Origin of the sequence: Mycobacterium sp. JS623 (assembly GCF_000328565.1) — a bacterium.
Classification (GTDB): Bacteria; Actinomycetota; Actinomycetes; order Mycobacteriales; family Mycobacteriaceae; genus Mycobacterium.
Genome location: NC_019966.1, coordinates 3969365 through 4081577, shown reverse-complemented (window position 1 = coordinate 4081577; position 112213 = coordinate 3969365). Strand labels below are relative to the sequence as shown.

114 protein-coding genes, 2 tRNA genes and 6 pseudogenes (2 of these 122 cut by a window edge) are annotated in these 112213 nt (G+C 65.3%); 77 read left to right on the top strand and 45 right to left on the bottom strand.

Annotated elements, in window-relative coordinates:
• From MYCSM_RS20045 to MYCSM_RS20030, 4 genes are all read right to left on the bottom strand, one after another.
• On the bottom strand, positions 1 to 1339 hold the 5' portion of the coding sequence (locus tag MYCSM_RS20045) for an FAD-dependent oxidoreductase (protein WP_015307988.1). 128 nt of this gene lie to the left of the window's left edge; only the first 1339 of its 1467 coding nucleotides appear in the window; its start codon is at positions 1337 to 1339; its stop codon lies beyond the left edge, outside the window.
• Positions 1336 to 2244 carry a biphenyl-2,3-diol 1,2-dioxygenase gene (bphC, locus tag MYCSM_RS20040; protein ID WP_015307987.1) on the bottom strand — a complete coding sequence of 303 codons (909 nt, stop codon included), beginning with the start codon at positions 2242 to 2244 and terminating at the stop codon, positions 1336 to 1338. Before bphC ends, MYCSM_RS20045 begins: the two co-directional genes overlap by 4 nt.
• Before the next feature lie 19 nt (positions 2245 to 2263).
• Complete coding sequence (locus MYCSM_RS20035; protein ID WP_015307986.1) at positions 2264 to 3445, bottom strand: acyl-CoA dehydrogenase family protein; 1182 nt, start codon at positions 3443 to 3445, stop codon at positions 2264 to 2266.
• Positions 3446 to 3538: 93 nt separating this feature from the next.
• A complete protein-coding gene (locus tag MYCSM_RS20030; RefSeq protein WP_015307985.1) occupies positions 3539 to 3841 on the bottom strand; it encodes a 2Fe-2S iron-sulfur cluster-binding protein in 303 nt (100 codons plus the stop codon).
• A gap of 129 nt (positions 3842 to 3970) precedes the next feature.
• On the opposite strand from MYCSM_RS20030, the gene MYCSM_RS20025 reads away from it, so the two are divergent.
• The 6 genes and pseudogenes from MYCSM_RS20025 to MYCSM_RS20000 all read left to right on the top strand — a co-directional run bounded on the left by MYCSM_RS20025 (position 3971) and on the right by MYCSM_RS20000 (position 9112).
• Entirely contained in the window at positions 3971 to 5593 is a 1623-nt protein-coding gene (locus MYCSM_RS20025; protein ID WP_015307984.1) for a flavin-containing monooxygenase, read from the top strand.
• Positions 5593 to 6396: a mycofactocin-coupled SDR family oxidoreductase gene (locus MYCSM_RS20020; protein WP_015307983.1), complete on the top strand. Its 804-nt coding sequence runs from the start codon at positions 5593 to 5595 to the stop codon at positions 6394 to 6396. The genes MYCSM_RS20025 and MYCSM_RS20020 overlap by 1 nt, the downstream gene beginning before the upstream one ends.
• Positions 6393 to 7247 carry a mycofactocin-coupled SDR family oxidoreductase gene (locus MYCSM_RS20015; RefSeq protein ID WP_015307982.1) on the top strand — a complete coding sequence of 285 codons (855 nt, stop codon included), beginning with the start codon at positions 6393 to 6395 and terminating at the stop codon, positions 7245 to 7247. The genes MYCSM_RS20020 and MYCSM_RS20015 overlap by 4 nt, the downstream gene beginning before the upstream one ends.
• Positions 7235 to 7752 (top strand): annotated as a pseudogene (locus tag MYCSM_RS20010) (SDR family NAD(P)-dependent oxidoreductase); the annotation flags it as partial. The gene MYCSM_RS20015 and the pseudogene MYCSM_RS20010, both read left to right, overlap by 13 nt.
• A 17-nt stretch (positions 7753 to 7769) precedes the next feature.
• Entirely contained in the window at positions 7770 to 8636 is an 867-nt protein-coding gene (locus MYCSM_RS20005) for a TIGR03619 family F420-dependent LLM class oxidoreductase (protein WP_015307981.1), read from the top strand.
• Positions 8633 to 9112, top strand: coding sequence for a nuclear transport factor 2 family protein (locus MYCSM_RS20000; RefSeq protein ID WP_015307980.1), 480 nt, complete (start codon positions 8633 to 8635; stop codon positions 9110 to 9112). The genes MYCSM_RS20005 and MYCSM_RS20000 overlap by 4 nt, the downstream gene beginning before the upstream one ends.
• 2 nt (positions 9113 to 9114) lie before the next feature.
• Here MYCSM_RS20000 and MYCSM_RS19995 read toward each other — a convergent pair whose 3' ends face one another.
• The gene (locus MYCSM_RS19995) at positions 9115 to 10047 is read right to left on the bottom strand and encodes an alpha/beta fold hydrolase (protein ID WP_015307979.1); all 933 of its coding nucleotides are present in this window, start codon (positions 10045 to 10047) and stop codon (positions 9115 to 9117) included.
• A 166-nt stretch (positions 10048 to 10213) separates the two neighbouring features.
• Positions 10214 to 10513: a hypothetical protein gene (locus tag MYCSM_RS19990; RefSeq protein ID WP_015307978.1), complete on the bottom strand. Its 300-nt coding sequence runs from the start codon at positions 10511 to 10513 to the stop codon at positions 10214 to 10216.
• Between the two features lie 185 nt (positions 10514 to 10698).
• Here MYCSM_RS19990 and MYCSM_RS19985 point away from each other — a divergent pair, with 185 nt between their 5' ends.
• From MYCSM_RS19985 to MYCSM_RS19970, 4 genes are read left to right on the top strand one after another with little or no spacing between them, the layout of a single operon-like run.
• Positions 10699 to 11757, top strand: coding sequence for an acetamidase/formamidase family protein (locus MYCSM_RS19985; RefSeq protein ID WP_015307977.1), 1059 nt, complete (start codon positions 10699 to 10701; stop codon positions 11755 to 11757).
• The gene (locus MYCSM_RS19980; protein ID WP_015307976.1) at positions 11754 to 12179 is read left to right on the top strand and encodes a RidA family protein; all 426 of its coding nucleotides are present in this window, start codon (positions 11754 to 11756) and stop codon (positions 12177 to 12179) included. The genes MYCSM_RS19985 and MYCSM_RS19980 overlap by 4 nt, the downstream gene beginning before the upstream one ends.
• Before the next feature lie 20 nt (positions 12180 to 12199).
• Complete coding sequence (locus MYCSM_RS19975; protein ID WP_015307975.1) at positions 12200 to 13081, top strand: SPFH domain-containing protein; 882 nt, start codon at positions 12200 to 12202, stop codon at positions 13079 to 13081.
• 31 nt (positions 13082 to 13112) lie between these two features.
• Positions 13113 to 13508 (top strand): DUF6841 family protein, encoded by a 396-nt coding sequence (locus MYCSM_RS19970; RefSeq protein ID WP_015307974.1) that lies wholly within the window; start codon positions 13113 to 13115, stop codon positions 13506 to 13508.
• Here the strand turns inward: MYCSM_RS19970 and MYCSM_RS19965 are convergent.
• The 3 genes from MYCSM_RS19965 to nthB are packed head-to-tail and all read right to left on the bottom strand — an operon-like array spanning position 13505 to position 15008.
• The gene (locus MYCSM_RS19965; RefSeq protein ID WP_015307973.1) at positions 13505 to 13792 is read right to left on the bottom strand and encodes a nitrile hydratase accessory protein; all 288 of its coding nucleotides are present in this window, start codon (positions 13790 to 13792) and stop codon (positions 13505 to 13507) included. The genes MYCSM_RS19970 and MYCSM_RS19965 overlap by 4 nt on opposite strands.
• Entirely contained in the window at positions 13789 to 14382 is a 594-nt protein-coding gene (gene nthA / locus MYCSM_RS19960; protein WP_015307972.1) for a nitrile hydratase subunit alpha, read from the bottom strand. Before nthA ends, MYCSM_RS19965 begins: the two co-directional genes overlap by 4 nt.
• Positions 14379 to 15008: a nitrile hydratase subunit beta gene (nthB, locus tag MYCSM_RS19955; RefSeq protein WP_015307971.1), complete on the bottom strand. Its 630-nt coding sequence runs from the start codon at positions 15006 to 15008 to the stop codon at positions 14379 to 14381. Before nthB ends, nthA begins: the two co-directional genes overlap by 4 nt.
• A 12-nt stretch (positions 15009 to 15020) precedes the next feature.
• Here nthB and MYCSM_RS19950 point away from each other — a divergent pair, with 12 nt between their 5' ends.
• The gene (locus tag MYCSM_RS19950) at positions 15021 to 16082 is read left to right on the top strand and encodes a hypothetical protein (RefSeq protein WP_198344959.1); all 1062 of its coding nucleotides are present in this window, start codon (positions 15021 to 15023) and stop codon (positions 16080 to 16082) included.
• Here the strand turns inward: MYCSM_RS19950 and MYCSM_RS19945 are convergent.
• Positions 16079 to 16729, bottom strand: coding sequence for a winged helix-turn-helix transcriptional regulator (locus MYCSM_RS19945; RefSeq protein WP_015307969.1), 651 nt, complete (start codon positions 16727 to 16729; stop codon positions 16079 to 16081). The genes MYCSM_RS19950 and MYCSM_RS19945 overlap by 4 nt on opposite strands.
• 130 nt (positions 16730 to 16859) lie before the next feature.
• Here MYCSM_RS19945 and MYCSM_RS19940 point away from each other — a divergent pair, with 130 nt between their 5' ends.
• Positions 16860 to 17267 (top strand): tautomerase family protein, encoded by a 408-nt coding sequence (locus tag MYCSM_RS19940; RefSeq protein ID WP_015307968.1) that lies wholly within the window; start codon positions 16860 to 16862, stop codon positions 17265 to 17267.
• Between the two features lie 106 nt (positions 17268 to 17373).
• Here MYCSM_RS19940 and MYCSM_RS19935 read toward each other — a convergent pair whose 3' ends face one another.
• The gene (locus MYCSM_RS19935; protein ID WP_157681363.1) at positions 17374 to 18054 is read right to left on the bottom strand and encodes a hypothetical protein; all 681 of its coding nucleotides are present in this window, start codon (positions 18052 to 18054) and stop codon (positions 17374 to 17376) included.
• 113 nt (positions 18055 to 18167) lie between these two features.
• On the opposite strand from MYCSM_RS19935, the gene MYCSM_RS19930 reads away from it, so the two are divergent.
• The 3 genes from MYCSM_RS19930 to holA are packed head-to-tail and all read left to right on the top strand — an operon-like array spanning position 18168 to position 21486.
• Positions 18168 to 18977 carry a ComEA family DNA-binding protein gene (locus MYCSM_RS19930; protein WP_041314482.1) on the top strand — a complete coding sequence of 270 codons (810 nt, stop codon included), beginning with the start codon at positions 18168 to 18170 and terminating at the stop codon, positions 18975 to 18977.
• Positions 18978 to 18982: 5 nt separating this feature from the next.
• The gene (locus MYCSM_RS19925) at positions 18983 to 20527 is read left to right on the top strand and encodes a ComEC/Rec2 family competence protein (protein WP_015307965.1); all 1545 of its coding nucleotides are present in this window, start codon (positions 18983 to 18985) and stop codon (positions 20525 to 20527) included.
• A gap of 17 nt (positions 20528 to 20544) precedes the next feature.
• Complete coding sequence (holA, locus tag MYCSM_RS19920) at positions 20545 to 21486, top strand: DNA polymerase III subunit delta (RefSeq protein ID WP_198345103.1); 942 nt, start codon at positions 20545 to 20547, stop codon at positions 21484 to 21486.
• An 83-nt stretch (positions 21487 to 21569) separates the two neighbouring features.
• Here the strand turns inward: holA and rpsT are convergent, their stop codons facing one another.
• On the bottom strand, positions 21570 to 21830 hold the full coding sequence (gene rpsT / locus MYCSM_RS19915) for a 30S ribosomal protein S20 (RefSeq protein WP_015307963.1): 261 nt from the start codon (positions 21828 to 21830) through the stop codon (positions 21570 to 21572).
• Positions 21831 to 22119: 289 nt separating this feature from the next.
• Here rpsT and MYCSM_RS19910 point away from each other — a divergent pair, with 289 nt between their 5' ends.
• From MYCSM_RS19910 to MYCSM_RS19900, 3 genes are read left to right on the top strand one after another with little or no spacing between them, the layout of a single operon-like run.
• Positions 22120 to 23682, top strand: coding sequence for a circularly permuted type 2 ATP-grasp protein (locus MYCSM_RS19910; protein ID WP_232425821.1), 1563 nt, complete (start codon positions 22120 to 22122; stop codon positions 23680 to 23682).
• A gap of 14 nt (positions 23683 to 23696) precedes the next feature.
• Positions 23697 to 24674, top strand: a complete 978-nt coding sequence (locus tag MYCSM_RS19905; RefSeq protein WP_015307961.1) for an alpha-E domain-containing protein — start codon at positions 23697 to 23699, stop codon at positions 24672 to 24674.
• Entirely contained in the window at positions 24674 to 25513 is an 840-nt protein-coding gene (locus tag MYCSM_RS19900; RefSeq protein WP_015307960.1) for a transglutaminase family protein, read from the top strand. The genes MYCSM_RS19905 and MYCSM_RS19900 overlap by 1 nt, the downstream gene beginning before the upstream one ends.
• 30 nt (positions 25514 to 25543) lie before the next feature.
• On the opposite strand, the gene MYCSM_RS19895 is transcribed toward MYCSM_RS19900, so the two are convergent.
• Positions 25544 to 26011, bottom strand: coding sequence for a MarR family winged helix-turn-helix transcriptional regulator (locus MYCSM_RS19895; protein ID WP_015307959.1), 468 nt, complete (start codon positions 26009 to 26011; stop codon positions 25544 to 25546).
• Positions 26012 to 26099: 88 nt separating this feature from the next.
• Between MYCSM_RS19895 and MYCSM_RS19890 the strand changes: the two genes are divergently transcribed.
• A complete protein-coding gene (locus tag MYCSM_RS19890; protein ID WP_015307958.1) occupies positions 26100 to 26819 on the top strand; it encodes a hypothetical protein in 720 nt (239 codons plus the stop codon).
• On the top strand, positions 26816 to 27691 hold the full coding sequence (locus tag MYCSM_RS19885) for a TIGR03560 family F420-dependent LLM class oxidoreductase (protein ID WP_015307957.1): 876 nt from the start codon (positions 26816 to 26818) through the stop codon (positions 27689 to 27691). The genes MYCSM_RS19890 and MYCSM_RS19885 overlap by 4 nt, the downstream gene beginning before the upstream one ends.
• On the opposite strand, the gene MYCSM_RS19880 is transcribed toward MYCSM_RS19885, so the two are convergent.
• Positions 27658 to 28518 carry a ribonuclease Z gene (locus MYCSM_RS19880; RefSeq protein ID WP_015307956.1) on the bottom strand — a complete coding sequence of 287 codons (861 nt, stop codon included), beginning with the start codon at positions 28516 to 28518 and terminating at the stop codon, positions 27658 to 27660. The two genes, MYCSM_RS19885 and MYCSM_RS19880, sit on opposite strands and share 34 nt — an antisense overlap.
• A gap of 173 nt (positions 28519 to 28691) precedes the next feature.
• On the opposite strand from MYCSM_RS19880, the gene MYCSM_RS19875 reads away from it, so the two are divergent.
• The 4 genes from MYCSM_RS19875 to MYCSM_RS19860 are packed head-to-tail and all read left to right on the top strand — an operon-like array spanning position 28692 to position 32696.
• Positions 28692 to 29852: an aromatic ring-hydroxylating oxygenase subunit alpha gene (locus MYCSM_RS19875; protein ID WP_015307955.1), complete on the top strand. Its 1161-nt coding sequence runs from the start codon at positions 28692 to 28694 to the stop codon at positions 29850 to 29852.
• Between the two features lie 6 nt (positions 29853 to 29858).
• Entirely contained in the window at positions 29859 to 31229 is a 1371-nt protein-coding gene (glnT, locus tag MYCSM_RS19870) for a type III glutamate--ammonia ligase (protein WP_015307954.1), read from the top strand.
• Between the two features lie 2 nt (positions 31230 to 31231).
• Entirely contained in the window at positions 31232 to 31975 is a 744-nt protein-coding gene (locus MYCSM_RS19865; RefSeq protein WP_041312451.1) for a creatininase family protein, read from the top strand.
• On the top strand, positions 31968 to 32696 hold the full coding sequence (locus tag MYCSM_RS19860; protein ID WP_232425633.1) for a TetR/AcrR family transcriptional regulator: 729 nt from the start codon (positions 31968 to 31970) through the stop codon (positions 32694 to 32696). The genes MYCSM_RS19865 and MYCSM_RS19860 overlap by 8 nt, the downstream gene beginning before the upstream one ends.
• Here the strand turns inward: MYCSM_RS19860 and MYCSM_RS19855 are convergent, their stop codons facing one another.
• Positions 32697 to 33719, bottom strand: a complete 1023-nt coding sequence (locus MYCSM_RS19855) for an aldo/keto reductase (RefSeq protein WP_015307951.1) — start codon at positions 33717 to 33719, stop codon at positions 32697 to 32699. It lies immediately after the preceding gene.
• Positions 33720 to 34112: 393 nt separating this feature from the next.
• Here MYCSM_RS19855 and MYCSM_RS19850 point away from each other — a divergent pair, with 393 nt between their 5' ends.
• Complete coding sequence (locus MYCSM_RS19850) at positions 34113 to 34544, top strand: CBS domain-containing protein (RefSeq protein WP_015307950.1); 432 nt, start codon at positions 34113 to 34115, stop codon at positions 34542 to 34544.
• Positions 34545 to 35150, top strand: coding sequence for a GNAT family N-acetyltransferase (locus tag MYCSM_RS19845; RefSeq protein ID WP_015307949.1), 606 nt, complete (start codon positions 34545 to 34547; stop codon positions 35148 to 35150).
• Here the strand turns inward: MYCSM_RS19845 and MYCSM_RS19840 are convergent.
• Positions 35147 to 35734 (bottom strand): type II toxin-antitoxin system PemK/MazF family toxin, encoded by a 588-nt coding sequence (locus tag MYCSM_RS19840; protein ID WP_015307948.1) that lies wholly within the window; start codon positions 35732 to 35734, stop codon positions 35147 to 35149. The two genes, MYCSM_RS19845 and MYCSM_RS19840, sit on opposite strands and share 4 nt — an antisense overlap.
• Here MYCSM_RS19840 and lepA point away from each other — a divergent pair.
• From lepA to MYCSM_RS19825, 3 genes and pseudogenes are all read left to right on the top strand, one after another.
• A pseudogene (gene lepA / locus MYCSM_RS19835) lies at positions 35696 to 37665 on the top strand (translation elongation factor 4). The gene MYCSM_RS19840 and the pseudogene lepA sit on opposite strands and share 39 nt — an antisense overlap.
• Positions 37666 to 37675: 10 nt before the next feature.
• Positions 37676 to 38395: a sensor domain-containing protein gene (locus MYCSM_RS19830; RefSeq protein ID WP_015307946.1), complete on the top strand. Its 720-nt coding sequence runs from the start codon at positions 37676 to 37678 to the stop codon at positions 38393 to 38395.
• A 56-nt stretch (positions 38396 to 38451) separates the two neighbouring features.
• Complete coding sequence (locus tag MYCSM_RS19825; RefSeq protein ID WP_232425820.1) at positions 38452 to 39162, top strand: sensor domain-containing protein; 711 nt, start codon at positions 38452 to 38454, stop codon at positions 39160 to 39162.
• A 1-nt stretch (position 39163) separates the two neighbouring features.
• On the opposite strand, the gene MYCSM_RS19820 is transcribed toward MYCSM_RS19825, so the two are convergent.
• The 4 genes from MYCSM_RS19820 to MYCSM_RS19805 form a co-directional block, all read right to left on the bottom strand.
• Positions 39164 to 39475, bottom strand: a complete 312-nt coding sequence (locus tag MYCSM_RS19820; RefSeq protein WP_015307944.1) for a DUF202 domain-containing protein — start codon at positions 39473 to 39475, stop codon at positions 39164 to 39166.
• Positions 39472 to 39825, bottom strand: a complete 354-nt coding sequence (locus MYCSM_RS19815) for a YidH family protein (RefSeq protein ID WP_015307943.1) — start codon at positions 39823 to 39825, stop codon at positions 39472 to 39474. The genes MYCSM_RS19820 and MYCSM_RS19815 overlap by 4 nt, the downstream gene beginning before the upstream one ends.
• A 92-nt stretch (positions 39826 to 39917) precedes the next feature.
• Positions 39918 to 40175, bottom strand: a complete 258-nt coding sequence (locus MYCSM_RS19810; RefSeq protein ID WP_015307942.1) for an ANTAR domain-containing protein — start codon at positions 40173 to 40175, stop codon at positions 39918 to 39920.
• Between the two features lie 95 nt (positions 40176 to 40270).
• Entirely contained in the window at positions 40271 to 42301 is a 2031-nt protein-coding gene (locus tag MYCSM_RS19805; RefSeq protein WP_015307941.1) for a glycoside hydrolase family 15 protein, read from the bottom strand.
• A gap of 115 nt (positions 42302 to 42416) precedes the next feature.
• Between MYCSM_RS19805 and MYCSM_RS19800 the strand changes: the two genes are divergently transcribed.
• From MYCSM_RS19800 to MYCSM_RS19780, 6 genes are all read left to right on the top strand, one after another.
• Positions 42417 to 42611: a hypothetical protein gene (locus tag MYCSM_RS19800; protein ID WP_041312444.1), complete on the top strand. Its 195-nt coding sequence runs from the start codon at positions 42417 to 42419 to the stop codon at positions 42609 to 42611.
• A complete protein-coding gene (locus MYCSM_RS39105) occupies positions 42559 to 42840 on the top strand; it encodes an Ms4533A family Cys-rich leader peptide (protein ID WP_442928504.1) in 282 nt (93 codons plus the stop codon). The genes MYCSM_RS19800 and MYCSM_RS39105 overlap by 53 nt, the downstream gene beginning before the upstream one ends.
• A 118-nt stretch (positions 42841 to 42958) precedes the next feature.
• Positions 42959 to 43987: a sulfate ABC transporter substrate-binding protein gene (locus MYCSM_RS19795; RefSeq protein WP_015307939.1), complete on the top strand. Its 1029-nt coding sequence runs from the start codon at positions 42959 to 42961 to the stop codon at positions 43985 to 43987.
• The gene (gene cysT, locus MYCSM_RS19790) at positions 43984 to 44868 is read left to right on the top strand and encodes a sulfate ABC transporter permease subunit CysT (RefSeq protein WP_015307938.1); all 885 of its coding nucleotides are present in this window, start codon (positions 43984 to 43986) and stop codon (positions 44866 to 44868) included. Before MYCSM_RS19795 ends, cysT begins: the two co-directional genes overlap by 4 nt.
• A complete protein-coding gene (gene cysW / locus MYCSM_RS19785) occupies positions 44865 to 45683 on the top strand; it encodes a sulfate ABC transporter permease subunit CysW (RefSeq protein ID WP_015307937.1) in 819 nt (272 codons plus the stop codon). The genes cysT and cysW overlap by 4 nt, the downstream gene beginning before the upstream one ends.
• A gap of 13 nt (positions 45684 to 45696) precedes the next feature.
• Complete coding sequence (locus MYCSM_RS19780) at positions 45697 to 46755, top strand: sulfate/molybdate ABC transporter ATP-binding protein (protein WP_015307936.1); 1059 nt, start codon at positions 45697 to 45699, stop codon at positions 46753 to 46755.
• Between the two features lie 19 nt (positions 46756 to 46774).
• On the opposite strand, the gene MYCSM_RS19775 is transcribed toward MYCSM_RS19780, so the two are convergent.
• From MYCSM_RS19775 to MYCSM_RS19760, 4 genes are read right to left on the bottom strand one after another with little or no spacing between them, the layout of a single operon-like run.
• Complete coding sequence (locus tag MYCSM_RS19775) at positions 46775 to 47782, bottom strand: YncE family protein (RefSeq protein ID WP_015307935.1); 1008 nt, start codon at positions 47780 to 47782, stop codon at positions 46775 to 46777.
• A gap of 4 nt (positions 47783 to 47786) precedes the next feature.
• The gene (locus tag MYCSM_RS19770) at positions 47787 to 48509 is read right to left on the bottom strand and encodes a sirohydrochlorin chelatase (protein ID WP_041312441.1); all 723 of its coding nucleotides are present in this window, start codon (positions 48507 to 48509) and stop codon (positions 47787 to 47789) included.
• Positions 48488 to 49192 carry a phosphoadenylyl-sulfate reductase gene (locus tag MYCSM_RS19765; RefSeq protein ID WP_015307933.1) on the bottom strand — a complete coding sequence of 235 codons (705 nt, stop codon included), beginning with the start codon at positions 49190 to 49192 and terminating at the stop codon, positions 48488 to 48490. The genes MYCSM_RS19770 and MYCSM_RS19765 overlap by 22 nt, the downstream gene beginning before the upstream one ends.
• A gap of 28 nt (positions 49193 to 49220) precedes the next feature.
• Positions 49221 to 50888, bottom strand: a complete 1668-nt coding sequence (locus tag MYCSM_RS19760; RefSeq protein WP_015307932.1) for a nitrite/sulfite reductase — start codon at positions 50886 to 50888, stop codon at positions 49221 to 49223.
• Positions 50889 to 51180: 292 nt separating this feature from the next.
• Here MYCSM_RS19760 and hemW point away from each other — a divergent pair, with 292 nt between their 5' ends.
• The 5 genes from hemW (at position 51181) to MYCSM_RS19735 (ending at position 56814) form a co-directional block, all read left to right on the top strand.
• Positions 51181 to 52353: a radical SAM family heme chaperone HemW gene (gene hemW, locus MYCSM_RS19755; protein WP_015307931.1), complete on the top strand. Its 1173-nt coding sequence runs from the start codon at positions 51181 to 51183 to the stop codon at positions 52351 to 52353.
• Positions 52354 to 52442: 89 nt separating this feature from the next.
• Positions 52443 to 52958 carry a sigma-70 family RNA polymerase sigma factor gene (locus tag MYCSM_RS19750; RefSeq protein ID WP_015307930.1) on the top strand — a complete coding sequence of 172 codons (516 nt, stop codon included), beginning with the start codon at positions 52443 to 52445 and terminating at the stop codon, positions 52956 to 52958.
• Entirely contained in the window at positions 52955 to 53650 is a 696-nt protein-coding gene (locus MYCSM_RS19745) for an anti-sigma factor family protein (RefSeq protein WP_015307929.1), read from the top strand. The genes MYCSM_RS19750 and MYCSM_RS19745 overlap by 4 nt, the downstream gene beginning before the upstream one ends.
• Positions 53651 to 53719: 69 nt before the next feature.
• The gene (locus MYCSM_RS19740) at positions 53720 to 54052 is read left to right on the top strand and encodes a hypothetical protein (protein ID WP_015307928.1); all 333 of its coding nucleotides are present in this window, start codon (positions 53720 to 53722) and stop codon (positions 54050 to 54052) included.
• Positions 54053 to 54264: 212 nt separating this feature from the next.
• Positions 54265 to 56814 carry a DEAD/DEAH box helicase gene (locus MYCSM_RS19735; RefSeq protein WP_015307926.1) on the top strand — a complete coding sequence of 850 codons (2550 nt, stop codon included), beginning with the start codon at positions 54265 to 54267 and terminating at the stop codon, positions 56812 to 56814.
• Positions 56815 to 56911: 97 nt separating this feature from the next.
• On the opposite strand, the gene MYCSM_RS19730 is transcribed toward MYCSM_RS19735, so the two are convergent.
• On the bottom strand, positions 56912 to 57226 hold the full coding sequence (locus tag MYCSM_RS19730; protein WP_015307925.1) for a type II toxin-antitoxin system VapB family antitoxin: 315 nt from the start codon (positions 57224 to 57226) through the stop codon (positions 56912 to 56914).
• 146 nt (positions 57227 to 57372) lie between these two features.
• Between MYCSM_RS19730 and hrcA the strand changes: the two genes are divergently transcribed.
• The 10 genes and pseudogenes from hrcA (at position 57373) to era (ending at position 65631) form a co-directional block, all read left to right on the top strand.
• Positions 57373 to 58404 carry a heat-inducible transcriptional repressor HrcA gene (gene hrcA / locus MYCSM_RS19725; protein WP_015307924.1) on the top strand — a complete coding sequence of 344 codons (1032 nt, stop codon included), beginning with the start codon at positions 57373 to 57375 and terminating at the stop codon, positions 58402 to 58404.
• Between the two features lie 22 nt (positions 58405 to 58426).
• The gene (dnaJ, locus tag MYCSM_RS19720; RefSeq protein WP_015307923.1) at positions 58427 to 59569 is read left to right on the top strand and encodes a molecular chaperone DnaJ; all 1143 of its coding nucleotides are present in this window, start codon (positions 58427 to 58429) and stop codon (positions 59567 to 59569) included.
• Positions 59570 to 59575: 6 nt separating this feature from the next.
• Positions 59576 to 60319: a 16S rRNA (uracil(1498)-N(3))-methyltransferase gene (locus MYCSM_RS19715; protein WP_015307922.1), complete on the top strand. Its 744-nt coding sequence runs from the start codon at positions 59576 to 59578 to the stop codon at positions 60317 to 60319.
• 90 nt (positions 60320 to 60409) lie between these two features.
• Positions 60410 to 61108, top strand: a pseudogene (locus MYCSM_RS38340) (PhoH family protein); the annotation flags it as partial.
• Positions 61097 to 61927, top strand: a pseudogene (locus MYCSM_RS38910) (LAGLIDADG family homing endonuclease); the annotation flags it as partial. The pseudogenes MYCSM_RS38340 and MYCSM_RS38910, both read left to right, overlap by 12 nt.
• Positions 61928 to 62185: 258 nt before the next feature.
• Positions 62186 to 62521: pseudogene (locus MYCSM_RS38330) on the top strand (PhoH family protein); the annotation flags it as partial.
• 4 nt (positions 62522 to 62525) lie between these two features.
• Positions 62526 to 63062: an rRNA maturation RNase YbeY gene (gene ybeY / locus MYCSM_RS19705; protein WP_015307920.1), complete on the top strand. Its 537-nt coding sequence runs from the start codon at positions 62526 to 62528 to the stop codon at positions 63060 to 63062.
• Positions 63059 to 64348 (top strand): hemolysin family protein, encoded by a 1290-nt coding sequence (locus MYCSM_RS19700; protein WP_015307919.1) that lies wholly within the window; start codon positions 63059 to 63061, stop codon positions 64346 to 64348. The genes ybeY and MYCSM_RS19700 overlap by 4 nt, the downstream gene beginning before the upstream one ends.
• Positions 64341 to 64661, top strand: coding sequence for a hypothetical protein (locus MYCSM_RS19695; protein ID WP_015307918.1), 321 nt, complete (start codon positions 64341 to 64343; stop codon positions 64659 to 64661). Before MYCSM_RS19700 ends, MYCSM_RS19695 begins: the two co-directional genes overlap by 8 nt.
• 70 nt (positions 64662 to 64731) lie before the next feature.
• On the top strand, positions 64732 to 65631 hold the full coding sequence (gene era, locus MYCSM_RS19690) for a GTPase Era (protein ID WP_015307917.1): 900 nt from the start codon (positions 64732 to 64734) through the stop codon (positions 65629 to 65631).
• On the opposite strand, the gene MYCSM_RS19685 is transcribed toward era, so the two are convergent.
• Both MYCSM_RS19685 and MYCSM_RS19680 read right to left on the bottom strand, forming a co-directional pair.
• The gene (locus tag MYCSM_RS19685) at positions 65628 to 66047 is read right to left on the bottom strand and encodes a CAP domain-containing protein (RefSeq protein WP_015307916.1); all 420 of its coding nucleotides are present in this window, start codon (positions 66045 to 66047) and stop codon (positions 65628 to 65630) included. The genes era and MYCSM_RS19685 overlap by 4 nt on opposite strands.
• A 67-nt stretch (positions 66048 to 66114) precedes the next feature.
• Entirely contained in the window at positions 66115 to 67641 is a 1527-nt protein-coding gene (locus MYCSM_RS19680; protein ID WP_015307915.1) for an amidase, read from the bottom strand.
• Between the two features lie 63 nt (positions 67642 to 67704).
• On the opposite strand from MYCSM_RS19680, the gene recO reads away from it, so the two are divergent.
• The 3 genes from recO to MYCSM_RS19665 are packed head-to-tail and all read left to right on the top strand — an operon-like array spanning position 67705 to position 69783.
• On the top strand, positions 67705 to 68547 hold the full coding sequence (gene recO / locus MYCSM_RS19675; protein WP_015307914.1) for a DNA repair protein RecO: 843 nt from the start codon (positions 67705 to 67707) through the stop codon (positions 68545 to 68547).
• Positions 68486 to 69376, top strand: coding sequence for a decaprenyl diphosphate synthase (locus MYCSM_RS19670; RefSeq protein WP_198344958.1), 891 nt, complete (start codon positions 68486 to 68488; stop codon positions 69374 to 69376). Before recO ends, MYCSM_RS19670 begins: the two co-directional genes overlap by 62 nt.
• Positions 69376 to 69783, top strand: a complete 408-nt coding sequence (locus tag MYCSM_RS19665; RefSeq protein WP_015307912.1) for a hypothetical protein — start codon at positions 69376 to 69378, stop codon at positions 69781 to 69783. Before MYCSM_RS19670 ends, MYCSM_RS19665 begins: the two co-directional genes overlap by 1 nt.
• Here the strand turns inward: MYCSM_RS19665 and MYCSM_RS19660 are convergent.
• The 3 genes from MYCSM_RS19660 to MYCSM_RS19650 are packed head-to-tail and all read right to left on the bottom strand — an operon-like array spanning position 69772 to position 71267.
• On the bottom strand, positions 69772 to 70458 hold the full coding sequence (locus MYCSM_RS19660) for a hypothetical protein (RefSeq protein WP_015307911.1): 687 nt from the start codon (positions 70456 to 70458) through the stop codon (positions 69772 to 69774). The two genes, MYCSM_RS19665 and MYCSM_RS19660, sit on opposite strands and share 12 nt — an antisense overlap.
• Positions 70459 to 70461: 3 nt before the next feature.
• Positions 70462 to 70887, bottom strand: coding sequence for a Fur family transcriptional regulator (locus MYCSM_RS19655; RefSeq protein WP_015307910.1), 426 nt, complete (start codon positions 70885 to 70887; stop codon positions 70462 to 70464).
• Positions 70884 to 71267, bottom strand: a complete 384-nt coding sequence (locus MYCSM_RS19650) for an ArsR/SmtB family transcription factor (protein WP_015307909.1) — start codon at positions 71265 to 71267, stop codon at positions 70884 to 70886. Before MYCSM_RS19650 ends, MYCSM_RS19655 begins: the two co-directional genes overlap by 4 nt.
• 30 nt (positions 71268 to 71297) lie before the next feature.
• Between MYCSM_RS19650 and MYCSM_RS19645 the strand changes: the two genes are divergently transcribed.
• A complete protein-coding gene (locus MYCSM_RS19645; RefSeq protein WP_051073781.1) occupies positions 71298 to 72746 on the top strand; it encodes a glycine--tRNA ligase in 1449 nt (482 codons plus the stop codon).
• A gap of 3 nt (positions 72747 to 72749) precedes the next feature.
• Positions 72750 to 73466: an NUDIX hydrolase gene (locus MYCSM_RS19640; protein WP_015307907.1), complete on the top strand. Its 717-nt coding sequence runs from the start codon at positions 72750 to 72752 to the stop codon at positions 73464 to 73466.
• Positions 73467 to 73539: 73 nt separating this feature from the next.
• Here the strand turns inward: MYCSM_RS19640 and MYCSM_RS35315 are convergent, their stop codons facing one another.
• Together MYCSM_RS35315 and MYCSM_RS19630 are read right to left on the bottom strand one after the other, a co-directional pair.
• The gene (locus MYCSM_RS35315) at positions 73540 to 75258 is read right to left on the bottom strand and encodes a DUF6777 domain-containing protein (protein ID WP_015307906.1); all 1719 of its coding nucleotides are present in this window, start codon (positions 75256 to 75258) and stop codon (positions 73540 to 73542) included.
• Between the two features lie 218 nt (positions 75259 to 75476).
• Positions 75477 to 77471: a TPM domain-containing protein gene (locus MYCSM_RS19630; RefSeq protein WP_015307905.1), complete on the bottom strand. Its 1995-nt coding sequence runs from the start codon at positions 77469 to 77471 to the stop codon at positions 75477 to 75479.
• Between MYCSM_RS19630 and MYCSM_RS19625 the strand changes: the two genes are divergently transcribed.
• The 3 genes from MYCSM_RS19625 to MYCSM_RS19615 are packed head-to-tail and all read left to right on the top strand — an operon-like array spanning position 77470 to position 81056.
• On the top strand, positions 77470 to 78762 hold the full coding sequence (locus MYCSM_RS19625; protein WP_051073780.1) for a deoxyguanosinetriphosphate triphosphohydrolase: 1293 nt from the start codon (positions 77470 to 77472) through the stop codon (positions 78760 to 78762). The genes MYCSM_RS19630 and MYCSM_RS19625 overlap by 2 nt on opposite strands.
• Positions 78763 to 78802: 40 nt before the next feature.
• Positions 78803 to 80704, top strand: a complete 1902-nt coding sequence (gene dnaG, locus MYCSM_RS19620) for a DNA primase (protein ID WP_015307903.1) — start codon at positions 78803 to 78805, stop codon at positions 80702 to 80704.
• Positions 80705 to 80762: 58 nt separating this feature from the next.
• The gene (locus MYCSM_RS19615; RefSeq protein WP_015307902.1) at positions 80763 to 81056 is read left to right on the top strand and encodes a DUF7155 family protein; all 294 of its coding nucleotides are present in this window, start codon (positions 80763 to 80765) and stop codon (positions 81054 to 81056) included.
• Here the strand turns inward: MYCSM_RS19615 and MYCSM_RS19610 are convergent, their stop codons facing one another.
• On the bottom strand, positions 81057 to 81308 hold the full coding sequence (locus MYCSM_RS19610; RefSeq protein ID WP_015307901.1) for a hypothetical protein: 252 nt from the start codon (positions 81306 to 81308) through the stop codon (positions 81057 to 81059).
• 142 nt (positions 81309 to 81450) lie between these two features.
• Here MYCSM_RS19610 and MYCSM_RS19605 point away from each other — a divergent pair.
• The 4 genes from MYCSM_RS19605 to MYCSM_RS19590 all read left to right on the top strand — a co-directional run bounded on the left by MYCSM_RS19605 (position 81451) and on the right by MYCSM_RS19590 (position 83830).
• Positions 81451 to 81523, top strand: a tRNA-Asn gene (locus tag MYCSM_RS19605).
• 493 nt (positions 81524 to 82016) lie between these two features.
• Complete coding sequence (locus MYCSM_RS19600) at positions 82017 to 82508, top strand: hypothetical protein (protein ID WP_157681360.1); 492 nt, start codon at positions 82017 to 82019, stop codon at positions 82506 to 82508.
• A gap of 390 nt (positions 82509 to 82898) precedes the next feature.
• A complete protein-coding gene (locus MYCSM_RS19595; RefSeq protein WP_015307899.1) occupies positions 82899 to 83288 on the top strand; it encodes a nuclear transport factor 2 family protein in 390 nt (129 codons plus the stop codon).
• A 65-nt stretch (positions 83289 to 83353) separates the two neighbouring features.
• On the top strand, positions 83354 to 83830 hold the full coding sequence (locus MYCSM_RS19590) for an LppP/LprE family lipoprotein (RefSeq protein ID WP_015307898.1): 477 nt from the start codon (positions 83354 to 83356) through the stop codon (positions 83828 to 83830).
• 20 nt (positions 83831 to 83850) lie between these two features.
• Here MYCSM_RS19590 and MYCSM_RS19585 read toward each other — a convergent pair whose 3' ends face one another.
• The 3 genes from MYCSM_RS19585 to MYCSM_RS19575 form a co-directional block, all read right to left on the bottom strand.
• Positions 83851 to 84357, bottom strand: a complete 507-nt coding sequence (locus MYCSM_RS19585; protein ID WP_015307897.1) for a hypothetical protein — start codon at positions 84355 to 84357, stop codon at positions 83851 to 83853.
• Between the two features lie 66 nt (positions 84358 to 84423).
• Complete coding sequence (locus MYCSM_RS19580) at positions 84424 to 85167, bottom strand: hypothetical protein (RefSeq protein WP_015307896.1); 744 nt, start codon at positions 85165 to 85167, stop codon at positions 84424 to 84426.
• Between the two features lie 74 nt (positions 85168 to 85241).
• The gene (locus MYCSM_RS19575; RefSeq protein ID WP_015307895.1) at positions 85242 to 87164 is read right to left on the bottom strand and encodes an acyl-CoA dehydrogenase family protein; all 1923 of its coding nucleotides are present in this window, start codon (positions 87162 to 87164) and stop codon (positions 85242 to 85244) included.
• Between the two features lie 101 nt (positions 87165 to 87265).
• Here MYCSM_RS19575 and MYCSM_RS19570 point away from each other — a divergent pair, with 101 nt between their 5' ends.
• Positions 87266 to 87997, top strand: a complete 732-nt coding sequence (locus MYCSM_RS19570) for a VIT1/CCC1 transporter family protein (RefSeq protein WP_015307894.1) — start codon at positions 87266 to 87268, stop codon at positions 87995 to 87997.
• Positions 87998 to 88000: 3 nt separating this feature from the next.
• Here MYCSM_RS19570 and MYCSM_RS19565 read toward each other — a convergent pair whose 3' ends face one another.
• Both MYCSM_RS19565 and MYCSM_RS19560 read right to left on the bottom strand, forming a co-directional pair.
• Complete coding sequence (locus MYCSM_RS19565; RefSeq protein WP_015307893.1) at positions 88001 to 89212, bottom strand: MFS transporter; 1212 nt, start codon at positions 89210 to 89212, stop codon at positions 88001 to 88003.
• Between the two features lie 26 nt (positions 89213 to 89238).
• The gene (locus tag MYCSM_RS19560; RefSeq protein ID WP_015307892.1) at positions 89239 to 89673 is read right to left on the bottom strand and encodes a MarR family winged helix-turn-helix transcriptional regulator; all 435 of its coding nucleotides are present in this window, start codon (positions 89671 to 89673) and stop codon (positions 89239 to 89241) included.
• 106 nt (positions 89674 to 89779) lie between these two features.
• Between MYCSM_RS19560 and MYCSM_RS19555 the strand changes: the two genes are divergently transcribed.
• Both MYCSM_RS19555 and MYCSM_RS19550 read left to right on the top strand, forming a co-directional pair.
• Positions 89780 to 91819 (top strand): ATP-binding cassette domain-containing protein, encoded by a 2040-nt coding sequence (locus tag MYCSM_RS19555; protein WP_041312427.1) that lies wholly within the window; start codon positions 89780 to 89782, stop codon positions 91817 to 91819.
• Positions 91816 to 92649: an energy-coupling factor transporter transmembrane component T family protein gene (locus MYCSM_RS19550; protein ID WP_015307890.1), complete on the top strand. Its 834-nt coding sequence runs from the start codon at positions 91816 to 91818 to the stop codon at positions 92647 to 92649. The genes MYCSM_RS19555 and MYCSM_RS19550 overlap by 4 nt, the downstream gene beginning before the upstream one ends.
• A 61-nt stretch (positions 92650 to 92710) precedes the next feature.
• Here the strand turns inward: MYCSM_RS19550 and MYCSM_RS19545 are convergent, their stop codons facing one another.
• From MYCSM_RS19545 to MYCSM_RS19535, 3 genes are read right to left on the bottom strand one after another with little or no spacing between them, the layout of a single operon-like run.
• Positions 92711 to 94027 (bottom strand): ABC transporter substrate-binding protein, encoded by a 1317-nt coding sequence (locus tag MYCSM_RS19545; RefSeq protein WP_041314465.1) that lies wholly within the window; start codon positions 94025 to 94027, stop codon positions 92711 to 92713.
• The gene (locus MYCSM_RS19540; RefSeq protein WP_015307888.1) at positions 94027 to 94854 is read right to left on the bottom strand and encodes a carbohydrate ABC transporter permease; all 828 of its coding nucleotides are present in this window, start codon (positions 94852 to 94854) and stop codon (positions 94027 to 94029) included. Before MYCSM_RS19540 ends, MYCSM_RS19545 begins: the two co-directional genes overlap by 1 nt.
• On the bottom strand, positions 94841 to 95713 hold the full coding sequence (locus MYCSM_RS19535; RefSeq protein WP_015307887.1) for a carbohydrate ABC transporter permease: 873 nt from the start codon (positions 95711 to 95713) through the stop codon (positions 94841 to 94843). Before MYCSM_RS19535 ends, MYCSM_RS19540 begins: the two co-directional genes overlap by 14 nt.
• Positions 95714 to 95758: 45 nt before the next feature.
• Between MYCSM_RS19535 and MYCSM_RS19530 the strand changes: the two genes are divergently transcribed.
• From MYCSM_RS19530 to MYCSM_RS19500, 7 genes and pseudogenes are all read left to right on the top strand, one after another.
• Positions 95759 to 97276, top strand: a complete 1518-nt coding sequence (locus MYCSM_RS19530) for a TldD/PmbA family protein (protein ID WP_015307886.1) — start codon at positions 95759 to 95761, stop codon at positions 97274 to 97276.
• On the top strand, positions 97273 to 98646 hold the full coding sequence (locus MYCSM_RS19525; protein WP_015307885.1) for a metallopeptidase TldD-related protein: 1374 nt from the start codon (positions 97273 to 97275) through the stop codon (positions 98644 to 98646). The genes MYCSM_RS19530 and MYCSM_RS19525 overlap by 4 nt, the downstream gene beginning before the upstream one ends.
• A 7-nt stretch (positions 98647 to 98653) precedes the next feature.
• The gene (locus tag MYCSM_RS19520; protein ID WP_015307884.1) at positions 98654 to 99496 is read left to right on the top strand and encodes a carboxymuconolactone decarboxylase family protein; all 843 of its coding nucleotides are present in this window, start codon (positions 98654 to 98656) and stop codon (positions 99494 to 99496) included.
• A 325-nt stretch (positions 99497 to 99821) separates the two neighbouring features.
• Complete coding sequence (locus tag MYCSM_RS37280) at positions 99822 to 100121, top strand: hypothetical protein (RefSeq protein WP_015307883.1); 300 nt, start codon at positions 99822 to 99824, stop codon at positions 100119 to 100121.
• A gap of 275 nt (positions 100122 to 100396) precedes the next feature.
• Complete coding sequence (locus MYCSM_RS19510) at positions 100397 to 100618, top strand: hypothetical protein (RefSeq protein WP_041312424.1); 222 nt, start codon at positions 100397 to 100399, stop codon at positions 100616 to 100618.
• A 335-nt stretch (positions 100619 to 100953) separates the two neighbouring features.
• Positions 100954 to 101148, top strand: a pseudogene (locus MYCSM_RS19505) (tyrosine-type recombinase/integrase); the annotation flags it as partial.
• 114 nt (positions 101149 to 101262) lie between these two features.
• Positions 101263 to 101336 (top strand) — tRNA-Ile (locus MYCSM_RS19500).
• Between the two features lie 43 nt (positions 101337 to 101379).
• Here MYCSM_RS19500 and MYCSM_RS38325 read toward each other — a convergent pair.
• From MYCSM_RS38325 to MYCSM_RS19480, 4 genes are all read right to left on the bottom strand, one after another.
• Positions 101380 to 101736, bottom strand: coding sequence for a tyrosine-type recombinase/integrase (locus MYCSM_RS38325; RefSeq protein WP_232425629.1), 357 nt, complete (start codon positions 101734 to 101736; stop codon positions 101380 to 101382).
• A 31-nt stretch (positions 101737 to 101767) separates the two neighbouring features.
• Positions 101768 to 102556 (bottom strand): tyrosine-type recombinase/integrase, encoded by a 789-nt coding sequence (locus MYCSM_RS38320; RefSeq protein ID WP_232425628.1) that lies wholly within the window; start codon positions 102554 to 102556, stop codon positions 101768 to 101770.
• 74 nt (positions 102557 to 102630) lie between these two features.
• Positions 102631 to 102837 carry a helix-turn-helix transcriptional regulator gene (locus MYCSM_RS19485; protein WP_015307882.1) on the bottom strand — a complete coding sequence of 69 codons (207 nt, stop codon included), beginning with the start codon at positions 102835 to 102837 and terminating at the stop codon, positions 102631 to 102633.
• Positions 102838 to 103032: 195 nt separating this feature from the next.
• Positions 103033 to 104352: an adenylate/guanylate cyclase domain-containing protein gene (locus tag MYCSM_RS19480; protein WP_015307881.1), complete on the bottom strand. Its 1320-nt coding sequence runs from the start codon at positions 104350 to 104352 to the stop codon at positions 103033 to 103035.
• 315 nt (positions 104353 to 104667) lie between these two features.
• Between MYCSM_RS19480 and MYCSM_RS19475 the strand changes: the two genes are divergently transcribed.
• The 5 genes from MYCSM_RS19475 to MYCSM_RS19455 all read left to right on the top strand — a co-directional run.
• Positions 104668 to 105186: a type IV toxin-antitoxin system AbiEi family antitoxin domain-containing protein gene (locus MYCSM_RS19475; RefSeq protein ID WP_442928503.1), complete on the top strand. Its 519-nt coding sequence runs from the start codon at positions 104668 to 104670 to the stop codon at positions 105184 to 105186.
• Positions 105176 to 105940 (top strand): nucleotidyl transferase AbiEii/AbiGii toxin family protein, encoded by a 765-nt coding sequence (locus MYCSM_RS19470; protein ID WP_015307879.1) that lies wholly within the window; start codon positions 105176 to 105178, stop codon positions 105938 to 105940. Before MYCSM_RS19475 ends, MYCSM_RS19470 begins: the two co-directional genes overlap by 11 nt.
• 251 nt (positions 105941 to 106191) lie before the next feature.
• Positions 106192 to 108984 (top strand): MobF family relaxase, encoded by a 2793-nt coding sequence (gene mobF, locus MYCSM_RS19465; protein ID WP_041312421.1) that lies wholly within the window; start codon positions 106192 to 106194, stop codon positions 108982 to 108984.
• Between the two features lie 313 nt (positions 108985 to 109297).
• Positions 109298 to 110788: an arylsulfatase gene (locus MYCSM_RS19460; protein WP_015307877.1), complete on the top strand. Its 1491-nt coding sequence runs from the start codon at positions 109298 to 109300 to the stop codon at positions 110786 to 110788.
• 910 nt (positions 110789 to 111698) lie between these two features.
• A protein-coding gene (locus MYCSM_RS19455; protein WP_015307876.1) for an IS110 family transposase crosses the window boundary here: on the top strand, positions 111699 to 112213 show its 5' portion. The gene runs 685 nt beyond the window's last position; only the first 515 of its 1200 coding nucleotides appear in the window; it begins with the start codon at positions 111699 to 111701; its stop codon lies off the right edge, out of view.

Below are 112213 nucleotides of genomic sequence, written 5' to 3'. Positions count from 1 at the left end.
TTGGGTTACCGCTGACATGCAGCACCTCGCCGTCGAGCGAGGTCTGCAGGCCGCCGAGGGTGAAGCCTCCGCAGCTGGCGCGCATGTCAATGGCTCCGACGGGAGAACCGATGGGGCGCAACCACTCTGGCTTCTTGTGCAACAGCGGATCCTCACCGCGGGCGGCGGCGTCGTTGTACGCGCTGACTGTGGCCTGCAGTGACCCGGTCGGTAGGCCGATCTCTTGCTCGAGTTCCGCGACCGTCTCACATACCCATGTCGCAGGGCGTTTGAGAAATGGTGTGGCGGAGGTGGCGGCGTTCGCCTCCTCCTGCGCATCGCCGTCGATGATCAGATACGCAGTGTCGTCCTGGTGGTAGAGCGTGAGCTGCCCGATGCGCCCGGAGTACATGTCCTCGGGCACATAGCGCTGCCCGCGCCCGTTGACGAGGATGCCGCGTGCCGTCTGCTGCGGGTCGATCAGAAACGCGACCTCGGTGGCGTCCATATGCGCGAGGTCAGCCCCCAGTGCCTGCGCCATCCGGATCGCGTGACCGTCATGCTGTTCGATCGATGCTGCCGGTCGGCCCGCGATCCGGGGCGCGTACTGCGCGACCATCGCGTCGTTGTAGGCAAAGCTGCCGGCCGCCAGGACGACGCCCCGTCGTGCGCGGACTGCGAAGGACTTGCCGTATTGACGGGCGATCAGCCCGGCCACGCGGCCGTCGGACTCCACGGCCAGCGACGCCACGCGGGTGTCATAGAGCGATCGCACGCCGGCGGCGACCCCAGTCTCTACGAGTGGCTTCATCAGCATGTAGCCGCCGCTCTTCTCACCGGCGCGCTTATCGGACATCTGCGGGATGTGGCCGCGCGGAGCCGGTTCGGCGATCGTGTTGAACGGGAACGCGTTCTCCCCGCCGGTGAACATCAGTCCCTGATCGGCCGGTGGCTCCCAGCCTGGCTCGCCCCAGAACTCTGGTTTGAAAGGCACGCCGCATCCGACCAGCCAGTCGAAATGGGCAACACTGCCCTCGCAATAGTCTGCGATGCGATTCTGGTCGGCCCCGGGACCCATCGCCACATTGAGAAAGGCGGCCATGTTGTCGACGGAATCATCGAAGCCGCACGCCTTTTGGATCGGTGTGCCGCCGCCGAGGTAGATGAACCCGCCAGCCATCGCCGCTGCGCCGCCCCAAGACCCAGTGCGTTCGAGCACCAGAACATCGGCTCCGCCGCGCGCAGCCTCCACCGCGGCTGCGGCGCCCGCTATGCCGTAACCGACTATTACGACATCGGCTTCGTGGTCCCAGTCGCTCACCGACGACACGGAGACGGGGATGAGGTCGTTGTCTGTCATGGCCGCATGGCCGCTGGCAGGTCGGATACCCATTCGTGGCCCCAATAGCTGTCGGCGGTGATTTCCTCTGCGGTGTAATACGTTTCGTCGACCCGCATACCATCGGTGCCGAACTCGATGTCCCAGTCGCCCGGCGCGCGGACGTAGAACGACACCATCTTGTCGTTGGTGTGCCTGCCCAATGTGGAGGACAACTGAAAGCCGTCCTTGTTGACCCGGTCCAGCGCCTGCCCGACCGCGTCCAGGCTGTCGACCTCAACCATCAGATGAATGAGGCCGGGGTCGCGCAGAGTCATCGCCGGGCAGATCGCCAGGCTGTGGTGGCGTTGGTTGAGGCCGAGGAAACGGACGCGGAGGGGGCCGAATTCCGGCGGAGTCGGGACCCGGAACGCACCGCGGGACACGAAACCCAATACTTCTGTGTAGAACTGGAATAGCCCGGGCACATCGAGGGCAGGCAGCACGACGTGGCCCAGCCCCTGCGCGCCGGTGACGAACTTGGCGCCGAACGGAGTCACCACCGGGCTGTGATCCAACACAGCGCCGTGAAAGACCTCAGTCGACGTGCCCGCTGGATCGTCGAACGCAATGACCTCCTCGACGCGACGCGCGTCGGCCTCGGTCTGCGAAAGTTCCTTGACCGGCATACCCGCTTCGCCTAGCGCTGCCTTCACCCGTTCCAACGCCGCGTGATCGCGAACCTCCCAGCCGACGGTGACGATCTTGTCGGTTTCCCCGGGCACCACGATGATTCGCGCGGCGCGTTCGTCCATGCGTAGATACAGCGCATCCTCGTCGGGGCCCGAACCCTTGGCGAAGCCGAGAACGTCGAATGCGAACTGTCGCCACCGTGCCATGTCGGTCGCCTGAACCTTGACGTACCCAAGGCTTTTCAGATCACTCATCGACAAAATCCCTAAATCCTCAAATCATCGCCCGCAACGGACCCTGCGGATCGATGCCCAGCGAGCTGAGCGCGGAGGCGTGGTACACGGTGCCTGGCACGTGGATGGCATGTGCCATACCGGCGTGCGCATCGCGCCAATACCGTTGCAGCGGCTTGTCCATTCGCAGCGCATTGCCGCCGGAGCGGGCGAAGATCTCGTCGACCGCGGACACCGCCCGCCACACGGCCCGCACCTGGGTGCGCCGGCCCGCGGCGCGGTCGGCGAAAGTCACTTCGGCGCCTGAGTCGACGATGTCGAAGATGCGGTCGACATTGGCGAGGATCTCCTGGCGGGCGGCGTTGATGTCGGCCGCCGCCTCGCCGACGCCATACATGACGTACGGATCATCTTTGATGGCAGTGCCGTTGGCGCCAACGCGCTCGCGCTGATAGTCCAGGTGCGCGGCAAGAGCACCTTCACAGATGCCAATAGTGGCCGAGCTGATTCCCAGCGGGAACATCGTCGACCAAGGCATCTTGTAGAGGGTCTTGGTCATGCCGGCCTCGATTTGGGCGGTGCCATCCATGACCTTCATGGCGTCCATCGTTCGATACGCCGGAACGAACGCATCCTTGACGATGATGTCCTTCGACCCGGTGCCCCGCAGGCCCACCACGTTCCACGAGTCCGGGACGATCTCGTAGTCCTTGCGCGGCAAGATCATGTGCAGCATCTGGGGCGGCATCAACGGCTTGCCATCGTCGTCGCCGAGCATGGCGCCCAAAAAGATCCAATCGCATGCGTCGGTGCCGGAGCTGAACTGCCAGCGACCGTTGAAGATATACCCACCCTCGACCGGCCGAGCCACGCCCTGGGGGGCGTAGGGCGAGGCGACCCACGTGTCGATGTCGTCGGCCCATATTTCCTCGGCGACGCGTGGATCGGCGTAAGCCAGCTGATAGGGATGCACCCCGACCACGCCGTTGATCCAGCCGGCTGCCGGGTCGAGGGCCGCGGTGGCCATCACCGTCTCCGCGAACTCGCGGGGATGGACCTCTAGTCCGCCGTGCTTCTCGGGCTGTAGCAAGCGGATCGAGCCGATCGATTTCATACTCTTGACGGTGGCGTCGGGCAGCTGCCCGATCTTCTCGGCCTCGACCGCCATTTCCTTGAACTGGTCCGCCAGGTCCATCACCCGGTCGAGTACGCGCTCGCTCATTCGCTCTGTCCTAACTGTCTGGGCGTGGTTAATGGTCTACCGCAGGTGATGGCCGAACCGGGGCCAATCCCGGTCAGCGGACTCAATCCAGGCCTAATACTCGATGTGGACATCGTCGCTCACCGGCCGGGCCTGGCATCCGAGAATGAGCCCATCGGCGAGGTCCGAAGGCTCGAGGATGTCGCAGCGGTCCATGTCGACCTCACCGGAGACCACGGTGGCAACGCACGAGCCGCAGTGCCCTTCCCGGCAGGAGTGAGGGACATCGATTCCCGCATCGAGCATGGTGTCGACCAGGCTCTTGTCACGCGCCCAGCGGAGGCTGTGGCGGGTGCCATCCAGATCGACCTCGGCTCTGGCGTCGACTCGGGTGTCGCTTGATCCGACGGAGGTCATGGGGCGAGTTTGGTCAGGGGATCCGCCGATGCCGGCAGCCGCGCCCGATGACTGGGAGAACGCCGTCACGGCGTCCAGTCACCGGGAAACCAGAGGGGTGAATGCGCCGTCACGACCTAGCGTGGCGTCGTGACCGTCTCGGCAGATCCGCAGCAGCCCGTCATCGATGCCGTCGTGGTCGGCGCGGGATTCGCCGGCCTTTACGCGTTGCACAAGTTGCGCTCACAAGGGCTCGCGGTACGGGTGTTCGAGGCGGCTCCCGACGTTGGCGGCACGTGGTACTACAACCGTTATCCCGGTGCCCGGTGCGACGTCGAAAGTGTCGATTACTGCTACTCGTTCTCCGACGAGCTGCAGCAGGCGTGGACGTGGACCGAGAAGTATGCGACCCAGGCCGAGATTCTGCAGTACCTGAGATGGGTCGCGGACAAACTCGACCTCCGGCCCGACATCACCTTCGGCACGCGGGTCACCGCGGCGGTCCTCGACGAGAGCACGCTGCACTGGACGGTCAGCACCGACAGTGGTGAAGTTGTCACCGCGCGGTTCTGCATCATGGCGACCGGTCCACTCTCGGCGGCCATGACACCCGAGTTCGCCGGCCTGGACACGTTCGCCGGCGAGCTCTACCACACAGCGCAATGGCCCCATGAACGCGTGGACTTCACCGGCAAGCGCGTCGCGGTCATCGGCACGGGATCCTCTGGCATTCAGTCGATTCCTGTGATAGCCGAACAGGCCAAGGCGCTCTACGTCTTCCAGCGCACACCGAACTACAGCGTCCCCGCGGGCAACAAACCGCTTACGGACGCCGATATCGCCGCATACAAGGCGAACTACGACGAGCGACGGCGACTGTCCTGGCGAAGCGGCGGCGGCTCACCGCATCTGGCGCATCCCAAACTGACGATGGAGGCTTCCCCCGAGGAGCGGCGCGAGGCGTTCGAGACGCGTTGGCAGCTCGGCGGTGTGCTGTTTTCCAAGACCTTCTCCGATCAGATGATCGATCCGGTGGCCAACGATGAGGCAAGGAAGTTCTACGAGGAAAAGGTCCGCGCTGTCATCGACGACCCAGAGGTCGCCGATCTGTTGATACCGAACGATCATCCCATCGGCACCAAGCGAATCTGCACCGACACCAATTACTTCCAGACATTCAACAAGCCCCACGTGGAACTTGTCAGCGTGCGCAGGACGCCGATCGACTCGATCGATGCGAAGGGAATCAACACCAGCGACGCGCATTACGATGTCGACGCGATCGTGCTGGCAACGGGGTTCGACGCGATGACGGGGGCGCTGGCCAACATCGGCATCGTCGGTCGCGGTGGGGAAGCGCTGCGCGACGACTGGGCGGATGGCCCGCGAACGTATCTCGGGTTGGGTGTGGACGGCTTTCCCAACCTGTTCTTGGTATCCGGTCCCGGGGCACCCGCGGTGCTGGCCAACATGGTGCTGCATGCCGAGGCGCACGTCAATTGGATAGCTGACTGCATCACATACCTGGATGCGCACGATTGCACCGCAATCGAGGCCACTTCGGACGCGGTGGACAACTGGATCGCCGAATGTGCCCAACGTGCCGACGCCACCCTGTTCCCCAAAGCCAATTCCTGGTACATCGGAGCCAACGTGCCGGGCAAGCCGCGAGTGTTCATGTTGTTCATCGGTGGATTCGCCGTCTATAACGATATCTGTGCCGAGGTCGCCGCCGCCGGCTACAAAGGCTTCAGCCTCGTCAAGGCGCCGTGATGTCCGGATTGCTCGACAAAGTGGTGCTGGTGACCGGTGCTGGTCGTGGGACGGGCCGTAGCCATTGTGAGCGATTCGCGGACGAGGGCGCCGACGTCATTGCGATCGACATTGCCTCCGCTGCAATGGATCTGGCAATCACGGCAGCCAAGGTCGAGAAACGCGGAAGGCGCTGTGTGACCGGCTTGGCCGACGTCTGCGACTTCGAAGCGCTGAGGGCGGCGGTTGCGAATGGGATTGCCGACCTAGGTCGGGTGGACGTCGTCATCGCCAACGCCGGCATCCACACTGCGGGCGCGCCGACGTGGGAGCTCACCGAGGACGCGTGGCGCCGCACACTCGACGTCAACCTGACCGGTGTATGGCACACAGTGAAGGCGGCTGTGCCACACATCGGTGAAGACGGCGGCTCAGTGGTGATCATCAGCTCCACCAACGGTTTACGCGGGACCGCTAACACCGCGCACTACACCGCGAGCAAGCATGCGGTCGTGGGGCTGGCGCGCAGCCTCGCCAACGAACTCGGCCCGCGCAGGATTCGGGTGAACACCGTGCATCCCGGTGCGGTGGGCACGACGATGGCGCTCAACGAGGCGACCTACAGACGGCTGCGACCTGACTTGCCGAATCCGACCGCCGAGGATGCCGCCGAAATTCTGAAGGCGCGCAACCTGCTCCCCGTGCCTTGGGTGGAGCCGGTTGACGTCGCGAATGCAGTGGTGTTCTTGGCGTCTGACGACGCCCGTTACATCACGGGAACCCAGCTCGTCGTCGATGCCGGACTGACGCAGAAGACGACATGACAGGCCGCCTCATGGGAAAGATCGCGTTGGTCACCGGAGCGGCCCGCGGGATCCGGCGGGCCCAGGCCCTGCGGTTCGCCCAGGAGGGCGCCGACGTGATCGCGCTGGACATCTGTGAACCGGTCGATACCGTCGCCGTGCCGGCGTCGACAGCCGAGGACCTCGACGAGACCGCACGACTGGTTCGTGATGCCGGCGGTCGGATCGTCACCAACATCTCCGACGTTCGAGACGAAGATCAGCTGCGGTGGGCTGCCGAAGCTGGAGTGGAAGCATTCGGCGGCCTTGACATCGTCTGTGCGACAGCGGGTATCACGTCTCGTGGATTGGCGACGGAGTTGTCGGAGGCGGCATGGCAGACCATGCTTGATGTCAATCTCACCGGCGTCTGGCGAACGTGCAAGGTCACCGCACCACATCTCATCACCCGCGGATCCGGAGCAATAATCCTGGTGAGTTCGATCGCCGGGCTGCGTGGCCTGCTCGGTGTGGCGCACTACACCGCGGCCAAGCATGGTGTTGTCGGCCTGATGCGCAGTATCGCCAATGAGCTTGCACCACATGGCATCCGGGTCAACTCCGTGCATCCGACAAATGTCGACACACCGCTGATCCAGAATGCCGCAGTAGCGAGTGCGTTCCGGCCCGACCTCGACCGCGTACCAACTCGGGAGGAGTTCGCCGAAGCGGCCAGGACCATGAACATGCTCGACATCCCATGGGTGGAGCCGATCGATGTCGCGAACGCGTGCCTGTTTCTGGCGTCCGACGAGGCGCGCTATATCACCGCGGCCACACTGCCGGTAGACGCCGGCGCGACGCAGAGACAGGAGAATCGATGGCGGATTTGACGAAGTACGGGCCGTGGGCGGTGATTGCCGGTGGCCCTGAGGGCGTCGGAGCCGAGTTCGCCAGGATGCTCGCCGAGGAGGCTTCAACTTGGTACTGGTCGCGCGCAAGCCAGGGCCATTGGAAGACGTCGCCGGGCACTGCCGCGATCTCGGCGCGCAGGTGCGCGCACTGACTCTGGATCTGCTTGACGTCGAATCGGTTTCGCAGATAGTAGCTGCTACCTCCGGCCTGGATGTCGGGCTCTTGATCTACAACGCGGGCGCCAGTACTTGCAACGAACCGTTTCTGGAGGCGGACCTGGCGCAGTTCCAGAGGGTTACCGACCTCAACGTCACTCGCATGCTGGAGCTGGTGCAGCATTACGGCCGTGCCATGGTGAACCGTGGTCGGGGCGGCATCGTGCTGGTCGGCTCGCTGTCGGGCTATATGGGTGCGGTGCGGCATTCGATTTACGCCGGTGCCAAGGCGTTTAGCCGGATGTTCGCCGAAAGCCTGTGGTTGGAGCAGTTGCGTATATAGGTATGCGGATCGGACTGTCCACGCCCATCGTCGTGCAAGTCCCCGGGGTGGCGTCTCGCTGGGAGTCTACTGCGACCATCCACGACCTCGCCCGAATCGCGAGGGTTGCGGACGACCTCGGTTATGACCACCTGAGCTGCTCGGAGCACGTCGCGATCCCGCGGGTCGATGCCGACATCCGTGGCGCGGTGTACTGGGATCCGTTGGCCACGTTTGGTTTTCTCGCGGCGCACTCACAACGCATCAAACTGGCGACGGCCGTGCTGGTACTCGGTTACCACCACCCGCTCGAGATCGCCAAGCGCTACGGCACCCTGGACAGTGTCAGCGGTGGACGGCTGATCTTGGGACTCGGAATCGGTTCGCTCAGACAGGAATTCGAGCTACTCAATGCGCCCTGGGAAGCGCGCGCCGCCCGCGCCGACGACGCGATCGCGGCCATCCGGGCGTCGATGTCCACCTCGACTCCGCGGTATCGTGGACGGTTCTACCAGTATGAGGACGTGATCGTCGAACCGTGCGCGCAGCAGGACCGCGTGCCGATCTGGGTCGGCGGCAGGTCTGCTGCGTCACTGCGCCGCGCCGTCCGCCTCGCCGACGGGTGGATGCCGTTCGGGCTGACGAACGACCAGATCGCAAGAATGACGGCCGACATAGAGCTGCCAACGGATTTCGAGCTCGTTCTGGCCGCGCCAAAGGCCGTCGATCCTGACGGCAACCCGGCCAACGTGCGAAGTGCACTGCAGGCGCTGCGTGACGCCGGAGCCACCACAGTCACCTGTTCCGTGCGTGCCGAATCGGCAGACCATTATTGCGAACAACTCGAGCGGCTAATGGATATCGCCGCCGATATCGAGGAGAACATATGACGGATGACCTACACCTACGGCTACAGCGACTCGAAGACGAGCGTGAAATCGCCCGCCTCATCGCCTCTTACGGACCATCGGTCGATTCTGCCAACGCCGATTCCGCAGCAAACCTGTGGACGCAGGATGGGACGTACGACGTAGAGGGCTGGCGCATGGACAGCCGCGATGACGTTCACGCCATGGTGAGTTCGCAGTCCCACCGGGACCTGGTGGCCACCGGCTGCTGCCACTTTCTGGGACCATGCGTCATCACTGTCACAGGGAACACCGCAGTCGCGATGTGCGAGTCGCTGGTGCTGCTGCGCCGCGGCGATGAATACGTCGTATGGCGCGCCACTGCAAACCATTTCGAACTGGACCGCCTCGATGCGGGATGGAAGATCGTTGCTCGCACCAGCCGCCTGCTCAACGGAAATCCAGAGGCACACGGCCTTCTGCGGGCCGGACTGGCCGGTGAGCGGGCGACGCTGTAGCGCTAGCGTGTCAGAAAGGCTAGCACCGTACTCTCGAACGCCTCCTTGGCCTCGATCATCGCCCAGTGCCCGCAGTTGGGGAAGACGTGCAGTTCGGCGTTCGGGATCGTCCGCATCGGGATCAGTGCCATGTCCAACGGGCTCACGCGGTCGTCACGGCCCCAGGTAAGGAGCGTCGGCGCGGCCACCTTGTGCATCTGCGCCCATGGCATCGGCACATCGGCGGTCTTCATCATCGCCATCATCTGCGCGAACGCCGCCTTGCCGTACATCCGGCGCGCCGATGCCAACGTCTCTGGATCGGTGGCGAGCTGCCAGCGCTCCTCAATCAGTTGCTCCGTGACCAGACTCTGGTCGTACACCATTGAATTGAGCCAGTCGACGAGGCGCTGCCGCGTCGGGTCCTCAGTGAACGCCTGAAGCAGCCGAATCCCCTCACTGGGGCCGGGGCTGAAGATGTTGGTACCGATGCCGCCAATCGTCACCAGCTTGCCGATGCGGTCGGGGTGGTGGATGGCGAAGTTGATGCCTACCCCGCCGCCCATCGAATTTCCGACGATGTCCACGCGCTCGACACCGAGGGCATCGAGGAACGGGGCGACTGCTCCCTGAGCTGTGACCATCGGATGCCCGCCGAAGTCATCACTGACGCCGAAACCGGGAAATTCCAGGATCAAGCAGCGGAACCGATCGGCGAACGTGGGCAGCACGCCTCGGAAGTTGCGCCAGCCCGTCACACCGGGCCCCGAGCCGTGCAAGAACAACAGCGTGGAGCCCGCGCCGGCGTCGTAGTACCGCAGGACGCCTGCTGGAGTGGTGATTTCACGAAGGCCCTGCTCGACGGCGGCGGCGAGTTCGGATGAGCGAGTCACCTGGCCAGCCTGCCACGCCCGAACCGACCGACGCTGCGGTGTTCCGCTGACTGGGCCTCCCATTAATCGGGACGCTCTTCGGTTACACCATTTCACGCGCGCCCACAACGCCGAATTCGTTGGTGATTCAGTCGGCGGCGTCGACGTGAAGTCAATCGCCGGGCAGCCGTCCCTATAGAAGTGACGAAGGGGCACCCCTTGTGGGGGTGCCCCTTGCGTTTTGGGCGATCTACTTCACGTCGACGTAGACCGTCTTGTCGGTGACGGTGGTTTGCAAGCTGTCACCGGGGTTTCCGGAATCCGTCCGGCTGTAGGTCTGACCGTGCCGCACCGCGACCACGGTTGCCTGGTCCAACGGCGTCGTGCCGACGCGGTTGACGATCACGTTGTAGCCGTCGGCCTGCAGCTGGTTGATGGTGTCCTGGGCGTTGCCCGGACCGGTGGGAGCGGCGTTCGCCGGTGCGGCCAGGCCAAGGATCGCGGCGGTCAATCCGCCCGCGATTAGAGTTGCGAATCCGAAGTTCTTCATTGGGGTGCCCTCATCTTTTCGTGCTTCTTCATTTGTTTCGGTTCGCTGCAGCTGACCACTTCAACTCTCAAGATCACGGCTTTAATTCCACTGGCAGGATTTGAACTGCAGTTGGCAGTAATAAATCTGTTGACGCCGTGCCTGCTTGAGAGGACGCGATCGCGACCTGCTGGCATGATCATCCGATGGTGCTCAGCCCCGCCGCATCGGCCACCGTCCACCGGCTTCCCGCGATTCCGTCGACCGTGCACTGGGGCTACTTCGACCCACGTCTCGAGCCGGTCTTGACCGTCGCCCCCGGCGATTTGGTGTCCATCGAGACGCTGACCCACCACGCAGGGGACGCGCCTGATCTGCTGATGGACGCGGGCATCACCGATATTTTCGACCGCATCACCGACCGCGGCCCGGGTCCGCATCTGCTTACCGGCCCGATCGCCGTCGACGGTGCCCGTCCCGGCGACGTGTTGCAGGTCGACATCCTCGAGGCCACCCCGCGACTGCCCTACGGCTCCAACCTCGCGGCGCACTGGGGCTATCTCTACGGAGAGATCCCCGTGGAACGTGTCACGGTCTACGAACTCGACGCCCACGCCAGCCTGGGCCGAGCGCTGTTCGGCTACGACTGGACCGCGACGCCGCTGGCCAACGAACCCGGCACGATCGTCAGCCCTGACCCGGACGCACGCCAGCCAGCACTTCCCGGCGTGGTCGTGCCTCTGCGCCCGCATTTCGGCACCATGGGCGTCGCGCCTGCCGCGCCGGAGCGGGTGTCGTCGGTGCCCCCCGGTGATCACGGCGGCAACGTCGACAACTGGCGCATCGGTGCGGGCGGGACGATGTATTACCCGGTGCAGGTGCCTGGCGCGCTGCTGTCCATCGGTGACCCGCACGTATCCCAGGGCGACGGCGAAATCAGCGGAACCGCGCTTGAAGCATCGCTGAATGGATTGCTGCGCTTGACAATTCGTCGTGACCTGCCGTTCACCGTCCCCGTCCTCGAGACAGCGACCGAGTTGTTGGTGCACGGCTTCGGCGACACCCTCGACGAGGCGATGAAGACCGCGGCGTTGCGCACCCACGCGATTCTGCAGAACTATCTTGGGCTTTCGCGCGCCGACGCATACTCATTCATGTCCGTCGCCGCCGATTTCACGGTCACCCAGGTGGTGGATCAGCGTCAGGGCGTGCATGGCCGCATCGACAAGCGCTGCTTTCCGCGCTGGGCGGAGATATCTGCATGAGCGACAACGGGATTCGCTCGTTCACGTTCACTCCCGCCGACGGAGTGCCGCCGGCTGTCGCGCCGTTCGCCCACGCCACTGCCGCAGGTCCCACGTTGTACGTGACCGGCCAAATGCCGACCGACGTCACCGGTGCCCTCGTCGGCGATTACGTCGCGATCCAGACCGACCAGGTGCTGCGTAATCTGATGCGCGTCACCGAATTGTGCGGCGGGGGACTGGCCGACGTCGTCTCGGTGCGCGCCTACCTTCTCGACTGGAACGACTACGGCGCGTTCAACGCCGCCTACGCGGCCTGGTTCGGTGACCGGCTGCCATCACGGACGTGTGTCGGCGTCAGCGGGCTCGCCGTGGGTGCTCTTGTCGAAATCGATTGGGTGTGCTGGCGAAGCGACGGTTGGGGGACCACAATCGGGTCATAGGGTCCGTCGAGGAGGACACCATGACCATCCTCTACACACTTGCAGCGGCCGGGGCCGCCGGAATTGGCCTGCTGTGGGCAGCGCTGCAGAACATCCGGGTGATCAAGCAGTTCGAACGCGGCGTCGTCTATCGCTTCGGCCGGGTGCAAAGCCGCGTCCGCCCCCCGGGATTGACGATGTTGATCCCCATCGTCGACCGCCTGCAGAAGGTGAACATGCAGATCATCACGCTGCCGGTGCCCGCGCAGGACGGCATCACCCGCGACAACGTGACCGTCCGCGTCGACGCCGTCATCTACTTCAAGGTGGAGGATCCGGTGCGCGCGGCGGTCGATGTGCAGGATTACATGTCAGCGGTCGCGCAAGTCGCGCAGACGTCGCTGCGGTCGATCATCGGCAAGAGCCTCCTGGACGACCTGCTGTCCAACCGGGAGCGGCTCAACCAAGGCCTCGAGTTGCTGATCGACAGCCCGGCTCTGGGCTGGGGCATCCACATCGACCGCGTCGAGATCAAGGACGTCGTGCTGCCCGACTCGATGAAGCGCTCGATCGCCCGGCAGGCCGAGGCCGAGCGCGAGCGACGGGCCCGCGTCATCACCGCCGACGGAGAACTGCAAGCGTCTGAGAAATTGGCCCAGGCCGCCGAGGTGATGTCCGTGGAGCCGGCGGCTCTGCAGCTTCGCCTGCTGCAGACGGTGGTCGAGGTCGCCGCCGAGAAGAACTCGACGCTCATCTTGCCGTTCCCGGTCGAGTTGCTGCGATTCCTGGAGCGCTCGACACCGGAGAAGGACGACAAGGCTGCCGACCCCGAGACGCCCGAACTGACGGCGCCCACGGTGCCAGACGACGCACGCGGCATCGAGCTCAACGGGCCCGTGGTGGGCCGCGGCCAAAACGCTTAGTGCGCGCAGACCTTTGGGGCATGATCACCCCATGCCCCTGGACGCCGACTCGGTTGACCGCTGGATCGCCGAGTACCTCGGCACCTTCGCGGCATGTGCGCGAGGCGAGGTCGACATGGCCACGTTGCTGCCCTACTACGGCGTGCCATTGATTTTCACCAGTGCCGATGGCGTCACCACTGTGATGACCGATGACGAGGCCGCGGCGGTGATACAGAGCCTGATCGACGGCCTGCGTGCGAATGGTTATCACCGCACGGAAGTGCTGCACCCCGAGGTGACGATGCTCAATTCGAGCTCGGCGGTATATCGCGCAGCCATGTCACGCCGCAACAGCCAGAACGAGGAAATCGACTGTCCCACCGTCACTTATATCGTGACTGACGACGTGGCCGGGCCGCGGATCGTGCTGCTGGCCGCTGGCTAGAGCGGCGCGCGCTCGGTGGGTGAAGCCGCATCGAGCGCGGCCGGTGTAGCCAGGTTCAGCTCGACGACCATGGATTCCAATGCAGCGCTCCAGCTTTCGTAATAGGGACGCTGCGGTGCTCTTGCGATTTCGGCCATCAGCCGGTGGCGAAAGGCGTCCCACGGCAGCCCAAGTTTGTCGGTTAACGCCACCGCGATCGCCAAAGCCCTTGCCTGCCACGGTGCTTCGAACACAAGCTCGCCGTTGTCGCGGGGCAACGACGCGTCGTCGAGACCATTCGTCATAACCGTTGCACGCCAATCATCGAGTCGCGGGTCACCACGCCGGCGAGTTGCTTCTCGGACATGCCCTCGGTGCCGTCCGGGCGCATCGGCAACACCAAATAGCGCGCCTCGGCGCTGGAGTCCCACACCTGGATCTCGACGTCGGCCGGGATGTCCGTGCCCAGCTCGGCGAGCAGCTGGCGCGGTTCCCGGACGGCCCGTGAGCGGTAGGCAGGCGCCTTGTACCACTTCGGCGGCAGCCCGAGAATCGGCCACGGATAGCAGGAGCACAGCGTGCACACCACGAGATTGTGGACCTGCGGGGTGTTTTCGACCACGACGATGTACTCGCCTTCGGGGCCCTCGAAGCCGAGTTCTTTGATCGCAGCTGTGCCGTCCGCGCGGAGGCGCTGCTTGTAGTCCGGGTCGGACCACGCGCGGGCGACGACTTTGGCGCCGTTCATCGGACCGAGGTTGTCCTCGAAGTGCGCAACGATCTGGTCGAGCGTGTCGATGTCGAGCACACCCTTTTCCACCAATACCGGCTCGATCGCGGCGACGCGCGCCTCGATCGGCGCCAGTTCTGTGGGGTGATGGGGGTCGGTCGTCATTGCGGATCCTCGAGGTAGCGCTCGAACAGGTTGACGCACACGACTTCGCCGTCGGCGCCGGCCTCGCCCCACAGCTCGCGGGACGTGAAGCGGACGGCGTAGAGCGGGTCGGCGACGGATCCGCCACCGTGGGCCGCGATGTCGTCGATGTCGAACGCGCCGTCGACGCGGACCACGGTGCCACGCCTGCCCTGCACGTAGCGAGGCGCCCGGGTGTGTCCCGGCGGATGCCATTCCCGAACCCGGACTTCGTCGCCGACGGCGTAACGCGGGGTCTCGTGGGGCGTGAGGTCATCGGGCAGCACACCGCGATCAGGTGCGGACAGGGGGAAGCGCCCGCCGGCGCGGCGGTCGAGGTCGTCTTGCGTTGTGAAGCCCGCCTCTACGGCCATGGTCGCGGCGCCGGTCAGCCAGTGCTCGTAGTACGGCGACGACAAGTAGTGTTCGGGAACCATCCGCTCGATCGAATGCCGGAATGTTCCCCCTGACGGGTTCTGACTCGCGAGCCACCCGATCATCAGCCGAAACGCGCGCCGCTCCCATTCTTCGTCGAACAGCGACTCGGACGCCGTGTGCTCGACGGGGCCGAACCCGTCGAGGCCGCCGAGGTCGTGCACGCCGTCCACGTCGTGAATCGTATGGCGACCGATACGGTGAAGATCGAACTTTGCGATGCCTCGGTCCGTATCTATGGGGTGCGCGTCCACCTCAGGTCCTCTGTCATCGTCGGCGCTGCGATGATCGGAATCGGCGCGCTTGCCGCTGCCCCGATGGCGCCACCACCGCAGCCGCACGCACCGCCGACCGTATCGCGCGAGGTGGCTCTGACGGCCGCGCCTGGACTCGGCGCGATCCCACTGGCCTTCATCCGCAATCAGTTTCAGTACTGCAGCCTCATCTGCCCGCATGCCGTCGAGGGTGCGATCACCGTGCCGCTTGCTGCGGCGCAGGTTCCGTCGACGTTCCTTGGCGCCCTGGTTTCGACGGGCTCGCCGCTACAGGCTCTTGGCGCAGCCGCCGCATCCGTTACCGGTCCGGCGAACGCCGCGGTGACACCGTTGATCAACAACGATGTATTTCTGGTGGTGCCCAAGGCATTTCATGCACTCGACGTAGCCGTCGTCGCGGCCACCAATGTGGGCGCGGCGGTGTTGACGCCCGGTGAATTCCTGCAGGCCGTCCAGACCGGACGCACCAACATTCTCAACGCCCTCAATCAGCCCGTCGGCACGCCGACGACACCGACCGGCGCCAGGAACATCGTGCAGGTGGTGGCGGTCTCCGCGATTGACGTCACAACTGCGGTCGCGTTCCAGGCCGGTGAGCTGGTGCTGTCGGGCGCGGTGCAGATCGCGGACGCGTCGGCGCAGGCGCTGGCGCGCTCGGGTAATCCGGCGGCCGCGCTGGCTGCAGGCGCGGCGGAAGCGCGGCAGGTGGCCGCGACCGCGGGCGCGCCGGTTGTCTCGGCGGTCGATACCGCGGTGACGAACATCCGGAACTCGCTGCACGACCCGTTCCCCGCGACAACGAAGACAACGGCGCCGTCGACGAGCGTGGGATCGGTGCACACGGACAGCCAAAAACCGCGCATCAAACCAACACTCACCCCGAAGCGAACTACCTCAACGGCTTCCACGGACCACACGGACCACCGCCGGGCAGACAGCAAGTACGACCGTCGCGATGCAAAATCGCGTTAGTCGGGAACCGGGAACACCCGCTTCAACCGGTCAGCGAGTGCCGTGTCGCCGGTGAGGCGTACCCGTCCACTCGCAAGCGCGTCATCGATCGCGCCGTCGGGATTCAGCAGCGCAAGCAGCGAGGCCTCGTCGGTGTCGAGAACGAGATCGGGGTTGTCTGCATCCCCTCGCGTGATCTCCAAATGGCCGTCGGCGATGCGGACATCGAAATGCGAGTCCCCGAACGACAATCCGATGGTCGCGGTCAGGCCATCTGCCGCGCGCGCGTCGAATCGCGTCTTCAGTGACAACATCAGCGAGTCCGGCCCTAGCGGCAGGTCGTAGCGCATCAACGGCGACCTGTGAAGCCAGTGCGCCAGTTCGAGGATGATCGGCTCGAGTTCGGTGCCCCACTTCGTCAGCTCGTATACCCAGGCGCTGACCGGCGGGCCGAGCCGACGCCGACGCACGACGCCTGCCTCGCCGAGATCGCGCAGCCGCTGGGTGAGCACGTCGGAACTGACGCCCTGCAGCCCCGACAACAGGTCGGTGAAGCGCTTGGGGCCGAGCACCAACTCCCGGACGACTAGCAGTGCCCATCGTTCCCCGATCACATCGAGCGCTTGCGCGATCGCGCAACCGTCCTCGTACTTTCGTCGACCGACCATGAGAAGCAGTCTAGCAGCAAAAATAGGACAATCAAATTTGATACTTGGAATTTCCAAGTACTGTTGTTAGGGTCAGTTTGCAGGCCCCGTCGGGCCTGGTCCACCAAAACCACCAGAGGAGTTGACCGTCATGCCACAGTTCTTCATCGAGGCGCCCGAGGGCATCGATCCCGATGCGAAGCAGACGATGATGCAGCAGATCACCTCGGCGATCGATGCCGCATACCACATTCCCGACGTGCGGGTCTGGTTGCGCGAGTACGACACCGGAAACGTCGCACAAGATGGTCGCATCGGGGCTGAACCCCTGCGGCCAGTGTGCTTTCTCGAAGCCCCCGTTTTGGAAAGCATCGACGCGCGGCGGGAAATGTCCAACAAGATCCAGGCCGCAATCCGCGACGCGTACGGAGAACTGGCGAACACCGAAGAGACGCTGATCCTGATGAACCTCTATCCGCTGGAGAACGCCGGCTTCGCCGGGCGCATGCAGTCCGACAATCCCGACATCGTCGCTGCCGTCGCACAACTCAACAGCTGACCGGCGACACGGACGAGCACGACGGTCGCTCAGTTGACGGCCGGTGGCTGAAAGCCGTTGTGCACTCGTGGCTTTCAGCTCGTGGCCCGATTCGGGGGTCGGGAAGCTAGTCGGTTCCTGTATCGCGGTCGTCTGCGATGGTCGCCGGCCGATCCTCCGTCGACTCCTCCAAGGACAGTGCGATGCCGAGGGCCAAGAAGAACATGATGAACAGTGGGCCGCCGAGGTAGAAGTTCATCGCGCCGCCCGGGGAAATGAAGCTCGCCGGCGGCCCGATGATCGTGATGGTCTCGATCAGCTGCTCGACCGCGAACACCGCCGCGAGTATCCCGAGCCATCGCGGAAAACGACCATTGTTGGCCGCCAACAGGATTGGCACCGCGACCATGACGTCGGCGACCGTCAGGATCGGTCCGAACATCGAAGCGATGTCGGCGATGGTGCGCGCTGTCGCCGAGCCGAGCTGGTCGGGATGCAGCGCGAGCCCACCGGTGAACCACGTCGCGACGAAGACTTCGACGAGGACCAGCGCCGAGCCGATGGTGAACACGTAGCCCGGCGGACCGGTCAGCCGATCGCGTGCATACCCGAGCACCACGACCAATGCCAAGGCCCCGAACGTCACCATCAGTGCCTGCATTCGCATCGCGCCCGAGTGTGCGGTCACAAACGAGACGATGTCGTAGCCCGGCTTATCGATGCCAGGAAGCGTCGGAACGATGAGCAGCGCAGCAATGAACAGCACCGCAAACGCGATACCAGCGATCATCGGAACACGACGATCCATAGCAAATCACTGTAGAGGGCGCAGTTATCCACACCCGGGATTTCATCCACAGGGCGCGTTGCCTGAGGCCCTACGCGGGTAAAAACGTGGGAATGCGTGCCTACTTTGGCCGCATGCGAACCGAATTGCCCACCGAACGGCTGCAGCGTCGTCTCGGCGCCGACAACGAGTCACCCGATGGCGCTGAGGGCGAACCGGATACGTCGCTATCGCGGTGGCTACCCGAGACCACCACATCGGAGGGCCCGGCCGGCTGGGTCGCGGCCATCCGGGCCGATCCGGGCCGAGCCGGTCTCATCGCGCTGGCGGCAGTCGGCGTCCTCGCGGTGTTGGTCACGGTCTTCACCGTGATGCGCGACAAGGCGCCGCCGGTAACGTCGGCGAAACTACCGCCGGTGGAGATGGTTTCGTCGGCCCGTCCAACCCCAGGGTCATCGCCGCCCAACACCGACGGCCCGGTGGTCGTCAGCGTGGTGGGCCTCGTGCACAAGCCGGGGCTTGTCACATTGGCGCCAGGCGCACGGATCGCCGATGCGCTCAGCGCGGCGGGTGGGCCACTGAACGGAGCCGATTTGATCGGGTTGAACATGGCCCGCCGCGTCGCCGACGGCGAGCAGATCATCGTCGGAATCGTTGCGGCGCCGGGCCAGCCGGCGGCGATGGGCAGCTCGGTCAGCACCTCGACTGCGGCACCGACCGAAGCGCCGACCGGAAAGACCTCAGCGCCAGGCGGTTTGGTAGATCTGAACGCCGCCACTGTGGAGGATCTGGACGCGTTGCCAGGTGTCGGCCCGGTGACGGCGGCGGCGATCATCGCGTGGCGTGAGGCAAACGGTCGATTCACCAATGTCGACCAACTCGGCGACGTCGACGGCATCGGACCGGCGCGGCTGGAGAAGCTGCGTGACCTCGTGCGTGTTTGACACTGGTGGATACCGGTGCGGCCCGGTTAGACCTGCGGCTGGTTCCGGCGGCCCTCACCAGCTGGGCGGCGACGGCGGCTGGAATCCTCTGGCACGTAGGCGGTTCGGTGGCGGCCGTCGCCATGGCGATCGGGGCGACGGCGGCCGTAGGGCGGTGGGGTAGTGCCCGCCGCGAGCCTGGCGACCGGGCGGCCGCAATCGCCACCGGCGTCGTCGCTGTCGCGGTGGTCGGTGCCGGCTTCGCGGTCGCGATTGGGCTGCGCGTTGCCGAACTGGGCCATCACCCGGTCGTCGAACGCTACGGCGCGGTCGCCACCGTCGTCGTCACGCCGACCGATACGCCTCGCTCGCTGGGCGCCAACCGAATGATGTTCCGCGGCTCGTTGCAACGGATCGACACCGACGAAACATCGGGCCGGGTCGTTGTTTTCGCGCGCGGCGTGGAATTCGCCGAACTGAGCGCGGGCCGGCCGGCGAGCTTTCGCGCCCGCATCGGCAGGCCGACCCGCCGTGACCTGACCGTCGCGGTGCTATCGGCGACGGGAGCGCCAAAACTGGGCGACGCCGCGCCGATCAACCGTGTTGCCCACGACATCCGCACCGGCTTCGCCGATGCTGCACGGTTGGTGTTGCCCGCGGATCAAGCAGCGATGCTGCCTGCGCTCGTGGTCGGCGATACCTCGACGGTACCCGCGCGGACCGTCGAGGAGTTTCGCGCCTCCGGGCTGACACATCTGACCGCGGTGTCGGGCGCCAACGTGACCATCGTCTGCGGCACAGTCCTGATGACGGCCGCACTGTTCGGGCCGCGGGCGGCCGTTGCGTTGGCCGCGCTCGCCCTCGTTGCGTTCGTCATCGTCGTGCAGCCATCAGCCAGTGTGCTGCGCGCGGCGGTGATGGGCGGCATCACGCTGCTGGCCGTGTTGTCGCATCGCCGCAGACAAGCGATCCCGGTGCTGTCAGCCAGTGTGATCATGCTGATGATCGCCGCGCCCGAACTGGCGGTCGACGTCGGCTTCGCGCTCTCGGTGTCAGCGACCGCGGCTCTGGTCGTGATCGCACCGGTGTGGTCGCGGCGGCTGACCACGCGCGGCTGGCCGAAGCCGGTGGCCGACGCGGTGAGCGTCGCGGTCGCCGCACAGCTCGTCACCGCCCCGTTGGTCGCCGGGATGTCGGGGACCTTCAGCGTGGTGTCGGTCATCGCCAATCTCGCGGTGGCTGCCGTGATTCCGGCGATCACGGTCGTCGGGACGGCCGCCGCTGCGCTGTGCGTGCTGTGGCCGGCGGGTGCCCAATTGCTGATTCGGTTCACCGGGCCGGAGTTGTGGTGGCTGCTGCGGGTGGCGCACTGGGCCGCCGGCGTGCCGGGTGCCTCCATTGGCGTTCCCTCGGGCGTTGTCGGCGTGGGGTGTATCGCCGCCGCGAGTATCGGCGCGGTGGTGTGCTGGCGGTGGCGGTGGTTTCGCGTCGGCGTAGCTGTCGCGGCGGCGTGCCTGCTCGCGTGGACGGTGTCGGGGCTGTCGGCTGGACATGACACGATCGGGGGGTGACTGACGAGGCCGCGGGGCTGCATCTGGTGTTGGGCGACGAAGAGTTGCTCGTCGAGCGCGCGGTCGCTGCTGTGCTTCGGCAGGCACGCAAGCAGGCGGGCACCGTCGACGTCCCGGTGGACCGCATGCGCGCCGGCGAGGTCAGCACCAGCGAGCTGGCCGAACTGCTCAGCCCGTCGCTGTTCGCCGAAGAGCGTGTCGTTGTCCTCGAGGCCGCGGGGGAGGCGGGCAAAGACGCCGTCGCGCTGATCGCGGAGGCCGCCGCGGATCTGCCGCCTGGCACCATGCTCGTCGTCGTGCACTCCGGCGGTGGCCGCGCCAAGGCGCTCGCTGATCAATTGAAAAAGCTTGGCGCGCAGGTCTATCCATGCGCCAAGATCGCCAAGGCCAGCGAGCGGGCCGACTTCGTCAGGAAAGAATTCCGCACGTTGAAGGCCAAAGTCAGCGACGACACCGTCGTCGCGGTGCTCGACGCCGTGGGCTCCGACATTCGCGAATTGGCCGCTGTCTGTTCACAGTTGGTCGCCGACACCGACGGCACGGTCGATGCCGCAGCGGTGCGCCGCTATCACTCAGGCAAGGCGGAGGTGAAGGGCTTTGACATCGCCGACAAGGCCGTCGTCGGTGACGTTGCCGGTGCGGCCGAGGCGCTGCGCTGGGCGATGATGAGCGGCGAACCGCAGGTGGTGCTGGCCGACGCGCTGGCCGAGGCCGTGCACACGATCGCCCGCGTCGCGCCGCTGTCCGGTGACCCCTACCGGCTGGCGTCGGAATTGGGCATGCCGCCATGGCGGGTGCAGAAGGCGCAAAAGCAAGCGCGACGATGGTCGCGCGGTTCGATCGCCGAAGCCATGCGACTGGTCGCGTCGTTGAATGCAGACGTGAAGGGTGCCGCGGCCGACGCGGACTATGCGCTGGAGGCGGCGGTCAGAAAAGTCGCCGAACTTGCCGCGGATTAGCGGCGAGTTCGAATCCGACCTGGGTACTTGCCGCGGATTAGCGGCGAGTTCGAATCCGACATGCGTACTTGTCGCGGGCGGACTCAGATCTTGTTGAGTGCGCTGGCCAGGCCGGACTTGCGGTTGGCCGCCTGATTCTTATGGATGACGCCCTTGCTGACGGCCTTGTCGAGCTTGCGGCTGGTGGTCGCCAGCAACTCGGCGGCCTTGTCCTTGTCGCCGGCCTCGACGGCCTCGCGGAATCCACGGACCGCCGTGTGAAGAGAGGACTTCACCGACTTGTTGCGCAGTCTGCGGCGCTCGTTGGTGCGATTGCGCTTTTCCTGCGACTTGATGTTGGCCACGCGGTAATTCCTTCGAAATCTAGGTTGGATTGCTCAAAGTCTTTTTGCGCCGCGCCTGACGGCGGGCAGCGACTGTTCAGGCTACCAGCGCGCCCCCGAATCTCCCAAAGCGAGGGCGTCTGGCCTGCCGAAACGGCGCAATTGGTGCAGCATGTGATGGGTGAGCCTTCGAACCCTGCCCTCCGAGACCGCACGCACGTCGCGCACAAGCGGCCGGACGTCCAAACGGTACGACGGCATCTTCGACGGCTACAAGAGCGCGGGCCGCTACTCGCAGGCCTTTGATGAGATGTTCGACAGCGACGGCAACGTTCGCGGACCGTATAAGGGCATTTTCGCGGAGCTTGCCCCCTCCGATGCCTCTGAGCTGGCCGCCCGCGCCGACGCGCTCGGCCGCGCATTCACCGACCAAGGCATCACGTTCTCCTTGTCCGGCCAGGAACGGCCGTTCCCGCTTGACCTCGTTCCGCGGGTGATCTCGGCCGCGGAGTGGACGCGGCTCGAGCGCGGCATCACCCAGCGAGTGAGGGCGCTGGAGCACTACCTCCACGACATCTACGGCGAGCAGGAGATCCTGCGCGACGGTGTCATCCCGCGCAGGCTGGTCACTTCCTGCGAGCATTTCCACCGCGAGGCCGCGGGCATCGTGCCGCCCAACGGTGTGCGCATCCACGTCGCGGGCATCGATCTGATTCGCGACGACAAGGGTGACTTCCGGGTGCTGGAGGACAACCTGCGCTCACCGTCGGGCGTCTCCTATGTCATGGAGAACCGCCGCACGATGGCGCGGGTCTTCCCGAATCTGTTCGCCACGCATCGGGTACGCGCCGTCGGCGACTATGCCTCACACCTGGTGCGGGCGCTGCGCAACGCGGCGGCCAACAACGTCGCCGACCCGACGGTGGTAGTGCTGACGCCCGGCGTCTACAACTCGGCATACTTCGAGCATTCGCTTCTGGCCCGGCAGATGGGCGTGGAGCTGGTCGAGGGCCGCGACCTGTTCTGCCGCGACAACGCCGTGTACATGCGCACCACCGAGGGCGAGCGTCAGGTCGACGTGATCTACCGCCGCATCGACGATGCGTTCCTCGACCCGATGCAGTTCCGCCCCGATTCCGTGCTCGGGGTGGCCGGCCTTCTCAATGCCGCCCGCGCGGGCAACGTCGTCATCTCCAGCGCGGTCGGCAACGGCGTCGGCGACGACAAGCTGGTCTACACCTACGTGCCGACGATCATCGAGTACTACCTCGGCGAGAAGCCGCTGCTGGCCAACGTGGACACCTACCGCTGCTGGCTCGATGACGAACGCGAGGAAGTGCTCGACCGCGTCGACGAACTGGTGATCAAACCGGTCGAGGGCTCCGGTGGTTACGGCATCGTGTTCGGGCCGGATGCGTCGGAGAAGGAGCTGGCCACGATCAGCAAGAAGATCCGCAACGACCCGCGAGGTTGGATCGCGCAGCCCGTGATGCAGCTCTCCACGGTGCCGACCCAGATCGGCGACAAGCTGGCACCGCGGCACGTCGATCTGCGGCCGTTCGCCGTCAATGACGGGGACAACGTGTGGGTGCTGCCCGGCGGGCTGACCCGGGTGGCGCTGCCCGAGGGCTCGCTTGTGGTCAACTCCAGCCAGGGCGGAGGCTCCAAGGACACCTGGGTGCTGGCGTCGCGGGCGTCGGTGGCTGACCGCGAGCTCGCCGCGGCAGAGGTGGTGCGGTCGCTGCCCAAGACGTCGAAAGCCAAGCCCGACAACGACTCTGACGGGTCATCGCAGCAACAGCAACAGCAGCAATCGCAGGCGCAGCGACCGACCAACGGGTCAAGTCAGCAGCAACAACAGCAGCAGCAGTAGGCGGTGATGATCTGATGTTGGCACGCAACGCCGAATCGCTGTACTGGATCGGCCGCTATGTGGAGCGGGCCGACGACACCGCCCGCATCCTGGATGTCACGGTGCACCAACTGCTCGAGGATTCGAGCGTCGACCCGGACCAGGCGTCGCGGACGCTGCTGCGGGTGCTGGGCATCGAGGCGCCCAGGCAGCAGCTGGATGTGTGGTCGCTGACCGACCTCGTCGCTTTCAGCCGTGACACAGCAGGCGGCTGCTCGATCGTCGAATCCATTTCGGCGGCACGCGAAAATGCCCGCGGTGCACGGGAAGTCACGTCCACCGAGATATGGGAATGCCTCAACACGACCTATAACGCGCTCGCTGAGAGGGAACGCGCCGCCAAACGCCTTGGGCCGCACGAGTTCCTGTCTTATGTCGAGGGGCGCGCGGCGATGTTCGCAGGCCTGGCCGATTCGACGCTGAGCCGCGACGACGGTTACCGATTCATGGTGTTGGGCCGCGCCATCGAACGCGTCGACATGACGGTGCGGCTGCTGTTGTCCCGCGTCGGCGACAGCGCCTCGTCGCCGGCGTGGGTGACGTTGCTGCGTTCGGCGGGTGCGCACGACACGTATCTGCGGACCTATCGCGGCGTGCTGGACGCGGGCAGGGTCGTCGAATTCATGCTGCTGGACCGGCTTTTCCCGCGGTCGATCTTCTACTCATTGCGGCTGGCCGAGCACAGTCTCGACGAACTGCTCAACCGTCCGCACAACCGGCTCGGCGCCACGGCTGAGGCGCAGCGGTTGCTGGGGCGCGCCCGCAGCGAGTTGGAGTTCCTTCCGCCGGGTGCGCTTCTGGAGTCGCTGGAGAAGCGGCTGGCTGCTCTGCAGACGACGTGTCACGAAGTCGGAGAAGCGTTGGCGGTGCAGTACTTCCACTCAGCGCCGTGGGTGGCGTGGCACGACGCGGGGCACAACGGCGCGGTGGTCATCGAGGAGGGCGAAGTCTGATGTGGCGGCTGCGGGTTGTGCATTCGACGGGCTATGCCTACAAGTCGCCGGTCACCGCATCGTTCAACGAAGCACGGTTGACACCTCGCTCAGACGGCAGGCAGAACGTCATCCTCAATCGCGTCGAAACCGTGCCCGCCACCCGGTCATACCGCTACGTCGACTACTGGGGCACCGCAGTGACTGCGTTCGACCTGCATGCTCCGCACACCGAACTCGAGGTCACGTCGAGTTCGGTGGTGGAGACGGATCGGGACGTAATTCCCACGGACAACGTCAGTTGGGATGATCTGCACTCCGAAGCGGTGATCGACCGGTTCGATGAGGTGATCAGCCCGACGCACTACACGCCGCAGAGCAAGCGGATAAAGCGGGTGGGGGAGCGCATCGCCAAGTATCACGATCCGCAGGAGGCCGTCACCGCGGCTGCGAATTGGGTGCACAGCGAACTTGAATACGTGCCGGGCACTACCGGTGTGCACTCGTCGGGCCTGGATGCGCACCGCGAAGGTAAGGGTGTCTGCCAGGACTTCGCGCATCTGACGCTGATCCTGTTGCGCGGCATGGGAATTCCCGCCCGCTACGTGTCGGGTTATCTGCATCCCAAGGCCAAGGCGAAGGTCGGTGACACGATCGACGGGCAGAGTCACGCTTGGGTACAGGCGTGGACCGGCGGCTGGTGGAACTACGACCCCACAAACGACAAAGAGATCAACGAGCAGTACGTCAGCGTCGGGGTTGGCCGTGACTACGCGGATGTCTCACCGCTGAAAGGCATTTACTCCGGAGAAGGCTCGACGGATCTAGACGTGGTCGTGGAGATCACCCGGCTGGCTTGACGTCCTCTGTCGCGTATTCGCGCGAACGAGTTAGGGCTTACCGCGGCCCAAGTTGCGGAAGCCGGGGTGGACGTGCGGTGTCAGGCCTTGATGGTCCGCCACCACGGACAGCAGTTCGCGCAACATGTCTCGTTGTTTGGTGTCCAGCCCGGCGGTCATCAGCTTTTCGTGCTGACGGGCCAGCTCGCCGATCTTGCCCATGACCTTCTTGCCCGCTGGCGTGAGATAGAGCGCATGCAGTCGCCGGTCGTCGGGATTGCGGCGACGTTCGACGTATCCGCGATCCTCCAAGTCATCGACATAGGCGACGACTCGGCTTGGCAGCAACCCCAGCTGACCGCTGAGCGCTTGCTGGCTACGCCCGGGTTCGGCCGCGATCGCCCGCAGGATCCCGGAATGCGGCGCCGTGAGATCGATCGATGCGATCAGATCAGCGAATACCGAGGCGGAGCGGTGGCCGAGTTGGGACAGCAGGAACGCCACGTTGTCACCTGACATCGACAAATCGTATCAGTTATGAACTATTTCTTGAACGAATGAGTGAATCATCTTGTCGATCTTCAATATCAGGCATATCGTTCAAGCCATGAACGATTCAATCACCGATACGAATAGGGCGATGACCCGGCCCCCGCAGGGCGGTCCGCCATTGGCGATGCTCGCGGCAGTCTCGCTGACGTTGCTGCTGGCCGGCCTTGTGGTTGGTGTCGCGCTCGCCGGCGGTGTCATGCCGTTGCCGTATGGCTCCGCCGCGGAAATCCAGGCCTATGTCGCGGGCAACCACGCCGCCGCGGTCGCGTTGGCAGTCGGGACGTTCGGCTCATCGATACCGCTGGCCATCTACGCGGCCACCGCGAGCGCACGCCTGCGTCAACTCGGCATCACCGCACCGGGAGCGACGATCGCGTTGGCGGGCGGTCTGCTGGCGTCGGCCGGGCTCGGATTGTCGAGCCTGACCGTCTGGACGTTGTCGCGCCCGGAGGTCACCGCCGACGCCGCACTGGTCCGCGCGCTGTACTACCTCACGTATCTGACCGGAGGCCCGTGGCATGTGGTCACGCTCGGCCTGCTGATCGCAGGCATCGCGGTGCCCGCCCTCGTCGTCGGCTTGCTGCCGCGAGCACTTGCTTGGGCCGGGCTGGTCGTTGCCGGTCTCGCCGAACTGACCACGCTGGTGCTGATCTGGCCGGGCCTGTCGCCCCTATTGCCCGTGTGCCGATTTACCGGCCTCGTCTGGCTGATTGCGGCGGGCGCGATGCTGCCACTGCGCCGGCGTAACAAGCAGGAGGTGACGGCTCGATCATGAAACTCAGTGTCAGCGTGACGAATTACTCATGGCCCGACTCGATCGGGGACCGACTCGCGACACTCGCCCGCGCCCTCGACGACACAGCCGTCGACACGCTCTGGGTGCCCGACCATCTGCTGCAGGCAGATCCCGCCAGCCAGCTCGACGAGCCGATGCTGGAGGCCTACACGTCGCTGGGGTATCTGGCCGCAGTCACGTCGCGTATCCGCCTCGGCACCATGGTCACCGCCGCCACGTTCCGCGCACCCGCCTTGCTGATCAAGGCCGTCACGACACTGGACGTGCTGTCGAAGGGCCGGGCGTGGCTGGGGCTCGGTGCCGGCTACAACGTCGACGAGGCCCGCGCGATGGGCCTGTTCATGCCCGAAACTGCCGAGCGGTTCGCCAGGATGACCGAATTGCTACGGCTGGCACGCCAGATGTGGCACGGCGACGAAACCCCGTTCCGCGGTGAGTATTTGGAGTTGACCCGGCCGGTCGGCAGCCCGAGACCTGTCACGCGGCCGCCGGTGCTGATCGGCGGCACCGGCGAGCGGCGCACCCTGCGGCTCGTCGCCGAGTATGGCGACGCGTGCAATCTGTTCGATGTACCAGATGGCGGTCAAGCGATCCGCAGGCAACTTGCCGTGCTGGACCGTCATCGCGCTGACGTCGGCAGGTCACCCGACGAGATCGAGCGCACCGTCACCACGGCCCTGCGCGACGGCGAAAGTTCCGGGGACCTGGTCGAAAGATGCCACGCGCTGGGCGAACTCGGCGTGCAACACGTCGTGGTGATCGCCCGCGGGCGGCCGCTGTCCGAAGCCGACCTCAATTGCGTTGCCGGCGCAGCAGATCAGCTGGCCGGTTTGGCGCACACGCCGGGGTGAACCTCCACGCGATGCAGGTCGTCGCCCAGCTCGATCTGACGATCGAACTCGGTGGCGGCCAGCGCTCGCCAGTCTTCCTCCTGGCCGGGTTCGATTCCTGGCACGTAGTGGGTGAGGATCAGAATTCCGACACCGGCGCGTGCCGCGGTGGCCGCGGCCTGCTCGACCGACGAGTGGTAGTCGCAGATGTCGCGGATGCGCTGCATCGGCATCTTGTCGATCAGATCCTTGCGAATCACGGTGTGCACCAACCCACCAGCGCCTGCGGCGAGCGCGTCGAGAGTGTCACACGGCACGGTGTCACCGGCCAGCACCACCGACGCGTCACCGTGTTCGATGCGGAATCCGATCGTCGGCGCCACCGGGCGGTGATCGGTCGGCGCGACCCGGATCGTCACCCCGTCGCGGTCCCACACGGGACCGTCGGTGTACTCGTGCACCTCTATCGCCGGCGGCGAGGTCAGATCGGCATGATGCGCGATCCGGTACCCGATGTCGAAGCCGAACGCCTTGAACGTCGCATCGACCACCTCTGCGGTGCCCGGCGGCCCGATGATCGGCAACGGCACCGGATTGGGGTCGAATGTGCTCACCCACCTCGTGATGAGCACGTCGCCGAGATCGGCGATGTGATCGCTGTGCAGGTGCGTCAATAGCAGTGCGGTCAACGCGTTCGCGCCCGTGCCCGCGGCGGTCAATCGCTGCTGCACACCGCGGCCGCAGTCGACGAGGAACGTCTGCCCGCCGGCCCGTACGAGGGTGGACGGTCCCGCTCGGCGGGCGTCGGGAATCGGACTACCAGTGCCGAGCAGCGTCACCTCGATCATGCCCTTATTCCTACCGTTTGCGGGCACGTCAGAAAGTGAAACCTTCGTTTCAATAGAGTATTGAGTGCTGCGCTGAAAGCCTACGAAACCTGTGCCTCGGCTAGCTGAAAGTTTCAATAGGTCATTTACCACTGTGAAACCGATCCGCAACAGTGCACCCATACCGTCGGGCGATGACGTTCGACTACTCCCGCCTTACCGCTACGTGCGCCGTCGAGTCACCCGAGAAGGCGGTGACTCTGCCCCCCGAGGCCTACGGCAGTGACGAGCTGTACGCCGCCGAGGTTGACCGAATCTTCAAGCGGGGCTGGCTCCCGCTGTGCCGTGTCGAGCAGGTGGCCACACCCGGCAGCTACTACAGCATCGACATCCTCGGCACCCCGCTTGTCGTGACCCGTGACCGTCACTCCGAGATTCGGGTGCTGTCACGCAACTGCACACACCGCTGGATGGAAGTGTGCAGCGGAGCGGGGGAGGCCAACGTGCTGCAGTGTCCGTACCACCTGTGGTCCTTCGGCCTGGACGGACATCTCGCCGGTGCACCGGAGATGAAGAAGTCACCCGCATTCGATCGAAATGACTACCCCCTCAAGAAGTTTCGCCACGAAATCTGGAAGGGCTTCGTGATGGTGAATTTCGACGGGCAGGCGGAGTCGTTGGCGAGTCAGTACGCGGCGCTCGACCCGATCGTCGACGCCTACGACCTGGAGAACTACCAGACCGTCGAGCAGACCGACTGGGGCGTGTGCGACTGGGACTGGAAGATCATGGTGGACAACTTCATGGAGTGCTACCACCACATGGGTCCGCACCGCGGGTCGCTGGAGGACCGGTTCCCCGCCAACATGAGCTTCACCGGTGAGGTCGGCGACTACTTCACCACGATGTGGTCGCAGCAGCGGCCCGAATATCCTGCCGATCCGCCGTTCCTGTCGCCCGGCGCCGACACGCTGACCGCGGAGCACAAAGACAGGTCGCTGATCTTCATCGCGTATCCACTGCTACAGATCGCGATGGGCCCGGCATATATGTACTGGCTCAAGACACTTCCGCTCGGCGCGGGCAAGATCGAGCTCCAGCTCGACATCTGCATGTCGCCTGCCTCGCTGGCCGCGCCCAATGTCGAGGAACGCCGCAGCGAGCTGGTCAAGCTGATCTGCGACATCCATCGCGAGGATCTTGACGTCTGCGCCGCAGTCCAGCGCGCAGTCCGGTCCGGCGTGACGAGCAAGGGGCGGCTGTCGCACCTGGAGCGACCGCTGTGGGAGTTCTACCGCTACCTCGGGCGCGAGCTCGGACTCATCAACCCCACCACTCTCGCATCGGCAGGATGACACCACATGACGACAACCCTCAACGGCCAGAACGCCACAGCCACAACCGCCCGCGACGTCGCCGACGCGCTAGCTGCCAAGGGCGTCAAGTACGCCGCGATCAGCTTCGTCGACATGCACGGCAAGCCCAAGAGCAAGATGGTGCCGCTCGGCCATCTGACCCAGGCGGCGCTGGGCTCTGAGATGTTCACCGGCGCCGCATTGGACGGCGTGCCGCAGGACGTCAACGACGACGAGGTCGCTCCGCATCCTGACCTCGAGCACCCGATCATCATGCCGTTCAATCGCGAGATCGCCTGGTTCCCAGGTGATCTGTGGATCGGCGAAAGCCCGTTCGACGCGTGCAGCAGGCAGATCCTCAAACGTGTGACCGCCGACGCGGCGACACTCGGATACACCTTCAACCTCGGCATCGAGACCGAGTTCTTTTTGCTCACCGACACTGACAAGCCAGGGCCCGCCAGCCCCGACGACAATCTCGACAAGCCCTGCTACGACCTGCGAACAATGCTGCACAATTACCCGGTGGTCGACGAGATCGTGTCCGCGATGAACGAACTCGGCTGGGACGTCTACTCGTTCGACCATGAGGACGGCAATGGTCAGTTCGAGACGGACTTCACCTACACCGATGTGGTGTCGATGGCCGACCGGTTGGTGTTCTTCCGGATGATGGTCGGTGAGATCGCCTACAAGCACGGCCTGTTCGCCTCATGGATGCCCAAGCCGTTCGCCGACCGCACCGGAAGCGGTGCGCACTACAACATGTCGCTAGCAGATCCATCGGGCGCCAACCTCTTTGCCGCCGAAGATGATCCGCGCAGCTGCGGTCTCTCGCAGCTCGGCTACCAGTTCATCGCAGGGGTGCTGCGCCACGCCGATGCTATCTGCGCGGTCATCGCACCGACGGTCAACAGCTACAAGCGGCTGGTCAAACAGGGCAGCATGTCCGGCCTGACGTGGGCGCCGGTTTTCGCGTGCTACGGCGACAACAACCGCACGAACATGCTGCGCATCCCGAGGGGCGGCGGCCGTGTCGAGTGCCGTGCGGCCGACAGCGCAAACAATCCCTACCTGGGCGGTGCGCTCATGCTGGCCGCCGGCCTGGAGGGAATCCGGGAGGGACTCGACCCCGGGGAGCCGAACCGGGACAATCTCTACCGGCTCACCGAACCCGACCTCGTCGCGCGCGGAATCGGTTGGCTGCCAAGGTCACTCGGCGAGGCCATCGATGCGCTCGAGGTCGATCCGCTGGTGCGACGCGTGTTCGGTGACGCGATGTTCGAGTCGTTCGTCGCCGAGAAGCGCGCCGAGTGGGATAGTTACAACGCGCATGTGTCGGCGTGGGAGACCGAACGCTACTTGAGGTTCTGGTGAGCATGAGCCATTGGTGGGAAGAACTGACCTCGACGCAGTTGGCCGACCGCCTGGCCGCCGATCCGGACTGCGTGGCACTGATACCCGTCGGCGCTACCGAACAGCATGGGCCGCATCTGCCGGTCGGCACCGACACCATCATCGCGACGGCACTAGCCGACGCGGCGGCGGGGCAGAAGGCGGTCGTTTTGCCGCCACTTGCCTTCGGCGCCAGTTTCTTTCACGGCAGTCGGCACGCGGGTACAGTCGCGTTCTCCGGGGAGGAGACCGCTGCGAATGCCTGGTTGGTCGCCGAGGCCTGCGTCGATAACGGTTTCCGGCGGCTGTTGTTCGTCAACGGTCACGTCGGTAATGCGGCCTCGCTGTGGATCGCCTGCGATCGGTTCCGGCGCGAATTTCCGCAGCTGCGTATCGGTGTGATGCAGTGGTGGGATCTGACACCCGACATCGCGCGCCGCGCGACGGAAGATGCGGTGGACTGGCACGCGAACGCGGCAGAGACCTCGCTCATGCTGGTGCTGAGGCCCGAGCTCGTCGACACCGACAGGATGCGCGAGGCGGACGATCCAGACCGCAGCGAGGGCGCCGTCTTCAAATATGCAGTCCAGCATGTCTCCACCAACGGGGTCACCGGATACCCATCGCGCGCGACCAAGTCGATGGGCCTCGACCTGTGGCGGGATGTGGTGACCGCCGCGCGTGACACGGTCGCGCGTGCGCACAGTGAGCAACCGCCGCTTGGCTAAACTCCACGCCATCGGACGACCACGGAATAACGCCGTTGGCGGCGACGCCACCCGGACAACTAAGCCCCGCGCCGACATTGTCAGCGCGGCGACCAAGCTGTTCTCCGAAAAGGGCTACGCCCAAACGACGATGAGTGACATTGCGCGAGCATCGGGCCTGCAGCAGTCATCGCTCTACTACTGGTTCCGCAACAAAGAACAGCTGCTGGGCGAAACGCTATTGGTCAACCGGGCGCCGCTGAAGTTCATCGCTGAGGTCGGCGCCGGCTCCGGCTCGCCTGCAGTCAAGCTCTACCGGCTGCTGCGGTTCGACACCATGCAGCTGGCCCTATCACCGATCGACTTCAACGAAATCCAGCGGATCGCCCACGACCAGCGCACCGAATTCCACCAATTCTGGGCGGATTACGAGCGACTGAAGAACTGGGTCGTCGACTTGATCGGTGCCGCGATCACCGAGGGCAAGTTCATCGATTGCGATCGCGAGGAAACGGCTGGCCTCCTGCTGAACTTCGACGAGGGCGCCCAGAAGCGCACGCGCCTGCACACCGATCAGGGCGATAGGGCGGAGGAGGCCATCCGGGTCGGCGAACAGGTCGCCATCATCGCCATCCGTGGCCTATTGAAGCGGCCGAGCGAGATCACCAGGATCAGTGCGCAGGCGGCTCAGTTCGACGACGCATCCATCGCGCTTCGAGTCACCCGTCCGCAGCCGGAGTGACTATTCGCGTCCGGCGGAAACAAAGGTCATGTCGGCGAACCGATTACCTGACACCGACGCGCCCGCAGCGTCCAGCGTGTCGAGCTGCGCAGGCGTCAGCGTCACCGTCACTGAGCCAAGATTCTCCGCGACGCGCTCGGCCCGCCGGGTGCCCGGAATCGGCACCGACGCAACGCCAAGTGCCTCGGCGCGGTACCGCAGCCAGGCCAACGCCACCTGGGCCGGTGTCGCTCCTTGCTGCTCGGCCACCGACTTCACGACTTCCACCACCGCGAGGTTGGCGTCCAGGGCGCCCTCGCTGAAGCGAGGCATGGTCTTGCGGAAGTCGTTCGGCGACGACAGATCGGCCGCCGACCGGACCGTTCCGGTCAAAAACCCGCGCCCCAACGGCGAATACGGCACGAAACCGACGCCGAGCTCGGCGGCCGCGGGCACCACATTGGTCTCGACGTCGCGGCTCCAGATCGACCACTCGCTCTGCACGGCGGCGATCGGATGCACGGCGGACGCCGCCCGCAGTTCGTCGGCCGTCACCTCGGACAGCCCGAGATGGCGGACCTTGCCTGCGGCCACCAATTCGGCCATGGCACCGACGGTCTCTTCGATCGGCACGTTCACGTCGCGGCGGTGCATGTAATAGAGGTCGACCACGTCGGTCTGCAGCCGCTGCAGGCTTTCATCGATGCACTGCCGGACATAAGCGGCGTCGCCCCGGACACCGATCCGGCCCGCGGCGCGGTCCGCCGGATTGCCCTCGATGCCGAACTTGGTGGCCAGCGTGACCTCCTCGCGGCGGTCGGCGAGCAAACTGGCGATCAGCTTCTCGTTGTTGCCGTTGCCGTAGATGTTGGCGGTGTCGATGAAGGTCACACCCAGGTCCACCGTGCGATGCAGCGTGGCAAGCGAGTCGGTGTCGTCGACCTCCCCATATACAGGGGTCAGCGCCATGGCGCCGAAACCGATTGCACTGACAGTCAGTTCATCACCCAATTCGACTGTGGGCACTGTGTTGGCACTCGTCATGCTCGCTCGCAACGAATCTGGCCGAGACGGTATTCCGGCTGAGCGCTCCTTTGAGTCGATTCTCCTTCGTCGCCCGCTGCGGCCGGTGTCGCGCCTCGTAGGCGCGCAAGCCCGCCGGGATCCGCTCCGCGACCTCGAACCGCGGGGCCTCGAACGACCGGCCTCCCGCTGAATCGCATGTTGTGCGACTGCTCAACGACCGTCACGTCAAAACCCGCCTTGGCCAGCGAATCCGCGACGACGTAGCTCCCGACATAGTTCGGGAGCGACTGCAACGCGCAACCGCCCGTCGCGTTGCGGCCGTGGACGTGACCCTGTTGCAACCACGGAATCTCTTTCGCGTCGGGCGTGTCGGCCCTAACCTGTGAAGTAGTTCACGACCGGGAGGCGTCCATGCGGATCGCAGATGTGTTGCGGAACAAGGGTGCGGCGGTGGCCACCATCACGCCCGAGACGTCGGTCGCCGGTCTGCTCACCGAGCTCACTGTGCACAACATCGGCGCCATGGTGGTGATGTCGCAGGACGGGTTGGTCGGCATCGTGTCGGAGCGAGACGTCGTGCGCAAACTGCACGAATTGGGCACCGAGATACTCCATCGCCCGGTGTCCGAGATCATGACGACGGTGGTGGCGACATGCTCGCCGGAAGATTCGGTCGACAGCCTCAGTGCGCTGATGACCGAGAACCGGGTGCGCCACGTTCCCGTGGTAGTGAACGGGCGGCTGGCAGGCATCGTCAGCATCGGCGACGTGGTCAAGACGCGAATGGAGGAACTCGAGGCCGAGCAGAAGCACCTGCAGGCCTACATCACCCAAGGTCGCTGAGTGTCGATCGACGTCCGCCTCTTGGGGCGGAAGGATGTTCGCGATGCTGCCCGCGTTCTGGCCAAGGCCTTTTACGACGATCCGGTGACGAGCTGGATGTTGCCCGATGACAGCTCACGGCTGACAGCGCTGACGCGGGCGTTCGCGCCGCTTGCCCGCCACCACTTCGTGCCGCGCGCAGGCTCGGAGGTCGGGGTGCGCGACGGAACCGTCGGCGCCGCGACACTCTGGGATCCGCCGGGCCAGCGCAAGCCGGGCTTGGTCGAGCAGATCATCACGACGCCCACGATGCTGTGGGCATTTCGCTCGCGGGTTCCCGCCAGCATGCGGGTGATGGAGCTGATGGAAAAGCACCACCCCGAAGAACCGCACTGGTACTTGATGCTGATCGGCAGCGACCCCTCCGTGCGCGGTGCGGGGTTCGGCCACGCGTTGATGCGCTCGCGGCTCGACCGATGCGACGCCGAAGGCTCTCCGGCATATCTGGAGAACAGCAACCCGAAGAACGAGGCGTATTACCTGCGGTTCGGCTTCGAGATCATGGGCGAGATCAAGCTGCCCGACGGTGGCCCGCCGTTGTGGCCGATGTGGCGAACGCCGCGCTAGCTCCAGGAGTATTCGGCGCGTAGCCGGGCGGCCACGACCTCGAACACATCGCGCTCCAGGATCGCGCCCTCGCGGCGAATGCCCTCTTCGGGAACGTCCAGCACCCGGTCCAGCCGCACCCAGCTGGGCCGGCCCTCGTAGTCCCAGCTGCCGCTGCCGATGCCGACCCAGTCGCGGTCGTTGCGGTGGTGTTCCTGGCTGGACAGCATCAGGCCCAGCAGTGTCGAGCGGTCTCGGCCCACGACCAGGACGGGCCGGTCCTTTCCGCGGGTCGGATCGTCCTCGTAGACCACCCACGTCCACACGATCTCGCCGGGATCGGCCCGGCCGTCCAGGTCCGGGGCGTAGACCAGCTTGCGGGCCCGCTGCGCGGTCGGAACGCTGTTGTCGGTGACCGGGCGGCCCGCGGTGATGGCCGGAGCCTCGGCGTCGGGCATGCCGGAGAGCGCATCGAGCCCGATTCTGATGCTGGTCTGGATGCCGGTCTGCAGCTGTTGACGGATGAACTTCGGCGCCTCGTTGAACACGAGGTTCTCCGCGAAGCGCTGAAACGTCTTCCACGGCGGAGCCATGTTTCCGAGCATAGGGGAGTCTGTGTGCCCGCGATTGTGTCGAGAGGGGCTTGCCTCGATACCCTGTTAACGCACACCAACGCGCTCACCAGGAGATTCCCATCAGCAGTTTCGCCGACCAAACCTTCACAGCGCCGGCGCAGATTCGGAACTTCTGCATCATCGCCCACATCGATCACGGCAAGTCGACGCTGGCCGATCGAATGCTGCAGCTGACCGGTGTGGTTGCCGATCGGGACATGCGCGCGCAGTACCTGGACCGGATGGACATCGAGCGCGAACGCGGCATCACGATCAAGGCCCAAAACGTCCGGCTGCCATGGCAACTGGATGGCACCGATTATGTGCTGCATCTGATCGACACACCCGGCCACGTCGACTTCACCTACGAGGTGTCGCGGGCGCTGGAGGCGTGCGAAGGCGCCGTGCTGCTGGTTGACGCCGCCCAGGGCATCGAGGCGCAGACGCTGGCCAACCTCTATCTCGCGCTCGACCGCGACCTGCACATCATCCCGGTGCTCAACAAGATCGACCTGCCTGCGGCCGATCCAGAGCGCTACGCCGGCGAGATCGCGCACATCATCGGCTGCGAGCCCGGCGACGTGCTGCGGGTGTCGGGAAAGACGGGCGAGGGGGTTTCCGAGCTGCTCGATCATGTCGTCCGCGAAGTCCCACCGCCGGTCGGTGACGCCGACGCCCCGGCGCGCGCGATGATCTTCGACTCCGTCTACGACACCTACCGCGGTGTGGTGACATACGTCCGCGTCGTCGACGGCAAAATCGTCCCGCGCGAGCGCATCAAGATGATGTCCACCGGCGCCACACATGAGCTGCTGGAGGTCGGCATCGTCTCACCCGAACCGAAGCCGTCAGTCGGCCTCGGAGTCGGCGAGGTCGGCTACCTGATCACCGGCGTGAAGGACGTGCGCCAGTCGAAGGTCGGCGACACAGTGACGGCGGCACGCCACGGCGCGACCGAGCCGCTGACCGGCTATCGCGAACCCCGGCCGATGGTCTATTCGGGCTTGTATCCCGTCGACGGCTCCGACTATCCCGATCTGCGCGACGCGCTCGATAAGTTGCAGCTCAACGATGCTGCGCTGACCTACGAGCCGGAAACCTCGGTCGCTCTTGGCTTCGGGTTCCGCAGCGGCTTCCTTGGCCTGCTGCACATGGAGATCACCCGCGAGCGACTCGAACGTGAGTTCAACCTCGACCTGATTTCGACGTCGCCCAACGTCGTGTACCGCGTCGTGAAGGAAGACGGCGACGAGCTCGTCGTCACGAATCCCTCCGACTGGCCCGACGGCAAGATTCGCACGGTCTACGAACCCGTCGTGAAGACAACCATCATCGCGCCAAGCGAATTCATCGGCACGATCATGGAACTGTGCCAGTCGCGGCGCGGCGAACTCGGTGGCATGGACTATCTGTCGACCGAGCGTGTGGAGCTGCGCTACACAATGCCGTTGGGGGAGATCATCTTTGACTTCTTCGACGCGCTGAAGTCGCGCACCCGCGGCTACGCGAGCCTCGACTATGAGGAGGCGGGTGAGCAGGAAGCCGAGTTGGTGAAGGTCGATATTCTCTTGCAGGGCGAGGCCGTCGACGCGTTTTCAGCGATCGTGCACAAGGAGTCGGCGTACGCGTACGGCAACAAGATGACGACCAAACTCAAGGAGCTGATTCCGCGTCAGCAGTTCGAGGTTCCGGTGCAAGCCGCGATCGGTTCCAAGATCATTGCTCGCGAAAACATCCGCGCGATCCGCAAAGACGTGCTATCGAAGTGTTACGGCGGTGACATCACGCGGAAGCGCAAGCTGCTCGAGAAACAAAAAGAAGGCAAGAAGCGAATGAAGACCATAGGCCGGGTTGAGGTGCCGCAGGAGGCGTTCGTCGCCGCGCTGTCCACCGATGCCCCGGCCGACAAGGCCAAGAAGTAGGTAGGTGTTCATGCGCTCGAGCCGGTCGACTATCGCGGCGTTGAGCGCGTGTGTGGTGTTGGCGGGCTGCTCGTCGGCCACCGTCGAGAGTGCGCCCACCGTCCACATCGCCGAGGCCGCCAAGCCGGTCGTATCGCGGGCATCGGATCAGGCTCTGCCGACCACCAACGAACTCGCCACCATCCTCGGCACCGCGGGCTTCATGGGTCGTCCCGTCAAGGGAGGGCCTGAGATGCTGCTGGCCGGTGTGCGCGAATCCGAGGCGACCCCCCTCGACTGCGTGAGCGCGGGCTTCCGCCTGGAAAAGATCGTGTATCAGGCGAATCCGGTGCGCACCGTGGCCAGCCAATCGTGGATCGGCGGCGATCAGAACGGCCCGTCGTACTCGGGCTTTTTCGGCGCTGTGCAATTCGCCAGCGCGGACGATGCGCAGGCGTTCTTCGCCGCGGCGGCCGACAAATGGCACCGCTGCAACGGCCAGACGCTGGTGCTGCATCAACCCGAGCACGGCGCGGACGGGTTGAGCCGAATCACCGACGTCGTCGTCGACAACAAGGTCGTCTCCGCGGTCGTCCTGCACGACGACGGTTCGACGATCCAGCGCGCACTTGGCGTCGCATCGGATTGTGTTGTGGATGTGGAGGTTACGAACCCTCCAGGCGCTACCGGCGGCAACGCGGCCGGTGCGATCGGCGTCGCCAACCTGATGTTGCAGAAGATCGGCAGTTAGCAAAAATTGACGGCTAGCCGACGCTTGCGGTGGAAGTCGGTCACAATAGCGCGGTGATCTTTCTCGGCACGGCCAGCCGCGTGTGCTCCGTCGGGTTCGTCACCGCGGCGTCCGTCCTGCTCTCGGGTTGCGTGAGCACGGTGTCCGGCAATGCGGTGCGCGCGCAAAACGCGGCGCCTGTCGATGTGGCCCCGCTGACCGAAGCCAAGCTCGACGATGTCCTGCTGTCGATCGGCGAGCTCAACGGCATCATGGGCTCGACGCAAATGAAGGTCACCAGCGAACTCGAGCAAATGACCGACCACTCCGGCGAGGTGTCCGACCCGGACTGCCTCGGCTCGATCTACGGCGCGGAGGAGCCCGTCTACGCCGGCAGCGGCTGGACGGCGGTGCGTGACCAGGTGGTGCGCGAACCTGGCGAGGACAACGAACACTGGGTGGAGCAGACCGCGGTGCTGTATCCGTCGGCGGCGAAAGCGCAGAAGTTCTTCGACGACTCGAAGGCCTCGTGGCAGAAATGCTCGGGCTATTCAGTATCGGTCGTCGATGCCGACGCGACCTACTTGTGGCAGATCGACAACGTCATGTCCGCGGATAGTTTGGTCACTCAGATGACGGCGCAGGAAGACGCGGGGGGCTGGGCGTGTCAGCACGGCTTGTCGGTGGTTTCGAATGTGACGGTCGAGGCGTGGGCGTGTAGCTACGACGTCAAGGACGAGGCGGCGACGATCGCCAATGAGATGGTGGCCAACGCAGCCAAGAAGTAGCTCACAGCATCAGCGTGAGCCCGCTGATCACAATCAGCGCAATGATCGAGCCCCCGGTGAGGTAGACCTCGCGCCGAGGCGAAATGCGGTGGGGCAGTGGACGTTGGGCCAGCATTCGCTGACGCCGTAGGCCGATCAGGTACGTCGACAATGCGAGCGCCGCCGCGACACCCGCGGCGACGAGCTGTGGTGCGCTTGGCTTGCCGTGGGTGTCGCGGATCAACAGTATTGCGCCGTTGGCCAAGACTGCCAGCGACGTTCGGGTCCACGCCAATGTGGTTCGCTCGGGCTGGGTTCCGCTGTTGCTCGTCAAGCGGCCATCGCCTTGACGACGATGAGGCCCACCGTGAGCAGGCCGACTACGACCAGTCCGATTCCGAGATACATCGGCGTGGGATGGCGGGGCAGCGGCAGGTCTCGGCGCATGGCGAAATCGACCTGACGCCACCGAAGGATTCCCATCCCGGACGTCAGAATTGCCAGCAGCGCCAAGATGATTCCGAGGATGTGTCGCGCCCCGGCGATCGACAGCTCGGGAATCAGCTGGACGACGGCGACGGCGCCGGCGAGCAGCCCCAGCGCGGTGCGCTGCCAGGCCAGAAACGTCCGTTCGTTGGCCAGGGTGAAGCGGTAATCAGGCTCGACTTCGTCGTTGTCGCCCACCGGTTGAACTTAACGTCCGAAGGCCCGCTCAGACGACCCAAATCACAGGACCCTTTCACCGAGCCGGTGGGGTCAGATCCGTGACGACACCGTCAGGAAGTTGCGGCCAACGGACGCCGCACCAGGTCGCCCCACACCGCGAACGCTTCGGCGTGCTCAGCGGTCGCCGAACCACTGGCCAGCGCAACCAAACTAGACGCCAACCGGCCGATGCCGATTCCGGTTTCGTGCACGACGCGCACCAGTTCGTCGAAGGCGTCCTGATCCGAGCAGCCGCGCAGCCCGACGAGGATCCCAGTGGCCACGTCGATCACGCGACGCGAAGTGTCGTCACCTACGCGATAACTCATGCATGTCATCGTGCGTGACGGGCCAGCAGTCAACAAGACATCCAGCCGCGATGATCCTGAAGCGCTACCGACCCGTCATCGGCTCGCTACCGTCCCTACATCGGCGCGTTGGCCGGCACGAACACCCCGGAGCTGTCCGCCTCTTCCTCCGCGCGGATGACGTGGACCACCGCGTTGATCAAAGCCAGGTGGGTGAACGCCTGTGGGAAGTTACCGAGGTGCCTGCCGGTGCGCGGTTCGATTTCCTCCGCGTACAGGTGCAGCGGGCTGGCGAACGACAGCAGCCGCTCACACAGGTGCTTGGCCCGGTGGATCTCGCCGATCTCGACCAGCGCCGACACCAGCCAGAACGAGCAGATCGTGAACGTACCTTCCTCACCGGACAGGCCGTCGTCGGTCTCCTCGACGCGGTACCGCAGCACCAGGCCTTCCTCGGTCAGCTCGTCGGCGATGGCCAGCACTGTTGCGCGTACCCGGGGATCATCGGCCGGCAGGAACCGGGTCAGGATCGCCAGCAGCAGCGAGGCGTCCAACGCGTCGTCGCCGTAGCGCTGCGTCAGTACGCCGCGCGAGTCGACGCCATTGGCCAACACGTCGGCCTTGATCTCCTCGGCGATCGCCCGCCACTGCTGCGCGTAGGACTTCTCGCCCTGCAACTCGGCCAGTTTCGAGCCGCGGTCCAGCGCCACCCAGCACATGATCTTGCTCGACGTGAAGTGCTGCGGTTCGCCGCGCACCTCCCAGATGCCGCGGTCGGGTTCGCGCCAGTGCTTGATCGCTTCTTCGACCTGTTGCTTGAGCACCGGCCACAGCGTGTCGGAAATCTGCTCGCGCGACTTGGCGTGCAAATATACCGAATCCAGCATCGTGCCCCAGATGTCGTGCTGCATCTGGTTATAGGCGCCGTTGCCGATGCGGACCGGACGGGCGTTGTCATATCCCGACAAGTGATGCAGTTCCTCTTCGACGAGGCTGCGTTCCCCACCAACGGCATACATCACCTGAAGTGGATGGCGCTCACCGTTATTGGCGCCCGATACGTCGGCGATGAACGCGAAGAAGTCGTCGGCCTCCCGATCAAGACCCAACGTGTACAGGCCCCACAGCGCGAACGTGGAATCGCGCACCCACGCATAGCGGTAGTCCCAATTTCGTTCGCCCTGAGGCGTTTCCGGCAACGACGTGGTCGGTGCGGCCAGCAGGGCGCCTGTTGGCGAATACGTCAGACCCTTCAGCGTCAGCGCGCTGCGCTGCAGATACGACCGCCACGGGTGATCGGGGAAGTCGCCGATGTTGATCCACTGCCGCCAGCACTCGCTGGTCTGCCACATCTTGTCGGCGGCCTCGTCATAGGTCTGTGGCACCGGGTGCTTCGACCAGGACAGCGCGACAAAGACGTTGTCGCCCTCCTTCATTCGCGTGCGGGCGCGGGCCTCATGGCCCTCCAGCCCCAGCCGCAGGTTGGTGGTCAGCCGCAGTGTCGGATGCGCGTCGGGGTCGCGGGTGGCGCGCGCGATGGCCTCGCCGTACGCCTGCGAGGAGTATTCCCATGTCGCTTGACTGCGGTGGTAGTCGAACGCGGGCTCGCAGTTCATCAACAATTCGACCGTGCCGCTGACACATCGCACAGTGCGCAGCAGGATGTGCTCGGCGTCCCAGTCCATCGGCGTGCGCCGGTGCGTGCGCGATCGGGTGTCGATGTCGTGCCACGGTCCCATCACGAGCGCGTCGCGCACGATGATCCAGCCGGTGTGGGTCTGCCAGGTGGTCTCGAGGATCAGGCTGCCGGGAAGGTAGCGGCGGGCGGCGGGCACCGAAACGCCGTACGGGCCGAGCCGGAAGTGGCCCGCGCCGCGGTCCAGGATCGCGCCGAACACGCTGGGGGAGTCGGGGCGGGGGACGCACAGCCATTCCACCGAGCCCGCCGACGAGATCAGGCAAGTGTTCTCGCAGTCGGACAGGAACGCATAGTCCGCGATGGGCGGGAAGGGGTTCCGCAACCCGCCGCCGGCATACGGAACCGGTGCCGTCACGGTGAACGGGGCGTCGGATTCGTCGACCGCAACGGCCGCCGCCCCATTGGCCTCCGGCGCTCCGTCCGACGGCTCGGTTTGTTGCAGAACCATGCGGACATCATCGACTGCGACAAGGCCCGGCGTCTACTTGTGTCGATGCGTGTCCGGTCGGGTTTCGGCTCGGCGCCGGGCAAACTCCGTCCTGGACATCGAATACTCTGGCGGGGTGAGCGGCTTCCTCAACTGGTGGGACGGTGTTGAACTGTGGCTCTCCGGCCTGCCGTTCATCGCGCAGACCGCCGTGGTGATGCCGGTCGTGTTGGCGTTGGCTTACGGAATCGCGATCCTTCTCGACGGCGCGCTGGGCAATGGAATTCGGATCCTGCGGCGCCTGCGCCACCAAGACGAGGACGAGGAGTAAGCGGGATGCCGCGTTCACGGGTGACTCTGGTGCTCGTCATCCTCGTTGTCCTGGTGCTCATCACCTGGCTGCTAACTCGTTAACAGGGCTAAGGCCCAACCTGAGCGCGTTGCCAGACTCTGTTATTCTTCGCGCCATGCGTACAGCGTCCGGCAACAAGAGTGGCCACATCTTGGCCCTCATTGCCGTGGGATTCACCGCTGTCGCTGATGTCTGTTGTTGTCGCTGACTCCATACCCGTCCGCGGTTTGGTGTCGGTAACGGCTGTTTTCATGCCCATGTACTGATTCCTCGCCTTGCCGTCGTGACGGGCTGTCCCGTTAGTCCCCTGCAAGGAAAGGTCTCCAATGCTCAACCTTCGGAAGTCCTGGCGGCCCGCCGCCACCCTGGCCGTGACTGCGACTCTGCTCGCGGCGTGCGGCGGCGGATCCAGCGATGTGGCAGGCGGCGGCGATCAGCCAGCTGCTGAGACGACGCTGACGTTGGTCGCCTACGCGGTGCCGGAGCCTGGCTGGAGGAAGATCATCCCGGCGTTCGCCGCCACCCCCGAGGGCAAGGGCGTGGCCGTGACCACGTCATATGGCGCATCGGGCGACCAGTCGCGCGCGGTCGTCGACGGCAAGCCCGCCGATATCGTCAACTTCTCGGTGGAGCCCGACGTGAGCCGGCTGGTCAAGGCCAACAAGGTCGCCAAGGACTGGAACGCCGACGCCACCAAAGGCATCCCGTTCGGGTCGGTCGTTTCACTGGTCGTCCGCAAAGGCAACCCGAAGAACATCAAGGACTGGGACGACTTGCTGCAGCCGGGCATCGAGGTCGTCACGCCGAGCCCGCTGAGCTCCGGCTCCGCCAAGTGGAACCTGCTGGCGCCATACGCCGCGAAGAGCAACGGCGGCAAGGATCAGCAGGCCGGCCTGGACTTCATCAACAAGCTGGTCACCGAGCACGTCAAGACGCGCCCGGGTTCGGGTCGCGAGGCCACCGACGTGTTTCTGCAGGGCACCGGGGACGTGCTGATCAGCTACGAGAACGAGGCCATCAACGTCGAGCGGCAGGGCAAGCCCGTCGAGCACATCAACCCGCCGCAGACCTTCAAGATCGAGAACCCGGTGGCCGTGGTGACTTCTAGCGCCCACCTGGACAAGGCCACCGCGCTGAAGAACTACCTGTTCACCAAGGAAGGGCAGAAGATCTGGGCGCAGGCCGGCTTCCGGCCCGTCGATCCCTCGGTCGCAACCGACTTCGCCATCGACTTCCCGACGCCACAGAAGCTGTGGACCATCGCCGATCTGGGAGGATGGAGCGCGGTTGATCCCGCGTTGTTCGACAAGGACAACGGAAGCATCACGAAGATCTACAAGCAGGCCACTGGATGACGGCAATCGTCGAACCCAACCCGGAGGCGACCCGGCCCGAACTCACCGGAAGCGGTGAGGGCGGCCGGGCGCCACGCCTCTTCGGCGGCCGGCATGGGACGACGTCGTTGCGAGTCGGGGCAGCGTCGATCTGGCTGAGCGTCATCGTGCTGCTGCCACTGGCGGCAATCGTGTGGCAGTCGGCGGGCGGTGGCTGGGGAGCATTCTGGACCGCGGTCACTTCGAACGCCGCACTGGCGTCGTTCCGGGTGACGTTGACGATCTCGGCAGGCGTCACCCTGGTCAACCTCGTCTTCGGGCTGTTGGTGGCCTGGGTACTCACCCGCGATGACTTTCCCGGCAAGCGGCTCGTCGACTCGGTGATCGACCTGCCGTTCGCGCTGCCGACGATCGTCGCCAGCCTGGTGATGCTGGCCCTGTACGGGCCGAACAGCCCGGTGGACCTTCACCTTCAGCACACCAAATGGGGCGTGGGCATCGCGCTCTTGTTCGTCACGTTGCCGTTCGTGGTGCGTTCAGTGCAGCCGGTGCTGCTGGAGCTCGACCGCGAGGTCGAGGAAGCCGCGGCATCGCTGGGCGCGAACAACCGCACCATCTTCACGCTCGTGATCCTGCCGGCTTTACTGCCGTCGCTGTTGTCCGGTGCAGGCCTGGCGTTTTCGCGTGCCATCGGCGAATTCGGATCTGTGGTGCTGATCGGTGGCGCGGTGCCCGGCGAAACCGAGGTGTCGTCGCAGTGGATCCGCACACTGATCGAGAACGACGACCGCACCGGGGCAGCGGCCATCTCCATTGTGTTGCTTGCAATTTCGTTCGTCGTGCTGTTCATCCTGCGAGCCGTCGGTTCTCGGGCGGCCAAGCGTCAGGAGCTGGCGCAATGACACTGTCGCCGGCGGTCCGGCATCTCCTTCGCTACCTTGCCCTCGCCTATGTCGGGCTCCTTGTCATAGTTCCCGTCGCATTGATCCTGTGGCGCACCTTCCAGCCCGGCATCGGCGCATTCTTCGACTCGATCAGCACGCCCGCGGCAATATCCGCTCTGCAGCTGTCGCTGCTCGTCGTGGCGATCGTGGTGCCGTTGAACGTGCTGTTCGGAGTGCCGACCGCATTGGTGTTGGCGCGCAACAGGTTCCGGGGCAAGAGCGCGCTGCAGGCCGTGATCGATCTGCCCTTCGCGGTGTCGCCGGTCGTGGTGGGTGTCGCGCTGATCCTGCTGTGGGGTTCGGCGGGACTATTCGGGTTCGTCGAAAACAACCTCGGCTTCAAAATCATCTTTGGCTTCCCCGGCATCGTGTTGGCCAGCATCTTCGTCACCGTGCCGTTCGTGATCCGAGAGGTCGAGCCGGTGCTTCACGAGATCGGCACCGATCAGGAGGAGGCGGCCGCTACGCTCGGATCGCAGTGGTGGCAGACGTTTTGGCGGATCACCCTGCCGTCGATTCGGTGGGGCCTGACCTACGGCGTCGTGCTGACGATCGCGAGGACGCTCGGCGAGTTCGGCGCTGTCATCATGGTGTCGTCCAACCTGCCGGGAAGTTCGCAGACACTCACGCTGTTGGTGGCTGACCGTTACGCCCGTGGCTCGGAGTATGGCGCCTACGCGGTGTCGACGCTGCTCATGACGGTGGCGGTGATCGTTCTGATTGTTCAGGTGGTCCTCGACGCCCGGCGTTCGCGCGCGAGCAAGCAGGCATAAGGAGACGAAAGTTATGACCGACGCAATCGTCGTGCGAGGTGCCAACAAGCATTACGGCGACTTCGCGGCACTGGACAACGTCGACTTCGAGGTGCCGTCCGGCTCGCTGACCGCGCTGCTAGGCCCCAGCGGCTCAGGCAAGTCGACGTTGTTGCGCGCCATCGCCGGACTCGATCTGCCCGACACCGGCTCCGTCACGATCAACGGCCGCGACGTCACCCATATCCCGCCGCAGCGACGCGGTATCGGCTTCGTGTTCCAGCACTATGCGGCGTTCAAGCATCTGACTGTGCGTGACAACGTCGCATTCGGTCTCAAGATCCGCAAGAAGCCGAAGGCTGAGATCAAGGAGAAGGTCGACAACCTTCTGGAAGTGGTGGGGCTGGCGGGTTTTCAGACCAGGTACCCCAATCAGCTATCGGGCGGGCAGCGCCAACGCATGGCGCTTGCGCGCGCGCTCGCTGTCGATCCCGAGGTGCTGTTGCTCGACGAGCCGTTCGGCGCGCTGGACGCCAAGGTCCGCGAGGACTTGCGGGCGTGGCTGCGTCGGCTGCACGACGAGGTGAACGTCACCACTGTGTTGGTCACGCACGACCAGGCCGAAGCGCTTGATGTCGCTGACCGGATCGCGGTACTCAACAAGGGCCGCATCGAGCAGGTCGGCTCGCCGACGGAGGTTTACGACGCGCCCGCCAACGCGTTTGTGATGTCGTTCCTCGGCGCGGTGTCCTCGTTGAATGGTTCGCTGGTTCGCCCCCACGACATCCGGGTGGGCCGCAATCCGGAGATGGCGATCGCGACCAGTGACGATTCGGTTCAGGCCACGGGTGTCGTGCGTGCGGTCATCGATCGAATTGTGGTGCTGGGCTTCGAGGTTCGCGTCGAACTGACCAGCGCGGCCGATCGCACGCCGTTCACCGCGCAGATCACCCGCGGCGACGCCGAAGCTCTAGGGCTGAAGGAAGGCGACACTGTGTACGTGCGCGCCACGCGTATTCCTCCGCTGCCCGGTGCCACCGTTACCCCGCGATCCGATATCGCTGACGAGGACGAGTCGCTGACGAAGGCCTGAGTTCTTCCGGCTCGCGAAGCTATGCCGCCGCACGAACCAGGAGCACTGGATGCCCGTCCGATCCATTTGGAACGGGGTAGAAACTGCGGTGCGTGGTCGGATCGACCGCAACCACGTGCGCTCCGTCGGCCAAATGACCTGAACCTTTCGGGGAGAGCGCGCGGTCGCGAGCGTCTAGCACTGTGACAGCGCCGCTCTCGGCCGCGACGTACAGCCGATCGGCCGTGTCGTCGTAGGCAAGAACGTCCGGGTCGTCACCCACGTGGTTAGTGCCCGTTACGCGCCAAGTGTTTTCGTCGACGGTGATAAGGGTGGCGTTTTGATCGCATGCAACGAATACCATTCGGTCAGTGGCATCCATGGCCAGCCCGTGCGGATGTTCACAACCGGGCAGTTCGACTCTCCTTTCGACGGTCATCGCGGCAGGGTCGATGACGGCCAGTTCGTTTCCGCCCTGGACGGCAAGCAGCATCCGGTCGATCGTCGAGTCGTAGCCGACGTTGCCCACCTCGCCGCCGAGATCAACCGTCCCGCGTGGCTGCAGGGTCGCGGCGTCGACGATCGTCTCGGTTCCCGCGACTTCGTTGGTGGTCCAAATCGTGTTTCGACGCGGGTCGTAAGCCAGTCCGTCAGGGTAGTCACCGGTCGGTGCACGCCCGATCTCGGCGCCGGTGTTCTCATCAAGCGCGACAACCTGATTCGTACCGGTGGCCGTGGCATACACCCGTCCTCCGGCGCCTACGGCCAACACTCCGTGGACTTGCGAAATGTTCGGCACGGTTCGCACTACCCGGTGCGCACGCACGTCGATTTCGACAACTTCGCTGGCCCCCAGGTGAGCGACAAACAAGAGTCCGCGTTGTGTATCGAGGCTTGCGTAGTCGAACCGTGAATTGTCCCCCGGAAGAGGGATGTCGCCGGCCGGCTGCAATGGAAGCGGCGAAGTTGATTGCGACGATGAATGGTTCGCGCATCCTGTCGCGATCATCGCGACGATGACCACCGCATGCAGCAGTCTGGCGGTCATCGGCTCAGGCCGCGGCGCGGTCCTCGAGAGCCTGGTCGAAGCGGTCCAAGACCGTGTCCGCCACCAGGCGGTGTGGGCCGAGCGGTGCGGCCATCGGAATCCCTTGGGCACGCGCGAATGCGGCGATGCGGTCGGTGATCCGGCCGTGAGCCAGGAACCACGGCGCGATGATCAGCCGCGCGGCGCCGCGGCTACGCAGGGCATCGGCGGCCTCCGCAAGAGCCGGACGCGGTCCCGTCGCGAACGCCGTCGTCGTCAGCCACTGGGTGTGCTGCCCGAGGTACTCTGCCACCATCGCGGTGCGCGCATTGGCTTGGGGGCGTGAGGAACCGACGGCAGTGACGAGCACGCCCACGTCGGGGTCGAGTGGGGACACGCCCGCGTGAGTCAGCCGCTGCCGAAGCACCGCGATGAGTCGGTCGTCCTCGCCGAGCACGCCGGCCTGCCGCGCGCCCATCCCAGACTGCGCAATCAGCGCCGGGATGTCGACGCGCGCGTGGTACGCATCGGCGAGCAACAGCGGCACCACGACAGCATTGCATCCGGCGGCGGACAACACGTCCCGCAGGTTGGGGAAGTTCTGCTCGCAGAACGCCACCTGCACGTCGACATCGCGTCGCATCCTGCGGATGGTGCGCGCCACCTCATGCGCCGATGCCGCCGATCGCGGATCGGCACTGCCGTGCGCTGTAAGAACAAGAGTCGTCACGACGCGTGCAGACCGCATTCCGTCTTGGACTGGCCGGCCCACCGGCCGCTGCGCGGATCCTGTCCCTCGATGGGCTTCGCCGTGCACGGAGCGCAGCCGATCGACGGATAGCCTTCGAACACAAGCGGATTCACCAATACGTCGTTGTCGTCGATGTAGGCCTGCATGTCCTCATCGGTCCACGCCGCGATCGGGTTGATCTTCACCAGCCCAAAAGCCTTGTCCCAGCTGATGAACGGCGCGTTGGCACGCGTCGGCGCCTCGACGCGACGGATGCCCGTCACCCACGCGGTGTAGCCGCGCAGCGCCGCCGACAGCGGCTCGACCTTGCGCATCCGGCAGCATTCGTTCGGCTCGCGGGCGAACAGGTCCTTGCCGAACAGCCGGTCCTGCTTTTCGACGCTGTTCTCCGGCGTGACGTTGACGACGTTGATGTCGTACACCGCCTCGACCGCGTCACGCGTGCCGATCGTCTCGACGAAGTGGTAGCCGGTGTCCAGGAACAACACGTCCACACCGGGCCGTACCTTCGACGCCAGATCGACGAGCACCGCATCCTGCATGTTGGACGCCACGACGTAATTGCCGCCGAAGTTCTCGTCGGTCCAGCGCAGTAGATCCAGCGCGCTCGCGCCTTCCAACTCCGCCGCGGCCCGCTCGGCCAGCTGCTGTAGGTCTGTTGGATTTACAAGGTCAGTCATCTCTGTCCTTCGCTCTTCGCGCTGGCGCTCATCGCAAATCCGCCTCGTCTGCTCGTACTGCCCACGTAGCGAAACGCTCACCCTGCTCGCGTTGTTTCACGAAATTGCGAACCACCCTGTCGATGTAGTCACCGAGCTCGGTGGACAGCACCTTGTGCTGGCGCAATTTTCGGCCGAAACCGCTGTCCAGGCCCAGGCTGCCGCCCAGATGCACCTGGAAACCCTCGACTGGCCCGTCGCCGTCGTCGATCATCTGGCCCTTGAACCCGATATCGGCGACCTGGATGCGGGCGCACGAGTTCGGGCAGCCGTTGATGTTGACCGTGATCGGCACGTCGAGCTGGGCGTTGATGTCCTCGAGCCGCTTCTCCAGCTCGGGCACCAGCACCTGAGCCCGATTGCGGGTCTCGGCGAACGACAGCTTGCAGTACTCGATACCGGTGCAGGCCATCAAGTTCTTGCGCCACCCCGACGGCCGCGACGGCAGCCCGAGCGCGTCCAGCCCCGCGACCAGTGCGTCGAGCTTGTCGTCCGGGACATCGAGGATGACCAGCTTCTGATACGGCGTGAGCCGGATCCGGTCCGAACCTGCCGCCTCGGCAAGGTCGGCCACCTTGGTCAGGATGGTGCCGGACACTCGACCCGCGATCGGCGCGACGCCGACGGCGTTCAGGCCGTTCTTCTGCCTCTGCACGCCGACGTGGTCGATCGGGTGCTTCAGCGGTTCGGGCGCGGGGCCGTCGATCAGCTTGCGGCCCAGGTACTCGTCCTCGACCACCTGGCGGAACTTCTCCACGCCCCAGTCTTTGATCAGGAACTTCAGCCGCGCCTTGCTGCGCAACCGGCGGTAGCCGTAGTCGCGGAACACCGACGTGACGGCCTCCCACACGTCGGGCACCTCGTCGAGCGGCACCCACGCGCCGAGGCGCTGCGCCAGCATCGGGTTGGTGGACAGCCCGCCACCGACCCAGATGTCCAGGCCCGGCCCGTGCTCGGGATGGTTGACGCCGATGAACGCGATGTCGTTGACCTCGTGGGCGACGTCCTGCAAGCCCGAGATAGCGGTCTTGTACTTACGCGGCAGATTGGAGAACGAGGGGTTGCCGATGTAACGGCGGACGATCTCGTCCACCGCCCAGCTCGGGTCGAGCACTTCGTCGACGGACTCCCCGTTCAGTGGGCCACCCAGCACCACGCGCGGGCAGTCGCCGCACGCCTCGGTGGTCTGCAGGCCGACAGCGGCCAGCCGCTCCCAGATCTGCGGCACGTCTTCTATGCGGATCCAGTGGTATTGGACGTTCTCGCGGTCGCTGATGTCGGCGGTGTCACGGGCGAACTCGGTGGAGATCTCGCCGATGGTGCGCAGCGCGGCGTTGGTCAGCGCGCCGCCGTCGCAGCGCACCCGCATCATGAAGTACTTCGCCTCGAGGATGTCGGCGTTCTCGTCGCCGGTCCAGGTGCCGTCGTAGCCCTGCTCGCGCTGCGTGTACAGGCCCATCCAGCGCATCCGGCCGCGCAGATCCTGCTTGTCGATGCTGTCGAAGCCCTGCTTGGAGTAGATGTCGACGATGCGGGCGCGCACGTTCAGCGCGTCGTCATCCTTTTTGAATTGCTCGTTGGCGTTGAGCGGTTCGCGATAGCCGAGTTTCCATTGGCCCTCGCCACGTGGGCGTTTGACGGGCTTGGCGGTGGTCATGTTGGTGTGGGCTCCTTATTGGAGCCGGATCGCGCGATTCACCGGTGGGCTGTCCGGCGGCGCAGATCCGGCGGCCAGCTGAAGTACAGGTGGGCAGGTCAGCGCGTCAAGGCAGACAACAACAGGTACAAACGCGCTTGAGGTCGACATGCAACCGCGCCACCAGGGATACACGCTGGGGGAAGCGGGCGGCAGTCACGTCGCCAATTGTGCCACGGACACCGACATATGCCCTAACCGGGACAGATTTGCACTCAGGCTGAGCAAAAGTCGCGTCTGGGAGAATGGCTGCATGACCGTCCGAACGGCTCCGGTGGAGCTGCCCGTGCTGGCCAGCGTGCCGGGCAGGCCGTTCGGCGTCTATGTTCACGTGCCGTTCTGCGCGACCCGCTGCGGCTACTGCGACTTCAATACCTACACACCCGGTGAGCTGGGGGGCGCGAACCCCGATGGCTGGCTGGAGGCGTTGCGGGCCGAACTCGGCCTGGCGGCGTCGCGTGTCGGTGCGCCCGCGGTGGACACCGTGTTCGTCGGCGGCGGGACGCCCTCGATGCTGGGCGGCGACGGGTTGGCTGCTGTGCTCGATGCGATTCGCGCACACTTCACGCTGGCTCCCGGCGCGGAGGTGACGACCGAGGCGAATCCGGAGTCCACTTCGCCTGCATTTTTCGAGCAGCTGCGCACGGCGGGCTTCACCCGGGTGTCGCTAGGCATGCAGTCCGTCGTCCCGCGTGTGTTGGCGGTGCTCGACCGGGTGCATTCGCCGGGCCGGGCGCTAGACGCCGCCCGCGAAGCCCGCCAAGCCGGCTTCGACCACCTCAACCTTGACCTCATCTATGGCACGCCCGGGGAGTCCGACGACGACCTGTGCCGCTCGGCCGATGCGGTGATCGAGGCGGGCGTCGACCACGTGTCGGCCTACGCGCTGGTTGTCGAAGACGGCACGGCGTTGGCGCGTCGGGTGCGTCGCGGCGAAATCGCGGCGCCCGACAACGATGTGCTCGCCCAGCGCTACGAGTTGCTCGATGCCCGGCTGTCGGCGGCAGGCTTCGATTGGTACGAGGTCTCCAACTGGAGCAGGCCCGGCGGCGAATGCCGACACAACATCGGCTATTGGAACGGCGGCGAATGGTGGGGCGCCGGGCCGGGCGCGCATGGTTATGTCGGCGCCACTCGGTGGTGGAATGTCAAGCACCCCAACGCTTATGCGCAGTCCTTGGCCGACGGCCTGTTGCCGGTGGCCGATTTCGAACAGCTCGATGCCGCCACCGCGCATGTCGAGGACGTGATGCTGCGGCTGCGGCTGAACGACGGCCTACCGATGTCCGTATTGGGCGACGGCGAGCGGGCCCGCGCCGCGACCGTGATCGACGACGGCCTCGTGACAGTGCGCGCCGATCGGCTGGTGCTCACTGACCGCGGGCGCCTGCTGGCCGACGCGGTGGTTCGCACGCTGCTTGGCTAGCGGGCATTCTGCGCAAAACTCGTTGAACGATTCACCTGCGTTGCATCGTTGTGCTCAACGGAGGCTTACCGAAAGCAAGGGATGCGCGGGTGACGGACGATTCCGAGCAGGCGGCGCTGCTGCGGGCTGTGCACGACGAGCACAGCCAACCGCTGCTGCGCTATGTGTTGAGACTGACCAGGGGTGACATGCCGTTCGCCGAAGACGTGGTGCAGGAGTCGCTGCTGCGGCTCTGGCGCAAGCCGGAGGTGCTGGGGCAGCCAACTGAGAACGTCCGCAAGTGGCTGTACACCGTTGCCCGCAATCTGGTGATCGACGACCGGCGCAGCGCGCGCTACACCCGCGAACTGCAGAGTGAGTACATGCCCGAGCAGCCGACGCCCGATGCGATCGGCCCGGCGTTCGACAAGTGGATCCTGTCCGACGCTCTGACATCGCTGTCGCCAGAGCATCGCACCGCGATCGTGCGGGCCTACTATCTCGGCCAAACAGTGGCCGATATCGCGCAGCAAGAGGGGATTCCGGAGGGCACGGTGAAGTCGCGGCTTCACTACGCGCTTCGTGCCTTGCGAATTGCCTTGCAGGAGAGGGGGGTTGTCCGATGAATGATGACGACATTGCTGAATGGGACGCCGCCTACGTGCTCGGCGCGCTGAGCCTTGATGAGCGGCGGACGTATGAGAGCTACCTCGCGGCCAACCCCGCGCGGGCAGCGGAGCTCACCGAATTCGCCGGGTTGCCAGGCATTCTCAACGCGTTGAGCCGTGACGAAGCGGTCGCGTTGACCGACCTTGCCGGTGCCCCGCCCGCAGAGCAGCGACCCGACAACATCGCGTCGCTCGCGCACGCGGCAGCCCAGCGGCAGCAGCGCTCGCGGCGCATGTGGCTCGCGACCGCGGTCACATCGGCGGCCGCACTGCTGATCGCCGGCGGCATCGTGGGGGCGACGGTCTTCCCGAATTCTGCGGCGCCGACGCAGACGGTCGCGATGCAGGCAATGCAGCCGACGCCGCGCGGTGGGCTCACCGCCGAGCTCGCCGTCACCGAGAAGAAGTGGGGCACCGAGCTGAATTGGGCGTGCCAGTACACCAAGGACTGGTCACGCAACGTCGCCAGTTACGACATCGTCGTGACGACACACGACGGCGCGCAGAAGACGGTGGGCTCATGGCAGCCCGCCGGAGATGAGGCGACGGGGCTGTCGGCCGCGACGAGCATTCCCACCAAACAGATTCGGACGGTCGACATCCGGGTGTCCGGCAGCAACGAGCCGCTGGCGATCACGACATTGCGCTAGTCGCGATCCAGCCTTGGGGTCCGCGAGATCGCACTTGTTGCGAGGAAGTGCGAGTGGGACGCGCAATACGTGCGATTTCGCGAAGCAGACCTCGCCAAGGATGTGCGGTGGACGATCGTCGGGTACATGGTTCTCGAGGGCGCCGACGCCGTGCGCCACACCTGTGGCGAAACGTTGGAAAGCCTCGAAGGCACCACGACCACCTACGACCGATGTGTGGTCGCCGCGGGGTCGGATGTCGTCGCAGTCGACACGTTCGCCCACTACACCCGGCCCGACGGGATGACCGCGGTCGCCAGTTGCGACATCTACGAATTCAGCGGCGACGAGATCACCGCCATCACTTCGTATGCGGTGGAGGTGGATCCGGAGGACGCCGGCTCGCAGCCGCCGCCGCGCTGAGTTCTAGCTTCGGGTTCGACGACGGCGGTCGTGATGTCGTCGCCGGCGAATGCGCGGATCGCAGCCAGCGACTCCCACACCGTGTGTGCTGTCAGTTCGACAACCCCGCCGTCGTCGCGCGCGCCGACCAGGGTTCTGACGATCATGATTTCGAACTAGCGTCCCTGTCGGGCACGCTTGTCTTCACGATGTCCCTCCCACCACCCCGCCCGATGTCCACCACAGCTGCTTCCCTTCTCGACGATCCGGGCGACTTGTCCGAGCTGCGCGCGAAGGGCGGCGACGCCGACGAGCTGTTTGCCTCCTTCGCCGCGTGGGCCGAGGCGCAGGGCACCGTGCTCTACCCGGCGCAGGAGGAAGCGCTCATCGAATTGGTCAGCGGCGCGAACGTCGTCCTGGCAACACCGACCGGCTCAGGTAAGTCGCTGGTGGCCACCGGCGCGCTGTACGCGGCGCTGGCAGCAAAACGGCAAAGCTACTACACGGCGCCGATCAAGGCGTTGGTCAGCGAGAAGTTCTTCGCTCTTTGCGACGTGTTCGGGGCAGCGAACGTTGGCATGCTCACCGGCGACGCCTCTGTCAACGCGGGGGCGCCGATCATCGCCTGCACGGCAGAGGTACTGGCGAACATCGCATTGCGCGAGGGCGCGGACGCCGATATCGGCTTGGTTGTCATGGATGAATTCCATTTCTACGGCGACCCCGACCGCGGCTGGGCGTGGCAGGTACCGCTGCTTGAACTGCCGAAGGCGCAATTCCTGCTGATGTCTGCGACGCTCGGCGACGTCACGTTCCTCCGCGAGGACGTGACCCGTCGTACGGGCCGGACGACGGCGCTGGTGGCCAACGCCGAGCGCCCGGTTCCGCTCCACCACTACTACGCGACAACGCCGATGCACGAGACAATCGGCGACCTGCTCGACACCAGACAGGCGCCGATCTACGTCGTCCACTTCACTCAAGCCTCGGCACTGGAGCGGGCGCAGGCGCTGATGAGCGTCAACGTATGCACCAAGGACGAGAAGGCCGCGATCGCCGACATGATCGGCGGGTTCCGCTTTTCTACGGCGTTCGGCACGACGCTGTCGCGGCTGGTTCGACATGGGATCGGCGTTCACCACGCCGGGATGCTGCCCAAGTACCGGCGGCTGGTGGAACAGCTCGCCCAGGCGGGCCTACTCAAGGTCATCTGTGGCACTGACACCCTCGGCGTCGGCATCAACGTGCCGATCCGGACGGTCGTCTTCTCGGCTCTGTCGAAGTACGACGGTGTCCGTACCCGACTGCTCAACGCCCGCGAGTTCCACCAGATCGCCGGGCGGGCGGGGCGGGCAGGCTACGACACCGCAGGCACTGTCGTCGTCCAGGCGCCAGATCACGAGGTGGAAAACCTCAAGCAATTCGCCAAGGTCGCCGACGAGCCGAAGAAGCGTCGAAAACTGGTGCGGCGCAAGGTGCCCGAGGGCATGGTGCCATGGAGCGAGTCAACGATGACGCGCCTGATTGAGGCCGCCCCCGAACCGCTGACGAGCAACATGCGGGTGTCGACGGCGATGATCCTCGATGTCGTCGATCGTCCCGGTGACCCGTTCGCCGCGATGCGCAGGCTGCTCACCGAGAATCACGAGCCGCGCAAGCGGCAACTGCACCACGTACGCGAGGCGGTCGGCATCGCTCGCTCGCTACTGCAGGCGGGCGTCATTGAAAGGGTCGATGCGGCCGGTGACCAACCCGACGGACGGCGCTACCGACTGACCGTCGACCTGCCCCCCGACTTCGCCCTCAACCAACCGCTGTCGACGTTCGCTTTGGCCGCCGTCGACGTGCTCGACCCGGCGTCGGAAACCTTTGCGCTGGACGTCGTCTCGGTCATCGAGGCGACCCTGGAGGATCCTCGTCAGATCTTGGCGGCGCAGCTGAAGAAGGCCAGGGGCGAGGCGATCGCCCAGATGAAGGCCGAGGGCATCGAGTACGACGAGCGAATGGAGTTGCTGGACGACGTCACCTATCCCAAGCCGCTCGACGAGCTGCTGAGCCACGCCTTCGAGGTATACCTGCAGAGCAACCCGTGGGCCGCCGACGGGCAGCTGTCGCCGAAGTCCGTTGTTCGCGAGATGTGGGAGCGCGCGTTCACCTTCCGGGAGTTCGTCAGCGTCTACGGGCTGACCCGCTCAGAGGGCTCAGTCCTGCGCTACCTTTCCGATGCCTTCAAGGCGCTGCGGTCCGGTGTGCCCGCCGCCGCGCGCACCGAGGAAGTCACCGACATCGTCGAGTGGCTCGGCGAGCTTGTCCGCCAAGTCGATTCCAGCCTGCTCGACGAGTGGGAGCAGCTCACGAGTCCGGATCGGCCACTCGACATGCCCGTCGCAGTCCCAGCGCGTCCGCGTCCGCTGACGGGCAACGAGCGGGCGTTCACCGCGATGGTCCGCAACGCGCTGTTCCGGCGGGTCGAGCTGTTCGCGCGGCGCCGCGGGGACGATCTCGGCGAATTGGATTCCGCCTCCGGCTGGACGTCCGAGCGCTGGGAGGAGGTCATCGATGCGTACTTCGGCGAGCACGACGACGTTGGAATCGGCGCCGACGCGAGGGGACCGGCAATGCTGATCATCGACCGGCAGCCCGACGTGTGGCGAGTGCGGCAGATCCTCGATGATCCTGCAGGCGACCATGATTGGGGCTTCGACGCGGAAGTGGATCTGGAGGCGTCCGATGAAGAGGGCGCGGCAGTGATTCGCGTGGTCGACGCCGGACGCCTGGACTGAGGAGTCTGGGAGGGGCCACGACTACGCACCCGTCGGCCTCCTCGAGCGGATTCCGGTGTATTCGATCCTCGGCTGCCAGGCTTTCAGCGCCGTCGTTCTAAGTCTGCTGCGCAAGCGGCATGTCCATGTCGAACACGCGAGCGTGTAGCACCGTCCGGTTGCGCAGCGCCGCGCGCACTGCGCGATGCAGTCCGTCCTCCAGATAGACGATTCCCTTCCATCTCACCGCGTGCGGAAAGAGGTCGCCGTAGAACGTCGAGTCCTCCGACAGCAATCGATCCAGCGCCAGCACCGTGGTGGTGGTGACCAACTCGTCGAGCCGAAGTTGCCGCGGCGGAATCTGCGCCCACTGCCGTTGGGAGAGGCCATGGTCGGGGTAGGGCTTGCCCTCGCGGACGCCTTTGAAGATCATCGCGATGATCTCTGACCCGGCGGCGCCACATGGCAAAGGGTAGTCGTAAACCACCTGGACGCCACGCGAACAATGGCTCGCGCGGTATCCGCCCTGCTGATCACCGTAAAATGAACGACGATTGGTTGCGAAAGGGAGGTGAACAATTGGGTAGCGCCGAAGACCGTCGCTTCGAGGTGCTGCGTGCCATCGTCGCCGACTTCGTATCCACCAAGGAGCCGATCGGTTCGAAGACGCTCGTCGAACGGCACAATCTCGGCGTCTCCAGCGCCACCGTCCGCAACGACATGGCCGTCCTGGAGGCCGAGGGCTACATCGCCCAGCCGCACACCAGCTCGGGTCGAGTGCCCACCGAGAAGGGCTATCGCGAGTTCGTCGACCGGCTCGACGATGTCAAGCCGCTGTCGGCCTCCGAGCGCCGCGCGATCCTGACCTTCCTCGAATCCGGCGTTGACCTCGACGACGTGCTGCGCCGCGCCGTTCGGCTGTTGGCCCAGCTCACCCGCCAGGTCGCGATCGTGCAATACCCCACGCTGTCCACCTCGAGCGTGCGGCGCCTCGAGGTCGTCGCCCTGACGCCCGCCCGGCTTCTGCTGGTCGTGATCACCGACTCCGGCCGCATCGACCAGCGAATCGTCGAGCTCGGCGACGCGATCGACGAACACGAGTTGTCCCAGCTGCGCGACCGGCTCGGTCAGGCGATGGAGGGCAAGCCGCTGGCGGCCGCCTCGGTCGCGGTGTCCGACCTGGCGTCGCACCTCAACGGCAGCGGCGGGCTCGCCGACGCGGTCGGCCGGGCGGCCACCGTGCTGGTGGAGACGTTGGTCGAGCACAGCGAGGAACGGCTGGTCCTCGGCGGCACCGCCAACCTCGCGCAGAACACCGCGGACTTCGGCGGTTCACTGCGCTCGGTGATGGAGGCGCTCGAAGAGCAGGTGGTCGTGCTGCGACTGCTGGCCGCTCAGCAGGAGGCCGGAAAGGTCACCGTGCGGATCGGGCACGAGACCGAGGCCGAGCAGATGGCGGGCACGTCGGTGGTTAGCACCACCTACGGCAGTTCGGGCAAGGTGTACGGCGGCATGGGGGTGTTGGGACCCACGCGGATGGACTATCCGGGAACTATCGCTAATGTCGCTGCGGTTGCTCTCTATATAGGCGAAGTCTTAGGCAGCCGCTAGCGCGGCTTTGGAAAGGTTTGGCGTGGCACGCGATTACTACGGGCTGCTCGGGGTGAGCAGGGGGGCGAGCGATTCGGAGATCAAGCGCGCCTATCGGAAGCTCGCCCGTGAACTGCATCCCGACGTCAACCCCGACGAAGAGGCCCAGGCCAAGTTCAAGGAGATCAGCGTCGCCTACGAGGTGCTGAGCGACCCGGAGAAGCGTCGCATCGTCGACCTCGGCGGCGACCCGCTGGAGAACGCAGCCGCTGCCGGTAACGGCTTCGGCGGCTTCGGCGGGCTGGGCGATGTGTTCGAGGCCTTCTTCGGCGGCGGCACCACCTCCCGCGGCCCGATCGGGCGGGTCCGCCCAGGTTCGGACTCACTGCTGCGGATGCGGCTTGACCTTGAAGAATGCGCCACCGGAGTGACCAAGCAGGTGACTGTCGACACCGCGGTGCTGTGCGATTCGTGCCAGGGCAAGGGCACCCACGGCAACTCGACGCCCGTGGCCTGCGACACCTGCGGCGGGCGCGGCGAGATCCAAACCGTCCAGCGGTCGCTGCTCGGCCAGGTGATGACGTCGCGGCCCTGCCCGGTGTGCGGAGGGGTCGGCGAGGTCATCCCCGACCCGTGTCACCGGTGTGGCGGCGACGGCCGGATCCGGGCGCGACGGGACATCAGCGTGAAGATCCCTGCCGGGGTCGGTGACGGGATGCGCGTGCGGCTGGCCGCCCAGGGCGAGGTCGGTCCCGGCGGCGGACCCGCAGGCGACTTGTATGTCGAGGTCCACGAGAAGCAGCACGAGGTCTTCGTGCGCGACGGCGACGACCTGCACTGCACGATCTCGGTGCCGATGGTCGACGCAGCGCTGGGCACCACGGTCACCATCGACGCGATCATCGACGGCCCGACCGAGCTCACCATTCCGGCGGGCACCCAGCCCGGGTCGGTGACCACGCTGCGCGGGCACGGCATGCCGCATCTGCGCTCGGGCGTGCGCGGCGACCTGCACGCCCACGTCGAGGTCGTGGTGCCGTCGCGGCTGGACCACGAGGACATCGAACTGCTGCACAAGCTGAAGGAGAAACGCGTACGCGACGTGGCCGAGGTCCGCTCCAGCCAGAGCGCCTCGGCGGGCAGCGGGTTCTTCAGCCGGTTGCGCGAAACCTTCACTGGCCGTTAGGCATTCGTGCGCGCGCTGTTCTACGTCGACGCGCTGCCTTCGGTCGGTGGGCTCGCGGTCGTCGACGGCGACGAGGGTTTTCATGCCGCCAACGTCCGGCGCATCCGTGTCGGCGAGGAACTCGACCTCGGCGACGGCGATGGCACCGTGGCGCACTGCATTGTCGAGGATGTCGCCAAGGGCCGGTTGACTGCGAAAGTGTTTGACCGCAGGACCGTTCCTGCGGCGGTGCCGAGCGTCACCGTCGTTCAGGCGCTGCCCAAGTCCGACCGCTCTGAGCTCGCCGTCGAGCTGGCCACCGAGGCGGGCGCCGACGCGTTCGTGGCCTGGCACGCGTCCAGGTGCGTGGCCAGGTGGGAATCGCAGGCGAAGATCGACAAGGGCCTGCGGCGGTGGGGCGCGGTGGCCCGATCGGCGGCCCGTCAGTCGCGGCGGCCGCACATTCCGCCGGTCAGCGGGATGGTGTCGACGGCCGAGCTTGTGCAGCGCGTAGATGACAGTGCTGCGATGGCGCTCGTCTTGCACGAGTCGGCCACCGTCAAACTGACTGAAGTGCCAGTGGCACAAGCGAATTCAATAATGCTCATTATCGGCCCTGAGGGAGGAATCGCGGACGACGAGATCGCGGCGCTGACCAACGCGGGGGCGACGGCAGTGCAACTCGGACCATCGGTGCTGCGGACGTCGACCGCGGCAGCCGTCGCATTGGGCGCGCTGGGCGCACTGACCGCGCGGTGGTCAGTTGGTTAAGCATTGGGATGCGTCCGTACCCGGCGGTAAAATGGGTATTCAACAGCAAATAGCCAGGCCACAACCCAGAAAGCAGGCAGAAAACCCCACGTGACGCCCCGCGAGACGAACGCTGACTCGGACTCGCCCGTTCGCAGCAGCATCAATGTTCCGCCCGACCTCGTCGTGGGCCTGCTAGGTTCCGCCGACGAGAATTTGCGTGCTCTCGAGAGCATCCTCGCCGCCGATATCCATGCCCGCGGCAATGCGCTGACCCTGTCCGGCGAGCCCGCCGACGTCGCGCTGGCCGAACGGGTGATCTCCGAACTGGTGGCGATCGTGGCCAGTGGCCAGCGCCTCACCCCCGACGCAGTGCGGCACAGCGTCGCGATGCTGACCGGCACGGGCGATGAGTCACCCGCAGAGGTGCTGACGCTCGACATTCTGTCGAGGCGCGGCAAGACGATTCGGCCGAAGACACTGAACCAGAAGCGATACGTCGACGCGATCGACGCGCATACCGTCGTGTTCGGCATCGGGCCCGCCGGTACCGGCAAGACGTATTTGGCAATGGCCAAGGCGGTCAACGCATTACAGACCAAACAAGTGAATCGGATCATCCTCACCCGCCCAGCCGTCGAGGCGGGTGAGCGCCTTGGCTTCCTGCCAGGCACGCTAAGCGAGAAGATCGATCCGTATTTGCGCCCGCTGTATGACGCGCTGTACGACATGATGGATCCCGAATCGATCCCAAAGCTGATGAACGCCGGGATCATTGAGGTCGCGCCGCTGGCGTATATGCGTGGACGCGCGCAGCCGTTGTTCACAGAGGTCTTGACGCCCGACGGTTTCCAGGCGATAGGTGACATCGAGGTCGGCGATTTCGTGATCGGTTCGGATGGGCGCCCTACAGAGGTCCTCGGCGTTTATCCACAAGGCTTTAAAGAGATTTACCGGGTCTACACGCAGGACGGTTCGTCGACGCTCGCGTCCGGTGACCATCTGTGGTCAGTGCACACCCGCGACGACAAACGACGTGGCAAGCCGGTTCGCGTGCTCGCGACGAAGGAGATGATCGGCAACCTCCGCGCGGCGCACTACCACCGCTACGAACTGCCACTGCTCAGCGCGCCGGTGACGTTCGAGACGCGCCCGGTGCCGCTTGATCCGTACGCGCTAGGGCTGCTGCTTGGCGACGGGTGTTTTTCCTCCAGGACCAGCCCATCGTTCGCTACGACTGATCCGGAATTGGTACAAGCGTTGGCCCGCTTGATTCCTGGCATTCAAGTCAGACGCAAATCCGAGGTCGACTACGTCCTCACCAGAAGCTCTGGCAATGGTGGGGATACCGCCGTTCCGAACCCAGTCACCAAAGCGATGCGCGAATTGGGTCTTGCCGGGGCGAAATCCGATACCAAGTTTGTACCGAGGGACTACCTCTTTAATTCGCCTGAGGTCCGTCTCGGTGTTCTGCAGGGTCTTTTCGACTCGGATGGCGGCTCCGTTGGCCAAACGGGACGAACTTGTCGCATCCAGTTCTCGACGATCTCGGATCGGTTGCGCGACGACGTGAGGTTTCTCGTCCAGTCTGTCGGTGGGGTCGTCTATGTACGCACCCGTAAGGCGGAGGGCCGCAAACCCGGACTGGCACGTGGTCGAGATGTCCATCACCGACACGACGCGCACATCCTAGACATTCGACTTCCTGAGGGACTGCGGCCGTTCCGTCTCGCTCGCAAGGCGGCGAAATATGACGCGGCTGGCGGCGGCCATCCGATGCGGTTCATCGAACGTATCGAGCCTGCAGGCACTGAGGAAGCCGTGTGTATCCAGGTCGCTGCAGAGGACTCGCTTTACGTAACCGAGGACTTCCTACTGACCCACAACACGCTGAGCGACGCTTTCATCATCCTCGACGAGGCGCAGAACACTACCGGCGAGCAGATGAAGATGTTCCTGACGAGGCTCGGGTTCAACTCCAAAATTGTTGTGACGGGCGATATTACGCAGGTCGACCTGCCCGGCGGGGCCCGGTCGGGGCTGCGTGCCGCGATGGGTATTCTTGACGGCATCGACGACATTCACTTCTCCGAACTCACCAGCGCCGACGTCGTCCGGCACCGACTGGTATCCGAAATCGTCGACGCCTACGCCAAGTCCGAGGAGCCCGCGCTGATGAACCGGGCGCAGCGGCGCGCAACGGGCACCCGATCGCGAAGGTGACCGTGTGAGCATCGAGGTGTCCAATGAGTCGGGCATCGACGTATCCGAAGAGGAACTGATCAGCGTCGCCCGGTTCGTCATCCGCAAGATGAAGGTGAACCCCTCGGCGGAACTGTCGATGGTGCTGCTCGACACCGCGGCCATGGCCGATCTGCACATGCGCTGGATGGATCTGCCGGGTCCGACCGACGTGATGAGCTTTCCGATGGACGAGCTGGAGCCGGGGGGTCGACCGGACGCACCCGAGCCAGGGCCGTCCATGCTGGGTGACATCGTGCTGTGCCCGGAATTCGCGGCGAAGCAGGCCAGCGCGGCCGGCCATACGCTGGGGCAGGAGCTCGCGCTGTTGACCGTGCACGGCGTGCTGCACCTGCTCGGCTACGACCATGCCGAGCCGGACGAGGAAAAAGAAATGTTCGCCCTGCAGCGCCAACTGCTCGAGGAGTGGGTGGCCGACCAGGTCGAGGCGTACCACCAGGACCGCAAGTCCGAGAAGGATCGACGGCTACTGGATACGTCCCGATACTTCGACGAGCCGTGACCGGCATCGGCCCGCTCGTCGGCGCGATCGCGCTCATCGGCCTCGGCGGACTGTTCGCAGCGATCGACGCCGCCATCAGCACGGTGTCGGTGGCCCGTGTCGAGGAGCTCGTGCGCGACGAGCGGCCGGGAGCGGTGCGGTTGGCACGCGTCATGGTGGAGCGGCCGCGATACATCAATCTTGTTGTGCTGCTGCGTATCACATGCGAAGTGACGGCGACGGTGCTTCTCGTCGCCTATCTGGACGGCCTGCTTGGTGTCGGCTGGGGGTTGTTCACCGCCGCCGCGATCATGGTGGTGGTCAGCTTCGTCGCGATCGGCGTCGGACCCCGTACGGTTGGACGGCAGAACGCGTACAGCATCTCGTTGGTGGCCGCCCTTCCGCTGCAGGCGATTTCGGTATTGCTCACCCCGATCAGCCGGCTGCTGGTGTTGATCGGTAACGCGCTGACACCCGGCCGCGGTTTCCGCAACGGTCCGTTCGCCTCCGAAATCGAGCTGCGTGAGGTCGTGGACCTGGCGCAGCAGCGCGGCGTGGTGGCCGACGACGAGCGACGGATGATCCAGTCGGTCTTCGAACTCGGCGACACCCCCGCCCGTGAGGTGATGGTGCCGCGCACCGAGATGGTGTGGATCGAGAACGACAAGACGGCCGGGCAGGCCACGTCGCTGGCGGTGCGCAGCGGTCACTCGCGGATCCCGGTCATCGGCGAGAACGTCGACGATGTCGTCGGCGTGGTCTACCTCAAAGACCTTGTGCAGAAGACGTATTACTCGACCAACGGGGGCCGCGATACCAAGGTGTCCGCGGTGATGCGCCCCGCGGTGTTCGTGCCGGACTCCAAACCGCTGGATGCGCTGCTGCGCGAGATGCAGCGCGATCGCGTGCACATGGTGTTGCTGGTCGACGAGTACGGCGCGATCGCGGGACTGGTCACCATCGAGGACGTGCTCGAGGAGATCGTCGGCGAAATCGCCGACGAGTACGACACCGACGAGGTCGCACCGGTGGAAGACCTGGGCGACAAGCACTTTCGGGTGTCGGCGCGGCTGTCCATCGAAGACCTTGGCGAGCTGTATGACATCTCGTTCGATGAGGATCTCGACGTCGACACGGTCGGCGGCCTGGTGGCGTTGGAGCTTGGCCGTGTCCCGCTGCCGGGCGCCGAGGTGACGTGGGACGGGCTGCGGCTGAAGGCCGAAGGCGGCCCCGATCACCGCGGCCGGGTCCGGATCGGCACCGTGCTGGTCAGCCCCACCCCGGAATCCGAGGAGCGCAATGACTGAGTTGAACGGCGAGGACGCCAAGCTGGTGGTGCTGGCGCGAGGGGCGATGGGCCGGGCCGAAGCGGGCAGTGGAGCCGCGGTGCGCGATCTCGACGGTCGCACGTATGCGGGCGCACCCGTCGCACTCGACGCCTTGCGGCTGACGGCACTGCAGGCGGCGGTCGCGGCCGCGGTGTCCAGCGGTGCGACGGGCCTGGAGGCTGCGGTGCTCGTCGGCGGATCGGCCGACGACGCGGGAGTGGCGGCAGTGCGCGAGCTCTCGAGCGACGCCGCGGTGATCGTCACCGACCGGGCGGGCACGGTCGCCCAGTGATCGCCGAAACTGCGCACAGATCGCGATTCGGGCGAAAATCTCGATCTCCCCGCGGTCTCGGGGTTGGACAGTGACCGAGTTCCGGTCCGGCTTCGTCTGCTTCGTCGGGAGACCCAACACCGGGAAGTCGACGCTGACGAACGCATTGGTGGGCGCGAAGGTGGCGATCACGTCGAACCGCCCGCAGACCACCCGGCACACCATTCGCGGGATCGTGCATCGCGAGGACTTCCAGATCATCCTCGTCGACACTCCCGGCCTGCACCGGCCGCGCACGCTTCTCGGGCAGCGGCTGAACGATTTGGTGAAGGACACCTATTCGGAGGTCGACGTCATCGGGTGGTGCGTTCCCGCCGACGAGAAGATCGGGCCGGGCGACCGGTGGATCTACGAGCAGATCCGCACGATCGCACCGAAAACCACGCTCGTGGTCGTGGTGACCAAGATCGACAAAGTGTCCAAGGACCGGGTGGGCGCGCAGCTGCTCGCGGTGAGCGAGCTCGTCGGTTCCGATGCCGAGATCGTGCCGGTGTCGGCGACAACGGGGGACAACCTGGACGTGTTGACGAAGGTGCTGGCGGACCAGCTGCCACCGGGACCGGCGTTCTACCCCGACGGCGAGTTGACCGACGAGCCCGAAGAAGTGTTGATGGCCGAGCTGATTCGGGAGGCCGCGCTGGAGGGTGTGCGCGACGAGCTGCCGCATTCGTTGGCAGTGGTGATCGAGGAGGTCAGCCCGCGCGAAGGCCGCGACGACCTGATCGACATCCATGCCAACTTGTTCGTCGAGCGCGAGAGCCAGAAGGGCATCGTGATCGGCAAGGGCGGCGCCAGGCTACGCGAGGTGGGCACGGCCGCGCGCGAACAAATCGAGAAGCTGCTCGGCACGAAGGTGTATCTCGACCTACGCGTCAAGATCGCGAAGAACTGGCAGCGCGATCCCAAACAGCTTGGGCGACTTGGCTTCTAACCCGGCTGGCCGTAGACCGCCACGACGACGGTGCGGTCCAGGCTGTTCACCGACCACACGCCCATTTGCGAGTTCGCGCAGTTCGACATGATCGCCAAGTAGTCGGGCCGGTAGTACCAGTTGTTGATGATCTCGACGCCGCTGATCGCCAGCGCCGGATTGATCGCGACCGTCTCGGCGACGGTGCCGACATAGCCCGCGTTGCGGGCCCGATCCTGCGGCGTAGACCCGTCCGATCCGATATCGCCGTCGAGCGCGCGGTTGTTCAGCACGTCGTTCGCATGCCATTCCGCCGCGAGCTGCAACTGAAGGTTCTTCTTCACGTCGTTGGTACAGCCGGCCTGATGCTGAACCGTGTAGACGTTGGCGATCACGCCGTCGTTGAGACGCTTGTTGTCGGCGCTCGCGGCGGGCATACCGGTAATCGCAGCAGCGGCCACCGCCACAACTGGAAGCGCGCGAAGGACTGTCACGCTGGGGAGATTACGCGACCTCGTCGTGCACCGGCTCATCAGCGGCAAGATTCTCCAGGGCGGCTTCGGAAACCAACTCCGGCGCCGCAGCGCGTTGACCGCGGTCCCACCACACGTCGGGCTGCCGCATCACCCAGCCGTTGAGCGCCTCCAACTCGGCGGCCAACGAAATCAGCAGCGGCTCGCTGTTCGCCGGGCCCATCAGCTGAACGCCGATCGGCAGCCCGCCGTAGGTGAAACCAGCGGGCACATTGATCGACGGCCAACCCAGCAGGTTCCACGGCCAGGTCGCCGGGCATGCGCGGATCATCGCGCGGTCCGTCGACAACCCGCCCCGCTTGTCGAAGTCGCTGACCCTTGGCGGCGGCAGCGCGGTCGTCGGCGCCAGCACGACGTCAACGAGATTGAAGAGCCACCCGATCCGGCGCTGCGAATCGGCCTCGCGGGCGCGGGCCTTGCGCAGCGTGTTTTGCGACAGCAGCCACCCGGTGCGGGTGTTGGCCAGCGTCCGCTTGTCCAAAGTGACGTTCGGACCGAGTCGGTCGACCCAATCGAGCAGCCCCGACGTCGAGCGGGACAAGAAGTTCCACGACATCCGCAGGTTGTAGTCCGGGTCGCGCTGCACGACGGTATGACCGAGTTCCTCGAGCTGGCCCGCCACGGTCTCCATCGCCGCGCGGATCTCGGGGTGCAGCTTGGGCTTGAAGACGCTGTAGGCGAACTTCGTCGACATCGCGATCTTCAACGGGCCTGGTGCCTGCGCGACGAAGTCGGACATCTGCACCGGCGGCGGCTGATGCAGGTCGCCCGGCACGTTGCCCGACGCCGCATCCAGCAACAGCGCTGCGTCCGTCACGGTTCGCGCCAACACCCCGTTGACGGTGATTCCGTTGAACGCCTCGGGCAGCGGCCAGGTCGAGATCCGTCCCCGCTGCGGCTTGATGCCGACCAGATGCGTCCACGCCGCCGGTATCCGCACACTGCCGGCGCCGTCGGAACCGATGGCCGCCGCCACCAATCCGGCCGCCACCGCCGCCGCGCTGCCACCCGACGAGCCGCCCGGTGTGTGCTCGCTGGACCACGGATTGCGCGTATGCCCGAAGCCAGGGCCGCTGGTGAACGGCCACTGACCCAACTCACACGTGTTGGTCTTGCCGACGATGATCGCGCCAGCGGCCCGCAGCCGACGCACCACCTCGGAGTCCCGCTCCGCATCCCTTACATGGCCGTCGGTGCCGAATCGGGTGGGTACGCCGGCGACGTCGACGTCGTCCTTGACGGCGATCGGAATTCCCAGCAACGGAAGTTCTTTTCCTGCTGCGCGTTTGCGGTCAGCCTCAGCTGCGTCGGCCAGCGCCCGCTCGCGCAACACCACCCGGAACGCGTTGAGCGTCGACTGGCTCGCCTCGATGGCATCAAGTGATCGCCGTACCAGTTGGTCCGACGTGACTGTGCCCGCGGCGAGCTGGTAAAGCTGGGTGGTGATCGTCGGAAAATTGGGGGAGCGTCGGGCTCCGCTTGATTTGGAATCGACCATCGATTACGAGGATATCGGCGTTGCCAACCAGCAACTGTCGGATCACGGTGAGAGACTTTCTTAATGCGGCTGTATCGGGACCGGGCGGTCGTGCTGCGTCAGCACAAGCTCGGCGAGGCCGACCGGATTGTCACCCTGCTCACCCGCGACCACGGGTTGGTGCGCGCGGTGGCCAAGGGGGTGCGTCGCACCCGCAGCAAGTTCGGGGCGCGGCTGGAGCCGTTCGCGCACATCGATGTTCAGCTGCATCCCGGCCGCAACCTCGACATCGTCACTCAGGTACAGGCCATCGACGCGTTCGCCACCGACATCGTCAACGACTACGGCCGCTACACCTGCGCGTGCGCCGTGCTGGAGACCGCTGAGCGGCTGGCGGGGGAGGAACGGGCTCCCGCGCCCGCGCTGCACCGGCTCACCGTGGCCGCGCTGCGGGCGGTGGCCGACGGCAGCCGCCCCCGCGAACTCGTGCTCGACGCTTATCTGTTGCGCGCCATGGGAATCGCGGGCTGGGCGCCTGCGCTGACCGAATGCGCCCGCTGCGCCACACCTGGTCCGCACCGGGCATTCCACGTCGGGGCCGGAGGCAGCGTGTGCGTGCACTGCCGCCCGTCGGGGTCGGCGACCCCGCCGCAGGGAGTGCTTGACCTGATGGCCGCGCTCTATGACGGCGACTGGGAGCACGCGCAGGCATCGCAGTCGTCGTATCGCAGTCAGGCCAGCGGGTTGGTGGCCGCGCATCTGCAATGGCACCTGGAACGCCAGCTGCGAACATTGCCGCTGGTCGAACGGACCTACCGGGTTGATCGCACAGTCGCTGAGCACCGCGTATCGGTGTTCGGGCAGGATGTCAGCCATGGCGATCAAGCGGGGCAAGACCACTTACCCACAGCTGCCCCCGGCGCCTGACGACTATCCGACCTTTCCCGATGTGTCGTCGTGGCCCGTCGTATTTCCCGACCTGCCGCCGCACACCAACGGCAGGTTCGCCCGGCCGCCACAGCACACCTCGAAGGCGGCCGCACCCAAGATCCCGGCCGACCAGGTGCCCAACCACGTCGCCGTCGTCATGGACGGCAACGGGCGGTGGGCCACGCAGCGCGGCCTACACCGCACCGAGGGCCACAAGATGGGCGAGGCGGTGCTCATCGACATCACTTGCGGGGCCATCGAAATCGGCATCAAGCACCTGACGGTGTATGCATTCTCCACCGAGAACTGGAAGCGCAGCACCGAGGAGGTGCGCTTCCTGATGGGGTTCAACCGCGAAGTGGTCCGCAGGCGTCGCGAGAACCTCAACGACATGGGTGTCAACATGCGCTGGGTGGGCTCACGTCCGCGGATGTGGCGCAGCGTCATCAAGGAGTTCGACATCGCCGAGCAGATGACTGTCGGCAATGACGTCATCACCATCAACTACTGCGTGAACTACGGCGGCCGTACTGAGATCGTCGAGGCCACCCGCGCGCTCGCGCAGGAGGCAGCCGACGGCAAAATCAACCCGAACCGGATCAGCGAGGCGATGTTCGCCAAGCATCTGCACCGCTCCGACATTCCCGATGTCGACCTGTTCATCCGCACGTCGGGCGAGCAGCGGGCGAGCAACTTCTTGATTTGGCAGGCCGCCTACGCCGAATACGTCTTCCAGGACAAGCTGTGGCCGGACTACGACCGCCGCGACCTGTGGGAGGCGTGCGAGGAGTACGTGAACCGCAACCGCCGATTCGGGAGGGCCTGATGGAACTCCAGGAGCGACTCGCCACGGTCCTCGACGAGGTCATGTCGATTCAGCGGGAAGACGACGGCGCGCTCACCGTCCGCCATGCCGAGACGATCGCGTCGTTGCGAGTGGTGACGATCGCAGAGGGCCTCGACATGGTGTCGCTGACCCAGATTCTGGCGTGGGATCTACCGGTGGACGCCAAGATTCGCAACAATGTAGCCCGCCACGCCCGCAACAGCCTTCTCGGCACAATCTCTCTGGTAGAGAAAAGCACTGGCGCCAAAGGCAATTCGAAGAAGGCAGGCGATGTTCTGCTGCGCTACAATTTTCCCGGCGTTGGTCTGGCCGACGACGCGCTGCGCACGCTGATCCTCTTGGTGCTCGGCACGGGCGCCGACATCCGTCGGGACCTAATTGGATAGCACGGATCGCAGTTCGCTTGCCCCAGTGACGATGTCGTCGTCGTCGGTGTGTTCGGGTACGGCCGCCAACAGCTGCAGCAGCGTTGAGCGCTGCGATTCATCAACACGCAGCAGCCGCACCGCGCCATCATTCGAGAGCGCGTTGACGATCAGGAACGCCCCGTTGTCCCAGAGGTCTGAACCTAGATTCGTCAGCCACGGCAGCGTGCGCGCGAGGTAGTGCTGTAACGCCGCGATGAGGAATCGAATGTCGCCGTCCTCCAACCGAAGGTGGCTGTTGTAGTTGGACACCAGCAGGCGGGCCAGCTGCGGATCGGTGTCGTCGGCTTCGAACAAGGCCAGTGCGGCCTGCGGTCCACGCAACCGCGTCGCGACTGCGATGAAGCTCTTGGCGACGATGAGGTCGGACTCCGATGCGGCCAACGATTCGAGTAGCATGCCTGCGTCGCGATCATTCAACGCAAGAAGTGCCTTGGCGGCGGCCAGTTTTCGTGCGCGGGCGGCGCCGTCGAGACTGCGGCGCAGCTGCTCGACGAGATCGGTCCGTCGCGCCTGCGCGGCTGCATCGGCCAGTTCGGTCGTCAACGGCCCGCCGTCGCGTGCGGCCTCATCGAGGTCGACGTCGCTGACTACCACGCTGACGCCGTTGCTGTTGAACGCCTCGTAGATCGCCACCCGCTACTTGTCGGCGCAGTCGCCGCAGATACCGAAGATCTCGATGGTGTGGCTGACGTCCGAGAAGCCGTGCTGGTGCGCCACCTCTGCGGCCCACGCCTCCACGTCACCGCCCTGGATCTCGACCGTCGAGCCGCAGGCACGGCAGACGAGGTGGTGGTGATGATCGTCTGAGCACCGTCGGTACACCGATTCGCCGGTGTCGGTGCGCAGCGTGTCGACGAGCCCGCTGGAGGCCATCGATTGCAGCGTGCGGTACACGGTCGTCAGCCCGATGCCTTCACCGCGCCGGCGCAGTTCGTCGTGCAGTTCTTGGGCAGAGCGGAAGTCGTCGAGATTTTCCAGCAGCGCAGAGATGGCGGCGCGCTGCCGAGTGGCGCGCACACCGGAGCCGCCCGGCCTGCGACCTCCTACCTCCGTCGGGCTCACTCGCTGCCCTCGGCCGCGTGGGTTACCGCCGCGACGACGATGTCGGCCAGGTGATGGTCGACCAGCCGATACATCACTTCGCGGCCCGACCGCTCGCCGGCCACCACGCCGGCGGACTTGAGGATCCGCAAATGCTGGCTGACCAGCGGCTGGGGCACCGCCAAAGCGTCGACGATTTCGTGCACACAGCGCGCCGACTCGCGCAGCTGCAGCACGATCGCGATCCGCACCGGCGCGGCCAGCGCCCGCAACAGGTCGCCCGCGGTGTCGAGAACCTTGCGCGACGGCAGGTCCGTTGGCGGCACGCCACCGTGCTCATGCACCTCGGCTGAGGTCGGCTGCTCGCGCTCATCGCCGGACAAAGTGGAAACGGTTTTCATTATGCCGTCAGATTACATGCGTGACCGCGCATGTCAACGCTTCGCGGGCGGCCGATAAGGTTGTCACCCGTGGCTCAGTCTTCGTCGATCATCGACACCGTTGCAAACCTGGCCAAGCGGCGGGGTCTCGTGTACCAGGCCGGCGAAATCTACGGCGGCACAAAGTCGGCGTGGGATTACGGGCCGCTCGGTGTCGAGCTCAAGGAGAACATCAAGCGGCAGTGGTGGCGCTCGGTCGTCACCAGCCGCGATGACGTTGTCGGCCTCGACTCGTCGATCATCCTGCCGCGAGAAGTCTGGGTCGCCTCCGGGCACGTCGAGGTGTTCAACGACCCGCTCGTCGAATGCCTGAACTGTCACAAGCGGCATCGCCAGGATCACATGCAGGAGGCGTACGCGGCCAAGAAGGCCGCGAAGGACGGCGTAGAGATCGACCCCGAGTCGGTGCCGATGTCGGACATCGTCTGCCCGGACTGCGGCACCAAGGGACAGTGGACCGAGCCGCGCGACTTCAACATGATGCTCAAGACCTACCTCGGCCCCATCGAGACCGAGGAAGGCTTGCACTATCTGCGGCCTGAGACCGCGCAGGGAATCTTCGTCAACTTCGCGAACGTCGTCACCACCGCGCGCCGCAAGCCGCCGTTCGGCATCGGCCAGATCGGCAAAAGCTTCCGCAACGAAATCACGCCGGGCAACTTCATTTTCCGCACCCGCGAGTTCGAACAAATGGAGATGGAGTTCTTCGTCGAGCCCGACACCGCGCCGGAGTGGCACCAGTACTGGATCGACACCCGGCTGCAGTGGTACGTCGACCTCGGCATCGATGCCGACAACCTGCGGCTGTACGAACATCCGAAGGACAAGCTGTCGCATTACTCGGACCGCACGGTGGACATCGAGTACAAGTTCGGCTTCCAGGGCAACCCGTGGGGTGAGCTCGAAGGCGTCGCCAACCGGACGAATTTCGACTTGTCAACGCACACAAAGCATTCCGGTGTCGACCTGTCGTTCTACGATCAGGCCACCGACACTCGCTATGTGCCGTACGTGATCGAGCCCGCAGCAGGGCTTACCCGGTCGCTGATGGCGTTCCTCGTCGATGCGTACGCCGAAGACGAGGCGCCCAACGCCAAGGGTGGCGTGGACAAGCGCACGGTGCTGCGGCTTGATCCGCGGTTGGCACCAGTCAAGGCCGCCGTGTTGCCGCTGTCCCGGCACGCCGATCTGTCGCCGAAGGCACGCGACCTCGCCGCCGAGTTACGCAAGTGCTGGAACGTCGAATTCGACGATGCGAGTGCGATCGGACGGCGTTACCGACGACAGGACGAGATCGGCACGCCCTTCTGTGTGACAGTCGATTTCGACACGCTCGAGGATCAGGCGGTGACCATCCGCGAGCGCGACGCCATGACGCAAGACCGCGTCGCACTCGACAGCGTGAGTGACTATCTGGCGGCCAGGCTCAAGGGCTGCTAGTCGGTGACGATCACTTACGACGACGCGTTGCGCGAACAGATTCGGGCACGGCTGGCGGCACACGACCGTCGCGCCGTGTCGGATCCGACGAAGCGGCACGCGGCCGTCGCGGTGGTCCTGGTCGACTCCGAAGTCGGTGAGGACAGGGTGGATCCGGTACCTGCCGACGGGTTGATCGCTGAGTTGCTGATGGACATCGGTCTCGACGGCCGCATGGTCGACGTGTCCGGCGGCGCGGCCTTTCTGTTGTGCCGCAGGGCATCTCGCCTCAACTCCCATGCGGCGCAGTGGGCGCTGCCCGGCGGGCGCGTCGACCCCGGCGAAACGGCGGTCGAAGCCGCACTGAGGGAACTGGAGGAAGAGGTCGGCATCACGCTGCCGGACTCCACTGTGCTGGGCTTGCTCGACGACTACCCGACACGGTCGGGATACGTGATCACGCCGGTCGTCATGTGGGGTGGGGGACGGCTCGATCCGCAGCCGGCGCCCGACGAGGTCGCGGCCGTCTATCGGGTGGGGCTACACCAACTGCAACGCCAGGATTCCCCGCGGTTCATCACCATCCCCGAGAGCCCGCGTCCGGTGGTGCAAATCCCGTTGGGAAATGACCTGATTCACGCCCCGACGGGTGCCGTGTTGTTACAGCTGCGGTGGCTGTGCCTCGAAGGTCGCGGTGATGCGGTCGATGGACTGGAACAACCGGTTTTCGCCTGGAAGTAGCTAGAACCGACCGTCGCCGCCGGTGCTGCCACCGATGACGTCACACTGTTGCCAAGGCCTTCAGCCGCGAAATCTAGCATGGGTTCAACACGGGATCGCACCGCAGATTTCCGCCGGGGCTGCCGCCGGTGTCGCCCGCACCCGGCAGGCTGCCGTAATTCGGCGGTGTGTACGACCCGGACCCAGATCCCGACCCGGATCCGGGTCCAGATCCAGAGCTCGGCGGTTGCGGAAGCTGCGGATATTCCGGATTGGTGTTGGAGCCATCGATCTTCGGTACGACGACACCCGGTTCGTCCTGGGGGATCTGCCCTTGGTGTCCACCGGGCATCGAACCTGACGGACCCTGCGGACTTGCCGGCTCCGGGACGAGCGCGGGCTGTTGCGGGACGAGCGCAGGTTGTTGCGGGACGAGCGCAGGTTGCTGGTGGACCGGTGGCATCATCGGCGCTTGGTCCACGGGCGGACTCATTGGCTGCTGTTGCACCGGGGGCATCGGCCCTCGAATGATCGGGGGCATGATCGGGGGGAATAGCACCCCGGGATCCACGGGCGTGAAGCCGCTGTCAATAGGTGGGAGTGGGGCGGGAGGCGCCTGAAGTACAGGCGGTGCTGCCACCACCGGAGGCTGGCCCTGCACCGGCGGCGGGGCCTGAATCGGCGGCTGTGCCAGCACCGGTGGCGATGCCGGTGGTGCTTGCACCGGAGGCGGTGCTTGCAGAGGAGGTGCGGCCTGCAGGGGCGGTGGTGCCTGCGGCGGAGGCGCCTGCGGCGGCGGAGCCACCACGGCTCGCGGTGGTCGCGCCACGACAAGGTCGACGTCGAAGACGCGAAGGTCAACTCCGGTGATTCCGAGGCGAATTCCGAGTCGTCGGGCGAATAGCACGATGATCGGCAACCTACGCAGGTCAAGCAGAATGATGAAGTCGATGATCCGGTTTTGAAGCGGCCGGAGAATGACGACAACGACCCGCGGGTTGAAACCCTGCCACGGCGTACCGATGTACACCGGCGGACGGGCGGCAGCCGCTCGTTGCACGGGCTGCGTCTGCTGCCCGGGTTGCGCCTGCTGTGGCTGCATCTGCTGCACCTCAGGGATTTCCAGCAGCGGGCTGCCGCTCATGCAGCGCACTCGCGGTACTCCGTATTTGTCCACCATTACAGCCGTCATGGCCTGCAGAACCGCCTGCCGACTGTACACCTGCCCGTTCACGTAGCCGTGGTCGAGAACGCGGGTATCGCTGCGCAGGCGGACGGGCGTGAGTTGTTGGATATAGGAGGGGATTTGGTCGACGGTGATCTTGGGAACTGTCACCCACGCGGCGGCCTTCGCGGGTTGCTGCTGGAGGTAGTTGATCAGGCCCTGTCCGTCGCATGTTGACTCGTTGCGGGTGCCGCCGAACAACCCGTCGGTATCGCCGTACACGGTGCGCGCCTGGTTTTCTTGTGCCGGCGGCGCTCCGGCCGGATCCGGGCCGGGATTCGTGATGGCAGGATCCTGGGGTGTCGCGAAGGAAGTCTCGGTGAACGGGTCCTGTCCAGGCTGATCGGCCGGCGTCAGAAACACCTGCTCCTGCGCCTCGGTTGCGTTGTCGGGGATGACGACCCATACCACCACCAGTGCGATGGCGGTGATCAAGGCGAAGCCACCGGCGATCAGCGCCACGACGCCAGGACGACGCCACCAGGGCTTGCTCGGGGGACGCTCTTCCGTGAGAGCGACTACCGGCGCACCTTGCGTCGGGTCGGATTCCATCGGCTGGGATTCAGTCGGCGACTCTTCGTCTGTCATTTCGACACCCGCCCCCGGGCCTAGATGTGTGGCTGGCGGCATAACCCGCCGCCGACAAGTGTCCTCCCATCACCCAACTTTGGGCGTCTTATTGCAAAGCGCGATTATTTGCTACTTGCCAAAGGAACCTAAATATAGGCCGTCTTACTAGCTGTTTTGTGACGTTGACCTAGAATTCGTGTTAGCGAAATTTCACATAGCAAATATTATCGCGCCAGTCAGAATCGGCCGCCGCCGCCACCACTCCAACCGCCCGACGAGCCTGACCCGCCGAACGACGTCGAACTCCAACCGCCGCCCATACTGCCGCCGATTCCGCCGCGCAGTGCGCCGGACAGGATGTTGCCGATGATGATGCCGCCGATCATCGCGCCCATATTCGATCCACTGGTCTGGCCGTACTGACCGGTGTAAGAACGCTGCGCGGCACGAACATCCGCATTGGCCAGATCCTGCGCCTGCGCCGCTAACGTCGAGGCGCCGTTCGCGTGTGCGATGGCCTCAGTCAGGTTGGTGGACTTCATGTCCTGGGCCGCTTGCAGCTGGCGCACCGCCTCCGCGAGCCGGGTGCGGGCCTCGGGGCCGATGCTGCCGCGCCGCGTGTCGATGTAGTCGGACACCCCGCGCACCCGTGACTGCGCGGTGAACAAAGCCTGATCGAAAGCGCGACTGAGCCTCTCGGCGGCTTCGCGCTCTTCGGCGATGTTGGCCAGCAGCCGGTCCAGTTCGGCGTCGGCTTGCGTCAACTTGGTGAACGAGCCCAAAGGGTCTGTGGTGCCGGCGCTTTGGGCATCGGCGACGGCTTTGACGGCGGCATCGCGAGCGGCGCTCAATTCGGTCGCGTGCGCTGAATTGCCCTGGGCCAGTAGAGTTCCCGCCTGATTGATGCCCTGTTGGATGTCTGCGATCGCCGCGGGCAGAGTGGCCACGGCACGGTTGATGTCGGTGCCGGCGCTGTCAATGGCGTCCAACAGCGTTCGGGCCTGCCCCAGCGCCGACTCGGCGCCGCGAATCGAGTCGATCAGGCCGGATTGGCGCCCCACGGGGCGCGCCACCAGCGTTCGGGCGTTGGTGAGGTTCTGGTCGGCGAAAGCCAGTCGCTGCTTGGCGGTTTCGACATTTCCCGCCACCGATGCCAGCGCCGTGTCGGAGTATTGCTTGTGCAGCGCCGCGAGCGCCTGCTCCGATGGCGCGATCCGCGCGGTCACGTCGACCATCTGCTGCGTCAGCGCGTCCAGCCGTGACGGAGCATTGATCACCAGATCCCGCAACTGTTCGAACGCCTCGCGTTGGGCGTCGAGTTCACGGTCGGCCCTCGCCGCAGCGACCACCACCCGCGTCAGGAGGTCGCGTCGCTGCTGCGCGGTCTCGGGAACGGCGTCGTCGAGGATCTGTCGGACGTTGAATGCCTGCGCCAGTGTGGTTTTGGCGTTCGTGACCGCTTTAGTGAACGGCGCGGTCTCATCGGGACCGAATTCGTCGACCGCCAAACCCAATTCGTTGTCACTGGTGCGCACGGCGTTGTCGACGTCGACGACGATCGACTTGGACAGGTCGTCGAGCGCGTCGATCGGGATGGAGGCCAAAGCATTCGGATCGGCGGGATCGACGCGGCGCGCCGCGGCGAACTCCGCCTCCCGGCGCTTGCGCTTGCGGCGCCGAAGCCACAGCCACACCACCAGAACCGCAAGCGCCAGCACCGCGAACGCCACCAACAAGCCGAACCACGAGATGTCGGCGTTTGTTGTGGAAGTTCCCGGGTCGAGCCCTTGCGCCGCGGCGATCGCGGCCCCTGCCCAGTCGCTCTGGCGCAGCTTGGGTTCGATTTCGTTGGTGCGCAACGACGTGACGTCAAAGCCGCCTGATCCGGTGGTCGGCGGCAGGAACGCGTACGCGCGGTCACCCGTCGCTACCGCGAGAATCGCGTCCTGGCTTCCGATATCAGACAGTCGCCGGGTCTGTTGAGTCCAGCCGACGGCGTCCTGCCCGGAGAACGTGTCGACGTAGACGACCCACAGCCGGATGTGCCGGTCGTTGTACAGCTTGTCGACGGCCTGCTGCACATCGCTGAACTCGGATCCGCTGAGCGCATTAGCCCCGTCGTTGACATAGCTGGGCAGCCGGAACGGCGGCTGGGCGGTCGCGGCCGGCGCCAGCAGAACGCCGACGGTCAGGACCGCGAGCACGAGGCCGAGCAAACGGGCGATGCGCATGGCCCACAATGTAGTACTGGCAGACTGTGCGTCGGTGGCTGTGATTGGAGATCCCTACGGAGAGTTCGACCGCGAGCGTCTGGTGGTCGAGTCGCCGAAGGGTGCCTCGCTGCCGGGCACCGGCACCGAACACCGCACGGATTTCGCGCGCGACCGGGCGCGCGTGCTGCACAGCGCGGCGCTGCGCCGGCTGGCGGACAAGACACAGGTCGTGGGGCCGCGCCAGAGCGAGACGCCGCGCACCCGGCTGACCCACTCGCTGGAGGTGGCACAGATCGGTCGCGGCATGGCCATCGGGCTGGGTTGCGATCCCGACCTCGTCGACATGGCCGGCCTCGCCCACGACATCGGCCATCCGCCGTACGGCCACAACGGCGAACGCGCCCTTGACGAGCTCGCCGCAGACCACGGTGGCTTCGAGGGCAACGCGCAGAACTTCCGCATCCTCACCCGTCTGGAGCCGAAAGTTCTTGGTCCCCAAGACCATAGCGCCGGGCTGAATCTGACCCGGGCGGCCCTGGACGCGGTGACCAAGTACCCCTGGTGGCGTGGGTCGCAGAAGCGCAAGTTCGGCTTCTACGAAGACGACGCCGCCGCGGCCCACTGGGTACGTCAGGGCGCACCCGAGGGCAGACCGTGCCTAGAGGCGCAGGTGATGGACTGGGCCGACGATGTCGCGTATTCCGTGCACGACGTCGAGGACGGCGTCATCTCCGGCCGCATCGACATGCGGGTGCTGGCCGACGACGACGCGGCCGCGGTGCTCGGGCGGCTCGGTGAATCCCACGGCATGGGCGCGGGCCTGCGAGCCGACGATCTAGTGGCCGCCGCCGAGCGGCTGTCGGCGCTGCCGGTGGTCGCTGCCGTCGGCAAGTACGACGCGACGTTGGCGGCGTCGGTGGCACTGAAACGGTTGACCAGTGAGCTGGTGGGCCGCTTCGCCTCGGCCGCGATCGCCGCGACGCGTGAGGCTTACGGTCCCGGGCCGCTGGTCCGGTATGCGGCCGAGTTGCGCGTGCCCGAGTTGGTGCGCGCCGAGGTCACGGTGCTCAAGATCCTGGCGCTGCAGTTCATCATGTCCGATCCGAGGCACCTCGAGCTGCAGGCCCAGCAGCGCGATCGGATCCACCGCGTCGCGCAGTGGGTACGTGCCGGGGCGCCAGCGACGCTGGACCCGATCTTTGCCATCGCGTTCAACGAGGCCGCAGACGACGACACTCGGCTGCGGGTGGTCGTCGACCAGATCGCGTCATTCACAGAGGGGCGATTGGAGCGTTTGGAACCGGCCTAAGGGTGATCGCGCCGGACGCCCAGCGCTCTAGACTGGCCCGGTGGCCGGCCGGATTCCTGATCGCGATATCGCGGCCATTCGTGAACGCATTCGGATCGAGGACGTCGTCGGCGACTACGTGCAGCTGCGGCGGGCGGGTGCGGATTCGCTGAAGGGGCTGTGCCCATTCCACGACGAGAAGTCGCCGTCGTTTCACGTGCGGCCCAACCACGGGCATTTTCATTGCTTCGGCTGCGGCGAGGGCGGCGACGTGTACGCGTTCCTCCAGAAGATCGAGCACGTCAGCTTCGTCGAGGCCGTCGAGCTGCTCGCGGATCGGGTCGGCTACACCGTCACCTACACTGGCGCGGCGGCGACGAATGTGCAGCGCGACCGCGGCAGTCGCAGCAGGCTGCTGGCCGCCAACGCCGCCGCGCAGGAGTTCTACGCCGCGGCGCTGCAGTCCGACGAGGCTGCGCCGGCGCGACAGTATCTGTTTGATCGCAACTTCGACATGCAGGCCGCCGCGCATTTCGGGTGCGGATTCGCGCCGTCGGGCTGGGATTCACTGACAAAGCATCTGCTGCGCAAGGGATTTGAATTCAAGGAGCTCGAGGCGGCCGGGCTGTCGCGGGAGGGCCGGCGCGGACCGATGGATCGCTTTCACCGTCGCCTGCTGTGGCCGATCCGGGCCAGCAGCAGCGAGGTGATCGGTTTCGGCGCGCGTCGAATCTTCGACGACGACACGATGGAAGCCAAATACATCAACACCCCGGAGACGGTGCTCTACAAGAAGTCGTCGGTGCTGTTCGGCCTCGACCTGGCCAAGCGTGACATCGCCAAGGGGCACCAGGCCGTGGTGGTCGAGGGCTATACGGACGTGATGTCCATGCATCTCGCCGGCGTGACGACGGCCGTCGCCTCGTGCGGCACGGCGTTCGGCGACGAGCACCTGTCGATGCTGCGCCGACTCATGATGGACGACAACTTCTTTCGCGGTGAGCTGATCTATGTGTTCGACGGCGACGCCGCGGGGCAGCAGGCCGCGATGAAGGCCTTCGACAGTGATCAAAACGTCGCGGGCAAGTCCTTCGTCGCGGTCGCCGCCGACGGCATGGACCCGTGCGATCTGCGGATCAAACACGGGGATGGCGCGCTGCGCGATCTGGTCGCGCGGCGAGTTCCGATGCTGGAGTTCGCGATCCGCGGGTTGCTGCCTGATAACAAGGAACTCGACGACAACCCGCAGGCGAGAGTGGACGGGTTGCGTCGCGCGGTGCCGATGGTGGCGCGCATCCGCGATGTGGCGTTGCGTGACGAGTACGCGCGTCGGCTCGCGGGGTGGGTCGGCTGGGAAGACGTCGCGCAGGTTGTCAACCGCGTGCGTGAAGTCGCGACGGGGAAACAGCAGAACGGGGAGCGCATCGCCCGTCGGCGCACGGCGGCCGAGGCGCCGCCGCAGGTGCGCCCCGATCCTGCCGATCCGACGCTGTGGCCGCAGCGCGAAGCGCTCAAGTCGGCGCTGCAGTACCCCGCGGTGGCGGGGCCGGTGTTCGACTCGCTGACCGTCGAGAGCTTCACTCATCCGGGATACGCGGCGGTCCGGGCGGCCATCGAAGCGGCGGGCGGGACGTCGGCGGGCTTGGCGGGGGCGCAATGGATCGAGGCAGTGCGTGAGCAGACGGCCTCGCCCGCGGCCGCCAGTCTGGTCAATGAACTGGGCGTCGAGGCCATCAATGTGGACGACGACGAGAGACTGCCCCGGTATATCGGGGGAGTACTGGCCAGGCTGCAGGAAGTATGGGTCGGCAGGCAGATTGCCGAAGTGAAGTCCAAATTGCAGCGCATGTCGCCGGTGGAACAGGGCGACGAGTACCACGCATTATTCGGTGATCTGGTGGCGATGGAGGCCTATCGGCGCAGTCTGCTCGAGCAGGCCAGCGGCGACGACCTTACTGCGTAACTGCGCTGAGCGGGTTATGGTGTATGAGCTGTCGGGGACCGTGTGAAGAGGGAGGCCCGTGTCCACTCCGAAATCCAACCGAACTCGGCTGATCGCGGGTGCTTTTGTGGCCGCCGCGGTGGCTGTTCCGCTTTATGCCGTGACAGTGTCGTCTGACAGCGCGCAGGTCACGGCGTCTCCGGCGTGCCTGGCGTGGTTCGGCAACAAGGACGATGGCAAGTGCCTGTCCTACTCGAATGGCCAGCCGGTCAACGTCGGAACTCCTTGGTACAACGGCGGCAACAGCCCCCATTCGGGTGTCAGCACCGGCCCGCTGCTGCCGTCGCAGACCTGGAACACCCCGATCGGCTAGCTAGCCGTCTTTCCTGACCATCGACTCCGGCTGCAACACGTCGGTTTGAGAGTCGATGGGCGTCAGCGTGACCAAGGTCGGATCGGGGGATACCCGGTCGGCGATCTTGCGGCGCCCGGCGTCCAACACCGCCTTGGTGGCCGGATTCTCGGTGACGGCTTTGTACGTTCCGGCGATCTGTTCATAACGGCGCCGGCCCGCTTTGGCACCAAACACATAGCCAATGGCCAAGACGACGAGATACCGGATCACAGGGCCCCTCCCAGACGACGGTGCGTTGGGCTCCATCCTGCCTCACTTGGCTGTGCAGCGGCGGGGCGGCCGCGTGTTGGCGGCTCGTGCGGAACGTACGCTAAAGTCTTGGTTCGCGGCCGCGTCCGCGCATAGGCAACAGTCCCCTGTAGCTCAATTGGCAGAGCATTCGGCTGTTAACCGAAGGGTTGCTGGTTCGAGTCCAGCCGGGGGAGCAGACGTTATCGCAGGTCGGCCTAGGTGATTAGACCAGCGAAACAATGCACGTGCTATCTGAAATCGTCGTCCCTTCCCTGCTCGCCGCTCACCACGACCGGATGAGTAGGGGACACAGCAGATGCAAATCACCCACACCCCAACCGATTTCGCCGACGTCCGTGGGATGTCCACCGGCCAACTCCGTTGCCACGCTCCTTGTGGTCACCGGCGAGTGTGTCCACCGAATCGAGACGGGCAGAATTGACGAACTCTGGTCACGGGTTCGGGGAGAACCCCTGAGTCAGCAACCCCGCACCCTTTGACTAGGATTGGCGCCGCCCGAGGCGTGGGGACCTAAAATTGACGATCCCGGCAAATCGGCATCCAGGGGCCTTCAATGTGGGGAATCAACAACTAAACGCGAAAGATGCTGGTCGTTATGTCTTCTTCAGGCTCCTGCCAGCGTGTAGCATTCCTGCCGGCCCCGTTTCCGCTAACTAAATTCTTCGGATGACCCTAGGAAGAAACACCATGTCGCTCTCCGTTCACCGATATCTGGCCGCCGGCATAGCAATCCTTGGCGCAACCGTCATCGGCGCGGTCTTGCCGCCGTCGGCGGTGGCTGACGGCGGCGGGGCTGGCGGGAGTGGCGGCGTCACGGTCACCGGCCCCGGCGGCACTCCTCTCGGCTCTGGCACCCTAGCCGTCGACGGCACTGAAACCATCCCCAACGGCCTGCCAGGAACCCTCGGCTGCCTCAGCGGTGGCTGCAGCGGCGGCCTAACCGTCAGCGGCACCGCCGCTGGGCCCGGCGGCACGCCGCTCCCAACAGGGCTGCAAATCGGGGCCCCGTCCTTGACGGTTAGCCCGCCGCAACCTAACGCCCTCGCGTGCATCACCGCGCAATGCTTCGGCGGCAAGGGCACCCTCAGTATCAAGGAGGGCGCTGTAACCTCCATCATCGGCGCCAGCGGGGGCCTCAACGGCTATATCCACGGGTAGCAATCCGCGCAGACAGAGGATCGTGTGATCAGGGCGCCCGGGTTGGGCGCTGGTAGTCGTCGATGATCACGTCCGCGTGGGTTGTTTCGTGATCGCCGGCGAGGCCAGCGCGCGCGAATAGCCTTGCAATTCAAGCGCTCTGGGATCGCGCTGGCAAGGCAGCGAGACGTGAGCAGACCTACGCGGAGCAAACGCTGCCACGACTGCATTTACTTGCATCATCAACGTCGTCAACTTATTTGTGTCGAACCCATTCGTTGCAGATCGAAGCGGGTCGATAATCAACCCGGCGGCGAACGGTCTGACTGATCCTGGAGCTGCACATCGCGGTTCCCATGCCGGCCACACTTGTCGCGGCCGAAGTATCGGATGCACAAAAGGGGGATCCATATGTCCGTGCAGGAAAACAAAGAACTCATGGAGCGCGGCTACGCAGCCTTCTCCGCAGGTGACCTTGACACCGTGATGAGTCTGTTCGACGACGACATCGAATGGGTACAGCCGGGGCAAAGCTCCGTCAGCGGCACCTTCCACGGCAAGAGCGAAGTCCTTGAGCAATTCGGGCGACTGGCCGAGAAGGGGCTGACAGTCGAGCTGAAGCAGCTCATCGCCGAAGGCGATACGGTCGTGGCCATCACCCAGGTGACCGCCGGGGGCGAGACTAGCGAGGACGCCGACGTATTCACCATTCGCAACGGCAAGACCGTCCACGTACAGGTACACGGCGACACCGCGACGCTTGAGCGGGTTTACGGCAAGAAGCAGATGGCCGCTGGATAACGGCCTCGCACAACTTCTTTGGGCCGGGCAGGACGGTCGCATGGCCCACCCGTAAGCTTCGGGCCATGCGACCTTCCCGGCTGATCGCCGTCGTCCTTTTCACGGTCCTGCTCGCAGGGGGTTGTGGTTCCAATTCGCCATCGTCGTCGCCGACGACCTCTGCTGCGTGCACAAAAGACGATGGGCCCAGCGAGGACACCGTCGCCGCTGAGATCGCGAAGCTGCCCGCGGCGCCGTGGCTAGAGGTCATGAGCGGGCACACCGCCGACTGCAGTCTGCACTGGGTTGCTGTCACTTCGGGCGACGCGTCCGACAGTCCGGCACAGGTGTTGTTCTTCGATCGCAAAACCCCGATCGGCACGCCTACCCCGGAGCCGCGGCCGTACGTCACCGTCACGCCGACAGGCGATGACACCGCGTCGGTGCAGTACCAATGGCGTCAAGGCCAGGACCCTGCGTGCTGTCCAACCGGTGTCGCGACGGTTCGGTTCAAGGTCGAGAACGGCAAGCTCAAGGCGCTCGATCCGATTCCCAATGGATAGAGCGCAGCTCGCGCGTGCATCTACCCGCTGCGTTCCGCGATGAGTTGATTGGCCAAGCCGGCCGCAACCATTGTGGCCTCGTCGTCGGACAGGCTGACCTTGACCACTTCGACGATCCCGAGCCGGCCCGCGAGGTCGAACTCGACGGCTCCGCCACCAAGATCGCTGACCCGGCCTCCGGGGCCAGGTGTGAATTCTGCGGCGGAATTCGGCGCACCGATCTCGAGCGACACCGATTCGAACGTCGAGGTCACCTGCCACGCGCAATGCGCAGCGCCCGCGTCGTCGGCCGTTCGACGTCCGATCACCGGAGCGCCGAGCACCGAAGAAATTGCCCGAGGAGATATCAGCGAACACGCGTCCAACGCGGCCGAGCCACCGATGGCCAACGGGCCCCGCACCGTTCCCATGGCGCTGCCTGAGTGAGCAGAAAACGAGAAGATGCAGGCAGAACTCAAGATGAGGCCCGCGGCGAGCGCCACCTCGGCGGCCAAGGCGCCGCGCCTCGCCTTCAAGATCGCGATCATAATAAGTGATCTTCAGCAAAATTGTCGATCATGTCAAATCAAGGCTGGGTCGATACCGATCGGGCGTTATTGTGCCCAGATCGCTCTGACCCCGATTCCGTTGTCGCCGCCGGATCGCTCGAAGAGTTCCCAGGCCGCCCAATCGCCCTTGAAACCGTTGATGCGCTCGTCCCGGACGTCGATGACAGTGCCATCCGGCAACACGAGCTCGAAACGTTCTCCGTAACGCCGGACCTCGAAGCGCAACACCGCTTCGGTCAACGTCGACGTATCGAACACGCCGCTTTGTACGTCCTCGAGCGGCCGGTTCGTGGGGTAGACACCAAGAATCCACCCCTTGTTCGACACCACCAGGTGCATGCCGACGTTCGGCCGATCGGTGGTGGTGACGAGGTCTGGCACGGTGCCGTCGGAGATGATGAGGGCCGCGGTCGAATCGTCTGGCCATTGCTTGGACAGCACGACCTCGATGCCGATCCGGAACACCGGCTCGTCGAAGCGCCGCTCGAGATACGTTGCCGCCGAAGGGGATAGGGCCTCGCCCGGCCAGAGCGCACCGTCGCGAATCGCCGGTCCGCCTGTCATCTCGCCCAGGGTGATCATGCGGACGTAGTCACCCGGCCAGACATTGGGATCCACGTCGCCGAACCGGACTGCGAAGCCGGCCTGCGCCGGGCTCGGTAGCTTGCCGAATCTGCTGCCCGGACCCTCCGACGCGTAGGCCGCGCCGGGTTGCCCCGCGTCGTCGGGCCTTACCGCGATAATCACCGCGCCGACTAGGACGATCGCAATCGCAAAGCGAATCCACATCCGCCACCTGGGCGGACGCCTGCGCTTACGATGCCGAGACATGCTTCATTGAACAGTCGGTCGCAGCACCGCCGCTACGCTTCGATGATGTTCTCCGGATGTAGCATCTCGGCGTAGCGCAGCTGCTCGGGAATGCCGAAGCCGTCGACGAGTAGCTCGGCGTACGGCCGCAGCGTGCGGCAGCGTTCGTTGATGCCGCGGGTGACGGCCTTCGCGCGTTCGGTCGACAGGAACTGGTGTTCCATGAACCACGCCTTGTCGTCTTCGATCACGGACAATGCGTATACGTCGCACACCATGTCGAGGACCTTACGGGCCTCGTCGTCCTCACACGCGTCGATGCCCGCGACGAAGGCCTCGAGGACGATCCGGTCGATGTGGGCGGAAGCGGCGTGCAGCACGTGGTCCTGCACAGCGTTGAACGCCTCAAACGCGGTCATTTCCTTGGATTTACCGCGAAGTCGGCGCGCGACCGTCGCGATCATGTACTCCTCACGGTCCTCCAACATCTTGACCTGAGTACCGCGGTTGAACAGGCTGCCCTCTTCCTCGTTGTCCTGCCGGGTGTCGAGGATCCGCTGCATGATCGTCTCGGCCGCGGTGCGTTTCATCACCCGCTCCCCGGCGAAGTTGGCCGCGAACTTCACCCACTCGACCGGGCTCATCCCCTTGATGTCGTCGGCGTACGCAGTGAGCAGCTCCTTGGCCACCAGCTGGATGAGCACATGATTGTCGCCCTCGAAGGTGGTGAACACGTCCGTATCGGCCTTCAGTGCGATCAGTCGGTTTTCGGCGAGATAGCCTGCGCCGCCGCATGCTTCGCGGGCTTCCTGGATCGCACGGGTGGCGTGCCAAGTGTTGGCCGCCTTCAACCCTGCGGCGCGAGACTCGAGTTCCCGTTGTTCCTCGCGGTCGGGGTCATCAGCACTCTGCAGCTCATGGGTCTTCGCAACCAACTCGTTCTGCGCGAACTGCAGCGCATACGACCGCGCAATCAGCGGGAACAACCGGCGCTGATGCACCAGGTAGTCCATCAGCAGCACCTCGTGGTCGTCACCCGGTGCTTGGAACTGTCTGCGCTCCAAGGCATATCGGGTCGCGATGTCGAGTGCGACGCGAGCCGCGGCGCCAGCGCTGCCGCCGACGGTGACCCTGCCGCGGATCAGTGTGCCGAGCATGGTGAAGAAGCGGCGGTTCGGGTTCTCGATGGGTGAGCTGTAGCTGCCGTCCTCGGCCACGTCGGCGTATTTGTTGAGCAGGTTCTCCCGCGGGATGCGGACATTATCGAATTGGATGCGGCCGTTGTCGACGCCGGGCAGGCCACCCTTGTAGTGACAGTCTCCTGTCGTCACGCCTGGCAGGTCGTTGCCGTCCTCGTCGCGGATCGGCACCACGAAGCAGTGCACTCCGTGCCCTTCCCCGTCGGGCGTGATCAGCTGAGCGAATACCGCTGCGACGGTGGCAGTTTCGGCTGCGCCGCCGATGTAGTCCTTGCGTGCCGTTGGGGTGGGGGAGTCGATGATGAACTCTTGGGTCGACGCATCGTAGGTTGCCGTGGTCTCCAGCGACTGCACGTCGCTGCCGTGACCGGTTTCCGTCATCGCGAAGCAGCCCAATAGATCCAGGTTGATGATCCGCGGCACGTACGCCTGGTGATGACGCTCGGTGCCGAGATTCTCGATGGCCCCGCCGAACAGGCCCCACTGCACGCCTGCCTTGACCATCAGAGACAGGTCGGACATGGCGAGCATCTCGATCCGGGTGACCGCGGCCGCGACGTCGCCGTTGCCGCCGTGCTCCTTCTTGAACCCGTCTTCTGCGGCCCCGTGTGCCGCCATGATCTTCATCTGCTCCATCACCTTGGTGCGGGCGATGACGGTGTTCGGTGTGTAGTGCGGGCGGAAGACTTCGTTGGAGAGTTCCTCCCGCATCCGGTTCTTCACGTCGCGCCAACGGCCGTCCAGCGTGTTGCGTAGATGCTCCGCAGTGGTGGTCATACCGAGACGTTAGCCCTTCTGGCGCCCCGGCAAACTGTGATGTCAGAAACCTAGGCAAACCTTGCTAGACCAGCAGAAACCCGTAGCGTTGAATCTTCTGCATGACGGACTCCGACGAGGTGCCGGTATCTCCGACCGGCATGCCCCACATCCCGCACCATCGCCACTCGGATGTTTCGGGCGGTTGGCTGCGCGCAGCGACCTTCGGCGCGATGGACGGCCTCGTCAGCAACACCGCGCTGATCGCGGGTGTTGGCGCTGCGGCCGATGCGCACACCGTGGTGATCAGCGGTTTCGCCGGCCTGGTCGCTGGCGCGTTTTCCATGGCGTTGGGCGAGTACACGTCGGTCACCACGGCCAACGAGCAGCTCGACGCCGAGGTGCGGATGGAGCGGCGGGCGTTGACCAATCATCCCGAGGCAGAAGAAACCGAGTTGGTGTGGATGCTCGTCGAGATGGGTATGAGTCCCGAGACAGCGGAAAAGGCGTCCGAGGAAATTCACCGCGACGAGGATCGGGCGCTGAATGTGCATGTGGCACAAGAGCTGGGCGTCCACCCGGACGAAAAGCCGTCGCCTTGGGTCGCGGCCGGCTCGAGCTTCGTCATGTTCGCCATCGGCGCCATCGTCCCACTGATCCCATATTTCCTCGGCTTCACGTCGCTGTGGTTGGGAATGGTTTTCGGCGGTGTCGGGCTAATGGTCGCAGGGGCAGTCGCGGCTCGGTATACCAAGAAGCCGCTGTGGTTTGCGTCCTTGCGTCAGTTGATGTTTGGGACAGTCGCGATCGCCGCGACCTATCTCGTCGGCCACCTCGTCGGAGCGGTGGTGTGAGGATCAGCTCTCGTTGCCGACGGTGATCGCCGTCGCCTGCTCGGTGATCTCGTCGAGTTCGGAGTCCTCGACGTCGATGCCGACCAGGTGCTGACGCGTCGCGAACAGCACGCCCGCACCGAGCAGCACCGCGGCCGCGCCGACCCAGAACGGCAGGTGCACGCTGACCTGCTCGCCGAGCAAACCGGCCAGCCAAGGCGCCAGCGCTGCACCGGCGAATCGCACGAAACTGTATGCGGCCGAAGCCACCCCGCGTTCCACGGGGGCTGCCTTCATGACGGTCTCGGTGATCAGCGTGTTGTTGATGCCGATGAACAGACCCGCGACCACGACGCACGTCGCTAACACGGCCTTGTTGTCGGTACCGATGGCCATCACCATCAGCGTCGCCGTCATCGCCAGCAGGTTGACCACGAGGGTGGGCACGGTGCCGAAGCGGTGCTGCAGTCGAGGCGCGACGACTACCGACGTGAAGGCCAGCGCGAGGCCCCAGCCGAAGAAGATCAGCCCGATCTGATGCGCGCTCATGTCGAGCGGAAACGGCGTGAACGCCAGCAGCGTGAAGAAGCCAAAGTTGTACAGCAGCGCGGTGATTGCGACGCCGAGCAGGCCGCGGTGGCGCAACGCGCGGAACGGGTCGGCCAGCGTGGTGGGGCGTTCGGCGCGCGGCGTGGATGGCAGCAGGAATGCGGTGACGACCAGCGCAACCGCCATCAGGGCCGACACCCCGAAGAAGGGTCCGCGCCATGAGATCGAGCCGAGCACACCGCCGACCAACGGCCCGACCGCGATACCGAGGCCCAGCGCCGCCTCATAGAGAATGATCGCCTGCGCGACTGATCCGCGCGCGGAGCTGACGATGGTGGCCAGGGCGGTGGCGATGAACAGCGCGTTGCCCAGGCCCCAAAGAGCCCGCCAGCCAACGATTTCTGACACTGTGTCGGACATCCCTGCCAGAGCCGCGCCGGCAATGATGATCAACAGGCCGATCAGCAGCGTGCGCTTGGGGCCGATCCGGCTGGCCACCACACCGGTGATGAGCATGGCGACACCCATCACCGCCATATAGCTGGTGAACAACAGCGACACCTGCGACGCGGAGGCGTTCAGATTGTCGGCGATCGGTTTGAGGATGGGGTCGACGAGACCAATGCCCATGAAAGCGACGACGGACGCGAAGGCAACGGCCCAGACAGCCTTGGGTTGACGCCACATATGGTGCGGCTTCTCCTTTTCGGTTGTTACTTGGTGGGGGCGGGGGCGGCCTCGAGGAGGAGGTTCCGCATGACGCGCACGGCGTCGCTGAGGGTTTGGCGATCAGCGGCGTCGAGCCGCTCCAGGTACGGGTCGATGGCCGCGCCACGGTCGACGCGCACTTGCCGAAGCGTGTCGACCCCCTTGGGGGTAATGCGAATCAGTACCGCCCGCGCGTCGTCGGGGTCGACGGTGCGCGATACCAGGCCCGCGTCTTCAAGCCGGCGAACCTGGGTGGTCATCGTCGGCTGCGAGCAATGGTCGAGCGCGGCCAGGTCGGATATCCGGGCCGCGCCTTGATCCTCGATCGTGGACAGCAGCCGCGCTTGGGCGAATCCAAGTGGCATGCGGACCCGCTGCGTGGCCAGCCGGTTGATCCGGGCCACCACCGCCAGCAGATCGGCTCCGAGCGGCGAGGTCATCAGACCATGATTACATAGGTTTACTATGCGTTTCAAACGCTGCGCAGTGTGGCCGCTCACAGCGTGGTCGTCAGGGCACTGCGCCGGCGGCTGGCAGAATCGAGAAATGACCGCGACCGAGCCCACGGCCTCTCGACGGGCCGGCTCGCTTCAACCGGTCGAACTAGCCCAAGCCTCGGTGATGGCAGCACTATGCGCGGCCACCGCGATCATCGCCGTCGTCGTTCCATTCGCGGCCGGTGTCTCCTTGCTCGGCACCGTCCCGATGGGCCTGCTCGCGTATCGGTATCGGCTTCGCGTGTTGATCGCAGCGACCGTGGCAGGCGCCGTCATCGCTTTTCTCATCGCCGGGATGGGCGGCTTCATGACCGTGGTCAACTGCGCATACATCGGCGGGCTGACCGGGATCGTCAAGCGGCGCGGGCGGGGCATCTTCACGGTGTTCTGTGCGGCGGTCATCGCGGGCTCCCTGTTCGGTGTCGTCACGGTGACGGCGCTGGCGATCCTCGCGCGCCTGCGCCACCTGCTCTTCGATTCCGTGACCGCCAACATCAACGGGCTCGCCGCGATCCTCGCCCGCATTCCTGACATGGAGCCGGCAGCCGAGAGGCTCAAGCACGACTTCGCGACAGCGCTGCACTACTGGCCGTTCCTGTTCTTCGGTTCGTCGGTGCTGTCCATCGTCTCCGTCACGCTCATCGGCTGGTGGGCGTTGTCGCGGGTGATGGCGCGGCTGCTCGGGATTCCGGATGTGCACAAGCTCGAGTCGTCGACCGACACCGGACCGATCGCACCGGTGCCGACGCGGCTGCACGACGTCCGGTTCCGCTATCCCAAGGCCGACCACGACGCTCTGGGCCCGGTCTCGCTGAGCGTGGACCCTGGCGAGCACGTAGCGGTGACCGGCGCGAACGGCTCTGGCAAGACCACGCTGATGTTGATGCTTGCCGGCCGCGAACCCACCTCGGGGACGATCGAGCGTTCGGGCGCCGTCGGCCTCGGCAAGCTCGGCGGCACCGCGGTGATCATGCAGCACCCGGAGAGCCAGGTGCTTGGTACCCGCGTTGCCGACGACGTGGTGTGGGGATTGCCGCCGGGCAAGACCATCGACGTGCATCAGTTGCTGAGCGAGGTCGGGCTCGACGGTCTGGCCGAGCGAGACACCGGCGGTCTGTCGGGTGGCGAACTGCAGCGCCTCGCGGTGGCAGCGGCGTTGGCGCGGGAGCCGTCGCTGTTGATCGCCGACGAGGTGACCAGCATGGTCGACCAGGATGGGCGCGACGGGTTGATGTCGGTGTTGTCCGGTCTGACCCAACATCACCGGATGTCGCTGGTGCACATCACGCACTACAACAGCGAAGCCGATGCCGCCGACCGCGTGATCAACCTGACCGGAAACGGCGCGGCCGACAACACCGCGATGGTGGAGACCGCCGCCGCGCCGTCGGCTACCATGCCCGTCGCGCATGACGCCGACAAGGCCGTCCTCGAACTCAACGGCGTCGGACACGAATACGCCAGCGGAACACCTTGGGCGACAACGGCTCTGCGCGACATCAACTTCGTCGTCCACGAGGGCGACGGCTTGCTCATCCACGGTCTGAATGGATCGGGCAAGTCGACGCTGGCGTGGATCATGGCAGGACTGACGGTTCCGACGATGGGCGATTGTCTGCTGGATGGTAAGCCCGTTTCCGACCAGGTCGGCGCGGTGGCGATCTCGTTCCAGGCGGCCAGGCTGCAGCTGATGCGTAGCCGCGTCGACCTGGAAGTGGCGTCGGCTGCCGGCTTTTCGCACCGCGATCACGACCGCGTGGTGGCCGCGCTGGGCACGGTGGGCCTTGATCCTGGACTGGCCAAGCGGCGCATCGACCAGCTCAGCGGCGGCCAGATGCGCCGGGTCGTGCTTGCCGGACTGCTTGCCCGCTCACCGCGGGCGCTCATCCTCGACGAACCGCTGGCCGGCCTGGACGCGGCGAGTCAGCGTGGCCTGTTGCGGCTGTTGGAAGAGCTGCGCCGCACTGCGGGTCTGACGGTTGTCGTTATCTCCCATGATTTTTCGGGCCTCGAGGACCTGTGCCCCCGCACTCTGCATCTGCACAATGGCCAGTTGGCGGCCCCGACGACCGCCGGAGGAATGTCATGACTGCACCAGCCACGAGTCGGCAGCGCGCGCCCGTCGTCCTGTTGCGGCCGGTGCCGGGCGACACCGTTATCCATCGGCTCTGGGCAGGAACGAAACTCATCGCGGTCGCGGGGATCGGCGTGCTGTTGACCTTCTATCCTGGCTGGGTGCCGATCGGCCTGGTGGCCGCCCTGATCCTGACTACGGCGTGGCTGGCGGGCATCCAGCGCGGCACGCTGCCGTCGATACCGCGGTGGCTCTGGGTATTCCTCTTCATCGGCGGGGCCACGGCGGCGTTCGCCGGTGGCAGCCCCGTCATCGACCTCGGCTCGGTACACCTCGCGCTGGGCGGGGTACTGACTTTCCTGCGCATCACCGCGGTGTCGATCGTGTTACTCGGGCTGGGCGCAATGGTGTCGTGGACCACCAATGTCGCCGAAATCGCGCCCGCCGTGGCGACATTGGGCAAGCCGCTGCGCCCGCTGCGGGTACCGGTTGACGACTGGGCGGTGGCGTTGGCGTTGGCGTTGCGGGCTTTTCCGATGTTGATCGACGAATTCCGCGTGCTCTACGCAGCGCGCAGACTCCGGCCGAAAATGGTGCCCACCACGCGGCGACAGCGCCGGAAGCGGTGGGCGCTTGAGGTCGTCGACATTCTCGCGGCCGGCATCACCGTGGCGCTGCGACGCGCCGACGAAATGGGTGACGCGATCACCGCGCGCGGCGGCGCCGGCCAGATCTCCGCCGCGCCGACGGGGCCGAAACGCGCCGACTGGGTGGCGCTTTCGATCGTTGTCGTCGTGTGCGCGGTAGCGCTGACACTCGAACTAACGGTCTTGGGCACGCTCTAGCGTCGGTTCACTCTGCGTTGACGGCGTGGGCTACTCGCACTTTTGCGCCCTCTACGCAGAGTCAACGTTCTGCCGCGGCATTGGCCGCTTTTTGCGCCTCGGCGAGGCTGGTCGACACGTCGGCACGGCCAAGAAACATCTCGTCGAAATACGGTTTCAGCGCATCGAATCCCGCGGCGAACCCCGCGCCGCCGGGAGCAGGGATGCGAGGTCCGTTGAGCACCTTGAAGAATGGGCTGACGTCGACGCCGCGTGACGCCCAATACTTGTTGTAGACCGGCTGCGCTGCGAGCACTGCGGGGATCGCGGAGCCCTTGGAGCCGAGGTATTCGTTGCCGCGCCGACTACCCATCCACGCGAGCACCTGCCGCACCGCATCGGGATGCTTGCTGGCCGAATTGCCCGCGGCGGCAATGCCGTTGGTGACGCTGACGCGGCCCTTCGGCCCCGACGGCAACATGGCCACGCCCCACCGAAACGGCGCCTGGTTCGCAACAGCGGCCAAGTTGTACGTGCCGGACTGGAATAGCGCCATCCGCCCCTGCAAGAACTGATTTCGGGAAAAGTCGCCGTTGTCATTGGTATCGGACGCGGGCGGCGCAACGTGATCGGAGTTGATCAGCCGCACCAAGTATTCGAATGCCGCAGCCGCCTGCGGGTTATCGAACGCAAACCGGTCACCGTTGGAGAACACTCCACCCACCGACCCGATGTAGTTGAGGTAGATGCCCTGTAGGTCGTTAGCTGCGTTGTAGCCCCACTGGCGGATCCGCGTCGCATCGAAACCCGGTGTGCCCGCGGTTCGCCCGTCGATGTCTAACGTCAACCGGCCCAGCAGCGACCTCAGTGTGTCGTCGCCATCGGGTGACCAGTGCAGCGCCGGCAGCTCTTTCAGTTGCACGCCGGCGGCGTCCAAGAGATCGGCGTTGAAGTACAACGCGATGCCGGCATCGGTCAGCTGCGGCACCCCCCACAAAACACCGTCGCGGGTGAACTGATCGACCACCGAGCGGTCCCACGCCTGAGAGGCGTTGACACGCATCAGCCTGCCGCTGTCGGCGTATCTAGAGAAGTAGGCGTTCGACAGCCAGAAGATGTCGTCGGCGCTGCCGCCGGCCACATCGGTCCGCAGGGTGTCGAAGTAGCTCGAATAGGCGACAACGTTGACGTGCACCTCGATGTCGGGATGCTCGCGGGTGAACTCTGCGAACGACTCGCGATACGCCGCGGCGACCTGTTCATCCCACAACCGCATCGTCACCACGGTGCGTCCGGCACCTTCGTCAGTTTGCCCGAGCAGCAACGCTACGACGAGCAGTACGGCCATCGTTACCGCGACCCCCGCGGCCACGAGTGTGGAAACCCTTGGGCGCATCATCATTTCAGCCCCGTCACTACGATCGAGCGGACGATGTGGCGGCCCAGCGCCACGAACAGCACGATCAGCGGCACGATCGCCACAGTCGTCGCGGCCATCACCAAGGTCCACTGCGCGTTGTAGCGCGACTGCAGGCCGGCGGTCGCGACGGTCAGCACTTGCCATTTGCTTCCGCTGGTGATGACCAACGGCCACATGAAATTGTTCCATTGACTGACACAGGTGATCAGCGCCAGCGTCAACAGAAGGGGCCGGCTCGCAGGCACCACGACGTGCACGATGATGTCGAGGGTGTTGGCCCCGTCGATGCGGGCGGCGTTGATCAGGTCGGCTGGGATGGTGCGGAAGTACTCCCGCAACAGGAAGATCGCATACGGCGAGCCGAACATGAACGGCAACACCAACGCCCAGAACGTATTCCGGAGCCCGGCCTCGGCCATCATCAGATATAGCGGAACGACCATCACCGTGGCCGGCACCATCAGCGTCGCGATGTAGACCCAGAACAGCGCGTCGCGGCCCGGAAAGTACAGCCGGGCAAAGGCATACGCCGCCAGCACCGAAAACGTCATCTGCCCGAGCAGGATGACGGTGGTCATCAACGCAGTGACAAGTATGGCCCGCCCGAATCCTGCCTCGCCGAGCCCGGTGTAGTTCTCCAGCGTCGGCGGGTTCGGCCACGACAGCGGTGAAACCGTGTTGAACTGTCGCGCCGACGTGAACGACGTCAGCAGCCCGAACACGAACGGCACCAACGTGATCGCCGCTCCGATAGCCAACCCGGCGTAGGTGACGGCGCCCGAGACCGCGCGGCTAGCTGAGGTCATAGGTGATCCGCCGCCGAAAGTACAGATGCTGGAGGATCGTCACGCCGACCAGCAGCACGAACAGCACCACCGCCATCACCGCTGCGCGGCCGACCGCCGCCGCGCCGAACGCCTCGGCGTAGATCCGGTGGGCCACCAAATCGGTGCGGCCTTGCGGGCCGCCGCGCGTCAACGCGTACACCGTGTCGAACACCTGAGCGGCGCTGATGATGCCCGTGACCGTGACGAAGAACAGCGTCGGCCGCAGCATCGGCAGCGTGATGCGGCGAAACCGCTGCCATGCGGTGGCGCCGTCGGTGCGGGCCGCATTATGGATGTCCGCCGGGATGTTGAGGATGCCGGCCAAGAAGAACAGTGTCACGTAGCCGACGTTGGTCCAGACGACGATGGCGGATACGACAGGCAGCGCGAGGCTGGGATCGGTCAGCCACTCGATCTGGTGGCCGAGCAGGGTACTGACCGCACCGTCGGTGGGCGCCAGGATCCACCGCCACAGCACGGCGATCGCCAACGGCGCGCAGATCCACGGCAGCACATACAACGTGCGGAAAAACCCGGAGCCGGGCAGCCCGCGGGCCAACATCGCCGCCGCGAGCAGTCCGAGCACCGTCTGTGCGGGCACCACGATCGCGATGAACGCGAGCGTCACGAGCAGCGAGGTCCGAAATGACGAGTCGGTCAGCACCGACTGCCAATTGTCCAGTCCGACATAGCGAATGGGGCCGAGCAGATCCCAGCGGTGCAGGCTCAGCCACAGCACCACCAGCATTGGCAACAGCAGGAACGTGACCACGCCGAACAGGCTGGGTGCCAGGAGCGCGTAACCCAATGCCGTCGATCGGACACGGTTAGCTGCCACCGAGCCATTAAAGCGCCAGCTGTGGGCTGGCACTACGGTAGTGGCGTGACAGCCGCGCGCCGCGTCGATGACGACTTCCTCGCGTTGCCGAGGCACCAGCTCGCCGACGCCGCGTTGTCCGCCGCGATGGCCGCCGGAGCTAGCTACGCCGACCTGCGTATTCACGGCATCACCACGGAGATCGTCCAGCTGCGTGACGGTGAGCTGGAGACGGCGGTCGTCAACCACGAGATCGGGCTGGCGGTGCGGGTCATCGTCAACGGCACATGGGGCTTCGCCTCGCACGCCGAACTGGATCCGGGTGTCGCGGCCGAGACCGCCGGTCGCGCGGTGCACGTGGCGAGGACGCTGGCGCCGCTGAACGCCGAGACCATCGAGCTCGCCACCGAACCGGTCTACTCCGACGTCACCTGGGTATCGGATTATCAGGTTGACCCGTTCGCCGTCGGCGTCCCCGACAAGATCGCGGTGCTGGGCGAGCACTCGGGTCGGCTGCTCGCCGCCGATGGCGTCGACCACGTGTCGTCGGTGTGGTATGCGGCCAAGGAGCAGACGTTCTACGCCGACACATTCGGCTCGTCGACCACCCAACAGCGGGTCCGCGTGCAGCCGACGCTGGAGGCGATCACCGTCGATGCCGCTGCGGGCACGTTCGATTCGATGCGCACGCTGGCGCCGCCGACAGCCCGCGGCTGGGAGTACGTCGGCGGCGATGAAATCTGGAACTGGACCGACGAGCTGGCGCAGTTGCCGTCGCTGCTTGCCGAGAAGGCCAAGGCGCCGACGGTGACCGCCGGACCGACCGATTTGGTGATCGACCCGTCCAACCTGTGGCTGACCATTCACGAATCGATCGGCCATGCCACTGAATATGACAGGGCGATCGGCTACGAAGCCGCCTATGCCGGCACATCGTTCGCCACCCCGGACAAGCTCGGCACCATGCGCTACGGCTCGCCGGTGATGAACATCACCGCCGATCGGACCGTCGAATACGGTCTGGCCACAATAGGTTTCGATGACGAGGGCGTGCGGACACAAAGCTGGGATCTGGTGCGCGACGGCATCTTCGTCGGCTATCAGCTGGACCGGGTGTTCGCGCCGCGTCTGGGGCTGCCACGGTCCAACGGCTGCTCGTATGCCGATTCGCCGCACCACGTCCCGATTCAGCGGATGGCCAACGTGTCGCTGCAGCCGGCGGCCGACGATGTGACGACCGAGGATTTGATCGCCCGCGTCGAGGACGGCATCTACATCGTCGGTGACAAGAGCTGGTCAATCGATATGCAGCGGTACAACTTTCAGTTCACTGGGCAGCGGTTCTTCCGGATCCGCGACGGCCGCCTCGACGGCCAGGTGCGCGACGTCGCGTATCAGGCAACCACCACGGACTTCTGGGGCGCGATGGAAGCCGTTGGCGGGCCATCGACTTGGCGACTCGGTGGTGCGTTCAACTGCGGCAAGGCGCAGCCGGGTCAGGTGGCCGCGGTCAGCCATGGTTGCCCGTCGGCGTTGTTCCGCGGCATCAATGTGCTCAACACAGTTGCGGAGGCCCGTCGATGATCGGCCCACAGCAGGTCGTAGATACTGCGCTGGCCGAGGCGGGGCGGCTGGGTAGGGCCGACGAGACGATCGTGCTCGTCACCGATCGCGCCGACGCGGCGCTGCGCTGGGCCGGCAATTCGATGACCACCAACGGCGAGTCGATCAGCCGAACCACCACCGTGATTTCGATTGTGCGCAAGGGGGATACGGCTCATGTGGGCTCGGTGCGATCCAGCGACGTGGACCCCGGCTCGATTGCGCACGTGGTCGCGGCGTCGCAGCAGACCGCGGTCTCGGCGCCGGAGGCCCGCGACAGTGCGCCGGCGTTGACGGGCACTGACGTACCTGTGGACTGGGATGCGCCGGTGCCGGGGACGGGTGCGCATGTGTTCTCCGGGCTTGCGGGCCCTCTGGCGCAGGGCTTTCGGCGTGCTGACCGGCTGTATGGGTATGCGCGGCACATCGTGGAGACGACGTTCGTCGCCACCTCTGGAGGGTTGCGGCGGCGCTACACGCAGCCGACGGGCTCGGTCGAGATCAATGCCAAGCGTGACGGTGCCAGCGCGTGGGCGGGTGTCAGCACACCGGATTTTGTTGATGTGCCGGTTTATTCGCTGCTCGATCAGTTGTCGACGCAACTGGGCTGGGCCAAGCGGACGGTCGAGCTGCCCGCGGGGCGGTGCGAGACGATCATGCCGCCGTCGACGGTGGCGGACATGATGATCTACCTGGCGTGGTCGATGGACGGCCGGGGTGCGCAGGAGGGGCGCACGGCGTTGTCGGCGCCCGGCGGTGGCACGCGAGTGGGGGAGAAGCTGACCGACCTGCCGTTGACGTTGTACTCGGACCCGGCCGCGACCGGGTTGGAGTGCACGCCGTTCGTCGCCGTGCCGAGTTCGTCGGAGCGGGCGTCAGTGTTCGACAACGGCATGGACATCGGGCGCGTGGATTGGGTGCGCGACGGTACGGTGAACGCATTGGCATATCCGCGAGCGGCGGCCTTGGAGTTTGGGACGCCGGTGGCGGTGCCCGCCGACAACCTGCTGATGACGGGTGGGTCGGCGAGCTTGGCGGACATGATCGCGAGCACTGAGCGAGGACTGCTGCTGACCACGCTGTGGTACATCCGCACAGTCGATCCGACGGTGCTATTGCTGACGGGCCTGACGCGCGATGGTGTGTATCTGATCGAGGACGGAGAGGTGACCGCGGCCGTCAACAACTTCCGCTTCAACGAAAGCCCGCTGGACCTGCTGCGCCGCGCCACCGAAGCGGGTGTCAGCGAGGTGACACTGCCCCGCGAATGGGGCGATTGGGCCACGCGGGCCGCGATGCCGTCGCTGCGGATCCCTGACTTTCACATGTCGTCGGTGAGCCAGGCGCAATAATCCATTCGTGGCTGACGAAGGAATTCCCGGGCGGCTGGCCGGCTTGGTGGCGATGTCATCGGGCGATACCCGGCTCGACACGTTGATCCGGCTGACGTGCGGCAGAGCGTTGTCGTTGCCGCCCCTGCCGACGGAAGTCGACTTGATTGACGGGACATCCGAGAACGAAGCGGTGGTGGTGGCGTTCGCCGAGCAGTTCACGGTCGACGTGTCGGGCATCGGCGAAAACCAGCGCGCGCGATTTGTTTCGGCGTTGGGCAAGAACGCATTTCGAGTCGTGGTCACAATTTTCATCGCCGACTTCGTGCCGCGGGTATGGGCGGGTCTTGGCGCGCTGGGTATGGGTAAGCCAGGCAACGGAGGAATACCGGATTGGGATCACGACACTGATCCGATCGGGGCGCTGCTGGGTGACTTCGCACCGGCGGTGGCGCGGTTGCGGGCGCTGGATCCGGTGACCACGGAGGTGGTGCGGTTGCGTGGCGCCGCGCAGCACAACTGCCGGCTGTGCAAGTCGCGGCGGGAGGGCAACGCGTTGGACGCCGGAGGATCGGAGTCGTTGTACGGCGACATCGAGAGCTTCGAGACGTCGTCGCGGTTGTCGGATCGGCAGAAGGCGGCGCTGCGGTTTGTGGACGCGTTGATCTGGACTCCGTCGCGCATTCCGCGGGAGGTGGTGGCTGGGGTGCGCGAGCACTTCACCGAGGACGAGGCGTTCGAGCTGACACTCGACGTCATGCGCAACGCGTGCAACAAGATCATGGTGGCGCTGGGGGCGGATGCGCCGCAGGTGTCGGAAGGGACGGAGTTGTTCCGGGTCGAGGTGGACGGGCAGGTGGTGGTCGGCTAGCGGCGGCGGGTAATTTTTGCTGGGCACTGCAACGGGTGCCCAGCACGGCTGCAGTTGTCGGATCGGGGGACTTAGTCCGAGAGCCACTTGACGCCGAATCGAACATTCAGGCCCGCGATGCGGAGGCTGCCTACCAGGCTCGATCTGCTCGTTTTCGCCGGTTCTCGCGGAGCACTTGTTGTGTAGGCGCGATTGCGCTGGTCGAGCGTCGTTGCGGAAGCGGGTGATCTTGACTGATTACGCGGGACGAAGGTTCACGTGGCCGAGGGTTAAACCCGCTTGATTCTCACAGCTAATTCTCCGCTCCGCGGAGCATGCTGGGGGTATGACTGAACCTGGACGGACTGAGTCGACAACCGCAGCAGGCGAGACCAGTGCGGCTGCCGAGCCGCCCCACGGGATGGAACGGTGGCACCGACGCGGCAGGCCGTTCCGGTTTGCCGCCATGATCATCGCCCTGGCGGGCATCGTTTTCATCATCGCCGTGATCTTCTGGAGCGGATTCGTTTTGGGTGCGTGCAGCAGCGGCCATCACGGGCACCATGGCGGCGGCGGCCGCCACGACGAGTCGATGTCGTCGCTCTATGCCCCTGAGTTGGCGTCGCAAGGCACCCTCACCGCGTAGCGCATCAGGCGTGCTCGTGCGGGTGTGCTCGTCGTCTGTGCGCTGGCGACGTCGACAAGGCGTACAAGCTCTCCGGCATCCGACACGATGTCGCTATGCGCCTGGGCGATCAAGGGTCCAGATGGCCAGACGCGTACCGAGCGATCCGCTCTCTATGGCACGGTCACCCGATGGCGGGTCAGATGGGTTGACGAAGCTGGCGGCGAGCACACGAAGGTGTTCGCGTGCAAGCGTCACGCTCAGACGTTCCTAGACATGCGGAGACGTTTGGGGTCGTGGCTGAGGACTGGTTCAAGGCGAAGGCTCATCGCAAGCCCAAGACTGTAGCCGGATATCGCTCCCCGCTCGACACCGTCGTGCTGCCGAAGTGGAAAGACGTTGCGCTCAAAGGCATTACCTACGAAAGCTATTCGCAATGGCTCGGCATGCTGGCAATCGAGGGACCGCAGAAGGGCCAGGTCTCTTTGCTAGCCGGATCACACAAGCTCACCAGCTAGTGGGCGCGGTGCTGAAGTATGCGCAACGTACTGGCAAGATCGCTAAGAATGTCGCTCTCGACATCAAGCGCAGCGAGGACCTGCCATAGCAGGCAGAGCGCGAGCGCCGGTATCTCACGCACGCGGAGCTGGTGAAGCTCGCACGGGCTACGCGACGGTTTGAGACGTTGACGCTAGTGCTGGGCTACTGCGGCGTGAGGTTCGGTGAGGCAGCAGCGCTACGGCGTAAGCATGTGTGGAGGATAGGGAGCTGACTATCCGGGCATCGGCGACGTGGGTCGACAAAAAGCAAGGCATTGTGGAATCGACACCCACGACGAAGCGGGAGCGTCATGTTCCCGCGGGAGCGCGGCGGCATCCTGCCGATAAAGGAGTACCGGCGAGCTTTCGACGAGGCTTACGCGGAGGCCGGCACAGAGGGACTGGTCCCGCACGGCTTACGGCACACGACGGCATCGCTCGCGATATCTGCGGGAGCCAACGTTAAAGTGATCGAGCGCATGCTGGGCCACGCAACGGCCGCGATGACCTCGCAGGCGTAGCGGAAGCGCTAGGCAAGGCCATCGACAGCACTGCGGTATATCGAGCAAGACGAAGCAGAGGGTAAGTTGCTAGAAGCAGTGAACTAGCTGGTAAAGCCATAAGGGGCGGTAGCTCAGTTGGTTAGAGCCGCGGACTCATAATCCGTTGGTCGCGGGTTCGAGCCCCGCCCGCCCCACGTAAGAGGCCATTTTTCAAGATCGATCTTGTCCAATCACCGTTTATTCACCGCTTTTACCGACTGTCCGGTCCAGCAGATCGGCCACCTGGGTATGGACGCGGCCGCGGGTCATGTAGCGGTCCTGCGTCATGGATACCTTCGAGTGACCTAGGTGATCGGCGCCGATTCGGGCCGAGAGGCCCTCGTCGTCGATCAGCGTGGCGACTGTCTTGCGGAAGCTGTGGGTGGTGACTTCCGGGACGCCGAGCTCGGTTCGCGCCGTGCGCCACTCCTTGCCGAAATTGTTCGGATCGCGGAGCGTGCCCGTGGTCGACGGGAAGATCACTGACTGCTCGCCGAGATACGGCAGCGAACGGCGGGTCCGGAGCATCTCGACCGCGAAGCGCGGGAGCGGCACGGTACGCCGGCCTGCAACGGACTTCGTCTCGTCAACGCGGTTGAAGGCCCTCGCCGGCCACCCTGATGACCTTCCCGCTCACCGTGAGTGTGTATGCCTCGTCGTCGTAGTCGGTCCAGCGCAGGCCGAGTAGCTCTGACCGACGCAAGCCCGTGGCGATCAAGAGCGTGACTGGATCGACGAGATCGTGACCCTGGCAGAATTTCGACGCCTGAAGCGCTTCTAGCAGTGTGCGGAGCTGCTCTGCGGTGAGGCCGACGGCGCCCTTCGGCGGAGCCTTTGACTTGAGCGGCTGGACGTCGCGCACGGGGTTGGCGCCAAGGACGTTGGCCATGACGGCAAGCTGAAGTGCGCCTCGCAGGGTTGTCTTGGCCTGGCGCGCCATTGTTGCGCCGTGTGCGGTGCGCATCGAACGAATGGCGGCGTCGATGCGAGCAGGCGACGCTTCGCCTACCCGCAAACCGCCGATGAACTTCTCCAGTTTTCCGACCGCAAATCGGTAGGTAGACAAGGTAACCGGGGAGCGGCCGTCTTCCGCTAAGCGTACGAGGTGCTGGTCGACCAATGCGGTAACGAGGGTTTCGAGGCCGACGGTTTCGGGCGCCGATGATGGTCGGCGCTGCGCCAGGGACTCGATGAGGGCGTTCTCGGCGAGCTTTCCGTACTGGTCGTAGATGCCGGGCGGACCGAGCCGCTGGACCTTGCGGGTTACACCGTCGGCATCCCTATAGCGGCACCGGGCGAGCCACAGCCCGCTACCAAGGTGAACCCGCGAGATCTTCCCGTAGGCGCCAATTCTGAGCGCTGGTCGTCCTGCCACTGGACTACCGACCCAGCGACTCTGCGGCGCACCACTCGTGCCTGGAACTAGATGCCTTCATCGGATCATGATAGTCAGGCAGTATCACGCTTGTCGTGAGCGAATTGCTTTCGTTCCCAGTCGATCACGTCGCTTAGCCGGTAACGCACATGCCTGCCGAACTTCGCGTAACGTGGCCCCGTACCCTTTGACGCCCACTCGGCGGGCGTCTTGACCGGCACACCGTAACGGTCGGCGAGCTCCTGACGAGTAATCCATTTGTCATCGGTGTAATCCTCCATGGCGGCTACTTCCCTTAGCCCGCACTTTGGACAGCGGGATATATACACCATAAGTCCGCAGGGGGACACGAACAGTCGGTAATTTTCAGGATCCCGATGCGGTGGCGCGTCGGCGAAACAAGCGCATCCGCAAGCTTTTACGTCTTAGATCGAGATTCTTCTCATGCAGTCCCAACGCCGCTACGTAAGCCTCGTCTAAGACATAACAGCGAGGAGGTGCCACTCGCCGGGAACGCCTTTGAGTTGGTGAGCGCCGCGGTCCTCGAACTCCAGTCCCGACCCGATCACCAGGTCCCGCAGGGTGCTGGAAACGAGCACCTCGCTCGGCCCGGCCAGGACGCTCACCCGTGCGCCGATATGCACTGCGATGCCCCCGATGTCGTCGCCACGGACCTCGCACTCGCCGGTATGTAAGCCGGCGCGCACCTCGACGCCGAGCGCCTGCACCGCGTCGCGAATGGCCATGGCGCTGCGGATCGCTCGCTGCGGGCCGTCGAACATCGCCAGGAAACCGTCTCCTGTTCTGTTCACCTCGCGTCCACGGAATCGGGACAGCTGCCCCCGCACGACGGCGTCGTGCGCATCAAGCAGTGCATGCCAGTCGCGATCACCCATCTCCGAAGCCCGGCGCGTCGAGTCCACGATGTCGGTGAAAAGCACCGTGGCAAGCACACGGTCGTCGGCGACTTCTGCCTGGTGGCCGGTGAGGAACTCGGCGATCTCCTGGAAGGATTCGCGCCATGGTTCGACGAAGTGGTACATGTTGCGCCCTGGTAGCTCAACGTATTTCGCGCCCTCTATGCGATCAGCGACGTTCTTGCCCCACTCAGGCGGGATCATGACGTCCTCGGTGTGCTGGAGGACGAGGGTTGGTACGTGGACGGTCGGAAGGATTGCCCGCACGTCCATTTCGGCCACGAGAGGCAGCATGTAAGCAGCGGTTCGTGGGCTTGCCGACAGACGTTCCAAATGAGCCCACGTCGCGCGGATCTCCTCGTTCCATGGCATATCCGGATTCAAGAGGTGATGGAGCTCTCCGGTGCCCCACATGGCGATCGCTTCGGAGGTTGCTTCTTCATGTGTGGGAGGTCCGCGGCGTTCAGTAAGCGGATGCGCGTAGCCCTCGATCGCGACGAGCGCGGTGGTGCGGGACGGATGTGTTGCGGCGAACACTAGCGCTCCCGTCGCCAACGCGCCGCAGCTCGCGAGGAGGACCGCTTCGTGAGTCCCAAGATCGTCGAGCACCGCAGAGATGCTGTCAGCCCATTGCTCCATCGTCGGCAGTTCGCTCGGGGCGACGGGATCGGACGCCCCGGTGCCGGGCTGGTCGAAGAAAATGAGCCGGCCCAGTGTTGTCATCGCCTCGACCCACCCCTGAATGGACGGTAGCCCCGGGAGAACCTCACAATTTGTGAACCAGTTCGGGACGAACACGATGTCCCGGGCACCTGCGCCGACCGTGCGATAGGCGACGTGCAAGTCGCCGTTCAGCGCGTAGCGCGTCTCCGACAACACGGCGAAAGTTTAAGCCGGGAGCCGGGTTGAGTATTTGGTGTCGGGCAAAGCCGTCAGCACGAGCGGAAGTACAGATCTGGAGTCCGTCAAACAGCGGTGGCAACCCCTTCGAGGGGCGACGACAGTATGCAAATCGTACTCTCTAAGGGTACGATTTGCATAATACGGAGGTGCCAAATGGATGACAGGCGTCGCAGCACACCTTTGCCGGCAAGTCTCGCGCGCCTACCGTTAGGGACCCTCCGTCCGCGAGATGCAGAAGTCGCCTACTCCCACCCGCGGGCCCAGCTCGCTCGGCTGGTCGAAAGGGGACTTTTGCGCCGAGTAGCAGACGGCTATTACGTCATCGTTCCTCAGGAGATGGTGGGCCGTCGGTGGCTGCCGAGCGTCGAAGCAACCGCAGCCGGAATCGCCTCGGCGATCTATGGCGTCGACAACGCCGTACTGATGGGTATTAGTGCCGCGCGGATCCATGGGGCCATACCGCGCGCGTTGGCAACGGCGGTCGTGGCAGTGCCAAAGCAGCACCGGCCGATAGCTCTCACAGACCGCTCTGCCGTCGTCCGGTTCGTCAAGCGCGATATCGATCGCCTTGACGCTGAACGCGTTCAGACGCCGCTGGGATCGGCGCTGGCGACTTCGCCGGAGCAGACGATTCTCGATCTGGCCCACAGGCCCTCGCTCGGCGACGCCGAAGTGGAGGTCCCGTCCGCGATCGCTGACTTGTACGGGCGCAGTGACGAAAAGCGGATCGCCGAGTTGGCGGCCGATCAGCGCCTGATGGCATCACTGCGGCGCGCTGAAGTCTGGGCCGGAGCAAAGCGTGGACGTTGACGAACGTGACGAGGTCGCCCAGCAGTTCGGCGTCGCGCCGGAGCAAGTTGAGCGCGACCACCTCATCTCCTATCTGTTGGCGTTTCTCAGCGTACGATTCGGTGATCGCATCCACTTCATCGGCGGTACTGCGCTCGCTCGCACCCATCTACCCACCGGCCGACTCAGCGAGGACATCGACCTTATCGCTGTCGACAGCCGGAAAGCCGTCGCCCAAGAGTTGGATGAAGAACTCCCGCGGGCGGTCGCGCGCAGTCACGGAAGACTGACTCTTGAGCCTGGATTCACCCGTGTGCCAGATACACGGGCAGTGATCGCCAGGACAGCCGGGGGCCTGACCGTCCAAATCCAGCTATTGTCAGCGCGCGACCGGACTGTGTGGCCATCCGAACGCCGCGTCCTCGAACAGCGCTACGACGACGCCCCACACGCAGAACTCATCGTCCCGACCCTGCCTGCCTTCGCCGCGTCAAAAACGGCGACCTGGGCAGATCGCCGGGCACCACGCGATCTCTGGGACCTCTGGGCACTCAACGGAATTAACGCGATCGACCAGATCGCGCTCGACCTGTTTCAGAGATTCGGACCCACGAACAAGCCACCCGGCCGCCAGGTGTTCCAGACGCCGCCAGCTGACGCCGAATGGCAGGCCCAGCTCGCTGGCCAAACACACCTCACTGTCAGCGCTTCAGAAGCGCTCGCCGTAGTGCGGGAAGCATGGGCGCGAACGCTCGCCGAGCATAAGCGAAAATAGCATCGCCATCTAAACCCATTCGCTCCCAACCTATCTCGTCTACAATCCATCTTGCCGTCTCCAGTCCCATTACGCCCCATTGCTATCCGTCTACAGAAACGTCCCCTCACCGGCCACCCTGGGCGTACCCGAGCCGGCCCAAATTTCCGTCTGGCACATTTGCACAAGGGTGCGAGAATGGTTGTGGCACAGCACGTGCCGCAACCTCGGAGCCGGTTCCGCTGCGCCGCAATGACCATGGGTGGACCAGTTTGTTGACGATCTCCAAGCTCAAGCGGTGGTCGATCAACTACTACATCGACACCGCCCGGACTGCCGAGTCCGCGAGCCGTGATCTCGTGCGGGCGACCGGCGGGCTGGGGGAGTACTACTCGGAGCGCGAAACTCGCACCCCGACGTGGCTGCTGGCCGGCGACACCCGCAGTGTCGCAAACCTGGTCGGCCTTAGCGATCTGCAACGGCCCGGCGGAGAAGCCGACGCGAAGGTGGTGGCGCGCTGGCTCGACGACGGCATCGCACCCAACGGGCTACGGGGTCGGGCGTTCGGTGATCGTGGGGTGCACGGATTCGATCTGATGTTCGGCGCTCCCAAGAGTGTGTCGTTGGTGCGGGCGCTGCGCGCCGATGACGTGGTGGCCAAGGCGATCGCCGACGCCCACACCACCGCGCTATCGGAGGCGATGGAGTACCTGGTCGCCCACGCCGGCTACACCCGCGTGCACAACCCACAGACCGGTGAGAAGGATTTGGTGCGGTTGCCCGGTTTGACGGCGATCGCCTATCAGCATGAGACGTCGCGGTGCGGGGACCCGCACCTGCACACCCACGTCATCGTCCCGAACCGTCAGGCGCGCGCCGACGGGGCCATGGTGTCGATCGACGCGACGTCGTTGTTTCACGAAGCTCGCGCGGCTGGGGTGATCTATCAGGCCACTCTGCGCCGCGAACTGCACCGTTCTCTCGGGCTCGAGTGGGCGCCGGTCGATCCGTCGACCGGGATGGCCGAGCTGGCCGGCGTGACCCGCGAGATGATCACCGCGTGGTCGCGGCGCTCCACCCAGTTGCGGGAGTGGGCCGCCCACCACCTCGAGGTTGTCGAGGGTGGCGCGTTGTCGGCCGCGCAGCTGGCGGCCGCGCAGAAAGCCACGCGCCCGGCCAAGCCCGAAGAGCTGGCGTGGGCGCAGTTGGTGGCGCAGTGGCGCGGCGATGAGCGCGGCCTGGCGCTGGACCGCGCATCTTTCGAGGCGGCGCGCGCGGCGCGGCGCGCCGCCGCGCGCGCCCCGTTTGATCGGGCGCGCATCGCCGCGGCGGCCGAGACGATCGACAAGGCCGCGTTCACCCGCGCCGACCTGGTGGAGATCGTCGCCGCGCAAGTCCCCGTTGACACTGAGCGCGCCCCGCGTGAGCTGGTCGAAGCCGCCGTCGACCAGATCAGTGTGCGGTTGACCGCGCCGCGGGGCGCGCATCAGCGCGAGGGCCATGAGCGCTTCACCCTCGACGCCATCCTCGCCGAAGAAGCCGCGGTGCTTGATGTGGTCGAGGCGCGCGAGAACCGCGCACTGCTGCAGATCCGAGACGAAGACACCGCGCACCTCTCGCCGGATCAAAAGCGCGCCGTAGAAAACATCGGAGGCTCACCCTGGTTAGTGCAACCGCTGACCGCGCCCGCGGGCGCGGGCAAGACCACCTCGATGCGCGCCCTGCGCGCGGCGGTGCACCGCCGTTTCCACGGCACCGTGTTCGTGCTGGCGCCCACTGGTAAGGCCGTCGATGTCGCGGTCCGCGAAGGCGCCGGCGACCAGGGCTACACCATTGCCAAGGCGTTGCAGCTGTTGCGCGACAACCAGTTAGTCCTCGGCCCGCACACGCTGGTCATCGTCGACGAAGCCGCGATGGTCGGCACCGCCGACCTGCGCCAACTGCTCACTGCCACCGTGAAAGCCGGTGCCAAGACCGTGCTGGTGGGCGATCAGCATCAGCTCGCCCCGGTCAAGGCGCGCGGCGGCATGTTCGCCCAACTCTGCACTGAACTGCCGTGGACCCAGCACCTCTCCGAGGTCTGGCGGATGTCCGATGCCGAGGAACGCGCCTCCTCACTGGCGCAGCGCAACGGAGGGCCGGCCTCGGTGCGCCGCGCGATCGGCTGGTACCGCACCCATGACCGGTTGCACTGCGGGGATCAGATCGCCATGGCCGCCGACGCGCTGGCCGCCTACCAAGCCGACACCGACGCCGGCAAAGACGCGCTGCTGATATGTGACACCATCGAAATGGCCGACGCGCTCAACCAACGTCTGCACCACGACATCATCGCCGCCGACGCACCGACGGTTGCCGGGGCGCGCGGGCATCGCCTCGGCGTTGGGGATCTCATTCTCACTCGCCGCAACGATGTCTCGGTTCCGCTGCGCAACGACGCGGATCGCTCGGCCGAGCAGAGCCCGGTGCGCAACGGGCAGCGTTGGCAGGTGATCCACATCAACACCGAGACCAGCCGCCTGGCCGCCCGCCGCCTCGACGACAACACCCTTGCGGTCTTCGACGGTGACTATGTGCGCGAGCACATCACCCACGGATACGCGGTCACCGTGCACTCGGCCCAAGGCGTCACCGCCGACACCACCCACGCCATCCTCAGCGACAGCGCCAGCCGCGCATTGGCCTACGTCGCGATGACGCGAGGTCGCCACGCCAACACCGCCTACCTCTACGAGCGCCGGCCAGAACACCAGGTCAAAGGAACCACCGAGGAGCGGCATGTACTGACGCGCGGTAGCCGGCAGCATGCGGGGACCTTGCTTCGCGCGATCCTCGCCAACGACGAGCAGACGACGACCGCCCATCACGTCGCCGCCACCGCGGCAGACTCGGCACTGCCTGCTCGCGTCCGCGACGCTATCCAGGACCACGACACCGCACGCCGACATCGCAGACTGGAGTACGCGCGCTGGCGCACCGCGGTCACGCTCGAGAAAGTAGCGAGCACAGCCAGCACTCGCGGCCTGAACCTCGACAGAGCGAACGACATCGGGCTCGAGCTATAGCCTGACGGCGACGGGGTGTTCGGGCGCCATTCGCGGGCGAGCAGCTGGCCACTGCGAGTAGGCCAGCGGCCGCGCCACCCATGCGATCACGCCGCGTCGGTACCGCAAGCCATCGTGCCGCGGTCCATTTGCATAGATCCGCCGCGCGGCCTGATGCCTTTGATTTCGGTCGTGTGAGCGGGCTGTCGAAGTTCATCGTTGCGTTGCCAAACAGGTCTAGCATCCGGAGGGCGGGCGCCCTCGACTAGGCATTAGTGGCGGCCGTGTCCGGCCCGCATTGCGCTCCCGGACTTCGGCGGCGAAAGGCCTTGCGGTGAGCGATAAACCGAACATTCTGATCATCTGGGGCGATGACATCGGCATGACCAACCTGAGCTGCTACAGCGACGGGGTGATGGGGTATCGCACCCGCAACATCGACCGGATCGCCGAGGAGGGCGTGCGGTTCACCGACTACTACGGGGAACAGAGCTGCACCGCCGGGAGGGCGGCCTTCATCACCGGCCAGAACCCGTACCGCACCGGCCTAACCAAGGTGGGTCTGCCCGGCGCCAAACTGGGCTTGCAGCCGCAGGACCCGACCATCGCGACGGCACTGAAGGCGCAGGGGTATGCGACCGGGCAGTTCGGCAAGAACCATCTGGGCGACCGCGACGAGTTCCTGCCCACGATGCACGGCTTTGATGAGTTCTTCGGCAATCTGTATCACCTCAACGCCGAAGAGGAACCCGAGCTACCCGACTATCCGACAGACCCAGCCTTCCGGGAGAAGTACGGGCCGCGCGGTGTCCTGCACACCTGGGCCAATCCCGACGGCACCCAGCGCATCGAGGACACCGGCCCGCTGACCAAGAAGCGGATGGAGACCTGCGACGAAGAGTTCCGCGACGCCGCAGTGGACTTCATCCGTCACCAACACGACGCTGGCACACCGTTCTTTGTGTGGTTCAACTCCACGCACATGCACTTCCGCACGCACACCAAGCCGGAGAGCATTGGTCGCGCCGGGCGCTGGCAGTCTCCGTATCACGACACGATGCTCGACCACGACGACGTCGTGGGCAGCCTGCTTGACGTGCTCGACGATCTCGGCATCGCCGACAACACGATCGTCATGTATTCCACCGACAACGGTCCGCACATGAACTCATGGCCCGACGGCGCCATGACGCCCTACCGCAACGAGAAGAACTCAAACTGGGAGGGCGCATACCGAGTCCCGGCAGTGGTGCGCTGGCCAGCGCGCATCCCCGCAGGCACCGTGCTCAATGGCATCATCAGCCACAACGACTGGTTCGTCACATTGCTATCAGCGGCGGGCGTCCCCGACATCGCCGAGAAGCTGCGCGCTGGAACGGATCTGAGCGGCACCACCTACAAGGTCCACCTCGACGGCCACGACCAACTGGCCTACATCACCGGCGAGACCGACGAGAGCCCGCGCCAACACTTCTTCTACGTCAACGACGATGGCGATCTCACGGCACTGCGGTTCGACAACTGGAAACTCGTGTTCCTCGAGCAACGCTGCACAGGCACCCTGCGGATCTGGTACGAGCCGTTCACCGAACTACGCGTCCCGAAGCTGTTCAACCTGCGAACCGACCCATATGAGCGGGCCGACGTCACGTCGAACACCTACTGGGACTGGATCTTCGACCACATTTTCTTGTTCGTTCCGGCCCAAGACTACGTCGCCCAGATGCTGCAGACCTTCGTCGAGTTCCCGCCAAGGCAGAAGCCGGCCAGCTTCAACCTCGACCAGGTGATGGTCAAACTGCAGGAAGGCGCCAAGGGCGACTAACAACATCGCCCGCCAACACCTTGCCGACCTCTGGCCGCGATGCTGTTGGCTGGCACGACCCAATCGCGAGGGGTGGGGGTTCCCCCGACGCGACCCGAGCCGCGCCTCGCACCGCCAGCGCCCGCTCTCTTCCGGCGGGCAGAAGGAGGTGCCGTCGGCAATCCGTCCGCAGTAGTTCCGACAACGCTCGCCACTAGCCAACGTCGTCAACCTATTGACCTGCTAGTACTTAAGATGCCCAACGCCGTCAACCGTGACAACCGCCCAAGTCGTCTCGTTCCCATCGACTAGGTCATGGCCTGGAAGGCTGCGGTACGCAAGTAAGTACGCCTTACCCGATTGATCATTGGTGGTTATGCACGAATTGCACATCGAATGCTGCACTTCAAAGTGTCTTTTCCATCGACAATCGTCGATGCTCACCGATGGCCGACTGCTTCCATATGACCAGGTCACGGTCGTTCGGGACGAAGAGGTCAACGATTTCGCAGTCCGCGGCTGGGACGGGGCGGTCTCGCGGCAGGCGCCAACGGTTCCGAGCCCTTCGCTCCAAAGAGTCCGCACGGCTTCAAAACGCCTCAGCAAACGGTCACGAAAAGCTTCGGGCGCAAACAGTTCAGGGTGGACGTTGTCACAACATTGTCACATTGATGCTGTTAGAGCTCGAATGGCTGGGCTGATGATGGTCCTGCCAGTCGGCCATCGGTGGTGACTCGCGTTGTCACTGGCGCCCAGTGGGTTGTCTATCAGTTGATCTGTCCCATCGGTGGCCGACTGGCAGCTCGAGGGGCCCGGCAGGGCGGACATGACTTAATCAGGAGCCTGGCCGTTCCTCATCAATGTGTTGTCTGCACGCCCCGCCGGGTGTCGCCATCTGTCAGCGATCACCATCAGAAGGGACACCACCATCGTGACAGCATCACCGCGCGTCGTCATCGGCGCAGACACCCATCTGGACACCGTCCACCTCGCCGTCATCACCGACTCCGGAAAGACGTTGGCAGACAATGAGTTCCCGACGAGTCCGGCCGGCTACCATGACGCGCTGGAATGGGCGCGCAGCTTCGGCGCCATCGCGATCGCCGGCGTGGAAGGGACGTCGAGTTACGGCGCGGGACTGACCCGGGTTCTGCAGGCCGCCGGCGTCGAGGTCGCCGAGGTCAGCCGCCCGGACCGCGCTGCCCGACGCCGTCAAGGCAAGTCCGATCCGTTGGACGCCTACGCCGCCGCGCGAGCTGCACTGGCTGGTTATGGCATCGCCGTGCCCAAAGACGCCAGCACCGCGGCGCTGCGAGCTCTGTTGAGTGCACGACGCAGCGCCGTCAAGGCGCACACCGCGGCGACCAACCAGATCAAGGCTCTGCTGGTGACCGGACCCGCCGAGCTTCGCGAGCGCTACCGCCACCACAGCACCCCCGCCTTGAT

Bases quoted from the DNA above. Each gene is read 5' to 3' on its own strand.
- MYCSM_RS20000 (WP_015307980.1), top strand. From the start codon at position 8,633: ATGACGGATGACCTACACCTACGGCTACAGCGACTCGAAGACGAGCGT.
- MYCSM_RS19980 (WP_015307976.1), top strand. From the start codon at position 11,754: ATGAGCGACAACGGGATTCGCTCGTTCACGTTCACTCCCGCCGACGGA.
- MYCSM_RS19935 (WP_157681363.1), bottom strand. From the start codon at position 18,054: ATGGATCGTCGTGTTCCGATGATCGCTGGTATCGCGTTTGCGGTGCTG.
- MYCSM_RS19775 (WP_015307935.1), bottom strand. From the start codon at position 47,782: ATGACCGCCAGACTGCTGCATGCGGTGGTCATCGTCGCGATGATCGCG.
- MYCSM_RS19680 (WP_015307915.1), bottom strand. From the start codon at position 67,641: ATGGTCGATTCCAAATCAAGCGGAGCCCGACGCTCCCCCAATTTTCCG.
- MYCSM_RS19875 (WP_015307955.1), top strand. From the start codon at position 28,692: ATGACGTTCGACTACTCCCGCCTTACCGCTACGTGCGCCGTCGAGTCA.
- MYCSM_RS20020 (WP_015307983.1), top strand. From the start codon at position 5,593: ATGTCCGGATTGCTCGACAAAGTGGTGCTGGTGACCGGTGCTGGTCGT.
- MYCSM_RS19850 (WP_015307950.1), top strand. From the start codon at position 34,113: ATGCGGATCGCAGATGTGTTGCGGAACAAGGGTGCGGCGGTGGCCACC.
- MYCSM_RS19795 (WP_015307939.1), top strand. From the start codon at position 42,959: ATGCTCAACCTTCGGAAGTCCTGGCGGCCCGCCGCCACCCTGGCCGTG.
- MYCSM_RS19645 (WP_051073781.1), top strand. From the start codon at position 71,298: ATGTCAACGCTTCGCGGGCGGCCGATAAGGTTGTCACCCGTGGCTCAG.
- MYCSM_RS19665 (WP_015307912.1), top strand. From the start codon at position 69,376: ATGGAACTCCAGGAGCGACTCGCCACGGTCCTCGACGAGGTCATGTCG.
- MYCSM_RS20005 (WP_015307981.1), top strand. From the start codon at position 7,770: ATGCGGATCGGACTGTCCACGCCCATCGTCGTGCAAGTCCCCGGGGTG.
- MYCSM_RS19540 (WP_015307888.1), bottom strand. From the start codon at position 94,854: ATGACCTCAGCTAGCCGCGCGGTCTCGGGCGCCGTCACCTACGCCGGG.
- MYCSM_RS19760 (WP_015307932.1), bottom strand. From the start codon at position 50,888: ATGACCACCGCCAAGCCCGTCAAACGCCCACGTGGCGAGGGCCAATGG.
- MYCSM_RS35315 (WP_015307906.1), bottom strand. From the start codon at position 75,258: ATGACAGACGAAGAGTCGCCGACTGAATCCCAGCCGATGGAATCCGAC.
- MYCSM_RS19590 (WP_015307898.1), top strand. From the start codon at position 83,354: ATGCGACCTTCCCGGCTGATCGCCGTCGTCCTTTTCACGGTCCTGCTC.
- MYCSM_RS19885 (WP_015307957.1), top strand. From the start codon at position 26,816: ATGAAACTCAGTGTCAGCGTGACGAATTACTCATGGCCCGACTCGATC.
- MYCSM_RS19880 (WP_015307956.1), bottom strand. From the start codon at position 28,518: ATGATCGAGGTGACGCTGCTCGGCACTGGTAGTCCGATTCCCGACGCC.
- MYCSM_RS19730 (WP_015307925.1), bottom strand. From the start codon at position 57,226: ATGATCTTCAAAGGCGTCCGCGAGGGCAAGCCCTACCCCGACCATGGC.
- MYCSM_RS19580 (WP_015307896.1), bottom strand. From the start codon at position 85,167: ATGTGGATTCGCTTTGCGATTGCGATCGTCCTAGTCGGCGCGGTGATT.
- MYCSM_RS19890 (WP_015307958.1), top strand. From the start codon at position 26,100: ATGAACGATTCAATCACCGATACGAATAGGGCGATGACCCGGCCCCCG.
- MYCSM_RS19900 (WP_015307960.1), top strand. From the start codon at position 24,674: ATGTGGCGGCTGCGGGTTGTGCATTCGACGGGCTATGCCTACAAGTCG.
- MYCSM_RS19555 (WP_041312427.1), top strand. From the start codon at position 89,780: ATGACCGCGACCGAGCCCACGGCCTCTCGACGGGCCGGCTCGCTTCAA.
- recO (WP_015307914.1), top strand. From the start codon at position 67,705: ATGCGGCTGTATCGGGACCGGGCGGTCGTGCTGCGTCAGCACAAGCTC.
- cysT (WP_015307938.1), top strand. From the start codon at position 43,984: ATGACGGCAATCGTCGAACCCAACCCGGAGGCGACCCGGCCCGAACTC.
- MYCSM_RS19595 (WP_015307899.1), top strand. From the start codon at position 82,899: ATGTCCGTGCAGGAAAACAAAGAACTCATGGAGCGCGGCTACGCAGCC.
- MYCSM_RS19805 (WP_015307941.1), bottom strand. From the start codon at position 42,301: ATGGTTCTGCAACAAACCGAGCCGTCGGACGGAGCGCCGGAGGCCAAT.
- MYCSM_RS19810 (WP_015307942.1), bottom strand. From the start codon at position 40,175: ATGAGTTATCGCGTAGGTGACGACACTTCGCGTCGCGTGATCGACGTG.
- MYCSM_RS19745 (WP_015307929.1), top strand. From the start codon at position 52,955: ATGAATGATGACGACATTGCTGAATGGGACGCCGCCTACGTGCTCGGC.
- MYCSM_RS19990 (WP_015307978.1), bottom strand. From the start codon at position 10,513: ATGAAGAACTTCGGATTCGCAACTCTAATCGCGGGCGGATTGACCGCC.
- MYCSM_RS19840 (WP_015307948.1), bottom strand. From the start codon at position 35,734: ATGCTCGGAAACATGGCTCCGCCGTGGAAGACGTTTCAGCGCTTCGCG.
- MYCSM_RS19765 (WP_015307933.1), bottom strand. From the start codon at position 49,192: ATGACTGACCTTGTAAATCCAACAGACCTACAGCAGCTGGCCGAGCGG.
- bphC (WP_015307987.1), bottom strand. From the start codon at position 2,244: ATGAGTGATCTGAAAAGCCTTGGGTACGTCAAGGTTCAGGCGACCGAC.
- MYCSM_RS19910 (WP_232425821.1), top strand. From the start codon at position 22,120: ATGTTCGACAGCGACGGCAACGTTCGCGGACCGTATAAGGGCATTTTC.
- MYCSM_RS19905 (WP_015307961.1), top strand. From the start codon at position 23,697: ATGTTGGCACGCAACGCCGAATCGCTGTACTGGATCGGCCGCTATGTG.
- MYCSM_RS19950 (WP_198344959.1), top strand. From the start codon at position 15,021: ATGGCGACCGATACGGTGAAGATCGAACTTTGCGATGCCTCGGTCCGT.
- MYCSM_RS19525 (WP_015307885.1), top strand. From the start codon at position 97,273: ATGATCGGCCCACAGCAGGTCGTAGATACTGCGCTGGCCGAGGCGGGG.
- MYCSM_RS19770 (WP_041312441.1), bottom strand. From the start codon at position 48,509: ATGCGGTCTGCACGCGTCGTGACGACTCTTGTTCTTACAGCGCACGGC.
- MYCSM_RS19985 (WP_015307977.1), top strand. From the start codon at position 10,699: ATGGTGCTCAGCCCCGCCGCATCGGCCACCGTCCACCGGCTTCCCGCG.
- MYCSM_RS19570 (WP_015307894.1), top strand. From the start codon at position 87,266: ATGACGGACTCCGACGAGGTGCCGGTATCTCCGACCGGCATGCCCCAC.
- MYCSM_RS19575 (WP_015307895.1), bottom strand. From the start codon at position 87,164: ATGACCACCACTGCGGAGCATCTACGCAACACGCTGGACGGCCGTTGG.
- hemW (WP_015307931.1), top strand. From the start codon at position 51,181: ATGACCGTCCGAACGGCTCCGGTGGAGCTGCCCGTGCTGGCCAGCGTG.
- MYCSM_RS19585 (WP_015307897.1), bottom strand. From the start codon at position 84,357: ATGATCGCGATCTTGAAGGCGAGGCGCGGCGCCTTGGCCGCCGAGGTG.
- MYCSM_RS19685 (WP_015307916.1), bottom strand. From the start codon at position 66,047: ATGCCCGCCGCGAGCGCCGACAACAAGCGTCTCAACGACGGCGTGATC.
- MYCSM_RS39105 (WP_442928504.1), top strand. From the start codon at position 42,559: ATGGAATTCGGATCCTGCGGCGCCTGCGCCACCAAGACGAGGACGAGG.
- MYCSM_RS19695 (WP_015307918.1), top strand. From the start codon at position 64,341: ATGACTGAGTTGAACGGCGAGGACGCCAAGCTGGTGGTGCTGGCGCGA.
- MYCSM_RS19855 (WP_015307951.1), bottom strand. From the start codon at position 33,719: ATGACGAGTGCCAACACAGTGCCCACAGTCGAATTGGGTGATGAACTG.
- nthA (WP_015307972.1), bottom strand. From the start codon at position 14,382: ATGACGACCGACCCCCATCACCCCACAGAACTGGCGCCGATCGAGGCG.
- MYCSM_RS20030 (WP_015307985.1), bottom strand. From the start codon at position 3,841: ATGACCTCCGTCGGATCAAGCGACACCCGAGTCGACGCCAGAGCCGAG.
- MYCSM_RS19565 (WP_015307893.1), bottom strand. From the start codon at position 89,212: ATGTGGCGTCAACCCAAGGCTGTCTGGGCCGTTGCCTTCGCGTCCGTC.
- MYCSM_RS19600 (WP_157681360.1), top strand. From the start codon at position 82,017: ATGACCCTAGGAAGAAACACCATGTCGCTCTCCGTTCACCGATATCTG.
- MYCSM_RS37280 (WP_015307883.1), top strand. From the start codon at position 99,822: ATGACTGAACCTGGACGGACTGAGTCGACAACCGCAGCAGGCGAGACC.
- MYCSM_RS19630 (WP_015307905.1), bottom strand. From the start codon at position 77,471: ATGCGCATCGCCCGTTTGCTCGGCCTCGTGCTCGCGGTCCTGACCGTC.
- MYCSM_RS19930 (WP_041314482.1), top strand. From the start codon at position 18,168: ATGCGAACCGAATTGCCCACCGAACGGCTGCAGCGTCGTCTCGGCGCC.
- MYCSM_RS20015 (WP_015307982.1), top strand. From the start codon at position 6,393: ATGACAGGCCGCCTCATGGGAAAGATCGCGTTGGTCACCGGAGCGGCC.
- MYCSM_RS19865 (WP_041312451.1), top strand. From the start codon at position 31,232: ATGAGCCATTGGTGGGAAGAACTGACCTCGACGCAGTTGGCCGACCGC.
- MYCSM_RS19545 (WP_041314465.1), bottom strand. From the start codon at position 94,027: ATGATGCGCCCAAGGGTTTCCACACTCGTGGCCGCGGGGGTCGCGGTA.
- MYCSM_RS19995 (WP_015307979.1), bottom strand. From the start codon at position 10,047: ATGGGAGGCCCAGTCAGCGGAACACCGCAGCGTCGGTCGGTTCGGGCG.
- MYCSM_RS19735 (WP_015307926.1), top strand. From the start codon at position 54,265: ATGTCCACCACAGCTGCTTCCCTTCTCGACGATCCGGGCGACTTGTCC.
- MYCSM_RS19945 (WP_015307969.1), bottom strand. From the start codon at position 16,729: ATGGTCGGTCGACGAAAGTACGAGGACGGTTGCGCGATCGCGCAAGCG.
- glnT (WP_015307954.1), top strand. From the start codon at position 29,859: ATGACGACAACCCTCAACGGCCAGAACGCCACAGCCACAACCGCCCGC.
- MYCSM_RS19940 (WP_015307968.1), top strand. From the start codon at position 16,860: ATGCCACAGTTCTTCATCGAGGCGCCCGAGGGCATCGATCCCGATGCG.
- cysW (WP_015307937.1), top strand. From the start codon at position 44,865: ATGACACTGTCGCCGGCGGTCCGGCATCTCCTTCGCTACCTTGCCCTC.
- MYCSM_RS19625 (WP_051073780.1), top strand. From the start codon at position 77,470: ATGGCCCACAATGTAGTACTGGCAGACTGTGCGTCGGTGGCTGTGATT.
- MYCSM_RS19650 (WP_015307909.1), bottom strand. From the start codon at position 71,267: ATGAAAACCGTTTCCACTTTGTCCGGCGATGAGCGCGAGCAGCCGACC.
- MYCSM_RS19830 (WP_015307946.1), top strand. From the start codon at position 37,676: ATGCGCTCGAGCCGGTCGACTATCGCGGCGTTGAGCGCGTGTGTGGTG.
- MYCSM_RS19780 (WP_015307936.1), top strand. From the start codon at position 45,697: ATGACCGACGCAATCGTCGTGCGAGGTGCCAACAAGCATTACGGCGAC.
- MYCSM_RS19965 (WP_015307973.1), bottom strand. From the start codon at position 13,792: ATGACGAATGGTCTCGACGACGCGTCGTTGCCCCGCGACAACGGCGAG.
- MYCSM_RS19550 (WP_015307890.1), top strand. From the start codon at position 91,816: ATGACTGCACCAGCCACGAGTCGGCAGCGCGCGCCCGTCGTCCTGTTG.
- MYCSM_RS19895 (WP_015307959.1), bottom strand. From the start codon at position 26,011: ATGTCAGGTGACAACGTGGCGTTCCTGCTGTCCCAACTCGGCCACCGC.
- MYCSM_RS19560 (WP_015307892.1), bottom strand. From the start codon at position 89,673: ATGACCTCGCCGCTCGGAGCCGATCTGCTGGCGGTGGTGGCCCGGATC.
- MYCSM_RS19975 (WP_015307975.1), top strand. From the start codon at position 12,200: ATGACCATCCTCTACACACTTGCAGCGGCCGGGGCCGCCGGAATTGGC.
- MYCSM_RS20035 (WP_015307986.1), bottom strand. From the start codon at position 3,445: ATGAGCGAGCGCGTACTCGACCGGGTGATGGACCTGGCGGACCAGTTC.
- MYCSM_RS19670 (WP_198344958.1), top strand. From the start codon at position 68,486: ATGTCAGCCATGGCGATCAAGCGGGGCAAGACCACTTACCCACAGCTG.
- MYCSM_RS19970 (WP_015307974.1), top strand. From the start codon at position 13,113: ATGCCCCTGGACGCCGACTCGGTTGACCGCTGGATCGCCGAGTACCTC.
- MYCSM_RS19485 (WP_015307882.1), bottom strand. From the start codon at position 102,837: ATGGAGGATTACACCGATGACAAATGGATTACTCGTCAGGAGCTCGCC.